Origin of the sequence: Streptomyces sp. NPDC087310, assembly GCF_044744405.1 — a bacterium.
In the GTDB taxonomy this organism is placed as follows: domain Bacteria; phylum Actinomycetota; class Actinomycetes; order Streptomycetales; family Streptomycetaceae; genus Streptomyces.
The window spans coordinates 227424-336236 of the sequence record NZ_JBIUYF010000004.1 but is presented as its reverse complement, the minus strand read 5'-3'; the positions used below and the strand labels follow the sequence as shown (position 1 = coordinate 336236).

General features: G+C 70.6%; 120 protein-coding genes and 1 pseudogene (2 of these 121 running past the window's edge). 33 read left to right on the top strand and 88 right to left on the bottom strand.

The features are described 5' to 3' along the window. Window positions 1-199, bottom strand: the 5' end (the start) of a protein-coding gene (locus ACIO3P_RS16715) for a glycerol-3-phosphate dehydrogenase/oxidase (protein WP_329828706.1). The gene continues 1523 nt to the left of window position 1, outside the view; only the first 199 of its 1722 coding nucleotides appear in the window; its start codon is at window positions 197-199; the stop codon falls past the left edge of the window. A 260-nt stretch (window positions 200-459) separates the two neighbouring features. Between ACIO3P_RS16715 and ACIO3P_RS16710 the strand changes: the two genes are divergently transcribed. Both ACIO3P_RS16710 and ACIO3P_RS16705 read left to right on the top strand, forming a co-directional pair. Then, window positions 460-1722: a nucleotide sugar dehydrogenase gene (locus ACIO3P_RS16710; RefSeq protein WP_329828705.1), complete on the top strand. Its 1263-nt coding sequence runs from the start codon at window positions 460-462 to the stop codon at window positions 1720-1722. Window positions 1723-1862: 140 nt separating this feature from the next. Continuing rightward, complete coding sequence (locus ACIO3P_RS16705; RefSeq protein WP_329828704.1) at window positions 1863-2351, top strand: hypothetical protein; 489 nt, start codon at window positions 1863-1865, stop codon at window positions 2349-2351. 93 nt (window positions 2352-2444) lie between these two features. Here ACIO3P_RS16705 and ACIO3P_RS16700 read toward each other — a convergent pair whose 3' ends face one another. From ACIO3P_RS16700 to ACIO3P_RS16685, 4 genes are all read right to left on the bottom strand, one after another. After that, the gene (locus ACIO3P_RS16700) at window positions 2445-3569 is read right to left on the bottom strand and encodes a GuaB3 family IMP dehydrogenase-related protein (RefSeq protein ID WP_329828703.1); all 1125 of its coding nucleotides are present in this window, start codon (window positions 3567-3569) and stop codon (window positions 2445-2447) included. A 90-nt stretch (window positions 3570-3659) separates the two neighbouring features. After that, window positions 3660-5162, bottom strand: coding sequence for an IMP dehydrogenase (gene guaB, locus ACIO3P_RS16695; protein WP_329828702.1), 1503 nt, complete (start codon window positions 5160-5162; stop codon window positions 3660-3662). Between the two features lie 177 nt (window positions 5163-5339). Beyond that, complete coding sequence (locus tag ACIO3P_RS16690) at window positions 5340-5915, bottom strand: sigma-70 family RNA polymerase sigma factor (protein ID WP_329828701.1); 576 nt, start codon at window positions 5913-5915, stop codon at window positions 5340-5342. Window positions 5916-6220: 305 nt separating this feature from the next. After that, window positions 6221-6832, bottom strand: a complete 612-nt coding sequence (locus ACIO3P_RS16685; RefSeq protein ID WP_003948568.1) for a response regulator transcription factor — start codon at window positions 6830-6832, stop codon at window positions 6221-6223. 425 nt (window positions 6833-7257) lie between these two features. Between ACIO3P_RS16685 and ACIO3P_RS16680 the strand changes: the two genes are divergently transcribed. Then, a complete protein-coding gene (locus ACIO3P_RS16680; RefSeq protein ID WP_329828700.1) occupies window positions 7258-7668 on the top strand; it encodes a WhiB family transcriptional regulator in 411 nt (136 codons plus the stop codon). A gap of 80 nt (window positions 7669-7748) precedes the next feature. Here the strand turns inward: ACIO3P_RS16680 and ACIO3P_RS16675 are convergent, their stop codons facing one another. Next, window positions 7749-8639: a LysR family transcriptional regulator gene (locus tag ACIO3P_RS16675; RefSeq protein ID WP_329829652.1), complete on the bottom strand. Its 891-nt coding sequence runs from the start codon at window positions 8637-8639 to the stop codon at window positions 7749-7751. A gap of 90 nt (window positions 8640-8729) precedes the next feature. Between ACIO3P_RS16675 and ACIO3P_RS16670 the strand changes: the two genes are divergently transcribed. Continuing rightward, window positions 8730-9404, top strand: a complete 675-nt coding sequence (locus ACIO3P_RS16670) for an MOSC domain-containing protein (protein WP_401854632.1) — start codon at window positions 8730-8732, stop codon at window positions 9402-9404. A gap of 93 nt (window positions 9405-9497) precedes the next feature. Then, window positions 9498-10271, top strand: coding sequence for an SDR family NAD(P)-dependent oxidoreductase (locus tag ACIO3P_RS16665; protein ID WP_399290388.1), 774 nt, complete (start codon window positions 9498-9500; stop codon window positions 10269-10271). Between the two features lie 135 nt (window positions 10272-10406). Here the strand turns inward: ACIO3P_RS16665 and groL are convergent, their stop codons facing one another. The 4 genes from groL to ACIO3P_RS16645 form a co-directional block, all read right to left on the bottom strand. Further along, the gene (groL, locus tag ACIO3P_RS16660) at window positions 10407-12032 is read right to left on the bottom strand and encodes a chaperonin GroEL (protein ID WP_329828696.1); all 1626 of its coding nucleotides are present in this window, start codon (window positions 12030-12032) and stop codon (window positions 10407-10409) included. Window positions 12033-12134: 102 nt separating this feature from the next. Then, window positions 12135-12443: a co-chaperone GroES gene (gene groES, locus ACIO3P_RS16655; RefSeq protein WP_023539274.1), complete on the bottom strand. Its 309-nt coding sequence runs from the start codon at window positions 12441-12443 to the stop codon at window positions 12135-12137. A 323-nt stretch (window positions 12444-12766) separates the two neighbouring features. After that, a complete protein-coding gene (locus tag ACIO3P_RS16650; RefSeq protein ID WP_401854635.1) occupies window positions 12767-13144 on the bottom strand; it encodes a hypothetical protein in 378 nt (125 codons plus the stop codon). Continuing rightward, window positions 13141-14163: a polysaccharide deacetylase family protein gene (locus tag ACIO3P_RS16645; protein ID WP_401854637.1), complete on the bottom strand. Its 1023-nt coding sequence runs from the start codon at window positions 14161-14163 to the stop codon at window positions 13141-13143. Before ACIO3P_RS16645 ends, ACIO3P_RS16650 begins: the two co-directional genes overlap by 4 nt. A gap of 83 nt (window positions 14164-14246) precedes the next feature. On the opposite strand from ACIO3P_RS16645, the gene ACIO3P_RS16640 reads away from it, so the two are divergent. Next, a complete protein-coding gene (locus tag ACIO3P_RS16640) occupies window positions 14247-15593 on the top strand; it encodes an SAM-dependent methyltransferase (protein ID WP_401854639.1) in 1347 nt (448 codons plus the stop codon). A gap of 89 nt (window positions 15594-15682) precedes the next feature. Here the strand turns inward: ACIO3P_RS16640 and ACIO3P_RS16635 are convergent, their stop codons facing one another. Beyond that, window positions 15683-16060 (bottom strand): hypothetical protein, encoded by a 378-nt coding sequence (locus ACIO3P_RS16635; protein WP_329828692.1) that lies wholly within the window; start codon window positions 16058-16060, stop codon window positions 15683-15685. 71 nt (window positions 16061-16131) lie between these two features. Further along, a complete protein-coding gene (locus tag ACIO3P_RS16630) occupies window positions 16132-16776 on the bottom strand; it encodes a hypothetical protein (protein WP_329828690.1) in 645 nt (214 codons plus the stop codon). 262 nt (window positions 16777-17038) lie between these two features. Here ACIO3P_RS16630 and ACIO3P_RS16625 point away from each other — a divergent pair, with 262 nt between their 5' ends. Further along, window positions 17039-17551: a DinB family protein gene (locus tag ACIO3P_RS16625; protein WP_401854641.1), complete on the top strand. Its 513-nt coding sequence runs from the start codon at window positions 17039-17041 to the stop codon at window positions 17549-17551. Between the two features lie 85 nt (window positions 17552-17636). Here the strand turns inward: ACIO3P_RS16625 and ACIO3P_RS16620 are convergent, their stop codons facing one another. Continuing rightward, window positions 17637-18269, bottom strand: coding sequence for a hypothetical protein (locus tag ACIO3P_RS16620; RefSeq protein ID WP_401854643.1), 633 nt, complete (start codon window positions 18267-18269; stop codon window positions 17637-17639). A gap of 58 nt (window positions 18270-18327) precedes the next feature. Next, on the bottom strand, window positions 18328-19182 hold the full coding sequence (locus ACIO3P_RS16615) for a helix-turn-helix transcriptional regulator (RefSeq protein WP_401854646.1): 855 nt from the start codon (window positions 19180-19182) through the stop codon (window positions 18328-18330). Window positions 19183-19538: 356 nt separating this feature from the next. Between ACIO3P_RS16615 and ACIO3P_RS16610 the strand changes: the two genes are divergently transcribed. Further along, window positions 19539-20078 (top strand): NUDIX domain-containing protein, encoded by a 540-nt coding sequence (locus tag ACIO3P_RS16610; RefSeq protein WP_329828684.1) that lies wholly within the window; start codon window positions 19539-19541, stop codon window positions 20076-20078. Window positions 20079-20200: 122 nt separating this feature from the next. Here ACIO3P_RS16610 and ACIO3P_RS16605 read toward each other — a convergent pair whose 3' ends face one another. Further along, a complete protein-coding gene (locus ACIO3P_RS16605) occupies window positions 20201-21598 on the bottom strand; it encodes an RNA polymerase sigma factor (RefSeq protein WP_401854649.1) in 1398 nt (465 codons plus the stop codon). Window positions 21599-21748: 150 nt separating this feature from the next. Next, complete coding sequence (locus tag ACIO3P_RS16600) at window positions 21749-22102, bottom strand: YciI family protein (RefSeq protein ID WP_329828681.1); 354 nt, start codon at window positions 22100-22102, stop codon at window positions 21749-21751. A gap of 265 nt (window positions 22103-22367) precedes the next feature. Here ACIO3P_RS16600 and ACIO3P_RS16595 point away from each other — a divergent pair, with 265 nt between their 5' ends. Continuing rightward, window positions 22368-23834, top strand: coding sequence for an RICIN domain-containing protein (locus ACIO3P_RS16595; protein ID WP_329828680.1), 1467 nt, complete (start codon window positions 22368-22370; stop codon window positions 23832-23834). 36 nt (window positions 23835-23870) lie between these two features. On the opposite strand, the gene ACIO3P_RS16590 is transcribed toward ACIO3P_RS16595, so the two are convergent. After that, window positions 23871-24524, bottom strand: a complete 654-nt coding sequence (locus ACIO3P_RS16590) for a helix-turn-helix domain-containing protein (protein ID WP_329828678.1) — start codon at window positions 24522-24524, stop codon at window positions 23871-23873. Window positions 24525-24638: 114 nt separating this feature from the next. On the opposite strand from ACIO3P_RS16590, the gene ACIO3P_RS16585 reads away from it, so the two are divergent. After that, on the top strand, window positions 24639-25922 hold the full coding sequence (locus tag ACIO3P_RS16585) for a cytochrome P450 (protein WP_401854652.1): 1284 nt from the start codon (window positions 24639-24641) through the stop codon (window positions 25920-25922). A gap of 57 nt (window positions 25923-25979) precedes the next feature. Here the strand turns inward: ACIO3P_RS16585 and ACIO3P_RS16580 are convergent, their stop codons facing one another. Genes ACIO3P_RS16580 through tsaB form a run of 4 tightly spaced genes read right to left on the bottom strand, consistent with a single transcriptional unit; the run spans window position 25980 to window position 28611 of the window. Beyond that, window positions 25980-26237 (bottom strand): hypothetical protein, encoded by a 258-nt coding sequence (locus ACIO3P_RS16580; RefSeq protein ID WP_401854654.1) that lies wholly within the window; start codon window positions 26235-26237, stop codon window positions 25980-25982. Window positions 26238-26244: 7 nt separating this feature from the next. Continuing rightward, window positions 26245-27378, bottom strand: coding sequence for a tRNA (adenosine(37)-N6)-threonylcarbamoyltransferase complex transferase subunit TsaD (gene tsaD / locus ACIO3P_RS16575; RefSeq protein WP_401854657.1), 1134 nt, complete (start codon window positions 27376-27378; stop codon window positions 26245-26247). After that, the gene (rimI, locus tag ACIO3P_RS16570) at window positions 27371-27904 is read right to left on the bottom strand and encodes a ribosomal protein S18-alanine N-acetyltransferase (RefSeq protein WP_329829651.1); all 534 of its coding nucleotides are present in this window, start codon (window positions 27902-27904) and stop codon (window positions 27371-27373) included. The genes tsaD and rimI overlap by 8 nt, the downstream gene beginning before the upstream one ends. Before the next feature lie 53 nt (window positions 27905-27957). Beyond that, window positions 27958-28611, bottom strand: a complete 654-nt coding sequence (gene tsaB, locus ACIO3P_RS16565; RefSeq protein ID WP_329828673.1) for a tRNA (adenosine(37)-N6)-threonylcarbamoyltransferase complex dimerization subunit type 1 TsaB — start codon at window positions 28609-28611, stop codon at window positions 27958-27960. Between the two features lie 103 nt (window positions 28612-28714). Here tsaB and ACIO3P_RS16560 point away from each other — a divergent pair, with 103 nt between their 5' ends. Then, entirely contained in the window at window positions 28715-29275 is a 561-nt protein-coding gene (locus ACIO3P_RS16560) for a hypothetical protein (RefSeq protein WP_329828671.1), read from the top strand. A 36-nt stretch (window positions 29276-29311) separates the two neighbouring features. Here the strand turns inward: ACIO3P_RS16560 and ACIO3P_RS16555 are convergent, their stop codons facing one another. The 7 genes from ACIO3P_RS16555 to glmS all read right to left on the bottom strand — a co-directional run bounded on the left by ACIO3P_RS16555 (window position 29312) and on the right by glmS (window position 36641). Then, complete coding sequence (locus ACIO3P_RS16555; RefSeq protein WP_329828670.1) at window positions 29312-29545, bottom strand: hypothetical protein; 234 nt, start codon at window positions 29543-29545, stop codon at window positions 29312-29314. A gap of 164 nt (window positions 29546-29709) precedes the next feature. Beyond that, on the bottom strand, window positions 29710-30345 hold the full coding sequence (gene tsaE, locus ACIO3P_RS16550; protein WP_401854659.1) for a tRNA (adenosine(37)-N6)-threonylcarbamoyltransferase complex ATPase subunit type 1 TsaE: 636 nt from the start codon (window positions 30343-30345) through the stop codon (window positions 29710-29712). Further along, window positions 30317-31522 (bottom strand): alpha/beta fold hydrolase, encoded by a 1206-nt coding sequence (locus ACIO3P_RS16545; protein WP_401792194.1) that lies wholly within the window; start codon window positions 31520-31522, stop codon window positions 30317-30319. Before ACIO3P_RS16545 ends, tsaE begins: the two co-directional genes overlap by 29 nt. Further along, a complete protein-coding gene (gene alr / locus ACIO3P_RS16540) occupies window positions 31519-32757 on the bottom strand; it encodes an alanine racemase (RefSeq protein ID WP_401854941.1) in 1239 nt (412 codons plus the stop codon). The genes ACIO3P_RS16545 and alr overlap by 4 nt, the downstream gene beginning before the upstream one ends. Before the next feature lie 106 nt (window positions 32758-32863). Further along, a complete protein-coding gene (locus tag ACIO3P_RS16535; RefSeq protein WP_401854662.1) occupies window positions 32864-34339 on the bottom strand; it encodes an NAD(P)H-hydrate dehydratase in 1476 nt (491 codons plus the stop codon). Window positions 34340-34382: 43 nt separating this feature from the next. Further along, window positions 34383-34751, bottom strand: coding sequence for a holo-ACP synthase (locus ACIO3P_RS16530; RefSeq protein WP_329828664.1), 369 nt, complete (start codon window positions 34749-34751; stop codon window positions 34383-34385). A gap of 42 nt (window positions 34752-34793) precedes the next feature. Beyond that, complete coding sequence (gene glmS / locus ACIO3P_RS16525) at window positions 34794-36641, bottom strand: glutamine--fructose-6-phosphate transaminase (isomerizing) (protein ID WP_329828662.1); 1848 nt, start codon at window positions 36639-36641, stop codon at window positions 34794-34796. A 236-nt stretch (window positions 36642-36877) separates the two neighbouring features. On the opposite strand from glmS, the gene coaA reads away from it, so the two are divergent. After that, window positions 36878-37885: a type I pantothenate kinase gene (gene coaA / locus ACIO3P_RS16520; protein ID WP_401792585.1), complete on the top strand. Its 1008-nt coding sequence runs from the start codon at window positions 36878-36880 to the stop codon at window positions 37883-37885. A gap of 37 nt (window positions 37886-37922) precedes the next feature. Next, window positions 37923-38894 (top strand): DUF389 domain-containing protein, encoded by a 972-nt coding sequence (locus ACIO3P_RS16515; RefSeq protein ID WP_401854664.1) that lies wholly within the window; start codon window positions 37923-37925, stop codon window positions 38892-38894. Between the two features lie 9 nt (window positions 38895-38903). On the opposite strand, the gene ACIO3P_RS16510 is transcribed toward ACIO3P_RS16515, so the two are convergent. The 7 genes from ACIO3P_RS16510 to ACIO3P_RS16480 form a co-directional block, all read right to left on the bottom strand. Further along, window positions 38904-39887, bottom strand: a complete 984-nt coding sequence (locus ACIO3P_RS16510) for an alpha/beta hydrolase (protein ID WP_329828659.1) — start codon at window positions 39885-39887, stop codon at window positions 38904-38906. Between the two features lie 241 nt (window positions 39888-40128). Then, a complete protein-coding gene (locus tag ACIO3P_RS16505; RefSeq protein ID WP_329829648.1) occupies window positions 40129-41415 on the bottom strand; it encodes a PP2C family protein-serine/threonine phosphatase in 1287 nt (428 codons plus the stop codon). A gap of 177 nt (window positions 41416-41592) precedes the next feature. After that, the gene (locus ACIO3P_RS16500) at window positions 41593-43182 is read right to left on the bottom strand and encodes a sensor histidine kinase (RefSeq protein ID WP_329828658.1); all 1590 of its coding nucleotides are present in this window, start codon (window positions 43180-43182) and stop codon (window positions 41593-41595) included. Beyond that, complete coding sequence (locus ACIO3P_RS16495; RefSeq protein ID WP_401854666.1) at window positions 43179-43931, bottom strand: response regulator transcription factor; 753 nt, start codon at window positions 43929-43931, stop codon at window positions 43179-43181. Before ACIO3P_RS16495 ends, ACIO3P_RS16500 begins: the two co-directional genes overlap by 4 nt. Window positions 43932-44115: 184 nt before the next feature. After that, window positions 44116-45837 carry a CotH kinase family protein gene (locus ACIO3P_RS16490; RefSeq protein WP_401854668.1) on the bottom strand — a complete coding sequence of 574 codons (1722 nt, stop codon included), beginning with the start codon at window positions 45835-45837 and terminating at the stop codon, window positions 44116-44118. Continuing rightward, entirely contained in the window at window positions 45837-46538 is a 702-nt protein-coding gene (locus ACIO3P_RS16485) for a DUF4956 domain-containing protein (protein ID WP_329828655.1), read from the bottom strand. Before ACIO3P_RS16485 ends, ACIO3P_RS16490 begins: the two co-directional genes overlap by 1 nt. Then, window positions 46517-47359: a polyphosphate polymerase domain-containing protein gene (locus ACIO3P_RS16480; protein ID WP_401854944.1), complete on the bottom strand. Its 843-nt coding sequence runs from the start codon at window positions 47357-47359 to the stop codon at window positions 46517-46519. Before ACIO3P_RS16480 ends, ACIO3P_RS16485 begins: the two co-directional genes overlap by 22 nt. Window positions 47360-47804: 445 nt before the next feature. Here ACIO3P_RS16480 and ACIO3P_RS16475 point away from each other — a divergent pair, with 445 nt between their 5' ends. Beyond that, a complete protein-coding gene (locus ACIO3P_RS16475; protein WP_401854673.1) occupies window positions 47805-48293 on the top strand; it encodes a hypothetical protein in 489 nt (162 codons plus the stop codon). A gap of 33 nt (window positions 48294-48326) precedes the next feature. On the opposite strand, the gene ACIO3P_RS16470 is transcribed toward ACIO3P_RS16475, so the two are convergent. Together ACIO3P_RS16470 and ACIO3P_RS16465 are read right to left on the bottom strand one after the other, a co-directional pair. Next, entirely contained in the window at window positions 48327-48536 is a 210-nt protein-coding gene (locus ACIO3P_RS16470; protein WP_329828653.1) for a DUF397 domain-containing protein, read from the bottom strand. 18 nt (window positions 48537-48554) lie between these two features. Then, window positions 48555-49385, bottom strand: a complete 831-nt coding sequence (locus tag ACIO3P_RS16465; protein ID WP_329828652.1) for a helix-turn-helix transcriptional regulator — start codon at window positions 49383-49385, stop codon at window positions 48555-48557. A 420-nt stretch (window positions 49386-49805) separates the two neighbouring features. Between ACIO3P_RS16465 and ACIO3P_RS16460 the strand changes: the two genes are divergently transcribed. Further along, window positions 49806-50177: an ATP-binding protein gene (locus tag ACIO3P_RS16460; protein ID WP_329828651.1), complete on the top strand. Its 372-nt coding sequence runs from the start codon at window positions 49806-49808 to the stop codon at window positions 50175-50177. Between the two features lie 691 nt (window positions 50178-50868). Beyond that, window positions 50869-51984 carry an FAD-dependent oxidoreductase gene (locus ACIO3P_RS16455; protein ID WP_401854675.1) on the top strand — a complete coding sequence of 372 codons (1116 nt, stop codon included), beginning with the start codon at window positions 50869-50871 and terminating at the stop codon, window positions 51982-51984. Between the two features lie 736 nt (window positions 51985-52720). Here the strand turns inward: ACIO3P_RS16455 and ACIO3P_RS16450 are convergent. Continuing rightward, the gene (locus ACIO3P_RS16450; protein ID WP_329828636.1) at window positions 52721-53395 is read right to left on the bottom strand and encodes a hypothetical protein; all 675 of its coding nucleotides are present in this window, start codon (window positions 53393-53395) and stop codon (window positions 52721-52723) included. Window positions 53396-53678: 283 nt separating this feature from the next. Here ACIO3P_RS16450 and ACIO3P_RS16445 point away from each other — a divergent pair, with 283 nt between their 5' ends. The 3 genes from ACIO3P_RS16445 to ACIO3P_RS16435 are packed head-to-tail and all read left to right on the top strand — an operon-like array spanning window position 53679 to window position 58092. After that, complete coding sequence (locus ACIO3P_RS16445; RefSeq protein WP_329828635.1) at window positions 53679-55181, top strand: DUF4331 domain-containing protein; 1503 nt, start codon at window positions 53679-53681, stop codon at window positions 55179-55181. 14 nt (window positions 55182-55195) lie between these two features. Continuing rightward, a complete protein-coding gene (locus ACIO3P_RS16440; protein WP_401854678.1) occupies window positions 55196-56530 on the top strand; it encodes a tetratricopeptide repeat protein in 1335 nt (444 codons plus the stop codon). Beyond that, window positions 56530-58092: a nickel transporter gene (locus tag ACIO3P_RS16435; protein ID WP_401854679.1), complete on the top strand. Its 1563-nt coding sequence runs from the start codon at window positions 56530-56532 to the stop codon at window positions 58090-58092. Before ACIO3P_RS16440 ends, ACIO3P_RS16435 begins: the two co-directional genes overlap by 1 nt. A 27-nt stretch (window positions 58093-58119) precedes the next feature. On the opposite strand, the gene glmM is transcribed toward ACIO3P_RS16435, so the two are convergent. From glmM to ACIO3P_RS16415, 4 genes are all read right to left on the bottom strand, one after another. Then, window positions 58120-59478 (bottom strand): phosphoglucosamine mutase, encoded by a 1359-nt coding sequence (glmM, locus tag ACIO3P_RS16430; protein WP_329828632.1) that lies wholly within the window; start codon window positions 59476-59478, stop codon window positions 58120-58122. A gap of 252 nt (window positions 59479-59730) precedes the next feature. After that, window positions 59731-60258, bottom strand: a complete 528-nt coding sequence (gene rpsI / locus ACIO3P_RS16425; protein ID WP_329828631.1) for a 30S ribosomal protein S9 — start codon at window positions 60256-60258, stop codon at window positions 59731-59733. 42 nt (window positions 60259-60300) lie between these two features. Then, window positions 60301-60744, bottom strand: coding sequence for a 50S ribosomal protein L13 (rplM, locus tag ACIO3P_RS16420; protein WP_329828630.1), 444 nt, complete (start codon window positions 60742-60744; stop codon window positions 60301-60303). Between the two features lie 315 nt (window positions 60745-61059). Next, entirely contained in the window at window positions 61060-62706 is a 1647-nt protein-coding gene (locus ACIO3P_RS16415) for an ABC-F family ATP-binding cassette domain-containing protein (protein WP_401854682.1), read from the bottom strand. A 79-nt stretch (window positions 62707-62785) separates the two neighbouring features. On the opposite strand from ACIO3P_RS16415, the gene ACIO3P_RS16410 reads away from it, so the two are divergent. Then, window positions 62786-63751, top strand: coding sequence for a hypothetical protein (locus ACIO3P_RS16410; RefSeq protein WP_329828628.1), 966 nt, complete (start codon window positions 62786-62788; stop codon window positions 63749-63751). 65 nt (window positions 63752-63816) lie between these two features. Beyond that, window positions 63817-66834 carry a glycosyltransferase gene (locus ACIO3P_RS16405; RefSeq protein WP_401854685.1) on the top strand — a complete coding sequence of 1006 codons (3018 nt, stop codon included), beginning with the start codon at window positions 63817-63819 and terminating at the stop codon, window positions 66832-66834. A 74-nt stretch (window positions 66835-66908) separates the two neighbouring features. Here the strand turns inward: ACIO3P_RS16405 and truA are convergent, their stop codons facing one another. The 31 genes from truA to rpsJ all read right to left on the bottom strand — a co-directional run bounded on the left by truA (window position 66909) and on the right by rpsJ (window position 84198). Beyond that, a complete protein-coding gene (gene truA, locus ACIO3P_RS16400) occupies window positions 66909-67733 on the bottom strand; it encodes a tRNA pseudouridine(38-40) synthase TruA (protein WP_329829646.1) in 825 nt (274 codons plus the stop codon). Window positions 67734-67927: 194 nt separating this feature from the next. Next, a complete protein-coding gene (gene rplQ, locus ACIO3P_RS16395) occupies window positions 67928-68440 on the bottom strand; it encodes a 50S ribosomal protein L17 (protein WP_329828626.1) in 513 nt (170 codons plus the stop codon). A 119-nt stretch (window positions 68441-68559) separates the two neighbouring features. Continuing rightward, on the bottom strand, window positions 68560-69582 hold the full coding sequence (locus ACIO3P_RS16390) for a DNA-directed RNA polymerase subunit alpha (RefSeq protein WP_329828625.1): 1023 nt from the start codon (window positions 69580-69582) through the stop codon (window positions 68560-68562). Window positions 69583-69697: 115 nt separating this feature from the next. Continuing rightward, window positions 69698-70102 (bottom strand): 30S ribosomal protein S11, encoded by a 405-nt coding sequence (gene rpsK, locus ACIO3P_RS16385; RefSeq protein WP_003956432.1) that lies wholly within the window; start codon window positions 70100-70102, stop codon window positions 69698-69700. A gap of 66 nt (window positions 70103-70168) precedes the next feature. Continuing rightward, window positions 70169-70549 (bottom strand): 30S ribosomal protein S13, encoded by a 381-nt coding sequence (rpsM, locus tag ACIO3P_RS16380; protein WP_114659649.1) that lies wholly within the window; start codon window positions 70547-70549, stop codon window positions 70169-70171. Window positions 70550-70732: 183 nt separating this feature from the next. Further along, on the bottom strand, window positions 70733-70846 hold the full coding sequence (gene rpmJ / locus ACIO3P_RS16375) for a 50S ribosomal protein L36 (protein WP_003956441.1): 114 nt from the start codon (window positions 70844-70846) through the stop codon (window positions 70733-70735). Window positions 70847-70903: 57 nt separating this feature from the next. Then, window positions 70904-71125 carry a translation initiation factor IF-1 gene (gene infA, locus ACIO3P_RS16370; protein WP_003956442.1) on the bottom strand — a complete coding sequence of 74 codons (222 nt, stop codon included), beginning with the start codon at window positions 71123-71125 and terminating at the stop codon, window positions 70904-70906. Window positions 71126-71278: 153 nt separating this feature from the next. Further along, window positions 71279-72115 carry a type I methionyl aminopeptidase gene (gene map, locus ACIO3P_RS16365; RefSeq protein WP_329828624.1) on the bottom strand — a complete coding sequence of 279 codons (837 nt, stop codon included), beginning with the start codon at window positions 72113-72115 and terminating at the stop codon, window positions 71279-71281. 154 nt (window positions 72116-72269) lie between these two features. Beyond that, window positions 72270-72935 carry an adenylate kinase gene (locus tag ACIO3P_RS16360; protein WP_329828623.1) on the bottom strand — a complete coding sequence of 222 codons (666 nt, stop codon included), beginning with the start codon at window positions 72933-72935 and terminating at the stop codon, window positions 72270-72272. Further along, window positions 72935-74254 (bottom strand): preprotein translocase subunit SecY, encoded by a 1320-nt coding sequence (gene secY / locus ACIO3P_RS16355; RefSeq protein WP_329828622.1) that lies wholly within the window; start codon window positions 74252-74254, stop codon window positions 72935-72937. Before secY ends, ACIO3P_RS16360 begins: the two co-directional genes overlap by 1 nt. Window positions 74255-74489: 235 nt before the next feature. Further along, window positions 74490-74948, bottom strand: a complete 459-nt coding sequence (gene rplO, locus ACIO3P_RS16350) for a 50S ribosomal protein L15 (protein WP_329828621.1) — start codon at window positions 74946-74948, stop codon at window positions 74490-74492. A gap of 1 nt (window position 74949) precedes the next feature. Beyond that, window positions 74950-75132: a 50S ribosomal protein L30 gene (rpmD, locus tag ACIO3P_RS16345; RefSeq protein WP_041985698.1), complete on the bottom strand. Its 183-nt coding sequence runs from the start codon at window positions 75130-75132 to the stop codon at window positions 74950-74952. Next, entirely contained in the window at window positions 75132-75734 is a 603-nt protein-coding gene (rpsE, locus tag ACIO3P_RS16340; protein ID WP_030351447.1) for a 30S ribosomal protein S5, read from the bottom strand. The genes rpmD and rpsE overlap by 1 nt, the downstream gene beginning before the upstream one ends. A 46-nt stretch (window positions 75735-75780) precedes the next feature. Further along, on the bottom strand, window positions 75781-76164 hold the full coding sequence (gene rplR / locus ACIO3P_RS16335) for a 50S ribosomal protein L18 (RefSeq protein ID WP_114659653.1): 384 nt from the start codon (window positions 76162-76164) through the stop codon (window positions 75781-75783). A gap of 3 nt (window positions 76165-76167) precedes the next feature. After that, on the bottom strand, window positions 76168-76707 hold the full coding sequence (gene rplF, locus ACIO3P_RS16330) for a 50S ribosomal protein L6 (RefSeq protein WP_329828620.1): 540 nt from the start codon (window positions 76705-76707) through the stop codon (window positions 76168-76170). 21 nt (window positions 76708-76728) lie between these two features. Next, window positions 76729-77127, bottom strand: a complete 399-nt coding sequence (gene rpsH, locus ACIO3P_RS16325) for a 30S ribosomal protein S8 (RefSeq protein WP_319680019.1) — start codon at window positions 77125-77127, stop codon at window positions 76729-76731. Window positions 77128-77339: 212 nt separating this feature from the next. After that, entirely contained in the window at window positions 77340-77525 is a 186-nt protein-coding gene (locus ACIO3P_RS16320; protein WP_003948630.1) for a type Z 30S ribosomal protein S14, read from the bottom strand. A gap of 2 nt (window positions 77526-77527) precedes the next feature. Continuing rightward, complete coding sequence (gene rplE, locus ACIO3P_RS16315) at window positions 77528-78088, bottom strand: 50S ribosomal protein L5 (RefSeq protein ID WP_030351443.1); 561 nt, start codon at window positions 78086-78088, stop codon at window positions 77528-77530. After that, window positions 78088-78411, bottom strand: a complete 324-nt coding sequence (rplX, locus tag ACIO3P_RS16310) for a 50S ribosomal protein L24 (protein WP_329828619.1) — start codon at window positions 78409-78411, stop codon at window positions 78088-78090. Before rplX ends, rplE begins: the two co-directional genes overlap by 1 nt. Before the next feature lie 2 nt (window positions 78412-78413). Then, window positions 78414-78782, bottom strand: a complete 369-nt coding sequence (rplN, locus tag ACIO3P_RS16305) for a 50S ribosomal protein L14 (RefSeq protein ID WP_003966950.1) — start codon at window positions 78780-78782, stop codon at window positions 78414-78416. A gap of 119 nt (window positions 78783-78901) precedes the next feature. Beyond that, window positions 78902-79186 carry a 30S ribosomal protein S17 gene (gene rpsQ, locus ACIO3P_RS16300; RefSeq protein WP_329828618.1) on the bottom strand — a complete coding sequence of 95 codons (285 nt, stop codon included), beginning with the start codon at window positions 79184-79186 and terminating at the stop codon, window positions 78902-78904. Then, window positions 79186-79410, bottom strand: coding sequence for a 50S ribosomal protein L29 (gene rpmC / locus ACIO3P_RS16295; RefSeq protein ID WP_031230018.1), 225 nt, complete (start codon window positions 79408-79410; stop codon window positions 79186-79188). The genes rpsQ and rpmC overlap by 1 nt, the downstream gene beginning before the upstream one ends. Beyond that, window positions 79410-79829 (bottom strand): 50S ribosomal protein L16, encoded by a 420-nt coding sequence (rplP, locus tag ACIO3P_RS16290; protein ID WP_003966953.1) that lies wholly within the window; start codon window positions 79827-79829, stop codon window positions 79410-79412. The genes rpmC and rplP overlap by 1 nt, the downstream gene beginning before the upstream one ends. A 5-nt stretch (window positions 79830-79834) precedes the next feature. Then, entirely contained in the window at window positions 79835-80683 is an 849-nt protein-coding gene (gene rpsC, locus ACIO3P_RS16285) for a 30S ribosomal protein S3 (RefSeq protein WP_329828617.1), read from the bottom strand. Beyond that, entirely contained in the window at window positions 80683-81030 is a 348-nt protein-coding gene (gene rplV, locus ACIO3P_RS16280; protein ID WP_329828615.1) for a 50S ribosomal protein L22, read from the bottom strand. Before rplV ends, rpsC begins: the two co-directional genes overlap by 1 nt. 40 nt (window positions 81031-81070) lie before the next feature. Continuing rightward, window positions 81071-81352 (bottom strand): 30S ribosomal protein S19, encoded by a 282-nt coding sequence (gene rpsS, locus ACIO3P_RS16275; protein ID WP_003966956.1) that lies wholly within the window; start codon window positions 81350-81352, stop codon window positions 81071-81073. Between the two features lie 12 nt (window positions 81353-81364). After that, the gene (gene rplB, locus ACIO3P_RS16270; protein ID WP_129770859.1) at window positions 81365-82201 is read right to left on the bottom strand and encodes a 50S ribosomal protein L2; all 837 of its coding nucleotides are present in this window, start codon (window positions 82199-82201) and stop codon (window positions 81365-81367) included. A gap of 50 nt (window positions 82202-82251) precedes the next feature. Then, a complete protein-coding gene (gene rplW / locus ACIO3P_RS16265; RefSeq protein ID WP_249948333.1) occupies window positions 82252-82569 on the bottom strand; it encodes a 50S ribosomal protein L23 in 318 nt (105 codons plus the stop codon). After that, window positions 82569-83222: a 50S ribosomal protein L4 gene (rplD, locus tag ACIO3P_RS16260; protein WP_329828612.1), complete on the bottom strand. Its 654-nt coding sequence runs from the start codon at window positions 83220-83222 to the stop codon at window positions 82569-82571. Before rplD ends, rplW begins: the two co-directional genes overlap by 1 nt. Window positions 83223-83230: 8 nt before the next feature. Next, window positions 83231-83875, bottom strand: a complete 645-nt coding sequence (gene rplC, locus ACIO3P_RS16255; protein ID WP_329828610.1) for a 50S ribosomal protein L3 — start codon at window positions 83873-83875, stop codon at window positions 83231-83233. 14 nt (window positions 83876-83889) lie between these two features. Next, window positions 83890-84198 carry a 30S ribosomal protein S10 gene (rpsJ, locus tag ACIO3P_RS16250; RefSeq protein WP_003948644.1) on the bottom strand — a complete coding sequence of 103 codons (309 nt, stop codon included), beginning with the start codon at window positions 84196-84198 and terminating at the stop codon, window positions 83890-83892. A gap of 541 nt (window positions 84199-84739) precedes the next feature. Between rpsJ and ACIO3P_RS16245 the strand changes: the two genes are divergently transcribed. From ACIO3P_RS16245 to ACIO3P_RS16230, 4 genes are all read left to right on the top strand, one after another. Beyond that, window positions 84740-85288 carry a hypothetical protein gene (locus tag ACIO3P_RS16245; protein WP_401854688.1) on the top strand — a complete coding sequence of 183 codons (549 nt, stop codon included), beginning with the start codon at window positions 84740-84742 and terminating at the stop codon, window positions 85286-85288. A 142-nt stretch (window positions 85289-85430) separates the two neighbouring features. Continuing rightward, on the top strand, window positions 85431-85886 hold the full coding sequence (locus ACIO3P_RS16240; RefSeq protein ID WP_329828592.1) for an RlpA-like double-psi beta-barrel domain-containing protein: 456 nt from the start codon (window positions 85431-85433) through the stop codon (window positions 85884-85886). 263 nt (window positions 85887-86149) lie between these two features. Beyond that, complete coding sequence (locus ACIO3P_RS16235) at window positions 86150-86521, top strand: type II toxin-antitoxin system RelE/ParE family toxin (RefSeq protein ID WP_401792146.1); 372 nt, start codon at window positions 86150-86152, stop codon at window positions 86519-86521. After that, window positions 86518-86886 (top strand): helix-turn-helix transcriptional regulator, encoded by a 369-nt coding sequence (locus ACIO3P_RS16230; RefSeq protein WP_329828590.1) that lies wholly within the window; start codon window positions 86518-86520, stop codon window positions 86884-86886. The genes ACIO3P_RS16235 and ACIO3P_RS16230 overlap by 4 nt, the downstream gene beginning before the upstream one ends. A 55-nt stretch (window positions 86887-86941) precedes the next feature. Here the strand turns inward: ACIO3P_RS16230 and ACIO3P_RS16225 are convergent, their stop codons facing one another. Further along, on the bottom strand, window positions 86942-87145 hold the full coding sequence (locus ACIO3P_RS16225) for a DUF397 domain-containing protein (protein ID WP_401854691.1): 204 nt from the start codon (window positions 87143-87145) through the stop codon (window positions 86942-86944). 137 nt (window positions 87146-87282) lie between these two features. Here ACIO3P_RS16225 and ACIO3P_RS16220 point away from each other — a divergent pair. After that, window positions 87283-87366: pseudogene (locus ACIO3P_RS16220) on the top strand (alpha/beta hydrolase); the annotation flags it as partial. A 113-nt stretch (window positions 87367-87479) separates the two neighbouring features. Here the strand turns inward: ACIO3P_RS16220 and ACIO3P_RS16215 are convergent. Together ACIO3P_RS16215 and ACIO3P_RS16210 are read right to left on the bottom strand one after the other, a co-directional pair. After that, window positions 87480-88370: a calcium-binding protein gene (locus ACIO3P_RS16215; protein WP_329828586.1), complete on the bottom strand. Its 891-nt coding sequence runs from the start codon at window positions 88368-88370 to the stop codon at window positions 87480-87482. Between the two features lie 313 nt (window positions 88371-88683). Then, entirely contained in the window at window positions 88684-90264 is a 1581-nt protein-coding gene (locus ACIO3P_RS16210) for an alpha-1,2-mannosidase (RefSeq protein ID WP_329828585.1), read from the bottom strand. A 295-nt stretch (window positions 90265-90559) separates the two neighbouring features. On the opposite strand from ACIO3P_RS16210, the gene ACIO3P_RS16205 reads away from it, so the two are divergent. After that, window positions 90560-92527 carry a S9 family peptidase gene (locus ACIO3P_RS16205; RefSeq protein WP_401854694.1) on the top strand — a complete coding sequence of 656 codons (1968 nt, stop codon included), beginning with the start codon at window positions 90560-90562 and terminating at the stop codon, window positions 92525-92527. 31 nt (window positions 92528-92558) lie between these two features. Here the strand turns inward: ACIO3P_RS16205 and ACIO3P_RS16200 are convergent, their stop codons facing one another. The 9 genes from ACIO3P_RS16200 to ACIO3P_RS16160 all read right to left on the bottom strand — a co-directional run bounded on the left by ACIO3P_RS16200 (window position 92559) and on the right by ACIO3P_RS16160 (window position 103531). Beyond that, window positions 92559-94637: a tetratricopeptide repeat protein gene (locus ACIO3P_RS16200; RefSeq protein ID WP_401854697.1), complete on the bottom strand. Its 2079-nt coding sequence runs from the start codon at window positions 94635-94637 to the stop codon at window positions 92559-92561. Then, on the bottom strand, window positions 94634-95038 hold the full coding sequence (locus tag ACIO3P_RS16195; protein ID WP_329828581.1) for a hypothetical protein: 405 nt from the start codon (window positions 95036-95038) through the stop codon (window positions 94634-94636). Before ACIO3P_RS16195 ends, ACIO3P_RS16200 begins: the two co-directional genes overlap by 4 nt. Window positions 95039-95116: 78 nt before the next feature. Then, window positions 95117-97066 carry a hypothetical protein gene (locus tag ACIO3P_RS16190; RefSeq protein ID WP_401854700.1) on the bottom strand — a complete coding sequence of 650 codons (1950 nt, stop codon included), beginning with the start codon at window positions 97064-97066 and terminating at the stop codon, window positions 95117-95119. 253 nt (window positions 97067-97319) lie between these two features. After that, on the bottom strand, window positions 97320-98513 hold the full coding sequence (gene tuf, locus ACIO3P_RS16185; protein WP_129770864.1) for an elongation factor Tu: 1194 nt from the start codon (window positions 98511-98513) through the stop codon (window positions 97320-97322). 154 nt (window positions 98514-98667) lie between these two features. Beyond that, window positions 98668-100794 (bottom strand): elongation factor G, encoded by a 2127-nt coding sequence (gene fusA / locus ACIO3P_RS16180; protein ID WP_329828577.1) that lies wholly within the window; start codon window positions 100792-100794, stop codon window positions 98668-98670. Window positions 100795-100832: 38 nt separating this feature from the next. Then, window positions 100833-101303 carry a 30S ribosomal protein S7 gene (rpsG, locus tag ACIO3P_RS16175; protein WP_030351427.1) on the bottom strand — a complete coding sequence of 157 codons (471 nt, stop codon included), beginning with the start codon at window positions 101301-101303 and terminating at the stop codon, window positions 100833-100835. Between the two features lie 2 nt (window positions 101304-101305). Continuing rightward, complete coding sequence (rpsL, locus tag ACIO3P_RS16170; protein WP_003948652.1) at window positions 101306-101677, bottom strand: 30S ribosomal protein S12; 372 nt, start codon at window positions 101675-101677, stop codon at window positions 101306-101308. 322 nt (window positions 101678-101999) lie between these two features. After that, window positions 102000-102725: a hypothetical protein gene (locus ACIO3P_RS16165; protein WP_401854702.1), complete on the bottom strand. Its 726-nt coding sequence runs from the start codon at window positions 102723-102725 to the stop codon at window positions 102000-102002. A gap of 347 nt (window positions 102726-103072) precedes the next feature. Continuing rightward, window positions 103073-103531 (bottom strand): helix-turn-helix domain-containing protein, encoded by a 459-nt coding sequence (locus ACIO3P_RS16160; protein ID WP_329828575.1) that lies wholly within the window; start codon window positions 103529-103531, stop codon window positions 103073-103075. A gap of 436 nt (window positions 103532-103967) precedes the next feature. Here ACIO3P_RS16160 and ACIO3P_RS16155 point away from each other — a divergent pair, with 436 nt between their 5' ends. Continuing rightward, window positions 103968-104795 carry a hypothetical protein gene (locus tag ACIO3P_RS16155; RefSeq protein WP_401854703.1) on the top strand — a complete coding sequence of 276 codons (828 nt, stop codon included), beginning with the start codon at window positions 103968-103970 and terminating at the stop codon, window positions 104793-104795. After that, window positions 104792-105031, top strand: a complete 240-nt coding sequence (locus tag ACIO3P_RS16150) for a hypothetical protein (RefSeq protein WP_329828573.1) — start codon at window positions 104792-104794, stop codon at window positions 105029-105031. Before ACIO3P_RS16155 ends, ACIO3P_RS16150 begins: the two co-directional genes overlap by 4 nt. Window positions 105032-105166: 135 nt before the next feature. On the opposite strand, the gene ACIO3P_RS16145 is transcribed toward ACIO3P_RS16150, so the two are convergent. Then, window positions 105167-105520: a hypothetical protein gene (locus tag ACIO3P_RS16145; RefSeq protein ID WP_401854706.1), complete on the bottom strand. Its 354-nt coding sequence runs from the start codon at window positions 105518-105520 to the stop codon at window positions 105167-105169. A gap of 268 nt (window positions 105521-105788) precedes the next feature. Here ACIO3P_RS16145 and ACIO3P_RS16140 point away from each other — a divergent pair, with 268 nt between their 5' ends. From ACIO3P_RS16140 to ACIO3P_RS16125, 4 genes are all read left to right on the top strand, one after another. Continuing rightward, the gene (locus tag ACIO3P_RS16140) at window positions 105789-106196 is read left to right on the top strand and encodes a hypothetical protein (RefSeq protein WP_329828571.1); all 408 of its coding nucleotides are present in this window, start codon (window positions 105789-105791) and stop codon (window positions 106194-106196) included. A gap of 187 nt (window positions 106197-106383) precedes the next feature. Beyond that, on the top strand, window positions 106384-106971 hold the full coding sequence (locus ACIO3P_RS16135; protein WP_329828570.1) for a phage tail protein: 588 nt from the start codon (window positions 106384-106386) through the stop codon (window positions 106969-106971). Window positions 106972-107048: 77 nt separating this feature from the next. After that, a complete protein-coding gene (locus tag ACIO3P_RS16130) occupies window positions 107049-107342 on the top strand; it encodes a hypothetical protein (protein ID WP_329828569.1) in 294 nt (97 codons plus the stop codon). Between the two features lie 65 nt (window positions 107343-107407). Next, on the top strand, window positions 107408-107746 hold the full coding sequence (locus ACIO3P_RS16125) for a hypothetical protein (RefSeq protein ID WP_401854708.1): 339 nt from the start codon (window positions 107408-107410) through the stop codon (window positions 107744-107746). A 14-nt stretch (window positions 107747-107760) separates the two neighbouring features. On the opposite strand, the gene ACIO3P_RS16120 is transcribed toward ACIO3P_RS16125, so the two are convergent. Together ACIO3P_RS16120 and ACIO3P_RS16115 are read right to left on the bottom strand one after the other, a co-directional pair. Continuing rightward, window positions 107761-108507: a hypothetical protein gene (locus tag ACIO3P_RS16120; RefSeq protein ID WP_401854710.1), complete on the bottom strand. Its 747-nt coding sequence runs from the start codon at window positions 108505-108507 to the stop codon at window positions 107761-107763. A gap of 35 nt (window positions 108508-108542) precedes the next feature. Further along, window positions 108543-108813 carry the 3' portion of a hypothetical protein gene (locus ACIO3P_RS16115; RefSeq protein WP_401978166.1) on the bottom strand. The gene runs 113 nt beyond the window's last position, so 271 of the gene's 384 nt are visible here — the last part of the coding sequence; the start codon falls outside the window, past its right edge; its stop codon occupies window positions 108543-108545.

Sequence of the window (108813 nt, the reverse complement as noted above, 5' to 3'; positions counted from 1 at the left end):
GCTTGCTCGATCTGCTCGATGTGCCGGACGCCCAGTCCCGCGCCTCCACGAGGCCGGTCGCCAGGCCCCGGGTCGCGGCGTCGAGAGCGGTCCCGGCTCCAACCACGCCCGCGCCCACGACCAGTACGTCCAGTTCACGCTCCGCCATCGCCGCGAGCGCTTGGACGCGCTCCGCAGGTCCCAGTGTCGCTGTCCTCACCGCTTGCCTCCCGTCGTCCCCCAGGTGGTCGGGCTCACGTCTCGATTCTGTCCGCACTCACCGACTTCAGCCACCGGCTGTGGATAACCCTGGCCGGACCGCCGGGCGGCGAGCGGCGAGCGGGCGACAGGGCGACTCCCCGGCCACGCAATGCCGCATAACGGTCATATTTACGCCTAGTCTGACATTGCGCTCGCCCGTTCTGTCCACAGGGCTTGCGCTCACTGTCCACTCCGGCTAAGGGAAGGACGGCCACCGCCATGCCCGCAGATCTCGCCGTCATCGGACTCGGTCATCTCGGACTGCCCCTCGCCCAGGCCGCCGTAGCCGCCGGGATCCAGACCATCGGCTTCGACACCGACCCGCGCCCCGTCGCGGAGCTGGCCGCCGGCCACACCCCCGTCGACGGCCCGCTCACCCCCTCCGACGTCCGCCGGATGCTCGCCGGCGGTTTCCGGCCCACCACCAACCCGACCGAGCTGGGCCGGGTCCGTACCGCCGTGATCTGCGCGCCCACCCCCCTCGGCGCCGACCGCACCCCCGATCTGACCGCCGTCGGCGAGGCGGCCCGCGCGCTCGCCGCCAAGCTGCGCCCGCACACCACCGTGCTGCTGGAGTCGCCCGCCGCGCCCGGCACCACGGAGGGCTTCCTGCGCACCACCCTGGAGGAGGGCTCGGGGCTGCGCGCGGGCCGCGACTTCCACCTCGCGTACTCGCCGGGCCGGCTCGACCCCGGCAACCGCACCCACGGCTTCGCCAACACACCCAAGGTGATCGGCGGCCTCACCCCCGCGTGCACCGAGTCCGCCGCCGCCTTCTACGGCCGGCTGACCGACAAGGTCGTACGGGCGCGGGGCCCGCGCGAGGCCGAGACCGTCAAGCTCCTCGAAACCAACTTCCGGCACGTCAACATCGCCCTCGTCAACGAGATGGCCGTGCTCTGCCACGACCTCGGCGTGGACCTCTGGGACGTCATCCGCTGCGCCGAGACCAAGCCCTTCGGCTTCCAGGCGTTCCGGCCGGGCCCCGGGGTCGGCGGCCACGGCGTGCCGATGGACCCCAGCTACCTGCCGCACGCGGGCCGCACGCCCGGCCATCCGCTGCGGATGGTCGGCCTCGCCCAGGAGATCAACGACCGGATGCCGCAGTACGTCATCCAGCGCTGCGCCGCCCTCCTCAACGAGCACGGCAAGTCGGCGCGCGCGGCCCGGGTGCTGCTCCTGGGCGTCACCTACAAGCCGGACCTCGCCGACCAGGAGAGCTCACCGGCCACGGAGATCGCCTGCCGGCTGATGGATCTGGGCGCGGCGGTCAGCTACCACGATCCGTACGTCCCCGACTGGCGCGTACGCGAACAGCCCGTACCGCGCGCGGACTCCCTCTACGAGGCCGCCGCCAACGCGGATCTGACGGTGCTGCTCCAGCACCACCGTACGTACGACCTCCAGGGCCTGGCGGTCAAGGCGCAGCTCCTGCTGGACACAAGAGGGGCGAGCCCGGCGGGCGCCGCTTACCGGCTCTGAGCCCACCGGAGCCCCACGGAGCCCTTCAGGGCGCCTCCTCCAGGGAATTGTCCGGCCGGTTGTCGGACCTGGCTGCTACTGTCCGGGGCTGTCGTGCGCAAGTCATGCGCGCGCCATTTTCCCTGGGGGGATCTTTCACCATGAGCCAGCCCGTTCCGCCACCCGGCAACCCCTTCGCCCCCGGCGCCGTACCACCCGCGCCGTTCGCCCCGCCGCCCGCGCCCGCCCGCGACGCCATCGGGCTCGGCCTGGCGGCGGCCCTGGTCACCGCTCTCGTCGCCGCCGGTGTCTACGGCGGGATCGCCGGGGCCATCGAGCGGGAGATCGGCTGGGCGGCCATCGGCGTGGGCTACCTGATCGGGCTCGTCGCCGGCAAGGTGGGCGGCGCCAACCCCGTCCTGCCGGTCGTCAGCGGCGTGCTGGCGCTCGGCGCCGTCTACCTCGGCCAGATCGTGGGCATCGCGATCATCGTCGCCAAGGAGCTGAACGTGTCCGCGACGGACGTCTTCCTCGACCACTTCGGTCTGCTGACCGATGCCTGGAACGAGGGCAAGGACGTCATGACGTTCCTCTTCTTCGCCCTGGCCGCCTTCGCCGCGTTCTCCGGCGCCAAGAAGGCCACTTCCTGACGCGGACAGCATGAAGGCCGCCTCCTAGGAGGCGGCCTTCACCGAAAAACGCACTACTGGCCCGCGTTCAGCGGCAGCACCCAGCGACAGTGTTCAGCGGCGGTGCTGCGAGTCCGCGACCGTCACCTCGACGCGCTGGAACTCCTTCAGCTCGCTGTAGCCCGTCGTCGCCATCGCCCGCTTCAGAGCGCCGAAGAAGTTCATCGACCCGTCCGGGATGTGCGAGGGGCCCGTCAGGACCTCCTCCGTCGTGCCGACGATGCCCAGGTCCACCAGCTTGCCGCGCGGCACGTCCTCGTGGACGGCCTCCATGCCCCAGTGCCGCCCCTTGCCGGGCGCGTCCGTGGCCCGCGCCAGCGGGGAGCCGATCATCACCGAGTCCGCGCCGCACGCGATCGCCTTCGGCAGGTCGCCGGACCAGCCGACGCCGCCGTCCGCGATGACGTGCACGTACCGGCCGCCGGACTCGTCCATGTAGTCGCGGCGGGCCGCCGCGACGTCCGCGACGGCCGTCGCCATCGGGACCTGGATGCCCAGCACGTTACGGGTGGTGTGCGCCGCGCCGCCGCCGAAGCCGACCAGCACGCCCGCCGCTCCCGTACGCATCAGGTGCAGCGCTGCGGTGTACGTGGCGCAGCCGCCGACGATGACCGGGACGTCCAGCTCGTAGATGAACTGCTTCAGGTTGAGCGGCTCGGCGGCGCCCGAGACATGCTCGGCGGAGACCGTCGTACCGCGGATCACGAAGATGTCGACCCCGGCGTCCACGACGGCCTTGGAGAACTGCGCGGTGCGCTGCGGCGAGAGCGCGGCGGCCGTGACGACGCCCGAGTCCCGCACCTCCTTGATGCGCTGGCCGATCAGCTCTTCCTTGATCGGCTCGGCGTAGATCTCCTGGAGCCTGCGGTTGGCGCTCGACTCGTCCAGCTCGGCGATCTCGTCGAGCAGCGGCTCGGGGTCCTCGTACCGGGTCCACAGACCCTCCAGGTTGAGGACGCCCAGACCGCCCATCTCGCCGATGCGGATGGCGGTGCGCGGCGAGACCACGGAGTCCATCGGAGCGGCCAGGAACGGCAGCTCGAACCGGTAGGCGTCGATCTGCCAGGCGATCGAGACCTCCTTCGGGTCCCGGGTGCGCCGGCTGGGGACGACGGCGATGTCGTCGAAGGCGTACGCCCTGCGGCCGCGCTTGCCGCGCCCGATCTCGATCTCAGTCACGATGTGTGGCCTTTCCCTCTACGTCTGCCGTCCCAGTATCCCCGTGGTCACACCGCAAGGAGGACCTGGGTGAAGTCGACCACGTGGGCGTCAGCGGCCCGTGTAGTTCGGCGCCTCGACGGTCATCTGGATGTCGTGCGGGTGGCTCTCCTTGAGGCCCGCCGACGTGATCCGTACGAAGCGGCCCTTGCGCTCCATCTCGTCGATGGACGCCGCGCCCACGTACCCCATCGTCTGGCGCAGTCCGCCGACGAGCTGGTGCAGTACGGCGGAGAGGGGGCCGCGGTAGGGGACCTGGCCCTCGATGCCCTCGGGGACGAGCTTGTCGTCGGCGGCGACCTCGGCCTGGAAGTAGCGGTCCTTCGAGAAGGAACGGCCCTGGCCGCGCGACTGCATCGCGCCGAGCGAGCCCATGCCCCGGTACGACTTGAACTGCTTGCCGTTGATGAACTGCAGCTCGCCCGGCGACTCCTCGCACCCGGCGAGCAGGCTGCCCAGCATGACCGTGCTGGCCCCGGCGGCGAGCGCCTTGCCGATGTCGCCGGAGTACTGGAGGCCGCCGTCGCCGATGACCGGGATCCCGGCCGCCTGGCACGCCACGGCCGCCTCGTAGATCGCGGTGACCTGCGGGACGCCGATGCCGGCGACGACCCGGGTCGTACAGATGGAGCCCGGGCCCACGCCGACCTTGACACCGTCCACACCCGCGTCGATCAGCGCCTGGGCGCCGTCCCGGGTGGCGACGTTGCCGCCGATGATGTCGACGGGAACACTCGACTTGATCTTGGACATCCAGCCCAGCGCGTTGCTGTTGTGGCCGTGCGAGGTGTCCACCACGAGGAAGTCGACACCCGCCGCGACCAGCGCCTGGGCGCGCTCCAGCGCCTCCGGGCTGGCGCCGACGGCCGCGCCGACGAGCAGCCTGCCCTCGCCGTCCTTGGCCGCGTTCGGGTACTTCTCGGCCTTGACGAAGTCCTTGACCGTGATCAGGCCCTTGAGGATGCCCGCGTCGTCGACCAGCGGCAGCTTCTCGATCTTGTGACGGCGCAGAAGCTGCATGGCGTCCACGCCGGAGATGCCGACCTTGCCCGTGACCAGCGGCATCGGGGTCATGACCTCGCGCACCTGGCGCGTGCGGTCCGCCTCGAAGGCCATGTCACGGTTGGTGACGATGCCGAGCAGCTTGCCCCCGCGGTCGGTGACCGGGACGCCGCTGATCCGGAACTTGGCGCAGAGCTGGTCCGCCTCGGCGAGCGTCGCGTCCGGGTGGACCGTGATCGGGTCGGTCACCATGCCGGACTCGGAGCGCTTCACCAGGTCGACCTGGTTGGCCTGGTCGGCGATGGAGAGGTTGCGGTGCAGCACCCCGACGCCGCCCTGCCGCGCCATGGCGATCGCCATGCGGGCCTCGGTGACCTTGTCCATCGCCGCGGAGAGCAGCGGGATGTTCACCTTGACGTTCCGCGAGACCAGAGACGCGGTGTCCACCTGGTTCGGCAGCACTTCCGAGGCGCCCGGCAGCAGCAGCACGTCGTCGTATGTCAGCCCGAGCGTCGCGAATTTCTCGGGCACTCCGTCGACGTTTGCAGTCATGACACCTTCCCCAAATGGCCTTGATCGGTGCGGATGTCCATGCTAACGGCCTCTGCGGGCCTCTCATTCCACGCTTGAGATCACCGATCCGGCTTTGTACGTTCGTACGGCAAACGGCCCCGTACGCGCAAACGCGCGCCCCCGCCGCGCCGGGGCGCGTCCGGGGGGCGCGTCCGCTCACTGCTCCGCGAGCGCCCGCAGTCTGCTCAGCGCGCGGTGCTGGGCGACCCGTACCGCTCCCGGGGACATGCCCAGCATCTGCCCGGTCTCCTCCGCGGTGAGCCCGACCGCAACCCGCAGAACCAGCAGCTCGCGCTGGTTCTCCGGCAGGTTGGCCAGCAGTTTCTTGGCCCATTCGGCATCGCTGCTGAGCAGCGCGCGCTCCTCGGGGCCCAGCGAGTCGTCGGGCCGCTCGGGCATCTCGTCGGACGGTACGGCCGTGGATCCGGGGTGCCGCATGGCGGCCCGCTGGAGGTCGGCGACCTTGTGTCCGGCGATGGCGAAGACGAACGCCTCGAAGGGCCGTCCGGTGTCGCGGTAGCGCGGCAGCGCCATGAGCACGGCGACGCAGACCTCCTGCGCGAGGTCCTCGACGAAGTGGCGCGCGTCACCCGGCAGCCGGTTGAGTCTCGTACGGCAGTAGCGCAGCGCGAGCGGGTGTACGCGGGCCAGAAGATCGTGCGTCGCCCGTTCGTCACCGTCGACGGCGCGGTGAACGAGCGCACCAATCACCGTGGGCTCGTCTTCGCGCATCGGTCCATGGTGCCTTGGCGGCTGCTGATCGGTGGCACTGCGTCCGTAGTTGTGCACCGAAGCGTTATGAGCGGGTGCGGCAGAACTCATCTCCTGCGCTCTCCCCTCGCGCTCGTCCGACTCGTCCCCGTGGAAGTCCACATCTCAAGGATGCGGCATAGCGCGGGAAACGGGTGTGTACGGGCGTACGTTGCCTCACCGGGCGCCCGGAACGCACCTCGCCGAGCGCCGCGCATCGCGCCGGAGCACCGGCTCGCCCGCCGTCGGAGACCGCCGGCGGGCGAGTGATCGGGGCCGGTCGTACGTCAGCGGACCAGGCCCCAGCGGAAGCCGAGCGCCACCGCGTGCGCCCGGTCGGAGGCGCCGAGTTTCTTGAAGAGCCGCCGGGCGTGCGTCTTGACCGTGTCCTCCGAAAGGAACAGCTCACGGCCGATCTCGGCGTTGGAGCGGCCGTGGCTCATGCCTTCGAGCACCTGGATCTCGCGTGCCGTGAGCGTCGGCGCGGCGCCCATCTCGGCCGACCTGAGCCGGCGCGGGGCGAGCCGCCAGGTCGGGTCGGCGAGCGCCTGCGTGACCGTCGCGCGCAGTTCGGCGCGCGAGGCGTCCTTGTGCAGATAGCCGCGGGCCCCGGCGGCGACCGCGAGCGCGACCCCGTCCAGATCCTCCGCGACCGTGAGCATGATGATCCGGGCGCCGGGGTCGGCCGAGAGCAGTCGGCGGACGGTCTCGACCCCCCCGAGCCCGGGCATCCGTACGTCCATCAGAATGAGATCCGACCGATCGGCACCCCAGCGGCGGAGGACTTCCTCGCCGTTGGCCGCGGTCGTCACGCGCTCGACACCGGGCACGGTCGCGACCGCGCGGCGAAGCGCCTCTCGGGCAAGCGGGGAGTCGTCGCAGACGAGGACGGATGTCATGACCGTCCTCCGCAGCTAGTGCGCGTCACCTTGAGCCTCCAGGCTGGGTACATATCGTCACCTGTGCGATTGACGCTCTCGGACATGTGCCCGATCGCTCATTCTCTCAATCGCCTCGCACATTCAACGACGGTCACTCGAAAGAGTTACGGGTCCGACGACCGAGTTCGGCACTCCCCGTAAGTGGTCGCACACGGAGGAGAGCGACGGGAAGTCTTCCGGTGTCCGGTCAGAGCTATGCCCCATTTAGCGGCTTTTCTTCACTTTTGCTGGTGTCTGTGGCTAGATTCGCAATGAGTCATATTTACATCTACTTACATAGTAGATGTACGGTCGGGAGCACCGGCGCGGGTACGCGCCGGGCTCGTACCCGGCGTCCAAGCGGCCCGTATCCGCCTCAGCACGGTTTCAAGGGGACATGAGCAATGGCAGATTTCTCCCGCCTTCCCGGACCGAACGCAGATCTGTGGGACTGGCAGCTCCTCGCGGCTTGTCGTGGTGTGGACAGTTCGCTCTTCTTCCACCCGGAGGGGGAAAGGGGCGCGGCACGAAGCGCGCGTGAGAACTCGGCGAAAGAGGTGTGCATGCGGTGCCCGGTCCGCGCGGAGTGCGCGGCGCACGCACTGGCGGTACGGGAGCCGTACGGCGTGTGGGGCGGGCTGACCGAGGACGAGCGTGAGGAGCTGATGGGGCGGGCGCGCACCCGGCTGATCACGGCGCACGCCTCCGCGCCGTCCCCCACGTCGTCGCCCGCATCGACATCGGCTTCCGCGGCCGGGTCGGGTCCGGGCGGGGGCCCGGGGCCCGGGGAGCATCACCATCACCGGGTGGAGTGAACACGGCCTCCCCCTAAGGAAGAAACGTTTCTGCACGCCTCCCGCACCTCTGCGGAGGCGGATTCCCGCGCGCCCGCGATTCAGCGTGAGGCGGCGAGGGCGAGCTGGTCCAGCATGGCCGCGACGGCCGGGACCTGCGCCAGGTCCGGCAGCGTGAGCGCGACGATCTCCCGTTCCACGGACGGCTCGACCGTCAGTGCCCGCACGCCTTCGGTACGGACCGACTCCATCGCCAGCTCCGGCAGCATCGCCACCCCGAGCCCCGCAGCGACCAGCCCGACCACGGCCGGATAGTCGTCGGTCGCGAAGTCGATCCGGGGCGCGAACCCCGCCGCTCCGCAGGCGTCGACGAGTTGGGTACGGCAGCGCGGGCACCCCGCGATCCACGACTCGCCGGCGAACTCACCGAGCGCGGCCCGGTCCGAGTCCGCGAGCCGGTGGTCCTCGGGGACGAGGCCCACGAGCCGGTCCCTCAGCAACGGCCGGACGACCAGGTCGTCCCACTCCGCGGCCGAACCGCCGTACCGGAACGCCAGCGCCACATCGCAGTCGCCGTCCCGCAGCATCGCCGCCGAGCTGGGCGGCTCCGCCTCGACGAGCGAGACACGGGTGCCGGGGTGGGCGGCGCGCAGGGCCGCCAGCGCGGTGGGGACGAGGGTGGAGCTGCCGCTCGGGAAGGAGACCAGCCGGACCCGGCCCGCGCGCAGCCCGGCGATGGCGGCCATCTCCTCCTCCGCGGCGGTGAGCCCGGCGAGGATCCCGGTCGCGTGCCGTACGAGCGCTTCACCCGCCTGGGTCAACCGCGTCTCGCGCCCCGTCCGGACGATCAGCGGCGTCCGCGCGGAGGATTCGAGCGCCTTCATCTGCTGGCTGACGGCCGGCTGCGTACACCCCAGCTCGCGCGCGGCGGCCGAGAAGGAGCCGGTGGCGGCCACGGCGCGCAGCACGCGGAGATGGCGGGCCTCGATCATTCCTCGCATGTCACGAATATAAGTGATCCTTGGGGGTATCGATCAGAATTGAGTGGATCGCTTGAGTGGGGGGTGGTTAGCGTGTGGGGCATGAAGCTTCTGACCGTGAATGTGGGGCGGCCGAAGGCCGTGGAGTACACGGACGCGCCCGGCGGTGCCACGGGGATCGACAAGCGCCCGACCGAGGGTCCCGTCCGGGTGGCCGACCCGGGTCCCAAGGGGGAAGGCGCGAGCGGGCTCTCCGGGGACACGGTCGGCGATCTGCGTCATCACGGCGGCAGCGACCAGGCGGTGTACGCGTTCGCGCGGGAGGATCTCGACTTCTGGGAGCGCGAGTTGGGGCGGCCGATCCCCAACGGCACCTTCGGCGAGAATCTGACGACGTCCGGCCTCGACATCACGGGCGCGCGGATCGGGGAGCGCTGGCGGATCGGTTCCGAGGTGGTGCTGGAGACGACGAGCGGGCGGATTCCGTGCCGTACGTTCCAGTCCTGGCTGGGCGAGAAGGGCTGGGTCAGGCGGTTCACGCGGGAGGCGGTGACGGGCGCCTATCTGCGGGTCATCACTCCGGGCGAGATCCGCGCGGGTGACCCGATCGAGGTGGTCCACCGACCGGACCACGAGGTGACGGTGAGCCTGGCGTTCCGGGCGGTCACGACGGAGCGTGAGCTGCTGCCGCGCATCCTCGCGGCCGGGGAGGCGCTGCACGGGGAGGAGTTGAGAACCGCGCGGGAGTATGTGGAGAAGCACGGCGGGCGCGGGTAGGTCCGATCGTCGTCCGGCCGGGGCGGGCCGGGGTGGGGCGGCCGGATCTGGACAGGGCCCGGGCCACCGCGGCGCAGGCACTACCGTGCGCGTATGACGACTGCTCTGATTACGGGCTCGACGGCGGGCATCGGCGCCGCCTTCGCGCGGCGGCTGGCGGCGGACGGGCACAATCTCGTGCTCGTGGCCCGCGACACCGAGCGCCTGCGTGACCAGGCCACCGAACTGCACGACCTGCACGGCATCGAGGCCGAGGTGCTGACCGCCGACCTGTCCACGGACGCCGGGATCGAGGCAGTGGAGAAGCGGCTCTCTGACCGCAGACACGCGGTGGATCTGCTGGTCAACAACGCGGGCTTCGGGAACAAGGGCCGTTTCCTCGACGTCTCGATGGCCGACGAGCTGACGATGCTGAAGGTGCACTGCGAGGCGGTGCTGCGGCTGACGTCGGCCGGGGTCAGCGGCATGAAGACGCGCGGGCGGGGCGGGGTCGTCAATGTGTCGTCGGTCGCCGCGTTCGTGCCGCGCGGGACGTACGGCGCGTCGAAGGCGTGGGTCGTGCAGTTCACCCAGGGCGTGGCGCGGGATCTGACGGGGACGGGGGTACGGCTGATGGCGCTGTGCCCCGGTTTCGTACGGACCGAGTTCCATGACCGGGCCGGGATGGGCACGGACAACATCCCGGGGTGGATGTGGCTGGACGCGGACAAGCTGGTGACGGCCGCGCTGGCGGATCTGGCGCGCGGGAAGACCGTGTCCGTACCGGATCCGCGGTACAAGGCGCTGATGGGCATGGTCAAACTGGCCCCGCGCGGGCTGCTCGGCGGGGTCACCTCGAAGACGGGGCGCAAGTACGGCCCGCAGTAACGCGCGGCACCGAAGCACACCGAAACACGAAGCGACACCGCGGCGACAGCGAGGCCCGGCACCCCTCCAGGGGTACCGGGCCCGGCTGCTTCTCGCGCGGAAGCGGCGGCGGTTCGGCCGACCGCGACGCGAACCTCAGTGGCTGTGGCCGTGGCCGCCGTGGCCGGCGTCGGCCTCTTCCTCGGCCGGCTTCTCGACGACCAGGGTCTCGGTCGTGAGCAGCAGCGCGGCGATGGAAGCGGCGTTCTCCAGGGCGGAGCGCGTGACCTTGACCGGGTCGATGACGCCGGCCTTCACCAGGTCGACGTACTCGCCGGTGGAGGCGTTGAAGCCGTGGCCCTTGTCCAGCTCCGCCACCTTCGAGGTGATGACGTAGCCCTCAAGACCGGCGTTCTCGGCGATCCAGCGCAGCGGCTCGACGACGGCGCGGCGGACGACCGCGACACCGGTGGCCTCGTCGCCCTCCTTGCCGAGGTTGCCCTCCAGCACCTTGGCGGCGTGCACCAGAGCGGAGCCACCACCGGAGACGATGCCCTCCTCGACCGCGGCGCGGGTCGCGGAGATGGCGTCCTCCAGACGGTGCTTCTTCTCCTTCAGCTCCACCTCGGTGGCGGCGCCGACGCGGATCACGCACACGCCGCCGGCCAGCTTCGCGAGGCGCTCCTGGAGCTTCTCGCGGTCCCAGTCGGAGTCCGTGGACTCGATCTCGGCCTTGATCTGGTTGACACGGCCGGTGATCTCGTCGGCGGCACCCGCACCGTCGACGATGGTCGTGTCGTCCTTGGTGACGGTCACGCGGCGGGCGGAGCCCAGCACGTCCAGACCGGCCTGGTCGAGCTTGAGGCCGACCTCCTCGGCGATGACGGTCGCACCGGTGAGGGTGGCGATGTCGCCGAGCATGGCCTTGCGGCGGTCACCGAAGCCGGGGGCCTTGACCGCGACCGCGTTGAACGTGCCGCGGATCTTGTTGACGACGAGGGTGGAGAGCGCCTCGCCCTCGACATCCTCGGCGATGATCAGCAGCGGCTTGGAGCTGCCGCCCTGGATGACCTTCTCCAGCAGCGGGAGCAGGTCCTGGATCGAGCCGATCTTGCCCTGGTGGATCAGGATGTACGGGTCGTCGAGGACGGCCTCCATACGCTCCTGGTCGGTCACCATGTAGGGGGACAGGTAGCCCTTGTCGAAGGCCATGCCCTCGGTGAAGTCCAGCTCCAGGCCGAAGGTGTTGGACTCCTCGACGGTGATGACACCGTCCTTGCCGACCTTGTCCATCGCCTCGGCGATGAGCTCGCCGACCTGCTCGTCCTGCGCGGAGAGCGCGGCGACGGCGGCGATGTCGGACTTGTCGTCGATCGGGCGGGCGGTCGCGAGCAGCTCGTCGGAGACGGCCTTGACCGCGGCGTCGATGCCCTTCTTCAGGGAGGCCGGGGAAGCGCCCGCGGCGACGTTGCGCAGGCCCTCGCGGACCAGCGCCTGGGCCAGCACGGTGGCGGTGGTGGTGCCGTCACCCGCGATGTCGTTGGTCTTGGTCGCCACCTCCTTCACGAGCTGGGCACCCAGGTTCTCGTACGGGTCGTCGAGCTCGACCTCGCGAGCGATCGTGACACCGTCGTTGGTGATGGTGGGGGCGCCGAACTTCTTGTCGATGACGACGTTGCGGCCCTTGGGGCCGATCGTCACCTTCACCGTGTCGGCAAGCTTGTTGACGCCGCGCTCAAGGGCGCGACGGGCGTCCTCGTCGAACTTCAGGATCTTCGCCATGGGAGCTTCTCTGTCCTCTCAAATGAGCTGCGCCCCTGTCCACCCGGCATTCGCAGGGGGGCCAGGGGCGCAGCTCAAAAGCAAAAGTAAATCTTGGGTGAGTTACTTCTCGATGATCGCGAGCACGTCGCGAGCCGAGAGGACGAGGTACTCCTCGCCGCTGTACTTCACCTCGGTGCCGCCGTACTTGCTGTACAGAACGACATCGCCGACGGAAACGTCGAGCGGAAGCCGCTCGCCGTTCTCGAAACGGCCCGGGCCCACAGCCAGGACGACGCCCTCCTGGGGCTTCTCCTTGGCGGTGTCCGGGATAACCAGGCCAGAGGCCGTGGTCTGCTCGGCGTCGAGCGGCTGGACCACAATGCGGTCCTCGAGCGGCTTGATGGCAACCTTGGTGCTGGCGGTCGTCACGATCCGACCTCCCCCTTCGGAGATCTCACGGGGTTAACTGTCTGAGGGTGGCGACCAGATGGACCCGTCGTCGCGGGTGCCGGATCCGTCAGTCGCGCTTTGGCACTCTCCAGTGGGGAGTGCCAGACCTGACACTATGGCCGCGATTAGCACTCGGTCAAGCGGAGTGCCAATACGGATGCTCGCGGCGCGCCCTCACGACAGGGAAACGCGAGCAGAAGGGGCATGGTTCCGCACGCGGGTACGGACCTGGACAGCACGTACGACGCGGCGCGTACGACACGGCTCGTACGACACAGCACGTACGACGCGGCGTTCACGGGTCAGTCGGTATCGGTACGGAGCGCCTCCCGGGCCGACGCCCCATGAGCCGCCTCGTGAGCCGCTCCGTGAGCCACGCCGTGGACCGCCCCCGGGGCCGCCCCCGAGTCCGCCGCGCGGGCCAGCCGCGCCGCACCCCGGCACTTCGCCGTCCGCGCCCCCGTCCGTCCCGGCGGCGCGGGGCGCCCGCAGTCACGGCGTACGACAACGGCGCGCGAGACCGGCTCCGGCGCCCCCGGCGCCTCCCGGACCCCCGGGCCGACCCGCTGCGCCGCCTTGCGCCCGAGCCGTTCGATGGGGTCCACCGACTGCGCACAGCCGGCGGTGAGGAGCGCACCGGCCGCCAGCACTCCGGCCAGCAGCCGGTGCCCGGGTCTCATACGTAGTCCTCCAGCCTGGCCACGGCGTACCCCTTGTCCGTGATCACCTTCATCGCGTGCCGGATCATGTCGGGCATGGTGCCCTTCCAGTCCTCGCGGCCACGGAAGTGCGTGAGCACGATGTCGCCGGGGTGCAGGTCCCGGTCCCACTCGCGCCACTCCATGTGGTCGGGGTACGCCTCGGCGGTCCAGAGCGGTACGGCCCGCGCACCGCAGCTCTTGGCGGCACGCAGCGTGTCGTGGTTGTAGTTGCCGTACGGCGGCCGGAAGAGCGTGGGGCGCTTTCCGTACCGCTTCTCCAGCTTGTCCTGCTGGTCGCAGATCTCGGTACGCTGCTCCTCGTAGGAGAGTCCGGGCAGGTAGGGGTGGTTGAGCGTGTGGTTCTGGATGGTGACCCCACGGTCCTGCATCTGCTTGAAGTACCCGTAGTTGTCGTTGATGACGTAGTCGCTGAGGAAGGCGGTGTACGGGATCTTCAGCTCGGTCATCATCCGCAGCAGGTCGGGGTCCTTCTCCGAACCGTCGTCCATCGTCAGGAAGACGACCCGGTCCTTGACCGGGACCGTGGTGAAGACGGGGGGCAGGTTCTCGCCCTCCTCCTCGTCCTCGATCTCGAAGCCCTTCCGGTTGGTGATCTCCGGCTTGACGGCGGGCGCGGGGGGCGCGGCCAGGGGCGTACTGGCGAGCCCCCACTTCTTCGCCGCGACGGCGCGCGCGGCCTGCGTACGGCGCGTCTGCTCGGCATACGAGAGCGTCCCCGCGCCGCCCTCCCGCTGACCGTCGGGCGCGCCGGGCGCCGCCTTGCCGTGCTCGCCGTGGTCGCCGGGCCGGCCGTGCGCCGCCGTGGCTCCCGGCTCACCGGCCCCGGAGGCGCAGCCCGAGCCGACCGCGGCGACGAGCAGCGTCGCCAGGGCTGCGGCGCACCGTCTTCCGCGCCGGGACCCGGTGTTCCGGGGCGCCCCCGTGGCAACTCGCGCCCCAACTACTTCCTTTTGTTCCTTTTGTCTTACTAGCTGCATGGCGCCGCATCCTGTCAGCGCGCGGCGCCTCCGCCCGGCCGACAGCGCCGCCCGACGCACACCAACCCCCCGCCTGGCCCACAATGGACCGGATGACCGACCGCGCCCCCTCCCCCGCCACCGCCTCGCCGCTCGCGCCCCTGCTCTCCCCCGAGGGCCAGGCCCTCCTCGCCGAGCTGCGCGACCACGACCCCGCAGGGGAACTCGCCCTCGCGACCCGGCTGCGCCGCGACCACCCGGCCGAGCTGGTCTCGGCGGCGCTGGCCCAGGCGCGGCTGCGCCAGCGCGCGGTGGCCAAGTTCGGCGCGGCGGACGCGTACCGCATGTACTTCACGCCCAACGGCGTCGAACAGGCCACGCGCGGCTCCGTCGCCGCCTACCGGGCGGCCAGGTTCCGTACCCTCGCGGCACCGGGGAACGGGGACGACGCGCCCCGGATCACGGACCTCTGCTGCGGCATCGGCGGCGACGCGATCGAGCTGGCGCGCGCGGGCTTCGCCGTCCGTGCCGTCGATCTCGACCCGGTGACCTGCGAGATGGCCCGTACGAACGTGACCACCCTGGCCCCCGGCGGACCGCCGGTGACCGTGACCCGCGCGGACGTCCTGGAGTACGACCTGACCGCGGCCGGAACCCTCTTCATCGACCCGGCACGGCGCGGCGGCCGGGGCAGGATCTTCGACCCGGAGGCGTACTCGCCGCCGCTGTCCTGGGCGGTCGAGGCGGTACGGCGGGTGGGCGCGGGCGCGATCAAGATCGCGCCAGGCATCCCGCACGAGTTGGTCCCGGACGACTTCGAGGCGGAGTGGATCTCGGACGGCGGCGATGTGAAGGAGGCGGTGCTCTGGTACGCGGGCGACCGAGCCCCGACAGCGCCGGCAGCCCCGACGGCACCGGCAGCACCGACGGCACCAGCAGCACCGACGGCACCCACCGCAACATCCGTCGCCCCGGTCACTCCCGGCACCCGCCGCGCCACCCTCCTCTCCCCACGCACCACCCCAGCCTCCCCCACCACCCTCGCGGGACGCGGCCTGCCCGACCCGCCCGTCCGCGCGGTCGGCCGTTTCCTGTACGAACCGGACGGCGCCGTCATCCGCGCGCACCTCGTCGCCGAGGTCGCCGAGGAGCTGGACGGGGGCCTGATCGACGAGACGATCGCGTACATCACCGCCGACGAACCACGCCCCACCCCGTACGCCACCGCCTACGAGATCACCGACGAACTCCCCTTCAACCTCAAGAAGCTCAAGGCGCTGCTGCGCGCCCGCGAGGTCGGCGTCCTGACGGTGAAGAAGCGCGGCTCGGCAGTGGAACCGGAAGAACTGCGCCGCCGCCTCAAACTCAAGGGCCCGCACGCCACGACGGTCTTCCTGACCCGCGTGTCCGGCGCTCCGACGATGCTCCTGGGCCACCCGGTCTCCGCTTAAGCCCCCATCGCGGTGACGCTCCAGGACGTTGCCCTGTTGCGTTGCCCTGTGTCGCCGTGCTCGCGGTCTCGTTCCGCGGCCCGCGCCCGTCAGCCGAGGTCCGTCAGTTCGTCCGCGTAGATCTGGGAGAGCGGCTGGGGGCCGACGTACTGCTGGCAGTTGCACTGTCTGAGTTCGTACCGCAGCGGCTTCTTGTTCTCGTCCCACTCCGTCGGGACCTCGACGTCCTCGTGGCACTTGCCCTGGCGGTCATGTTTCGCCAGATGGTGTGAGCAGCCGCAGACGGGCTCCGGGAGCTTCTGGGCCTCTTCCAGCGCCTGGCGCTCGGCCTGGCGCTCGCCCTCCGCCAGCTTGAAGCGTTCGATTTTTCGTTCGTGCCGGGTCTTGAGCGCGGTCCGGCCTGTATCGGCCACCCAGCCGAACCCGCCCACGATGAAGAAGACGAAAATCCACCAAAGCCAGTCCATCCGCCGCCCCTTACCCCTGAATGGCGCATGCGTTCCCTCCTCAGGATAGGACCGTCGGCGTAGGAACCGCCTCAGCGATGCGAGCCGCCGCCCCTGCGGGCCGGGACCGGCTGGTGGAACTGCGCTGACCAGCGGCGCTGCGCGAGCGCCTGAGTGAGGCCGAGAATTCCAATGAGCAGGACCGTGCCCCCGAGCCCGACCTGGTACGTCGTGCCGCTCACCTTCGACGTCCTCTCCGACGCCTCGGCCAGGGCGATCCCCACCAGGCCCACCCCCGCCAGACAGAGCGCCACCGACGGCAGGAGCCACAGCACCGACCTGCGGTGCGACAGGGACTGCGCCTCGCCCACGGGCGCGGGGTCGAGGTCCGCCCACTCCTCCAGCCGCAGCCGTATGACGCGGCCCTTCCGCAGCCAGAATCCGAGGGCGATCGCCGCGGGCACCAGCAGGATCGCCGCGAGGACCAGGGCCACGATTCCGCCCACGGGGTCGAAGCCGCCCTCGCCGAAGCTCTGGATGGCCAGCCCGACCGACGCCCAGCCCAGCACGGCGACCGCCCCCAGCAGCCACAGCAGCAACAGCCGCGCGATCCCCAGACCGCGTCTGCTCAGCTCCGCCAGGGCCATGGACCGGTCGGCGAGGCGTGCCGCTTCGTCGGGCCAGGCGCGCAGTTCCTCGGACGGCGGGGGTGGCGGCAGGGGGCGGCGGGGGATCATGCGGCAGAGGGTAGCGGGGCGGTGTGGGGGCGCTCCGTCCGGGAGCCGGTTCGGCCGGGATGCCCTGTGGTCACAGGCGTCGTGGCGCTCTTAAGTCCGGTGCGGGCCGGGGCGTACGGCGGTAGCGTCGGCCTCTCCGCCTGCGTGAGCCCGTACGTCCCGTACCGGCTCAACTCCGTACGAGCTCAAGTCCGTACGTCCGTACCTCCGTACCTCCGCACGTCCCCACGTCCCTCTGTCCGTGACCGCGACGGGAGCCGCCATGACCTCAGCCACCGAACGCACCGTCCCGCCCGCCACCGCCGGCGAGCGCGAGATGCTGCGCGGCTATCTCGACTTCCACCGCGCGACCCTCGTCCTGAAGACGGACGGCCTCTCCGACGAGGAGCTGCGCCGCTGTTCGACGCCGCCCTCCACGCTCTCCCTGCTCGGTCTGGTCCGGCACATGGCGGAGGTGGAACGCGCCTGGTTCCGCCGTGTGATCAACGAGGAGGACGTCCCGCTCGTCTGGTCGGCCGAGGGCGACTTCCAGGTGGCGTACGACGCGCGTACGGCCACCCGCGAGGAGGCGTTCGCCGCCTGGCGTACGGAGGTGGAGCACGCCCGCCGGATCGAGGCGGCGGCCGAGTCGCTGGACGTCGCGGTCTACGCGCCGCGCGCGGAGCAGGAGGTGTCGCTGCGGATGGTGATGCTGCACCTCATCCACGAGTACGCCCGCCACAACGGCCACGCCGATCTCCTCCGCGAGGCCATCGACGGCTCGGTGGGCGTCTGACCTCGGACCTCGCGGTGGGCGTCTGAGCTCGGACCTCGGTACGGGGTGTGGCCCGCCGTGCCCGGACACGAGCGCCGCAGGGGGCTCAGCGGGCCGCCGCCGGTACGACCAGCCGGACCGCCCAGCGGTAGTGCCCCACCGCCCGCGCCACCCCGATCAGCCCGGCGATCCACAGGACGGTGCCCGCGCCCATCGCGTACGCGACCTCCATGTACGTGTCCTCGCCGCGCTCGGCCGTGGCCGGGACGACGAACGCGATCCACAGCCCCGTGGCGCCCGCCGCGAACGACGTCAGCAGCCAGCTCAGGCTGCGCCCCGCCATCCGCAGGCGCGCGTCGCCCTCCGGGTCGCTGTCCAGCGCCGCCCACTGGGTCATCAGCCCGCGCATCGTGCGCTCCTTGCGGACCGACAGTCCGAGGAAGACCCCCGCCGTGATCAACGCGCCCAGCCCGACCGCCAGGACGGGCATGGCGATCATGGCGCTGATCGGGTCGTCGCTCCCGTTCGCGAACGAGACCAGCACCCCGCCGACCAGGCCCCATCCGAACTGCACCCCCAGCACCAGCGCCCAGAAGGCCACCAGCGCGGCCGGTCCGAGGCTGCGTCCGCCGAGATACGCGAGCACCCCGGCCCGGTCCGCGAGCAGGGCCGCCCGGTCGGGCCAGGAGCGCAGGTGCGCGGGGGGCGGGGGCGGCGGGAGAGGCGTGCGGCGTGACATGTGCACGAGGCTACCGACCGGGCCCCGGGCGCCGGCGGCCGCGTCGAACCCGCCGGAATCACCGTCCCTTGCGCCGGAGCAGGTCCCGGATGTACTTCCGCGAGGCGGTCGGGGAGAGGGCCGCCGCGGTGAGCTCGTCCCACACTCGCGCGTACACCTCGACGTCGCTCCGCCGCTCCAGCAGCGTTCCGCCGGTGACATGCTCCAACCATGTGACGTCGATGGAGGGTTCGCCCCGGAGCGAGAACAGCGTGAACGGCGTGTACTGCTCGGCGGGGATCACCGCGTCGAGGGGCAGGATCCGGAGGTCGACGGTGCTTCGCCGGCCCATGTCCAGCAGGTGTTCGAGCTGCTCCCCGGCCACCTCCCGCGAGGCGCTGATGCGGTGCAGGACGGCCGCCTCGATGATCGTGCACAGCCGGAAGTCCTGCTGCGGGTCGAGGAGTTCCTGCCGTCTGGTCCGCGTCTCGACCAGCGGGGTGATCTCCTCGGCGGGAAAGCGCGCTTCGAACATCTCCCGCATGTACGCGCCGGTCTGGAGCAGTCCGGGGATCACCGCCGGGTCGTACTCGCGCACCAGGTCGGAGTCCGCCTCCAGCGTGAGGTAATCGCGAAGTGAGTCGTGGAGCACGGGGCCTTCGCCGTTCCACCAGTCGACTTTGTGAATCTCCTTGGCGAGCCGTTTGATGCTCGCGATGTACGCGGCGTCGTCAATTCCGTAGAACTCCAGCAGGACCGTCAGATCGAGCGGCCTTATGCCTCGTTTGCCGTTCTCGATCTGCGAGATCTTCGGCTGCCCGCACTGGAGCTTGTCGGCGATGTCCTGGACTTTGTATGCCCGTTCGAGACGGAGCCGCTTCAACTCGTTGCCGAGCCGCCGGCTGCGCATCGTAGGCATGTCGCTGTGCGTCATACACCCATCGTGACGTGCCACTTCTCCGCGCAGAGATGCCTTCGGGGCGGATTCACCCGTCAGTATGAAGCGACAGCGGAATATCTTGCCCGCTCAGCAGAATCGATTTCGCCGCGCACCCGGACGGACTGGGACGTATTCGCCGTGAACTGGTAGAAACAATGGCGTCATCACAAACACGCCGGTGGCCGCCGCGGCCTCCTCGTCACACCGACCGAGGCCCATCTGTCCGTCACCGTCAGTGATTTCGCTACGGCCGTTCCAGCGAAGAGAGCCCGTTCCTCCACGGCGGAGGACGGCCGAGGGCTGATGCTGATCGGGGACCCGGAACGAGAGCGCAAGGAGTTGAGCTGACTGTGGCTGTCGAAGAGAGCGCCATCATCAAGGAGTTGAACCACTACCTGCTTGGCCACCCTGACGAGACGTCGGCGACGATGCCCCTGTTCGACGCGTTGCTCGACCACTCCAGGCAGGGCCTGTGCCTGCACCACGGGAGCTGCCCGGTGGTCAGGGCCGGCGCCATCCTGATGGACGAGCAGGGGCGGGCGCTCGCCCTGCGGTACGGCGACGCCTGGGGGTTCGCCGAGGGCGCCCCCGACCCCTCGGACCAGTCGCTCAGCCGCACCGCGAGCCGCGTGCTGGAGGAGTTCGCGGGCGTCCGGAACGTCTGGACGGCGCCCGGCGAGGAGGGCCCGATCCTGGTCGACGCCTCGCCCGCCGCGCCCGAGGACGGCCGGCGCACCCGGTACGGCTTCCGCTATCTCTTCCGGGCGCACTCGCGCGTCCTCGTCCCGGCGATGGCCGCGCTGGGCCGGGCGCGCTGGACCTCGCTGGACGAGATCGGGCCGCCGCTGCTCCGTACGCGGCTGAGGGACCGGCTGGCGGTGTCGAGATGAGCCCGACCGCGCAGCAAGTGGCTTACGTGGTCGCCGTGTTGGCGCTGGGCGCCTCGCTGGCGCTGGCCATCTGGCGGAGCTGACAGGCGCTCGGGGGCTACGGGGCTACGGACCCTGCTGGGTTACGGCTCTCCCCGCGCCCCGGGCCCGAGTTCGACGGCGCGGCGCCTGAGCAGTTCCCGCTCGCGTTCGTTACGGGTGAGCCCGGCCGCCCGTTCGAACTCGGCCCGCGCCTGGTCCGTACGCCCCAGCCTGGCCAGCAGATCGCCCCGGACGCTGGGGAGCAGGTGGTACGTCTTCAGCGCCGGGTCGTCGGCGAGGGCGTCCACCAGCGCGAGTCCGGCCGCCGGGCCCTCGGCCAGGGAGACGGCGACGGCGCGGTTGAGCTCGACCACCGGGGAGGGCGTGAGCGCGGCGAGCCGGCCGTAGAGGACGGCGATCGCGGACCAGTCGGTCTCCTCGTACGCCACCGCGCGGGCGTGGCACGCGGCGATGGCCGCCTGGAGGGCGTAGGGCCCCGGCGCGGCGCCCGTACGCGCGGCGAGGGAGCCCGCGTGGGTGAGGGCGGCGAAGCCGCGGCGGACGAGGAGCTGGTTCCAGCGGGACCGGTTCTGGTCGGCGAGCAGGACGGGCGCGCCGTCCGGTCCCGTACGGGCGGGCACCCGGGACGCCTGGAGCTCCAGCAGGGCGGCGAGCGCGTGCACCTCGGGCTCGTCGGGCATCAGGCCGGCGAGGACACGGGCGAGGCGCAGGGCGTCCTCGCAGAGGCCGGGGCGCAGCCAGTCGTCGCCCGCGGTGGCCGAGTAACCCTCGTTGAACACCAGGTAGATGACCTCCAGGACGGAGGAGAGCCGCGCCGCGCGATCCGTGCCGTACGGCACCTCGAAGGGCACGCCCGCCTTGGCGAGGCCGCGCTTGGCGCGCACGATGCGCTGGGCGACGGTCGCCTCCGGGGCGAGGAAGGCGCGGGCGATCTCGGCGGTGGTGAGTCCGCCGAGGAGACGCAGGGTGAGGGCGATACGGGCCTCTGTGGAGAGGACGGGGTGACAGGCGGTGAAGATGAGGCGGAGGAGGTCGTCGTCGATGTCCTCCTCGATCCCGATCCCGCCCCCGGCCACGCTGCCCCCGGCCCCGCCCCCACTGCCCCCGGTCCCGCCCCCGCTGCCCCCGTCGCTCCCGTCGCCGGGGCCGGAATCCGGGCCGGGGCCGGTCAGCGCGGCCTCGGGGGTCTCGGGGCCCGGGGCGTCCGCCAGGGCGCGGCCGACCTCGGCGAGCTTGCGGGCGTACGTCTCGCGGCGGCGTACGAGGTCGATCGCCCGGTGTCTGGCGGTGGCCATGAGCCAGGCCCCCGGTCGGTCAGGGACGCCCGACTCCGGCCACTGCTCCAGCGCCGCGACGAGCGCGTCCTGCGCGATCTCCTCGGCGATGCCGATGTCGCGCACGATGCGGGCGACCACCGCGATGATCTTCGCGGACTCGATCCTGAAGACCGCCTCCACCGCGCGGTCCGCGACGCTCACGACCTCCGCGCCGGCCCGCCCGTCCCGCCCGGCCCGCCCGTCCGGTCCGTCTGCCCCATCTGCCCTCACGGGCACCCATCAGAGCACACCCACCGGACGGGGGCGCGGCGAACCCTTGCGGGAGGGTCCCCGGGAGGCGCTGCCCGCCGGTTACTCGGCGATCTGCCGGACCTCGCAGGTGACGTCGTACTCGTCCTCGTGCACCTCCACGAAGCGCCGCGCCCACTCGACGGCCTCGGCCTTGTCCTTCGCCTGCATGAGCGCGTACCCGCCGATGACCTCCTTGGCCTCGGTGAACGGCCCGTCGGTGACGGTGGTCGTCCCGCCGTGGTGACGGACCCGCACCCCGTCGGAGGTCGGCGTCAGCCCGGCGGTGTCGAGCATGACGCCGGCCTTGGTGATCTCCTCCAGCAGCGCGCCCATGCGCTGCTGGAGCTCGGGGCTGGGGCCGCCGGCGGGTGCGGTGGCCTCGTCGATACGGACCAGGGAGAGATAGCGCGGCATGGTGACTCCTCGGGTAGGGAGCGGGCTGTTTCCCGCCTCTCACCTCTTACGTCGAACGGGAGACGCCCGGATCGACACACGCCGGGAAATTCTTTCGAAGATCTTTCTGACCTGCCGTGGGCGCGGGTACCCACGAGCGCGCACAACCGCGGGTGCGGGCGCGGCGCGGCGCTGCGCCTTCGGGCAAGGCCCGTCGCCCTCGCGGTCGGCAATCGTGCCCCTGAGCCGCTGCTCATCGTGCCCGCCCGCCTCTAGGGTCGGCAGTGTGAGCCTATGGACTTCCCTCGAACCTGCATCGACGACCATGGACGCGGGCGCGACCAGGACCGTGACGCTGCGGCTGCGCAACACCGGTGACGTCGTCGATGAGTACCGTTTCGTCCCGGTCGGCGACCTCTCGCCGTACGCCACCGTCGAGCCCGCCACCCTGCGGCTCTACCCCGGCACCACCGGTACCGTCGCCGTCACCTTCGCCCCGCCGCGCACCCCCGACTCCACCGCGGGGCCGCATCCGTACGGGGTGCAGGTCGTGCCCACGGAACATCCGGACGCCACGACGGTGACCGAGGGCAACATCACCATCACCCCCTTCACGGAGCTGCACGCCGAACTCGTGCCGCCGACCGTCAAGGGCCGGTTCCGGGGGCGGCCCAAGCTGGCCGTCGACAACCTCGGCAACGTCAAACTCACCGCGTCCATCAGCGGCAGCGACAACGGCGATCAGCTCTCGTACGAGATCCTGCCCGGCAGCGTCCAGATCGAGCCGGGCCGCGCCGCGTTCATCAAGGCGACGCTGAAGCCGCGTCAGATCACCTGGGCGGGGCAGAAGCAGGACCGGCCGTACACGCTGGACATCCGCAGGTCGGGCGCGGAGCCCACACCGGTGGAAGGGACGTACGTGCAGCGCGGCGTCCTGCCGTACTGGCTGATGACGGTGCTGAGCCTGCTGCTGGTGCTCACCATCACCGGGCTGATCATGTGGTTCAACTACAGGCCGGCCGTGCGGAGCCTGGCCCAGGAGAAGACCGCACCGGTCGCCGCCCAGTCCATCAAGCCCTCCGAACCCGCGGCACCGAAGCTGCCCGAGGCCCCCGCCACGCCGGAGACCCCGGCACAGCCGTCGCCGGAGGCGGACGACGGGGACGGTGGCGGCGAGAAGGACTCCGGCGGGGGTGAGGAGAAGGAGAAGAAGGACCCGGCGTCGCGTACCCGCGTCCAGATACGGGACATCCGGACGGACAAGTGCGCCGACATCCTCGGCCGGGACAAGGGCACGGTGAACGGGGCGGTGCAGCACTCGCTCTGCAACCCCCCGGACGAGGACAACCAGTTGTGGAACCTTGAGGTGCGCTACAAGAACAAGAGCCCCAAGGGGACCAGCCTGTTCCAGATCAGGAACGTCAAGGACGAGCTGTGCATGGACATGGGGGATTACGCGGCCGTGGCGTCCGGGACGAACATCGGCGAGTTCCACTGCGACGGCACCACCAGCGACAACCAGCTCTGGTGGCTCGACCTCCAGCCCAACGGCGACGACACCCTGTCCCACTACTGGATACGCAACTTCGCCAGCGACAACATGTGCCTGAAGCTGAAGCGCTTCGACCCTGCTGTCGACGACTACGGCAAGGACGCGCCGCTCGCGGTCATGAAGTGCACCGAGGGCGACGGCGGGGCCTGGAAGTTCATCACGGAGAAGCGCGCCAAGGAGCTGGCGGAGCAGACCGGATAAGGCCCCACCGCCACCCACCTCGCGCGGGAGGCGACGTTACGGGCGGGACGCGCCCCCGCCCGTACGGCCGGGGCCGTGCAGCTCGCCCAGCGCCGTCCGCAGCTCATCAGCGGTAAGGGGTTCGCCCGGCAACGGGCGGGCCCCTTCCGCGCGCAGGCCGTCCAGGAAGAGCGCCAGCAGCCGCCGCCAGGATCCGGGCGCGGCGCTCTCCGCCGCCGGTACGGCGCGGCCCAGCGCCGCCAGCGCGAACAGCACGTCCTCGACCGACAGGTCCCCGCGTACGGTGCCGTCCTCGCGGCACCGCGTCAGCAGGGCGTCGATCGTCCCGGCGTTGTGGAGGTGCAGCGCCTCCAGCGTGGGAACGCCGGGCATGGCCGTGGTCATCAGGTCCGTGACACCCCGGTCCGTGGCCAGCCCCTCGAAGGTGCGCTCCACATAGGCCGTCAGCCCCGCCCACGGATCCGCCGCCGCGCGGGCGCGCTCCCCCGCCTCGATGGTCGCCGCGAGCCCTTCGCCGAAGACGGCCTCGATCAGCGCGGCCCGGTCGGGGAAGCGCCGGTAGAGCGTGGCGTTGCCGACATCGGCCCTGCGGGCGATCACATCGAGCGGGGCCTCGACGCCCTGCTCGGCGTAGACCGCGCGGGCGGCGGCGATCACCCGCTCCCGGTTGCGCTGCGCGTCCTGTCTCACGGCCGTACCGTACCGTGGGCGCCCCAACCGTGGAGCACTCCCCACTTCCTGTTATCGTCGAACCCGATAAGTGGGGAGACCTCCCCGCTTAAGGTTCGGACCCGGGAGCCCACCATGCCCACCGACCCCATCAACCCCATCAACCCCACAACCCGTACGGCCCCCACCGGCGACGGGATACGCGCCGAGGACGCCGGCGCCGAGGACCTCGCCCTGGGCGACTGGCCCGGCTTCACCGCCGACCCGTACCCCCGCTACGCGCGGCTCCGTACCGCCGGCAGCGTCCACCCCGTGAGCCTCCCCCTCGGCGCGCCGCAGTGGCTCGTCACCGACGGCGCCACCTCCCGCACCGCCCTCGCCGACACCGCGCGGCTGCGCAACGACATCCGGCACTCCTCCTCCTGGAAGAGCGACGGCGGCCATGCCGTCGGCCGCAACATGCTCCAGGTCGACCCGCCCGACCACACCCGGCTGCGCCGCCTGGTGGCCCGGGAGTTCACCGCGCACCGCGTACGGGCGCTGCGCCCCCGCGTGCAGGAGATCGCCGACGGGCTGCTCGACGCCATGGAGGGGGACGGCCGCGCCGATCTCGTCGACGCGTACGGCTTCCCGCTGCCGGTCACGGTCATCTGCGAGCTGCTGGGCGTCCCGGCCGCCGACCGGGGTCCGTTCCGCGCCTGGTCGGCGGCGGTCGTCGATCCGACCGCCCCGGACGCCGCGCAGCGGGCCAACCAGGAGATGACGGCGTACTTCCTCGGCCTCATCGAGGAGAAGCGCGCGCTCCCGGCCGGGGCCGCGGAGAGCGATCTGCTGCACGCGGTGATCCACTCCACCGACGGGGAGGACGGCGAGGGCCTCGACACCGAGGAACTGCTCGGCATGGCCTTCGTGCTGCTGGTCGCCGGGCACGAGACCACCGCGCACCTGATCTCCAGCGCCGTCCACCACCTGCTGCGCCACCCCGACCAGCTCGCCGCGCTGCGCGCCGACTGGACGCTGCTGGACGGCGCGATCGAGGAGACGCTGCGGTACGAGCCGCCCGTACAGGCCACGTCGTACCGGCACACCGCCGAACCCGTCACGCTCGGCGGGACCCGGATCGCCAAGGGCGAGCCCGTCATGTTCTCCATCGCGGCGGCCAACCGCGACCCCGAGCGCTTCCCCGACCCGGACCGCTTCGACATCCACCGCGACCCGGCCGTCACCCGCGGCCACCTCGCCTTCGGCCACGGCATCCACCACTGCCTGGGCGCCCCACTGGCCCGCCTGGAGGGCGCCATCGCCCTGCGCACCCTCCTGGAACGCTTCCCGGCACTGACCCTGGACGACGAGGCAGCGTCCCCCGACTGGCGCCCCGGCCTGCTCCGCGGCCTGAACCGGCTGCCGGTCCGCTGGTAGCGGGTCCGCCGGCAGCCTGTTCTCCGGCCGCTCGTCCGCGCGCGGACGAGCGGGATCTCACTCCTCGCCGAGCGCCTCGAACCGCCAGCGGTGGACCGGCCGGGCGATCAGGTCAGGGGCCGGGTCGGGGAGTTCGGGGAGGTCGGTGTCGTACGCGCCGTCCCACCAGGTGATGACCAGGACGCGGTCCCCCGGGGCCCGGAACAGTTCGCGGCGCTGTGGCGCGTACGGCAGTTCGTACGCGCCGGCCCACGCCAGCAGCTCCCCGCCCCGGCCGGACGCGGCCCTGGCCTCCCACATCAGCGCGACCGTCATGTGTGCCTCATGAGTACAGGTTGTCCTTCGCCAGCTCGTGAACGTGGTCGTGATCGTGGCTGTGGCCGTGGCCGTGGTCGTGGTCGTGGTCGTGCGGGGGCGCCGGTACGTGCGGCTCCGTCACCGGCAGCGACGAGTCCGCCGAGAGCGCCCAGTCCGACGCCGGCCGCCCCCGCGCCACCATCTCCGCGCCCAGCGCCGCCACCATCGCCCCGTTGTCCGTGCACAGCCCGGGGCGCGGCACCCGCAGCCGGATACCCGCGCGCTCGCACCGCTCCTGCGCGAGTGCGCGCAGCCGGGAGTTGGCCGCGACCCCGCCGCCGATCATCAGGTGGTCGACGCCCTCGTCCTTGCAGGCGCGGACGGCCTTGCGCGTCAGTACGTCGACCACCGCCTCCTGGAAGGAGGCCGCCACGTCCCGTACGGGCACCTCCTCGCCCGCCGCCCGCTTCGCCTCGATCCAGCGCGCCACGGACGTCTTCAGCCCGGAGAAGGAGAAGTCGTACGGGGCGTCGCGCGGCCCGGTCAGCCCGCGCGGGAACGCTATGGCGGCCGGGTCTCCCTCGCGGGCCAGCCGGTCGATCACCGGGCCGCCGGGGAAGCCGAGGTGCAGCACGCGGGCGATCTTGTCGAACGCCTCGCCCGCCGCGTCGTCGATCGTGGCGCCCATCGGCCGTACGTCGCTGGTGATGTCCGGCGCGAGCAGCAGCGACGAGTGGCCGCCGCTGACCAGCAGCGCCATCGTGGGCTCGGGCAGCGGGCCGTGTTCGAGCTGGTCGACGCAGATGTGCGAGGCCAGGTGGTTGACGCCGTACAGCGGCTTGCCGAGGGCGTACGCGTACGCCTTGGCCGCCGAGACACCGACCAGCAGCGCGCCGGCGAGCCCCGGTCCGGCCGTCACGGCGATCCCGTCGAGGTCGCGTGCGGTGACCCCGGCCTCCTTCAGCGCGCGCCCGATCGTCGGAACCATCGCCTCCAGATGCGCGCGGGAGGCGACCTCGGGCACCACGCCGCCGAAGCGCGCGTGCTCGTCGACGCTCGACGCGATGGCGTCGGCGAGCAGCGTCGTACCGCGCACGATGCCGACGCCTGTCTCGTCGCAGGAGGTCTCGATGCCGAGGACGAGCGGTTCGTCAGCCATGGTTCTCAGTTCCTGCCGTCTCTGTTCCGTCTGCCGTCTCTGCTGCGTCTGTTCCGGCTGTTCCGTCTGCCTCGTCCGCGTCCTGGGCGCGGAAGCGCATGACGAGCGCGTCGACATTGCCCGGCTGGTAGTAGCCGCGGCGGAAGCCGATCGGCTCGAAGCCGAACCGCTCGTACAGCTTCTGCGCCCGCGCGTTGTCCACCCGTACCTCCAGCAGCACCTCTTCGCACTCGAAGGCGGTGGCGTGCTGGAGGAGGTCGGTGAGGAGCCGGGAGCCGAGGCCGGTGCCCCACTGGTCGCGGGCGGCGGCGATGGTCTGTACGTCGCCGAGGCCACCGGCGGCGGCCAGCCCGGCGTACCCGACGATCTTCCCGCCGCCCCGGCTCTCGGCGACCACGTAACGCCGCGTCGCCCGCGGGCCGCGCGCGTGCGCCAGCTCCGACCAGAACATCCCCGGTGACCAGGCGTCCTCGGGGAACAGCTCGCGTTCGAGCGCGAGTACCGGCTCGATGTCCCACCAGCGCATCTCCCGCAGGACGACGGAGGTGGCGGCGGAGGTGGCGGAATCCGGGGAGGCGGTCACTTCGGGGTGACCACCTTGTAGTTCTTGGGCACCTGCGCGTCGGGCCGCCGCAGGTAGAGCGGCAGCGGCGCCAGGAACTCGCCGCCCGCGGCCAGTCTCTCGGCGGCCAGCGCGGCGAGCGCCTCCGCCGACTGGTGCTCGGGGGCCCGCGCGTCCGGGAAGACGTCCGGGTAGAGCAGCGCCCCGGCGCCCACCACGGGCAGGTCCGCGACCTGCTCGGCGAGGTCGGCGGGGCGGTCCACCGCGGGCTCGGTCAGCCGCGTACGGGCGTCCGCGTACCGCGCCCAGTAGACCTCCTTGCGGCGCGCGTCCGTGGCCACCACGAACGGCTCCGTCAGTCCGGACGCGTACGCCAGCCCGTCCAGGGTGCAGAGCCCGCGCACCGGGACGCCGAGGGCCGAGCCGAAGGTCAGGGCGGTCACCAGGCCGACCCGCAGCCCGGTGTACGGTCCGGGCCCGACCCCGACGATCACCTCCGTCACGTCGTCGAGTTTCCGGCCGGCCCGGGCGAGGACCCGGTCGACGGCGGGCAGCAGCAGCTCCCCATGGCGGCGGGCGTCGGTCCGGCGCTCGGCGGCCAGGACGGAGGAACCGTCGTGGAGGGCGACGGTGACGGCGGGCGTGGCGGTATCAACGGCGAGCAGAAGCACGCAAACAGCCTACGGCTCCCGGCGCCGGGGCACGGCGCCCTGCCCCGTCACCCCGCTGCTGCTAACGTCACCACGGAGTCATACGTACGAGAGGTGGATCAAGGTGTCCAGGAGCAGCTCGGGAATCGTGGCCGGGCTCACCGCAGCGGCTGTCGCCGTGGTCGGTTTCCTCGCCTTCCAGGCATCGGCGAACGTCCCCGACACCCTCGGGAAGCCCACAAAAGCGGCCCCCAGCTCCTTGCCCTCCTCCTCCGGCGCCCCCGCGCAGAAGCCGAAGGACCCGATGGCCGTACCGGCCGACTCGGGCACGGGGGAACGGGTCGTCTACGCGCTGGCCGACCGGCGGGTGTGGCTGGTGGACGAGAAGGGCCGGTCGACCCGGACGTTCGCGGTCATGCCGAGCACGGTCAGCCCGCCCCCCGGCTCGTACACGGTGACCTCGCGGTCCGGCTCCGTGACCGGCTCGGACGGCGTACGGATCGAGCACGTGGTGCGCTTCACGACCGTCGAGAACGTGGCGATCGGGTTCAGCGCGGCGGTCGACGGCACGCTCACCAGCCCCGACCCGACCCTGAAGACGGGCGGGGTCAGGATGAAGGTGGGGGACGGGAACGCGATGTGGACGTTCGCGACGGTCGGCTCGAAGGTCGAAGTGGTCCCGTAGCCGTCCCGTAGTTCCCGACAGCCGGCTTTACGTCTGTTACGCGGCGTCGCGCTCCCGCGCGGCGCCGCACCGCTGTTCGCCGCTCTCCCGCAGCAGCTCCAGCCCGGTGTCCTGCCGCGCGTCCGGCTCGGGCGCACGCGGCGGCGTGGAGACGGCCGCCGCCGCGGCGCAGGACGCCAGCAGGTCTTTCATGGGGACGGACGACGGCGACAGCGACCGCGTCAGATACGACGAGGGCCGCGGACGGATGTCACGCTCGGGCGCCGGCATGGGTGCCTCCTGGGGCTCCGGGGGCAGGCATGGTTAGGTAGACCTAACCAAGTCTCCCCACCATGTGACCACGCACGGCAGGGCACGCGCAACATTTTGCCGACGTCTTGTCGGAATGTACGGAACGACTGACCGAATCACCGTCCACCGGGCCGGTGAGGCTCCTACGGGGCCAGCGAGGCCAGGTCCGCGTCCGCCCACCGGGCGCCGAGGCCGGTCAGGGTGACGGTGCGCCGGTCGTCCTCCTCGGCCGGCGCGGGGTCGGACCCGCCCACGACCCGGTCGATGACCACGTGCAGCCGGTCGTCCGACAGCTCCTCGACCTTGCCGTCGCCCCACTCCACGACCACCACGGAGTCCGGCAGCGAGACATCGAGGTCCAGGTCCTCCATCTCGTCGAGACCGCCGCCGAGCCGGTACGCGTCGACGTGGACCAGCGCGGGCCCGCCGGTCAGGGAGGGGTGGACACGGGCGATCACGAAGGTCGGGGAGGTGACGGCCCCCCGCACCCCGAGGCCCTCACCGAGGCCGCGCGTCAGGGTCGTCTTGCCGGCGCCCAGCTCGCCGGTGAGCATCACCAGGTCGCCGGGGCGGAGCAGCGCGGCGAGGCGCAGGCCCAGCTCCGTCATCCGTTCGGGCGAACCGATGGTGAGGGTGAGGGTGACAGAGGCCGTGACAGAGGCGTCACGGGCGTCACGGGCCTCGGGGGCGTCCGGGGACGCGGGAGTGGCAGGTGGGACAGGACTGTCGGCAGGGGCGGCGGCGACGTCGTCAGGCGCCGGGCTGTGCGGTGCTTCCATGCGTCCCCACGTTAGACGGTGCGGGCACCGCCCCGACCCGTACCAGCAGGTCGGCCAGCCGGTCCGTGACGACCTCCGGGTGCTCCAGTATCACCAGGTGGCCCCCGTCGGGCACGATCACCAGCTCCGCGTCGGGCAGCAGATCGCCGATGGCCTCGCTGTGCGAGCTGGGGGTCACGAGGTCGTTCTCCCCCGCCAGCACCAGCGCCGGGACCTCCAGGAAGGCGGGCAGCGCCGTCGCCTTGTCGTGCTCGGTGAAGGCCGGGTAGAACTCCGCGACGACATCGATCGGGGTGGATTCCAGCAGCCGTTCCGCGAACCGCGCGACGGCCGGGTCCACGTCCTTCGAGCTGAACGAGTACCGCTTGATCACCCCCGCGGAGATCTCCGCCGTGGCCCGCCGCCCCCGCTCGACCAGCTCGGCCTGCGAGCCGAGCGCCCGCAGCACGCCGGGGAGCACACTGCGCACGACGTTCACGCCCAGGGTCGGCAGCCCGTAGGTGACCTCGGCGAGCTTTCCGCTCGACGTGCCGATGAACGCGACGCCGACGACCCGGTCCCGTATCAGCTCAGGGAACTGGTCGGCGAGCGCCATCACCGTCATGCCGCCCATGGAGTGGCCGACCAGCACCAGCGGCCCGTCGGGCGCCGCGGCGTCGATGACGGCCTTCAGGTCGCGGCCGAGCTGGTCGATCGTGACCGGTACGGGGTCGGGCCCGAGCTGGGCGGCGCCCCGGGCGGAGCGGCCGTGGCTGCGCTGGTCCCAGTGGACGGTACGGACGAGGCCGCGCAGCGCGGCGCGCTGGAAGTGCCAGACGTCCTGGTTGAGGCAGAAGCCGTGGCTGAAGACGACGGTGACCGGCGCGGGCGCCTTCCGGCCGAAGAGCCGCCGCCGGCGCGGCCCTGCGGCGCCGTCCGCCCCGGTCTCCTCCCCCGGGGTGGCGTCGTCCACCTCGTAGTACAGCTCCGTACCGTCGTCCGCGAGGGCCCGGCCCGGGGTGCCGCGCAGGGCGCCGTACGGGCCCGCCGCGTCCAGCGCGAGCCGCGCCTTCCTGCGGATGCCGCGCCCGACGGTCATCCTCTCGATCGCCACACCGGCGGCGGCCCCGGCGGCGATCACGCCTATGGCGGCGCCCGCGATCCCCGTCGCCCTGCGCCAGTTGCCGCTCTCGCTCACGGTGCGCCCCCCGTCGTCGGCCCCGTCGGCCCGGTCCCTGTCGGCTCGGTGCCTGTCGGCTCGGTGGTGGGACCGTCCGGATCAGCATGCCCGCTGTCGTTCAGGTAGACGCGGGGGACGCGGGAACCGATGCGTGTGACGATCTCGTACGCGATGGTCCCCGCGGCCTGTGCCCAGTCCTCCGCGGTCGGCTCGCCCCGGTCGCCGGGGCCGAAGAGGACGGCGGTCGCGCCCGGTTCGGGCGTGTCGCCGCCGAGGTCGACGACGAACTGGTCCATCGCGACCCGCCCGGCGACGGTCCGCCGCACCCCGCCGACCTGCACGGGGCCGCGACCGGAGGCGTGCCGGGGGATGCCGTCCGCGTAACCCAGCGGGATCAGGCCGAGGGTGGTCTCCTCGGGCGTGACGTAGTGGTGGCCGTAACTGACGCCGTGCCCCTTCGGCACCCGCTTGACCAGCGCCACGGACGCGGAGAGCGTCATGACGGGGCGCAGCCCGAAGTCCTCGGGGGTGCCCAGGTCCGGGCTGGGCGAGATGCCGTACAGGGCGATGCCCGTCCGGACGAGGTCGAAGGACGACTCGGGGACGGTGAGCGCGGCGGCCGAGTTGGCGATGTGCCGCACCTCGGGCTCGACGCCGGCCTTCTCGGCGTACGTCACGACCTCGTGGAAGACCTCCAACTGGGCGGCGATCGACGGGTGTCCGGGCTCGTCGGCGCAGGCGAAGTGCGACCAGAGCCCGGTGACCCGGACCTCGCCGGCGGCCTGCGCGGCGAGGGCGGCGCCGACGAGTTCCGGCCAGTCGGCGGGCGGGCAGCCGTTGCGGCCGAGCCCGGTGTCGGCCTTGAGCTGGATCCGCGCGGGCCGCCCGGCCGCGCGCGCGGCGGCGGTCACCTCGCGCAGCGCCCACAGCCCGCTGACGGACATGTCGAGATCGGCCTCGATCCCTTCCCGCCAGGGATCGCCGGGCGTCCACAGCCAGCACATCACCCGTCCGCCGATCCCGGCGGCGCGCAGCGCGAGCGCCTCGTGAGGGGTGGCGGTCCCCAGCCAGGTGGCCCCGGCGGCGCGGGCGGCGCGGGCGACGGGCAGCATGCCGTGTCCGTACGCGTCGGACTTCACGACAGCCATCACCGCGACGCCGTCCCCCACCCGGGAGCGCAACGCGCGCACATTGCCCCGCAGGGCGGCGAGATCGACTTCGGCCCGCGCCCGCAGGGTCGCCGAGGTCTGCATGATTCCGGTCATCGCGCCCAGTGTCTCAGGCCCGGTGCCCCGGTTCGCCGTCCGAGCCGTTCGCGCCGTGCGAGAGCCGTGCGAGAGCCGTGCGAGAGCCGTGAGCTCACGGCGACGACGCGTCCCCCACCACGTTGCGCCACGCCTCCCCCACGCCCGCCGCCACGTCGTCCGCCGCCACCGGCGCGCCGTGCGCGGCCAGGCGGGCCGCCAAGCCGTGCAGGTAGGCCGCCACCGAGGCCGCGTCGCGGGCCGGGAGGCCGGTGGCGAGGAGGGAGCCCGCGAGGCCGGAGAGGACGTCGCCGCTGCCGGCCGTGGCCAGCCAGGCGGTACCCGTGGGGTTGACGCGGACCGGGGTCTGCGGGTCCGGGGCGGCGACCAGGGTCGTCGAGCCCTTCAGCAGGGCCGTCACGCCGTACCGGGCGGCCAGTTCCCGTACGGCGGCCAGCCGGCCCGCCTCCACCTCGGCGCGGGGGACGGAGAGCAGGGCCGCCGCCTCGCCCGCGTGCGGGGTGATCAGGGTCCCGGCGGTACGGCGCCCCGCCGCCTCCGGGGTGACATGGCGCAGGCCGTCCGCGTCGACCAGGACCGGGACGTCCGAGGCCAGGACCTCGGCCACCGCCGAGCGCGCCCACGAGCCCTCGCCGAGCCCCGGGCCCACCACCCACGCCTGGACGCGGCCCGCCTCCGACGGCGGGCCCTCGTGGACCAGCGTCTCCGGGAAGCGGGCGAGGACCGCCTCGCTGCCGGGGCCCACGTACCGTACGGCGCCCGCGCCGCCGCGCAGCGCGCCCGACACGGCGAGGACCGCCGCGCCCGGGTAGCGCGCCGAACCGGCGACGACACCGATGACACCGCGCCGGTACTTGTCGCTCTCGCCCGTCGGTACGGGCAGCAGCCGCGCCACGTCCTCGTGTTGCAGCGCCTCCAGCTCCGGGACGGACGGCAGGTACGGGCCGAGGCCGATGTCCACGAGCCGCAGGGCGCCCGCGTGTTCGTGCGCCGGGTCGATGAGCAGGCCCGGCTTGTACGTGCCGAAGGTGACCGTCGCGTCCGCGCGCACCGCCCGGTCCGCCGCCTCGACCTCCCCGCTGTCCGCCTCGACGCCGCTCGGCAGGTCGACGGCGACGATCACCGCGCCCGCGCCCCTGGCCGCCCGTACCACCGGCACCGCGTCGGGCCGCAGCCCGCCGTGGCCGCCGATGCCGGTGATGCCGTCCAGCACCAGATCGGCGGCGGCCAGTACCTCGTAGGGGTCGTCCGCGACCCGGCCGCCCGCGCCGAGCAGCGCCGTCAGCCCGCCCTCGTGCGCCCGGCCGGGGGCGAGGAGCACCGCCGTGACCCCGGCGCCCCTGCGGGCCAGCCGCGCCCCGGCGTACAGGGCGTCCCCGCCGTTGTCGCCGCTGCCGACGAGCAGGACGACGCGCGCCCCGTACACCCGGCCGAGCAGATCCTTCAGCAGCCCGGCGCAGGCGGCGGCGAGACCGGCGGCGGCGCGCTGCATCAGCGTGCCCTCCGGCAGCCGCGCCATCAGCTCGCGCTCGGCGTTCCTCACGGTCTCCACGCTGTAGGCGGTACGCATCAGCCCTGCTCTCTCTCCTCGACCCCCGTTCGCCTGCCTGCCGTCAACCCTCCGCGATGACCACGGCGGACGCCACCCCCGCGTCGTGGCTGAGCGAGACGTGCCAGCTCCGTACGCCCAACTCGGCGGCGCGCGCGGCCACCGTCCCGGTCACCCGCAGCCGTGGCTGCCCGGTCTCCTCCACGTACACCTCGGCGTCCGTCCAGTGCAGCCCGCCGGGCGCGCCGAGCGCCTTCGCCAGGGCCTCCTTCGCGGCGAACCGCGCCGCCAGGGAGGCCGTACCGCGCCGCTCGCCGCTGGGGAGCAGCAACTCGCTCGCCAGGAAGAGCCGGTCGGCCAGTTGCGGGGTGCGCCGCAGCGACTCCCCGAACCGGTCGATCTCCGCGACGTCGATCCCCACCCCGATGATCACTCCACTGTCTCCCCTCACACACTTACTCGCTCACTCCACCGCTCACTCCACGGTGACCGACTTCGCCAGGTTCCTCGGCTGGTCCACCTCGTTGCCCCGCGCCGTCGCCAGCTCGCACGCGAACACCTGCAACGGCACGGTCGCGACCAGTGGCTGAAGCAGCGTAGGCGTCGCCGGGATGCGGATGAGATGGTCCGCGTACGGCACCACCGCCTCGTCCCCCTCCTCCGCGATCACGATCGTGCGCGCGCCCCGCGCCCGGATCTCCTGGATGTTCGAGACGATCTTGCCGTGCAGCACCGACCGCCCGCGCGGCGACGGTACGACGACGACCACCGGCAGGTCCGGCTCGATCAGCGCGATCGGGCCGTGCTTCAGCTCGCCCGCCGCGAACCCCTCCGCGTGCATGTACGCGAGTTCCTTGAGCTTGAGCGCGCCCTCCAGGGCCACCGGATACCCCACGTGCCGGCCCAGGAACAGCACCGTCCGCTTGTCCTTCAGGGTGCGCGCCAGGGCCCGTACCGGCTCCATCGTGGCGAGGACGCGCTCCACCTCGCCCGCGATCCGCCCCAGGTCACGGACGACGTCCCGGATCTCGTCGCCCCATTTCGTGCCGCGCCGCTGCCCCAGGTAGAGCGCGACCAGGTAGCAGGCGACGAGCTGGGTCAGGAACGCCTTGGTCGACGCGACGGCGACCTCGGGGCCCGCGTGCGTGTAGAGGACAGCGTCGGACTCCCTGGGGATGGTCGAGCCGTTGGTGTTGCAGATGGCCAGCACCTTCGCGCCCTGCTCGCGGGCGTGCCGCAGCGCCATCAGCGTGTCCATCGTCTCGCCGGACTGCGAGATCGCGACGACGAGCGTGCGCCGGTCCAGGATCGGGTCGCGGTAGCGGAACTCGCTGGCCAGCTCGACCTCGCAGGGGAGCCGTGTCCAGTGCTCGATGGCGTACTTGGCGATCAGCCCGGCGTGGAAGGCCGTACCGCACGCCACGATGACGACCTTGTCCGCCTCGCGCAGCACGGCCGCCGGGATCCGCACCTCGTCGAGGGTGAGCGCGCCCTCGGCGTCGATCCGGCCCAGCAGCGTGTCGGCGACGGCCTTCGGCTGCTCGGCGATCTCCTTGAGCATGAAGGAGGCGTAGCCGTCCTTCTCGGCTGCGGAGGCGTCCCAGTCCACGTGGTACGAGCGGACCTCGGCCGGGGCGCCGTCGAAGTCCGTGACGGTCACGGAGTCGCGGCGGGCCTCCACCACCTGGTCCTGGCCCAGCTCGATCGCGGAGCGCGTGTGGGCGATGAACGCGGCGACGTCGGAGGCGAGGAACGACTCGCCCTCCCCGACCCCGACCACCAGCGGCGAGTTGCGGCGCGCGCCGACGACGACGTCCGGCGCGTCCGCGTGGACGGCGACGAGGGTGAAGGCGCCCTCCAGCCGGCGGCACACCCGGCGCATCGACTCGGCGAGGTCGCCGCAGGAGGAGAACGCCTCGGCGAGGAGGTGCGAGACGACCTCGGTGTCGGTGTCGGAGCCCAGGTCGTGGCCGCGTTCGGCCAGCTCGGCGCGGAGGGCGGCGAAGTTCTCGATGATCCCGTTGTGGACGACGGCGACGCGGCCCGCGTTGTCGAGGTGGGGGTGGGCGTTGGCGTCGGTGGGGCCGCCGTGGGTGGCCCAGCGGGTGTGGCCGATGCCGGTGACACCGCTCGGCAGCGGGCTCTCCACCAGCGTCTTCTCCAGGTTGAGGAGCTTGCCCGCCTTCTTGGCCGCGGCGAGCCCACCGCCGGAGAGGACGGCGACCCCGGCGGAGTCGTACCCCCGGTACTCCAGGCGCTTGAGACCCGCGATGACCACATCGAGCGCCGACTGCCCGCCCACGTACCCCACGATTCCGCACATATCGTTCCCTTCCTGGCCGTTACTTACGATTCCTTACGATTCCCGACGATTACTTACTGTTTCCACCTCGTCGGACGGCATCGTCGCAGACCGCGCACCGGGGGGCGGGGACCTCACGTACACGCCACAGGAAAGCCACACGCCCCGCCCTCCCCCCACAGGGGCCCGGCCGCCACGTGACCGACCCCACCCCCGGCGGCCTCCCCCGGCCGCCGGTCGCGCCGGACAATGGCCAGGTGATCACCTCGCCGACGTCACCGCCGTCACGGAGCACCGCCCGCCGGACCGACCACGGGCCGACGCCCTACGTCGACCTCACCCGGGCCGAGTGGAGCGCGCTGCGCGACAAGACCCCGCTGCCGCTGACCGCCGAGGAGGTCGAGCGGCTGCGCGGGCTCGGGGACGTCATCGACCTGGACGAGGTACGCGACGTCTACCTCCCGCTCTCCCGGCTGCTCAACCTGTACGTCCAGTCCACCGCCGGGCTCCGCGGCGCCCTGAACACCTTCCTCGGGGACGCGGGCAACGGGCACGGCGCGCAGCGCGGCACCCCGTTCGTCATAGGCGTCGCCGGGAGCGTGGCCGTGGGCAAGTCGACCGTGGCCCGGCTCCTCCAGGCGCTGCTGGCCCGCTGGCCGGAGCACCCGCGGGTCGAACTCGTCACCACCGACGGCTTCCTGTACCCGATGAAGGAGCTCCAGGCGCGCGGGCTGATGTCGCGCAAGGGGTTCCCCGAGTCGTTCGACCGGCGGGCGCTGACCCGGTTCGTCGCGGACATCAAGGCGGGCAGGGACGAGGTCACCGCGCCCGTCTACTCGCACCTCATCTACGACATCGTGCCGGGCGAGGTGCTCACCGTACGGCGCCCCGACATCCTCATCGTGGAGGGGCTGAACGTCCTCCAGCCCGCGCTGCCCGGCAAGGACGGCAGGACGCGCGTCGGGCTCGCCGACTACTTCGACTTCAGCGTGTACGTCGACGCGCGCCCCGAGGACATCGAGAGCTGGTACCTCAACCGGTTCCGCAAGCTCCGTGAGACGGCCTTCCAGGACCCGTCGTCGTACTTCAGGAAGTACACCCAGGTCTCCGAGGAGGAAGCTCTGGAGTACGCCCGTACGACCTGGCAGACCATCAACAGGCCCAACCTCCTGGAGAACGTGGCACCCACCCGGGGCCGCGCCACACTGGTGCTGCGCAAGGGCCCGGACCACAAGGTGCAGCGGCTCTCCCTGCGCAAGCTCTGACACCTGCTCACTTCCGAGACTTTGAGGAGCGGCCGGCGTGCTGCATCTGCGTCTGCTCGTACCGGCCGACCGTACGGACGAGGTGGTACGGGCCGTCGAGTCCACCGTCGGCACCGCGCACCTGGCCGTAGTCCCCGGCGCCGCCCGCGACCCGCACGGCGACCTGATCCTGTGCGACGTGGCGCGCGAGGCGGGCGACGAGCTGATCGGGGTGCTGCGCGGCCTCGGTATCGACGAGTCCGGTTCGATCTCCGTGGGGAACATCGACCTGTCGCTCTCGAAGCGCGGGGACGTGGCGGAGGAGGAGGCGCCGGGCGAGGGCGCCGACGCCGTGCTGTGGGAGCACCTGGAGGAGGTGACGCACGAGGAGTCCACCCTCTCGGTCACCTATCTGGCGTTCCTGACCCTCGCGACGATGATCGCTGCCTGTGGTGTGGTGCTGGACAACGCGATCCTGATCGTCGGCGCGATGGCGGTGGGCCCGGAGTTCGGCCCGCTGGCGGGCGTCTGTACGGCGCTGGTGCAGCGCGCCCCGCGCCTGGCGTGGCGTTCGCTGGTCGCGGTGCTCGTCGGGTTCGCGGTGGCGATGGCGCTGACGACGGTGTTCGGCCTGGCGATGGACGGCTTCGGGCTCTTCTCGGAGTCGATGCTGAAGGCGGACCGCCCGAACACCTCGTTCATCTGGAACCCTGACCTGTTCTCCCTGGTGGTCGCGGCCCTCGCGGGCGCGGCGGGCATGCTCTCGCTGACCTCGGCGAAGTCGGGCGCGCTGGTCGGGGTCGCCATCTCCGTGACGACGGTCCCCGCGGCGGCCAACGCGGCGGTCGCCCTCGGGTACGGCGACTTCGGCCAGGTCTGGGGCTCCACCGGCCAGCTCCTGCTGAACCTGGCGGGCATCGTCGCCGCGGGCACGCTCACGCTGCTCACGCAGAAGGCGTTCTGGGCGGTGACCCGGCCCCGCCGGGCCCGTACGGACCACCGGCGGGGCCGCTCAGCGGTGAATCAGTGACGCACCCGCTCAGGGGGCGGCGAGCGCCCGCCGCATCCACCGCAGCCGGGCCGCCTTCACGTCGCGGGTGATCCGGGTCTTCGGCGCGTCGCCGTGGAACCCGTGGAAACCACCGGGCCAGACATGGAGTTCGGCGCGGCCCCCGGCCAGCCAGACGCGGGAGGCGTAGTCGACGTCCTCGGAGCGGAACGTCTCCGCGGACCCCACCTCGATGTACAGGGGCGGCAGCCCCGACAGATCTCTGGCGCGGGCGGGCGCGGCGTACGGGGAGACCCCCGGCTTCCCCATCCGGTCGCCGAGCAGCGAGCTCCAGCCGGTGTGGTTGGAGGCCCGGTCCCAGGTGCCGACCCCGGCCATCTGGTGGCTGGACGGGGTGTTGTTACGGTCGTCCAGCATCGGCGCCATCAGGAGCTGCCCGGCCGGCTCGGGGCCGCCCCGGTCCCGCGCCATCAACGCCAGCGCCGCGGCGATCCCGCCACCCGCGCTGCTGCCGACGGTGAAGATCCGGTCGCGGTCGATGCCCAGCTCACGCGCGTGCCGGGCGGTCCAGACGAGCCCCGCGTACGAGTCCTCCACGGGCGCGGGGTGGGGGTGTTCGGGGGCGAGCCGGTACTCGACGGAGACCACGACAAGGCCGCCCAGTTCGTGCGCCAGATCGAGCCGGTCGGGTATCCCGAGCCGGTTGTCACCGCTGACCATGCCACCGCCGTGCACGCAGTAGAGGGCGGGCAGCAGCGCGGCGGACGGGCGCTGCGCACCGGCGGGCCGGCAGATCAGCAGCGAGATGTCGGGCGCCCCGGCCGGCCCCGGCACGGAACGCTCCTCGAACGTGAAGGTGCCCTGGCGCCGTAACTCCGCGTCGGTGGGGCGCTGCTGGGCCATGATCTCGCGGGCGAGGGGGATCAGCTCGGGCGTGAGGACGGTGGTGCTCTCGGGGTTCAGCTCCAGTACGACGGCCAGTTCGGGGTCGAAGGGCGGCGGGGTGACGGTCATCGGCTCTCCCGTGTTCGGATTTCCCGGCTTCGGGCGCGGCCCGTGGCGCCGCCCGCGGTGACACACCTAGGGGCTCAGGGCCAGGGGCGGCTGCGGACAGGACACGTACGCGTCGCTCCCGACGCACCGTAACCACCGCCCCCACTCCCCCGCACCCACGGCGATCCGGCCACCGCCCGGCCGAAATCGGGGGACGGGATCGGTGGGACGGGCCGGAGCGACGGGGCGGCCGACTGTCGGTTCAGTCAAGGGTGGCGAGGTGGTCGGCGTCGCCTCCCCGCCACTCGATGAGGAAGATCGTCGCGTCGTCGCTGGTGATACCACCTCGTCCCTGCTTCAGGGAGTAGGAGAGCGCGCGCACCACCGACCGCACCGCCGTGTGGTCACGGACGGCGCGGTTGGTCCACTCGATGAGCTGTTCCTCGCCGAACGGTTCCCCGCCGTCCTGGTGTTCCTCGATCAGCCCGTCGGTGAAACACAGCAGCCGGTCCCCGGGCCGCAGCCTCCGCTCACTGACCACCGGCTCCTCACCGCCGAAGCCGACCGGCAGGGTGGTCGGGCTCTCCAGCCGGTCCACCACGACGCGGTCACGGATCAGCAGAGGGGCCGGGTGGCCGGCGTTGACCCATTGCAGTTGGCCCGTGGCGATGTTCAGGCACATCATCTGCGCGGTGACGAAGTGGTCGTGGCCGAACTGCTCGTTGATGGCCCTGTCCATGAACGCGTACACCTGGGACAGCCCGGTGTTGGCCCGCCGGGTGTGGCGGTAGGCGCCGATGGCCACCGTCGCCATGGTCGCCGCGTCCAGGCCGTGGCCCATCGCGTCGATCATGGCCACGTGAAGGATGTCGCCGTTGAGGGCGTAGTCGAAGCTGTCGCCCGCCACGTCGTACGCAGGCTCCAGGATCCCGGCCACCTCGACCTGCGGAACGGTCATCGACAGCGGCGGCAGCAACGACCACTGGATCTCGGCGGCCACACTCATCGGGGAGCTGCGCCGGGCCTGGAAGAACAGATCGGTGTACGCGTCCTTGGTGACGATCATGTCCGCGACCAGCCCGGCAAGCCTGCGCAGCAGCCGCCGGTCGTCGTCATCGACACTGTCCAGGGTGACGGCCATGGCCCCGACCTGGTCACTGCCGTCCAGCAGGGGCAGATACATCCGCACACTGCCACCGGGGCCGTCCGGGGCGTCCGGGGCGACGGGGCTGCCCTGGACGCCGTACGGCACCTCCACCGTTCTGCGGGTCAGGAACGCCGTGCCCGCGGGTGAGTTCTCGACCGGTTCAGGACGGCCCACCGTCAGCCCCCGGCCGGGCAGCGGAACCAGCAGCATCTGCTCGTAGTCCTGCAAGAGGATCGAGAGGTCCCGGCCACCGACCCTGGCCACCTCCTCCGCGACGAGCGGGGCGATCAACTGCGGCGGCATCTCATGGGCCCGGTCCAGCAGCACACCCAACAGCCGCTCGCCGAACCCCTCCGACCGGTCGACCTCAGCCTTGCCCGGTGTTCGCCCGCCTTCGGCCATCGCTGCTCGTATCCCTTCGTACCGCGGCATGGGAATGCGGTGGGTGGGCGGTCGCCGCACAGCCTGACACCGCCAACCGGCCCAACGGCCCGATTACGCCGGAGGCGGCATGTCGCCCCCGGCGCCCCGGCCCGACGCCCCCGCCCCGGCCCTTGCCGCAAGACCCCCGGGTACGCGCTACACGGGGTCCGCCGGGTCCACGCGGCAGGGCGTCCCGGCGTCGCTCCCCGGTGCGGTGGCCGGGTCGGGCAGGAGCAGGCGGAAGGCGCAGCCGGCGCCGGGGCGGTTGTCCAGTTCGAGCCGTCCGCCGTGTGCCGCCGCGATGGCCCCGGCGATGGCCAGTCCGAGCCCGGAGCCGGGTTCCGGCCGGGTCTCGAACCCCGGTGCGGCGGGGTGTCCCGACGGCGTCGCGCGGTAGAAGCGGTCGAAGACACGCGGTGCTTCGCCGGGCTCGATGCCCGGCCCCTCGTCGGCGACCTCGATGACGCTGACGGGCGTGCCGGGCGGCAGCGGCGGTCCGCTGCCGAGCCCGCTCCCGGGGACGCGTGTGGGGGTACGGGTGGCACCGACCCTGACGTGGACCGCGCTGCCGACGGGCGTGTGGACGCAGGCGTTGGAGAGCAGATTGCCCAGTACCTGGGCGAGTTGGTGGGGGTCGCCGGGCGTCTCGATGACGTCGAGGTCACGGGCGGGCGCGGCGAGGTGGGTGGTGAGCGGCTCCAGGGTGATGGTGCGGTCGGGGTGGCGTATCGCGGTGGTGGCGATGGCGTCGGCCGCCAGGGAGAGCAGGTCGACGGGTTCGCGGTGCGCGGCCGGGGTGTCGCCGAGCTTGGCGAGGAGGAACAGGTCGTCCACGAGACGGCTCATGCGGTCGGCGTTGTGCGCGATCAGGGCGTGTGCCTCGTGGCGCCGCCGGCCGGACACGCCGGGCTCGTCCAGGAGGAGCTCGGCGAACCCCTGGATGGCGGTGAGCGGGGTGCGCAGTTCATGTCCCGCGTCCGCCATGAAGTGGCGTAGCTGCGCTTCGGAGGCTGCCCTGCGGTGCAGGGCGGTGCGCAGCCGGTCGAGCATGGTGTTGAGGGCCAGGCCGAGCCGGCCGACCTCGGTGTCCGGGTCCGCCACGGGGACGTTGAGCAGGGCGCCCTCGGTGATGTGCTGGGCGGTGTGCTCGACGCGGGTGAGCGGGCGCAGCCCCAGACGGACAGCGCCGTTGCCCAGGGCGACCACTCCGACGGCGACGGCGGCCCCGAGACCGAGGCTGAGCCAGAGGAGCTTGGCGGTGGCGCCGTCCACGGTGTCCAGGGGCAGGGCGACGACGGCGCGCATACGGTCGGGCCCGGAGTGGACGACCACTCGCCAGCCGGACCCGGCACCACCGTCCTCGGCGGGCAGGGTGCTCGGCCGCCCGACGGCCAGGCCCAGCTCCGCCGCCCGCTCCGGGAGCCGGGGCCCCGCGCCGTCACCGCTGCCCAGGGAGACCCGCAGCAGCTTTCCGTTCCCGTCGTAGAAGAAGACGCGGTAGTCGGAGGGCAGCGCGTTGTCCGGGCTCGGCGGCCGGAGGGTGCCGTCGGCGGCGAGGTCCTCGTAGACACGGCCCGGGGGCCGGAAGTGCGAGACCCGGTCGTCGACCTGGTCGGTGAGCCAGCCGCGCAGCACGGTCAGCCCGGCGAACTGGCACAGCAGGACCGCGCTGGTGGCCAGCAGCCCGGCGATCAGGACGAGGCGGCTGCGCAGGGAGCGCGGGCGCAGCCGGTACGGCCATCTCACCGGGCGCCCGCGTGCGTCTCGTCGCGCGGCAGGCGCAGGCAGTAGCCGACCCCGCGCACGGTGTGGATCAGTACCGGCGGCTCGCGGTCGATCCTGCGGCGCAGGTTCTTGACGTACGTGTCGACGATGCGGGTGTCGCCGGAGAAGTCGTACCGCCAGACCTGCTGAAGGATCTCGGCCTTCTTCAGAACGCGCTCCGGGTGCGCCATCAGGCAGGCCAGCAGCCGGAACTCGGTCGGCGACAGCTTCAGGAGGTGGCCGGCGCGCCGTACCTCGTGGGTGACCTCGTCCAGGGTGAGGTCGGCGTAGCGCAGAGGCGGGCGGGCGCCGGTGGCGGAGGCGGGTGCGTTGCTGCGGCGCAGGATGGCGCGGATGCGCAGCAGTACCTCCTGGATGTGGAAGGGCTTGGTGACGTAGTCGTCGCCGCCGGAGCTGAGGCCGATGATGCGGTCCTCGACCCCGTTCCGGGCGGTGAGGAACAGCACCGGTGTGTAGACACCCTGGGCGCGCAGGTCGCGGGTGAACCGGAAACCGTCCGTGTCGGGCAGCATGACGTCCAGGACGATCAAATGAGGTCGGCGGTTACCGGCCTCGAACATGCCCTCCTGCCCGCTGGCCGCGCTCACCACGTCGTAACCGGCGACGCCGAGCGTGGAGGTGAGCAGGGTGCGGATGCTGGCGTCGTCCTCCACGACCAGGACGGTGTGCCCCGCGGCGGGTGTACGTGTGGGGGTGTACGGGTCGATCACGTTCGGTCACCTCGGAATACGGCAGGTCGAGCCGGATCAGGACAGGTCCTGGTCGTGCGACGCAAGGGTAGGGAGCGAACCTGTGCGCGCGGCCGTCAAGACCGCGTGTACGGCTGGCTCCGGCATCCCGGGCGGGTGCCCCCGGTGCCCTCGGGGCGGGGGGCGGCTCGGGATGCCGGGGCTCTCAGCCGGTCACCGCCTTGTCCTCGGCCAGGGCCGCGGTACGGTCGGTGACGGTCTCGGTGAGCTCGGCCAGGGCGGTGTCCAGCTCCGTGGAGCCGGCGCCCGCCGAGCGGGCCTGTTCCGCGATGACCTTCAGCTCCTTCGCCGCCGCGCCGGAGCCGTAGAACTTCTCGTACAGCTCGCGGTACGCCTTCTTGTAGACGCCGTCGAGGGCGTCGGAGTCGAGGAACTTGGTCTTCAGGACGTGCTGCGCGAAGCCCCTGCCGCCTCCCCCGGGTCCTCCGGCTTCCCCGGGTCCTCCTCCGTCCACGCCCGCGCCGCCTCCGGGGAATCCGGAGGGCATTCCCTCCGGCATGCCCTGGGGCATGCCCTCCGGCGCGCCTTCGGGCATTCCCTCCGCCGTCGCCTGGGGCATGCCGCCCATGCCGATCGAGTCGTCCGGCCCGGCGGCCGCGTCCCCGCTGAAGGTCAGGTTGTAGTCCCAGCCCAGGACGGAGAACTTCCCGGTGTCCAGGTCGTACCACAGAAGGTAGTTCTTGCCGGGCCCCGCCATGTCGTCGAAGTTCAGCAGCAGGTTCTGCGTGGCCACGTAGGCGGCCAGGGAGTCGACCTCCACGTACCGGTCGAGGTCGTCGGCGAACTCCTCGTCCGAGGCGCTGTCGGCCCACTTGATGAGCTTCATCACCGGTTCGAGGTCCTGGCTGCCCTTCTTGTTGAGCTGCTTGAAGGAACGCTCGTACTCGGTCGGGTCGTCACCGCGGTACTCGAAGCTGCCGCTCGCCCTGGCCTTGTACAGCACGCCGTTGCCGTCGGCGATACCGTCGGCGTAGTCGGTGTCGGGTGCCTCGACCATGAGGCGGGCGACGGCGGGCCGGTTGTTCACGGTCAGCTCGGTGAAGCTGTAGCGCTCGGCCTTCTGCCCGCTCTCCTCGGTCAGGGACAGCGACAGCGCCTCGTTGAGGGGCACCTGTCCGTTGCTGCCGGGACGGAGCGAGATCTCCCGCTCGCCCTGGTACGCGCGTCCTTCGACGTACTCGTCGATCTTGACGAGCCAGGGCAGTTCCTCGGGCTTCTTCTCGGACAGGTTGTACTGCACCATCCCACCGGGACCACCCATCCCACCGAGACCACCGGCCCCACCAGCCCCACCGGTTCCACCAGCCCCACCGGTTCCGCCGGTTCCGCCGGTTCCGCCGGGACCGCCGCCTGCCGTCTGGCCCTGGCCGCGGTCCCGGCCTCCGGCGGCGCCGGGGGCGCCGGCCGGAGCGCCCTGCGCGCCGTCGGGCAGGTTCCGGCCGCCACCGGGCCCGCCCTTGTTCCCGCGCAGGGACGACAACGTGGAGTTCCCTTTGAGGCGGATCCCGACATCGTTGAGGTAGACACCGTCGATGACGAGGTCGGCCTCGATGTAGTCCTTGGTCCCGTCCTCCTTGAACTCCTTCATCATCTTGTCGAAGTCGGTCTGCTGGTACGTGAGTTGCACGGTGTGCGGCACCGAGGTGTCGTACAGACCCACCGTCCCCGTGACGTCGTCGGTGACGGCATCCGCCTCGACGCGCGAGGACGACGTCACGTAGGGGGAGATCCGCGCATCGCCGAGGAAGGCGACCGTCACGGCGAGCCCGACGCCCAGCGCCGCGGTCGGCTTCCAGTGGTGGCGCAGCCGGACGGGCAGCCGGTCCCGCAGCCGCCGGCTCCGCCGCGTGGTGCTCGTACCGCTCATCACAGGTCCGTCGTGTCGTAACCGGTCAGTACCGTGACCCGCTGACCGGACGTCCGTTCCTGGAGCGCGCCGACCAGGTCGCCCGGTTCGGCGCCCTTCTTCAGACGCACCGTGTAGAAGACCTCGTTCAGCGCGCCGCCGCGGATGGTCTCCGTGCTCACCAGCTCGAACTCGCTCGTGTACTTGATCAGCACGTCACGGATCTGCGGGGTGTGGTCCTCACCGGCCGGGACCTGGACCTTGACGACCTGCCGCTGCACGTTCAGCGCGAACCAGTCGAACTTGAACATCACCAGGATGACGGCGCAGACCACCACGGCGCCGACCGCGGCCAGGGTGTAGAACCGGGCGCCACAGGCCATCCCGATCGCCATCGCCAGGAAGATGAAGCCGACGTCCCTGGTCTCCTTGACCGCGTTACGGAAGCGGACCACGGACAACGCGCCGACCAGCGAGAACGCCCGCGCCAGGTTCGAGCCGACGACCAGCATGATCAGGGCGACGATCATGCCGACGATGACGAGGGTCTGCACGTAGGACTGGCTGTAGGAGACATTGCGGTGCGTGTACCGGTACACGTAACCGATCAGCGTGGACAGAAGGAACGACAGCGCCATCGCCGCCACGACGTCCGCCACGCTGAACGTGCCGCTCAGTTCCTGCAGATCGAGATCGAAATTCACTGTGCTCCTACTTTCCATGGCGCATCGTGCTGCGCCGGCCGCCCCTGGGGCGGCTGCTCTTCGGTGAGGGTGGGCGGCGGGTAGTCCGCCTCGTCGACGTGGAAGACCGAACGCGGGGCCAGCCCGAACGCCTCGATGGACTGCACGTACTTCGAGATCCGCACCAGGTTGAGATTGCGCCGCGCGGCCAGATCGGTGATCCAGTGCGGAGTGCGTTCGTTCACCTTGATCTCCATGACCGACAGGTGCGGCGGGATGGTGAAGCGGTTCTCCGGCGTCGCGATGCCGAAGTCGAAGTCCCGGTCCCGGCCGCGGACACGACGGTCGAAGGTGACGCGCAGACCGGTGTCCGCGGCCCGTCCGACCAGGGCTTCGCGCTGATAGCCGGTGATCGCGGTGGGTTGCAGGTTCAGCCGGACGATCAGTTCGAGAACCTCCTGGACGAAGGCGCTCTCCTTCGCCGAGTGGTTCACCAGCTCCCGGCCGTCGCACAACTGCCGTGCCACGCCGTAGGGAAGGGTGATACGGCGCTTCTGCGTGACCCGGTTGACGCGCTGCTTGATCTCCACGCAGACCGGCGAGGCGTCGGTGACCCCGTCGAGGTTGCCGTAGTGGCGGATGCGCAGCTTGCGGCGGAACTTCAGGCCCTCGATCTTCTCCCAGTAGAACCGGAGTTGAGGAGTGTCGTAGTACAGGCTCCACACGCCGTACCCGCCGACCGGGCTGTGCAGGTCCCGGTCCATCCGCTCGGCCAGCTCGTCCCGGATCTCCGCGGCCTGCTCGACCGGGACCAGGTACTTCAGCTCGAACCTGTTGAACGCGTGCAGCCGGCTGGCCACATGCAGCGGCTCCGCGTCCACGCGGTCCCGGGCGGTGTCGGCCTCCGTCCGGACCTCCGCCGCCTGGACTCCGTCCGTCTGGCCCGGGTCTGCCCGGAGCGGTTCTGCCCGGCCCTCACGCGCCGCGGCTGTCTTCGACAGGAACACCATGCGCCTCCTTGCTCATACGTTGCGGACCGACCGGCCTGGCACACGCAACCAACGGCGCATGAGGAGCCCATGAGAATCACGGGGTTATTTCAGGAGTCTTCGCAGAGTCGGAAGCATGAATTCCAGGTGGCCGGGCGACAGGCGGGAGAGGGGGCGCCCTCCCCCTGCTTCACGAGGTAGCCCCCGTGCCGCTGCACCACCAGCCCTGCACCTTCCGCTACGGCCGCAGATCACGGCCGGTTCTCGACCGGCTCCCCTCGGCTGGCTGGTCATCGGCTGGCGCCTCGGGAGCGTCATGCCCAGGAGCATCGCGGCCCCCACTGCCGGAATCGCCTGCTGGGCCTGGCTGTCCATGCCGCACGCGATGCCCATCAACAGTTGGCTGCGTCGCCTGGGCGGCTACATCGACGGTCTCTCGTCCGTCACCGACGCACGCACCCCGGCGGTGTACCTGGTGCCGTGGGGCGTGGTCACCATGGTCCTCGCGCACGCGGCCGGACCGGTGGTGGGAATGGACGTCGCCCGCAACGTCACACTGCTGCCGGCCCTCGCGCTTCTCACGCGCCGCAGCGCCAACGAGGCCACGGCGGCAGCGGCAGGGCTGATGTTCCTGACCACCAACGTCGCCCTCGGCCGCGCCTACAACCCGGACGGCCACACGACGCACACGTGGCGGGCGGTCGCCCTCTACCCGTCCAGCAGCATGGCCGCATGGCTGGCGGCGACCGCCCTGTTCGCGCTCGCGCTCCGGCTGGCGTCCTCACGGGCTCGGGCCACTCGCTGACGTCCCGAACCGGGCCTCTGGCGGGCGGCAGCGTTACCGCTGCCAGAGGCCCGACTGCGTACCGGCGACGAACTCGGCCCAGGCGGCGGCGGGGACGACGAGCGCGGGGCCGGCCTTGCGCTTGGAGTCGCGGATACCTACGTGGGCTATCGGCCTGAGGTCTGCAACCTCTACGCAGTTGGTGCCGTTCTCCGAACTGTACGAAGACTTGAACCACGCTGCTTCACACACGAGTTGAGACATGTCGCAGTGCATCATGGGTTAGATCTCTCGTGCTAGTCGTTGTAGGAACGCCACTGTCTCACCGGGGGCGAGAGCACCGGCCCGCAGGGCATCGAACTTGCGGGTGAAGCCCCAGATCTCCGTGTCCTTGTCGCCGAGGCGCGATCCGTCAGCCGCATCGGATTGGACGACCGTTGGCATCGGGGCCGCGAAGTCGAGCAGCGCAAAGTTGTAGCTACAGCGGTAGGTCGAGATGTTTACAGGCAGGATCTGGACCGTCACATTGTCCATTTGCGCGAGCCTGGTGATCTCCTCGTATTGCTCCCGCATCACATCAGGTCCGCCGATGACTCGCCGCAGGGTGGCCTCGTCCAGAATGGCCCACAGCTCCAAGGGACTGTGCTCACGCGTCAGCACTTCCTTTCGCTGCATCCGGATCTGGGTGTGTCGCTCCACGAACTCGGTGGTCGTCTCCTCGACGGACTTGGCCGTCTGGAACATCTCCCGGGCGTAGCGCTCTGTCTGCAACAGCCCGTAGACAACGTCAGGTTGCCAGGCGCGAACATTGCGGGCGCCACTTTCCAAGCCGATGAACATACTCATGCCCGACGGCATGACACTGCGGTAGATGGACCACCAGCCGCGATTGAGCGAGTCACGGTGGATGTCCACCAGGAAGTTCACGTCTTCCTCGTCCACCACCCCGTAGTGGTCGAGCAGGTCCTTCAGGTCCTGGACCTTCGGCAGACCGGTCAGCCCGTTCTCCACGCGTTGCAACTTGGAGGGCGAGAACGTCAACCCGTCCACCGCCTGAGCAAGGGTGAACCCGGCCTTGTCCCGCAACTGCCTCAACTCCCATCCGAGTTGCATGCGTCGGACAGTAGGTCCCGTTGGAGCTGCCACGTGTGTACCTCCGTGGTGAGAGAGCCTGCCGCATCGCGGCGCCTGTTGTGAGTCTGACGCCCCATGTCCTCCATGCACAGGCTTGAGCGCGTTCGATCACATATACCAATTCGTGTGGGGCACCCACTTCTCCTTGCCGATTGCGGGCTCCGCACCCCAGGCTTGGGCGAGTTACCGAACCATCACCAACGGTAATCGCCAGGCGAATTGCCCCATCGGGGGCGTGTGCCCAGAGAACAGAACCACCGCCGGGAGACCCCCATGCCTCTTCCCCCCAGCAACCCCGCTCGCCCCGCCCGCCCCGTTCGCCCGCCGCGCATAAAGACCGCCATGGAGCCTCGGCCCGTGCTCCCCTCCCCCCTCGGGCATCCCTCCTACAGCCAGACCATGCCTTGCGCCCCCGAGTCCGCGCGCCGGGCCAGACTCCTTGTGGGCGCCGCCTGCACCACGTGGGGGTTGCCCGGGCTCGCGGACGCCGCCGCGCTCGTCGTGTCCGAGCTGATCGGCAACTCCGTACGGCACAGCGGCAGTCGGCTGGTACGCGTGCTGGTCTCCTTGCCCGAGCCAGGGCGGGTCCGGGTCGCAGTCGTGGACAAGTCCCGCACGCCGCCCGCGCCTCGGGCCATGGACGACAGCGCGGAGGACGGGCGCGGGCTCGTCGTCGTCGAGGCGCTGGCCGACCGGTGGGGGACGGAACTCCTGCGGTGGGGGAAACGCGTGTGGGTTGAGCTGTGCCCGGAGACGGACGGCGGGGAGTGAGCCCACGCGGGGGCACCACCCCGCCCAGCCGCCGCCAGGTGCTGCTGGACGCGGCCCTGACCAGCCTGACGACCGCCGCGATCCTCGCCGCCCTGGGGTACAGGTACGGCTCCATACCCGGCCCTGGGGCGGACCCCGATGCCGAAGTATCGCCAGACCTCGGCCGGCCGGGTTCGAGAGGGCGCCGCAGGCCCGCCCCCTCCCTGGTTCGATGATCGCGGCTCCGGGGTGGGTCCCAGGCTGCCGGGCCGGTTCGCCCTGCGGGGCGCGCGGCAGTGGAGTGGGGCGGTGACGGCTTTCGTCAAGCGTCTACCGACCGGATGACGGCCGGGCTTCATGCCCCGCTGGTCACCCGCCGTGGTGGGGAGGCCAGATGGGCTCGGGGCGGCGGTGCGTGTGCCCGGAGTTCCGGATCGGGGTGCCGGGAGCACGCAGGAATGGAGCAACGGACGGACAACCCGTCAGCCGGGTGGGGCAAATTGGGGCATATCCTGCGCCTTATGGGTGGGGGTGCGCCCGATCGGTCTTGCTGAGGGCCCCCTGGCCTGCGGCGTCTGGTGGGGCGCCTCGGTGTCGGTCGTCTGTCGGGGCTGTCGGTTCGGTGTCGGTGGTCTGTCGGGGGAGGTCTGGAGCCTTGACGGAGGTCCTGCCGGTGCCCATCCGGCAGGCATCCGACAGGCAAGGAATCAGCATGACCACTGACGTCACGATCATCGGTGCCGGGCTCGGCGGCCTTACGCTCGCCCGCGTCCTGCATGTGCACGGCATCCCGGCCACGGTCTACGAGGCGGAGTCCTCGCCGACGGCGCGCACGCAGGGCGGGATGCTCGACATCCACGACTACAACGGCCAACTGGCCGTGCGTGCGGCCGGTCTGATGGATGAGTTCCACAGCATCATCCTGGAGGGCCATGAGGCGATGCGGGTCCTCGATTGGGAGGGGAACGTCCGGCTCGACCAGACCGACGACGGGACGGGCGGGCGCCCCGAGGTGCAGCGCGGGGAGCTGCGGCAGATGCTGCTCGACTCGCTTCCCGCCGGCACCGTCCGGTGGGGGCACAAGGTCCGTGGTGTCCGTGGCCTGGGCGGGGGCCGCCACGAGGTGGCCTTCGCCGACGGCGGGACGGTGGTCACGAGCCTGCTGGTGGGCGCGGACGGCGCCTGGTCGCGCGTGCGGCCGGTGGTCTCCGACGCCGTGCCCGCGTACACCGGGATGTCGTTCGTCGAGACCTACCTGTTCGACGCCGACACACGGCACCCCGCTGCCGCGAAGGCGGTCGGCGGTGGGGCGATGTTCGCCCTCGATCCGGGCACGAGGCAGATCGCGGCTCACCGGGAGAAGGACGGGACCCTCCACACCTACGTGATGCTGTCCAAGCCGCAGGACTGGTTCGCCGGCATCGACTTCACCGATTCCGCAGCGGCTGCGGTTCGGATCGCGCAGGAGTTCGAGGGCTGGGCCCCGGAGCTCACCGCCCTGATCACCGACAGCGACACCGCGCCGGTTCTGCGTCCCCACTTCACCCTGCCGGTCGGACACCGGTGGGAGCGGACACCGGGCGTGACTCTGGTCGGCGACGCCGCCCACCTCATCCCCCCGAACGGCGAAGGCGCCAACCTGGCCATGCTGGACGGCGCCGAACTCGGCGAGGCCCTCGCCGCGCACCCCGGTGATGTCGAGACCGCCCTCACCGAGTACGAGCGGGCGATGTTCCCTCGCAGCGCCGCAGTCGGCGAGGCCGAAGCCGAAACCCCTGACAATCCCTCACTCGAAGACCTGGTCAACTTCTTCACTCGGGACGAGTAGATCCAGGTCAGGCGTACGCCCAGCCGCTGTTCGAGCCGCTGGATCTGCCGACTCGGCGGTGCCCTTCCGGGACATCGCCGAGGCCATCGCCCGACAGTTCAACATCCCCACCCTCAGCCTGCCCCCGAGGAAGCACCCCGGCACTTCGCCGACTTCCTCGCCCACCTGCGCGTTGACACAGGAACAGTTCGGCTGGACGCCCAAGCACACCGGTCTGATCGCGGACATCGAGGACGACCACTACTTCGCCCGCAGTAACGGAACAACGGACGGCCAACCCCCCAATCACCCCGGGCATAGCGGGGCATAACGCATGCCTTTCGGATAAGGCAGCGCCCCATCCACCCACGGCGGGTGACCAGCGGGGCATGAAGCCCAGCACACAGCCGGTCGACGGACGCTTGACGAAACGCGCCACCACCCCACTCCACTACCGCGCGCCCCGCAGGGCGAACAACCCGCAAGCCTGGAACGGAGCGGAGGCACATCGGTGTTTCCCAGGGGACCCCTCCCCCCCGCCCCCTCCCCACTGCCCTTCCAGCGGCGCAGGGGTGTGAGTCAAGGGTGGCCGAAGGCCATCGGCGAAGCCGACGCGACAAAGGAGCGCCCTTGACGCACACCCCGGAGTCGCGATCATCGAACCAGGGAGGGGGCGGGCCACTCCCCACCACACACCCCCGCCCCAAGCCCCCCCCAGGCCCCCAGGCCCCCAGGGCGGCAGGTCAGACAACCAGCGCTACGACCTCGGCGCCGTCGGGATGTAGTCGAAGTTCGGGGTGAGCGTGCCGAACAGGGCGCCCACGGGCGGGGCTTCGCCGCCGGTGACCGAGGCGAACAGGCGGGACGCCTCCGCCGTGAGGTAGAACGGCGCCTGCTTGATGCGGAAGCCGGTGAAGCTCGGGCGGGCGCCCAGCATGACCTCGGCGTAGGTGGATTCCGCGATGACGACCTCGTCGGAGATCGGCACGCCGTCGACCTCGACGCCGGCCGAGTACGCGGGCGTCGGCATCACACGGATGTACGTCGGCTTCAGCGTGATGGTCTTGCCGGAGGCCACGTGGTGGAAGCGGAGGCCGCCCGGGTAGAAGATGCGCCCCCGGATGTCGAGACCGTCACCGGCCGTCGAGCCGATCGGCATGCTGAAGCCCTTGCGGTCCGCGTCCATCGCGAACGGGGTGATGGCCTCCAGCGTGATGCCCTCGCGCTCCATCCAGGACAGCGCGTCGGCGCCGAGCGCGATCTGGGCGTCGCCCCACGGGGAGATGTACGCGCCCGGGAACGGTGCGGCGACGGACGCCGCCCGGTGGGCGGCGGCGGGCTGCTGCGCGGTGGCCGAGGTCAGGCCGAGCGGCAGGGAGAGGGCCGCGACAGCGGCGAGGACGGTGAGACGTCGAAGGCCGTGCATGGGCATAAGAGCGTTTCCTCTTCTTTGATGGGGAGAGCGGCCACGGGCGATCGCCCAGCCTGGCCCAACAGGCTTATCCGACAAGCGCGTTCATGGAGATCCGAACGCACGCGCCTCCCTGCCGGGCCACGCCAATCCATGCATAGATATAAACCAGGGCAAACCACCACTGAGCCGTACGGAGGAAAACCGTCACGCGAAGGGGGTGCACCGGCCCGTGCGGGCGCCTCAAGATCATCGGAGACTCCACTCTGGGGCCCACACCCACCTCGGCACTGGAGAGACGCGCATGCCCCGAAACGTCAGGGAACCCGGAGAGCCACGATTCAGCCGGTCGTCACGGCGGCGCCTCACCGCCCTCGCCGTCGCCCTCGCCGCGCTCACCGCCGGCGCCCTGTCCGGCCCGTTCACCGGCACCGGCGAGGCGGGCGGTCACATCGACTCCCCGTCGACCCTGCTCGACCCCGCGACGGACCTGACCGACCTCTACGCCTTCACCAGCCCCGAGAACGCGGACCTCGTCACTCTGATCGCCAGCGTCCGCCCCCTCCAGGCGCCCGGCACCGCCGCCAACGCGCTCGTGGACTTCCCGTTCGCCACCGGCGCGCGGTACGAGATCCACGCGGACGCGGACGGCGACGGGGCGCCCGACACCACGTACCGCTGGACCTTCCGTGACGAGGACCGCCGACCCTTCGGGATGGGCCCCAAGGTCGGTCCGCTGCCGGTGACCTCGCTCGACGACCGGTCGCTCGGCATCCGCCAGAAGTACACGCTGGAGAAGGTCACGGCGGGCGGCGCCACCGAGACGCTGCTGCGTGACGCGATCGCCTCTCCCACCCACACCGGCCGGTTCCTGATGCCGGCCTACGACCGGCTGCGGAACCAGGCGATCCGCCAACTCCCGGGCGGCGGAAGGACGCTGGCCACCCATGCGGCGGACTCGTTCAAGTTCGACACCCAGGTCCTCGGCCCGTACGTGCTCGGCACGCGCGGCCCCGTACCGGGCTGGCTGCCCGACGCCCAGCCGCTGTCGGTGCTCAATGTGAACAGCCTCGTGCTCCAGGTGCCCAAGCGGGACATCGCTCTGAAGGGCGACCCCGCGCGCAACCCGGTCGTCGGCCTCTGGGCGTCCGTCTCCCGGCCCGGCGCGGATCTGAGCCGGAGCCTCGCGACCCAGGCCCCCTCCTTCCGGCAGGTGGCCCGGCAGGGCAACCCGCACCTCCCGCTCGCGCTCTTCGGCACCACCGTCGGGCTGTCCAAGCCCGGTGGCCCCGAGGACCGGTTCCAGACCCGCGTGCCGAAGGACGACCGGCAGGACGCTGCCTTCATGGCCGCCACGCTCGACCCCGTACCGCCGCACCACTTCGAGAGCGCCCAGGGCCACAAGGCGCCGGCGACTCCGCGCCTCGACATCCAGGCTCTGCTCATGAAGGGCATCGGCAAGGACAAGGCCAACGGCGCCGCCTTCGGCTTCGACCTCAACGCCCACACGATGAACGCCGACGCCGACCCGGCCCGCATCGTGCTCGCCGAGGAGCTGCGGCTGAACCTCTCCACTCCGGTCACCGCCGCGCCGAAGACGTACGGGGTCCTCGACGGGGACCTCCAGGGCTTCCCGAACGGGCGGCGCCTCAACGACCACGTCGACGGGCCGCTGCTCCGCATGCTGGCGGGCGAACCCGCGAAGCCCGCGCCCGCCGGTCTGGTGCCGGATCCGGTCGTCCGGCTGGAGCCCGCCGACGCGCAGTCCACGTTCCCGTATCTCAACCTCCCGCACGCGGGCCCGTGAGGCGTCGGATCACCTTGAAGACACTGATCAGCGCCGTGGGTGGAGCGGCGGCCGTGGCCGGGTGTGTGGCGGGACTGCTGTGGCTCGGTCCCTCCCCCGCCCGGCCGGGGGCCACCGCTCCGGCCGCCGCCACCGCCACCACCGGCACGGACAACGCGGGCGGAGGTTCAAGGGACAGGGACACGGCAGGCTCCGGCTCCGGCTCCGGCTCCGGGGATACGGTCGACGCCGCCCGGCGCCGTACGGAGGCGTACCCCGACGACCCCACCGCCTGGACCGTTCTCGCGCGCGCCGCGATCGAGCGGGCCCGCACCACCCTCGACGCGGGCCCGCTCGACATCGCCGACCAGGCGCTGCGCCGCTCGCTCGCCCTCGACGGCAGCCGCAACTACGGCGCGGTGACCGGTCTGGGCATGCTCGCCAACGCCCGGCACGAGTTCGCCGAGGCACGCGAACACGCGCTGCGCGGTACGCGGATGGCGCCCGACCGGCCGGACGCCTACGCCGTACTGGCGGACGCCGAGATCCAGCTCGGCCACTACCCGGCGGCGCGGGCGGCCGTGCAGCGGCTGCTCGACATCGCCCCGGCGAGCGCCGCGTACAGCAGGGCCGCGTACGACCTGGAGACCCACGGCAGGCCCACCGACGCGGCCATCGCGCTCCGGCGGGCCGTCGACAGCGCGGCGACCCCGGACGAACGGGCCTTCGCCGAGGCCCGCCTCGGTGATCTGCTCGGGTCCGGGGGCGACCTGGACAAGGCCGAACGGCACTACCGGCGCGCCCTGGACGCCGTCCCCGACCACCCCTACGGGCAGGCCGGGATCGCCCGGGTGACCGCCGCGCGCGGCGAGACGGACGCGGCCCGCGCGCTGTACGGGAAGCTGGTCGCGCGGACGCCGTTGCCGCAGTTCCTGCTGGAGGCCGTGGAGGTGCGCCGGGCGTCCGGGGCGCCGGGGCTGGGCGGCGAGGGGGCGGCGCTGGCGGCGCAGGTGCGGCTGGCGCGCGCGGACGGCGGTCCCGTCGACCCGCATCTCGCCCTCTACGCGGCCGATCACGGCGATCCGCAGGTCGCTGTGGAGCTGATGCGCAGGGAGTGGCAGCACACGCGCGGTGTCGTCGTCGCCGACGCGCTGGGGTGGGCGCTGCACCGTGCGGGGCGGTCCGAGGAGGCCCTTCCGTACGCGGTCCGGGCGGCCGGGACAGGCTGGCGCAACGCGCTGTTCCGCTACCACCGGGGCGCGATCGAGCGGGAGTTGGGGATGCCGGAGGCGGCCGGTCATCTGCGCGAGGCCACCGCCCTCAACCCGCACTTCACCCCGCCACCGCCCCGCGCCGAGAGGAACGACTGATGCCGGGCCTCCGCCGTACGGCGCCCCTGCTGGCCCTGCTCACCCTGCTGACCTGCGTGACCGTACCGACGGCCCACGCCCACCCGCTGGGCAACTTCAGTGTCAACCACCACGACGGGCTGCGGCTCTCGCACGACCGGATCGAGGACACCGCCGTCGTCGACAGCGCGGAGATCCCCACCGCGCAGGACCAGGACGCCACGGACACCGACCGGGACGGCGCCGTCTCCCCCGCCGAGGCCGCGCACCGGGCCGCCGAGCGGTGCGCCGAACTGGCGGGCCGTACCAGGGTTTCGGTACGCGGCGAACCCGCCGTCTGGCGTACGGGCCGCTCCACCCTGACGTACGGGAAGGGGGCGGCCGGTCTGCCGGTCGCCCGGCTGACCTGCGCGCTGCGGGCCGACGCCGCGCTCTCCCGGCCGTCCGACGTCGCCTTCGCCTCGGGGGCGGAGGCGGCGCGGACCGGCTGGAAGGAGATCACCGCCGTCGCGGGGGACGGGGTACGGCTGGCGGCGTCGCCCGTTCCGGCGCGGAGCCCGAGCGAGGTGCTGCGGCGGTATCCGACGGGCGAGGGCGAGCGGCCGCTCGACGTGACCGGTGCGACGTTCCGTACGGAGCCGGGCGCGGCGGCCGGTCCCGTAGCGGCGGACGGCCCCGCGGCAGCGGCGGACGCGGCGCCCGCCGTGCAGGCCGTGGCCCGGGACGCGGTCCTCTTCCCCGCGCTGGAGAACCGGCTCACCGGCCTGACCGCGGGCCGGGACCTCACCCTGCCGGTCGGTCTCCTCGCCGTGCTGCTGACCCTGCTCCTCGGCGCGGGCCACGCCGCCCTCCCCGGCCACGCCAAACTCGCGGTCGCCGCCTGTCTGGCCCGCCGGGAGGGCGGCGTACGGGCGGCGCTGGCGGTCGGGGCGACGGTGACGGTGACCCACACGGCCGGGGTCCTGGCCATGGGGCTGGCGCTGACCGCGGGCGGCGGATTCCTCGGGGAACGGCTGCTGGGCTGGCTGGGGGCGGTCAGCGGCGCGGTGATCGCGGCGCTGGGGACGGTGCTGGTGGTGACGGCGGTACGGACGTTACGGACGGGGCGACCGTCCGCACACTGGCATCACGGCCACAGCCACAGCCACACCCACAGCCACCCGCACACCCACCCGCACGGGCACGAGCACCCGCACCCGCACGCCCACGGACACAACGCCGACACCGACGCCGACACCGGCGCCCACGCCCCCAAGCCCCGCCGCGGCGGGCTTCCCGCACTCCTCGGCGTGGGGCTCGCGGGCGGGCTGGTGCCCAGCCCGTCCGCCCTCGTCGTGCTGCTCGGCGCCGTGGCCCTGAGCCGTACGTCCTTCGGGGTCCTGCTCGTCGTCGGCTACGGCGTCGGCATGGCGCTCACCCTGACCGCGGCCGGGCTGCTGCTCGCGGGCGGCGGGAGCCGGCTCGCCGCCCTGGGCGAGCGCCGCCTTCCGGCGCTGCGCCGCTGGACCCCGTACGGCACGGTCCTGACCGCGTTCGCCGTCCTGGCCGTGGGCATCGGCCTCACCCTGCGCAGCCTGCTCTGAGGCCGGTGCCCGCTGCCGGGGCGGCGGTCAGCCCAGCGCCGACTTCACCGCGTCCGCGAGCCGCCCCGCCACCGAGCGCGCCTGCTCGATGTCGGCCGCCTCGACCATGACCCGTACCAGCGGTTCCGTGCCCGAGGGGCGGAGCAGGACGCGGCCGGTGGAGCCCAGGTCGCGTTCGGCCTCCGACACCGCCGAGGCCAGTTCCGCGGAGGTCTTCACCCGCGCCTTGTCGACGTCGGGCACATTGATCAGCACCTGCGGCAGCCGCTGCATGACGCCCGCCAGGTCGGCCAGTGTGCGGCCGGTCGCGGCGACGCGGGCGGCCAGCATCAGGCCGGTCAGGGTGCCGTCGCCGGTGGTGGCGTGGTCGAGGACGATGACGTGGCCCGACTGCTCGCCGCCGAGGGCGTAGCCGTGCTCCTTCATCGACTCCAGGACGTAGCGATCGCCGACCGCCGTCTCGACCATGCGGATGCCCTCGCGCTCCATCGCCATCTTGAAGCCGAGGTTCGACATGACCGTACCGACCACGGCGTCGCCCCGCAGGGTGCCCGCCTCGCGCATCGCGAGGGCCAGGACGGCGAGGATCTGGTCGCCGTCGACCTCCTCGCCTGCGCCGTCCACGGCGAGGCAGCGGTCCGCGTCGCCGTCGTGGGCGATGCCGAAGTCCGCGCCGTGCTCGACGACGGCCGCCTTCAGCAGCCCGAGGTGGGTGGAGCCGCAGCCGTCGTTGATGTTCAGGCCGTCCGGCTCCGAGCCGATGGTGATGACCTCGGCGCCCGCGCGGGCGAACGCCTCGGGCGAGACCCGGGCCGCCGCGCCGTGCGCCTCGTCCAGGACGACCGTGAGGCCGTCGAGCCGGTTGGGCAGCACACCGATCAGGTGTGCCACGTACTGATCGAATCCTTCGTCGTACGAGCGGACCCGGCCGACGCCGCCGCCGGTCGGCCGCGCCCACGGCTCGCCGGTGCTGTGCTGCTCGTACAGCGTCTCGATACGGTCCTCCAGCTCGTCGGCGAGCTTGTGCCCGCCCCGCGCGAAGAACTTGATGCCGTTGTCGGGCATGGCGTTGTGACTCGCGGAGAGCATCACGCCGAGGTCGGCGCCCAGCACACCGGTGAGATACGCCACCGCGGGGGTGGGCAGCACACCGACGCGCAGGACGTCCACGCCCGCGCTCGCGAGACCCGCCACCACGGCGGCCTCCAGGAACTCGCCCGAGGCGCGGGGATCCCGGCCGACCACGGCCGTGGGCCGGTGCCCCTCGAACGTCCCCACCTCGCCGAGCACGTGCGCCGCCGCGACCGACAGGCCGAGCGCCAGCTCAGCCGTCAGATCGGCGTTGGCGACACCGCGCACGCCATCCGTGCCGAAGAGTCGTCCCACAGCTCTCCCTCCGAGAAACGCCGGAGTGGCGCCAGTGCCACCCCGAACGAAAGCGCTCCGAAATTGATCCGAAAATGCAAAGCCCTGCACATACACGTAAGCCCATTGAGCACCGGCTGCACTCTCATGCACCCTGAATGCTGTTATACGCCCGCGGCTCGCGATAAACGAACGCCCCGGCGGCACGGAGTGCCGCCGGGGCGAACGGTAGGCCGAAAGGCTGTGAAACAGCCGAACCAGCCGTCGTGCGATTTAGCGCTTGCTGTACTGCGGCGCCTTGCGGGCCTTCTTGAGACCGGCCTTCTTGCGCTCGACCGCACGGTCGTCGCGGCTCAGGAAGCCGGCCTTCTTCAGCGTGGCGCGGTTGTTGTCCACGTCCGCCTCGTTCAGCGAGCGGGCCACGCCGAGGCGCAGGGCGCCGGCCTGACCGGAGACGCCGCCACCGGAGATACGGGCGATGACGTCGTAGCGGTTGTCGAGCTCAAGCACCTTGAAGGGCTCGTTGACAGCCTGCTGGTGCACCTTGTTGGGGAAGTACTCCTCAAGGGTGCGACCGTTGATCTTCCACTTGCCGGTGCCCGGGACGATCCGGACGCGGGCGATGGCGTTCTTGCGACGGCCCAGGCCGGCCGCCGGCTGCGGGTCGCCGAAGCGGCCGGCGAGCGACTCGGAGGTGTACTCACCCTCGACGGGGACCTCCGACTCGAAGGTCGTCACGGCGTCAAAGGTCTCTTCGACCTCGGCGCCTTCGACGGGGGTCTCTGCAGTGGTCTCGGCCACGATGCTCCTCAGATTTCTTTTCGTCTTAGGGGGTGGCCGGAACTACTGCGCGACCTGGGTGATCTCGAACGGCACCGGCTGCTGGGCAGCGTGCGGGTGCTGGTCGCCCGAGTAGACCTTCAGCTTCGAGATCATCTGACGGCCCAGGGTGTTCTTGGGGATCATGCCCTTGATGGCCTTCTCGACGGCCTTCTCGGGGTTCTTCGCCATCAGCTCGTCGTAGCGGACGGAACGCAGACCACCCGGGTAACCGGAGTGGCGGTACGCCATCTTCTGGGTCTTCTTGTTGCCGGACAGGTGCACCTTGTCCGCGTTGATGATGATGACGAAGTCACCGGTGTCAACGTGCGGCGCGTAGATCGGCTTGTGCTTGCCGCGCAGAAGGTTGGCGGCGGTGGTCGCCAGACGGCCCAGGACGATGTCCTGCGCGTCGATGATGTGCCACTGGCGCGTCACATCGCCGGGCTTGGGGCTGTACGTACGCACGGTCGTATGCCTTCGCTTCTTCAGTGATGAGGTTCCCGCAGCCCGCGAGGGTTGAGGGACGGGTCCTGACAAGGCCACCCGGACGATCACGACAGCCCTGGTGATGCGACGGGGACGCAACCCGTGCACCTACCGCTGTCCATCGGCCCGGTGAACCGGCGTAAGGGCCCCTCGCGTGAGAACGACCAAGCCAATACGCATAACGAACCAGCAGAATACCGCCGCCGCCCCGTACGGGTCAAAACGGGGGCCGTACCCCCGCACGCACCGGGACAACCCCCCACATCACCGCACCCGTACCCGTACCCGGCACCACTACCGCGCCCGTACCACCCTGCGCTCGTCCCACACCGGCTCCGGCGTCTCCCGTACGACCCCGTCGGAGCCGAAGACCAGATAGCGATCGAACGAACGTGCGAACCAGCGGTCGTGGGTCACCGCCAGCACCGTCCCCTCGTACGCCTCCAGGCCCTCCTGGAGCGCCTCCGCCGACTCCAGGTCCAGGTTGTCCGTCGGCTCGTCCAGCAGCAGCGCCGTCGTGCCCGCCAGCTCCAGCAGCAGGATCTGGAAGCGCGCCTGCTGGCCGCCGGAGAGCTTGTCGAAGGGCTGGTCGCCCTGGCGCTCCAGCTCGTACCGGCGCAGCACGCTCATCGCGCCGCCCCGGTCCTTCGCGTACTCCGTCCACAGGATGTCGACGAGCGGGCGCCCCAGCAGCTCCGGGTGCGCGTGTGTCTGCGCGAAGTGCCCCGGCACCACCCGTGCGCCGAGCTTCCACTCACCCTCGTGCCGGACGTCCTCGCCGGCCAGCAGCCGCAGGAAGTGCGACTTGCCGGAGCCGTTCGAGCCGAGGACGGCCACCCGCTCGCCGTAGAAGATCTCCAGCGAGAACGGCTTCATCAGGCCGGCCAGCTCCAGATTCTTGCAGGTCACCGCCCGTACGCCGGTGCGGCCGCCGCGCAGCCGCATGGTGATCTCCTGCTCGCGCGGCGGCTCGGGCGGCGGCCCGGCCTCCTCGTACTTCCGCAGCCGGGTCTGCGCCGCCGCGTACCGGGACGCCATCTCGTGGCTGATCGAGGCCGCCTGCCGCAGGTTGACCACCAGCCGCTTGAGCTGCGCGTGCTTCTCCTCCCAGCGCCGCTTCAACTCCTCGAACCGGGCGAACCGCTCCCGCCGCGCCTCGTGGTACGTGCCGAACCCGGCGCCGTGCACCCACACGTCGGAGCCGCCGGGCCCCGGCTCCACGCTGACGATCTTCTGGGCGGCCGTGGCCAGCAGCTCCCGGTCGTGGGAGATGAAGAGGACCGTCTTACGGGTCTCCTTCAGCTTCTCCTCCAGCCAGCGCTTGCCCGGCACGTCCAGATAGTTGTCCGGCTCGTCGAGGAGCAGCACCTCGTCGGGGCCGCGCAGCAGCGCCTCCAGCACCAGCCGCTTCTGCTCGCCGCCGCTGAGCGTGCGCAGGGCACGGAACTGGGCCTTGTCGTACGGGATGCCGAGCGCCGCCGTCGTACAGATGTCCCAGAGCGTCTCGGCCTCGTAGCCGCGCGCCTCCGCCCAGTCGCTGAGCGCCTGCGCGTACGCCATCTGCGCGGCCTCGTCGTCGACCGTCATGATCCCGTGCTCGGCCCGGTCCACGGCCTCCGCGGCCTCCCGGATCCGGGGCTGTGAGACCGAGACCAGCAGGTCACGGACCGTACGCTCGTCGCGCCCCGTGCCGTCGTCCCGTACCGACCCCACGAACTGGGACATCACACCGAGCCCGCCGCTGACGGTCACCGTCCCGCCGTGCGGCTGCAACTCCCCCGCGATCATCCGCAACAGCGTCGTCTTTCCCGCGCCGTTGGCCCCCACGAGGGCGACGACGGCGCCTTCCGCGACGCGGAACGAGGCGTCGGCGAGCAGCACCCGCCCGTCGGGGAGGTAGTACTCCAGGTGCGCTGCCTCTACATGTCCCATGCTCCGCATTGTCGGCGTAGGTGGGGCCAGGACCCAAACCGGTTTTGGCGGCCCGTACCGTACCGCCCGACGGTCTAAACTGCGCGGCATGAGCTTTGGGCATGGGCAGGGGGGGCAGGGCCCTTCGTGGGGCGGCCCCGGTTCACCGGACCACGATCCGTACGGGGCACGGCAGTCGCAGGGCGGGTACGGATCCCAGGACCCGTACGAGCCGCCGGCCTCGGACCGGTACGACACACAGACACCCGACTGGGCGGCGCTGGCCGACGCGTCCGCCGCCCGGGGCCGCCGTAAGCGCTGGCTGATGATCGGCGGCGGGGTGCTCGCGACCGGCGCCGTCGCCGCGATCGTCGCGACGGCCGTCGTCTCGATGAACGGCAGCGGCACCGACAACGGTACGGAGAACACCGCGGGCCAACTCCCGACCTCCGGCACCGACGTGCCGAACCAGAACGGCGAGCCCGCCCCGTCCTTCCCGTCGGCCGCGCCGCTGCCGCCGCCGGATCCGAAGGACTTCATATCCAGCGCCGACAAGGACAAGGCCCCGCTCGGCGAGGACACCCTGTTCCCCGGCAAGAAGCTGACGATGGGCGACCGCGTCTATCTCAAGGCCGCCACGACCTCCACCACCAACTGCGCCGCCGCGACCCAGGGCGCGCTGGGCTCCGTACTCGCGTCGAACAGTTGCGACCAGGTCATCCGCGCCACGTACCACAAGGACGGGGTGGCCGTCACGGTCGGCGTCGCCGTCTTCGAGCGGGAGGCCCAGGCGCTGAAGGCCAAGGACCAGGCGCAGGGCGGCATCGCCTCGCTCTCCGGCTCCGGGGTCGACACCTTCTGCCGGGCGCCGTCGATCTGCCTCAAGACCACCAACTCGTACGGCCGGTACGTCTACTTCACCGTCGGCGGCTTCATGAACGGCAAGAACGTCGCCAAGACCGACAAGGGCGTCTACGCGACCTGCGACGACCTCGCGGAGTTCACCTTCCGCCAGATCCTCGGCCGGGGGCAGGCGCAGGCGTCGGCGGCGGCCACGGAGCCCGTAACCCAGTAGCCCCATTTGCGTTCACCTGAGTATGTTTCACAGAGACTGCACAGGATGATCACAGGGGAGAGCCGATGACGGCCGTCAAGATCACCGTGGTGGTGCCGACCTACAACTCGGGACCCCACATCGAGCCGCTCGTCGACTCACTGCTCCGGCAGACCATGCCCCGCGACGCGTTCGAGGTCCTGTTCGTCGACGACGGCTCGACCGACGGGACCCCGGCGCGCCTCGCGGCCCTCGCCGCCGAGCACCCCCACTTCCGTACCGTCTCCATCCCCAACTCCGGCTGGCCCGGCCGCCCCCGCAACGTCGGCGTGGCCCAGGCGAACGGCGCGTACGTGCAGTTCGCCGACCACGACGACCGGCTGGCGCCCGAGGCGCTGGAGCGGCTGTACGCGATGGCCGAGCGCAACGGCTCCGACATCCTCATCGGGAAGGTCGCGAGCAACTTCCGGGCCAGGGGCGTTCCGTACGCCCTGATGAGCCGTACGCACGAGTCCTGCACGGTGTGGAACGCGCCGCTGATCGACAGCCTCACCCCGCACAAGATGTTCCGCACCGCGTTCCTGCGCGAGCACGGCATCGTGCACCCCGAGGGGCCGTGGATCCTGGAGGACCAGCTCTTCATGGCGCGCGCCTACCTCAAGGCGTCCGTCGTCTCCGTCCTCGGCGACTACGTCTGCTACACGTACTGGGCGCGCGACGACGCCTCCAACGCCGGTACGACCGCCATCGACCCGCGGTACTTCTACGGCAATCTGCGGCAGATCCTGGCCACCGTCGTCGCGGGCACGGAACCGGGCCCCGCGCGCGACCGGCTGCTGCGCCGCTTCTACCGCGTCGAGCTGCTGCACCGGCTCGGGGTGGAGCCCGAGGGGCCGCCGACCGATCCGCCCTTCCGGGACGACCCGTTCGACGCCGTACGGGAGCTGGCCGAGGAGTTCATGACCGACGGCGTGCACGACGGGCTGCCGGTCCTGTACCGCGTGCGGTCGACGCTGCTGCGTGCCGGCAGACCCGCCGAACTCACCGAGTTCACCCACCGCCTGCGGGAGCTGCGGGCCCACTGCGCGGTCGGAGCCACGTACTGGAACCGCGACCGCCTCAAGGCCACCTTCACCGCCCGCTTCGAGGAACACCCGGGCGGCCCGGGCCTGTTGCTGGCCCGGCGCGGGGAGCGGTACTTCCTCGCCCCGTCGCTGACCGACGGGGTGCTGGCGGAGCCCGTCGAGGTGACCGACGCGCTGAAGACGTTCAAGGCGGACGTGCTGCTGCGGCACACGGAGACCGCGCACGTGTGGCCGGTGGAGCGCGAGACCTCCCTCGTCCTGGAGGAGGAGGGTCCGGCCGCGGACGACGGTACGGTCCTGGTCCGCCCCGTCGTGCGCGGCACCCTCGCCGTGGACCCGCGGCGCGCCGCGGGCGGCCGTCCGCTGGACGACGGCACGTGGGAGGTACGGGTACGGCTCACCGGCGCCGGATTCGACCGCTACGCGACCGCGCTCGACGCCGGGGGCCGCCCGCTGACCGTACGGCGTACGGACCTGCCCCCGGCCGGGGTCAAGGTCAGCGTCGTCGTCCGGACGCCGCGCCCCGGACGGACGGCGGGCACCGCGGCGGACGTCGTACGGACCACGGGCGCCGCCGCGGACGCCCTGCGCCACACCCTCGACTCCCTGGCCGCGCAGACCCTGCCGTCCGCCGCGTTCGAAGTGATCGTGACCGAGGACCGCGACACCGGGCTCACCGACGCGACCGGGGCGTACGTCCTCTTCCTGGAGCCCGGCACGGAGGTGGACACCGAGGCGCTGGAGCGGCTGTACGCGTACGGCGTCGAGCACGACGCCGACATCGTCGCCGGGAAGCCCGCGGGCCGGGGCAGACCCGTCCCGCACGCGCTGTTCACCCGGGACCGGCCGCGGGCCACCCTCGCCAAGGACCCGCTGGCCGACAGCCTCGGCGCGGACAAGCTCTTCGACCGGGCGTTCCTCGCCCGGCACGGCCTGCGCTTCGCCCCGGCCCCCGAGGCGGGCGTCGGGGGCCGGGAGACCCTGGCCGAGCAGGCGTTCACCGCCGAGGCGACCGTCCTGGCGGGCCGCACGGCCGTCCTCGGCCGACAGGTCTGCTTCCGGTACGGCCCGGTCCCCGACGGGCCCGCCGTACCGCCCGGCGCGTTCTACCCGGCGCTGCGGGCGCTCATGGCCCGGGTCGACGCCCTCACCGAGCCGGGCGCGGCGCGCGACCGGCTGCACCGGCGCTGGCTGCGTCTGGAGCTGCTGGAGCGGCTGAGCGGGACGGAGCTGCTCGACCTCGACGACTCCGCCCGGCGCGTCCTGTTCGACGCGATCCGCGAGGTGGTCGAGGACGGCCTCTCCCCCACCGCGGGCGCGGCGCTGCCCGCCGTACGCCGGGTCGCGCTCACCCTGATCGCCGACGGCCGCCCCGACGCGCTCACGGCGCTCGTGCGCTGGGAGACCTCGATCGGCTGCCACGCCCGCCTGGACCGGGTGAGCAGCCCGGACGACACCACGCTCCGGGTCGCCTTCACCGCGCATCTGCGGACGGCGGAGGGTCCGCTGGACGTGTCACCGCCGGACGGGGAGGCGCGGCGCTTCCTGGCCCCGGTGGGGCTCGACGGGCCCCTGCCCGGCCTCTTCGCCCGCGAACCGCTCACCTCGGGTGCGCGCCCCGACCAGGCGTCCGCCGTGCTGGTCCTGCGCGCCCGCGAGAGCGGCAAGGAGCACAAGGTGGCCACGGAGTGCACCGTCGCCTACACCGGGGGCAGCGGGCTGAGCATCACGGGGACGGCGTCGCTCACGGCGGCCGGGCTGCGCGCCGGCGTCTGGGACGCCTCCGTACGGCTGACCGCGCTCGGCTGGACGAAGTCCGCCCGGCTCGGCGCGGACCGGGGCCCGGACGTGCCCGAGGAGCTTCCGGCGGCGGCCCGGATCGCCCCGTACTGGACCACGCCCGGCGGGGAGCTGTCCTTCCGCGTCACCACACCGCGCCCGGCCGGTCCGCGGCCCCGGATACTGCTGCACCGGGTGAGCCGCCGGCTACGCGGCGCGAGCCAGCCCCAGGGCCGCTGAGGCCGCTGGCGTCACTGAGGCTGCTGGGGCCGCTGGCGTCGCTGCTGCTGGGGCCGCTGGCGTCGCTGAGGCCGCTAGCAGCCCGCGCAGCTCTCCGCCGTACCGCCCAGCGTCCGCTTGTTGCGGGCCTGGCGGTTGCGCGCGCCCAGCAGCTCGTCGGCCGGGTAGCCGACCTCCTCCAGCGTCAGCCCGTGCGGGCGTACGACATGCACCGCCGAGTCCCGTACGCCCGCCGCCAGGACCTTCGCCGGCCACTCCACCGGCCGGTGGCCGTCGCCGACGAAGAGCAGTGCGCCCACCAGCGAGCGCACCATGTTGTGGCAGAAGGCGTCGGCGCGCACGGTCGCGGTGATGACACCGCTCGCGTCCCGCACCCACTCCAGCCGCTGAAGCGTACGGATCGTCGTGGCGCCCTCGCGCCGCTTGCAGTACGCGGCGAAGTCGTGCTCCCCGAGCAGCCCGGCCGACGCCGCGTTCATGGCGGCCACGTCCAGCGTCCAGTCGTGCCAGAGCACATGGCCGCGCAGCAGCGGGTCGACGCCCCCGGGGTGGTCGGTGACGCGGTAGGCGTACCGGCGCCAGATCGCCGAGAAGCGCGCGTTGAAGCCCGCCGGTGCCTCCTCGGCCCGCCAGACCCGTACGTCGTGCGGCAGCCGCCCCGCGAGGCGCCGCAGCAGCCGCTCGCGGTGCTCCTCCCAGACGTCCAGCGGAAGGTCCACGTGGGCGACCTGGCCGCGCGCGTGCACGCCCGCGTCGGTCCGCCCGGCCACGGTCAGGTCGTACGTACGGGAGGAGCGCGTCACCGTGCGGAGCGCGTCCTCGATCTCGCCCTGGACCGTGCGCCGGGTGCGCTGCCTGGCCCAGCCGGAGAAGTCCTTGCCGTCGTAGCTGAGGTCCAGCCGTACCCGTACGTGACCGGCCGCCGGGCCCTCGGGGTTCTGAGGGCCCTCGGAGCTCTCGGGGTTCCCGGGGCCGTCGGCCTTCTCGGGGTTCTCGCTCACCTGCACACCTGTCCGATCCTCTCCCAACGGAAAAACGGAACGGGCCCGCCCCCCTGAGGGAGCGGACCCGTCCGTACAGCCGACCGCAGGACTCAGGCGTCCTTGGACTCGGCCTCGTCCTTGGCCTCGGCGGCGGGCTTGGCGTCCTCGACGGTCTCGGCCGGAGCCTCGTCCTTCTTGAGGGCGTCTTCCTTCACCGCGCGCTTCGTCGCGGCCTCGGCCTCACCGGTGGCCTCCTGCGCCACGGTCAGGGCCTCGACCAGCTCGATGACCGCCATCGGGGCGTTGTCGCCACGACGGTTGCCGATCTTCGTGATGCGGGTGTAACCACCGGGGCGGTTCTCGTACCGCGGGGCGATCTCGGTGAAGAGCGTGTGGACGATGCTCTTGTCCGTGATCGACTCCAGGACCAGGCGACGGTTGTGGATGTCGCCCTTCTTCGCCTTGGTGATGAAGCGCTCCGCGACGGGACGCAGGCGGCGGGCCTTGGCCTCGGTCGTGGTGATGCGGCCGTGCTCGAAGAGCGACTTCGCGAGGTTCGCGAGGAGCAGCTTCTCGTGCGCGGCGCTGCCGCCCAGACGGGCACCCTTGGTGGGCTGCGGCATGGTGTTTCTCCTTGTGTCTGCACCGGCCGTATCAGGTACCGGTGTCAGTTCCCACGAGGCGGTCGCCCCGCGGAAGCGAAATCAGCTCAGCACGTCTCCGTACGTGAGCTCAGAGCCGCTCAGTACTGCTCGGTCTCCACGAAACCGGCGTCCGCGTCGTCCTCGGCGCCGAAGGCGTCCGCGGCGGCGGTCGGGTCGAATCCGGGCGGGCTGTCCTTGAGCGCGAGGCCCATGCCGGCCAGCTTCGCCTTGACCTCGTCGATCGACTTGGCGCCGAAGTTGCGGATGTCGAGCAGGTCCGCCTCGGAACGGGCCACGAGCTCACCCACGGAGTGGATGCCCTCGCGCTTGAGGCAGTTGTACGACCGAACGGTGAGCTCCAGCTCCTCGATCGGCAGGGCGAGATCGGCGGCGAGCGCGGCGTCCGTCGGCGACGGGCCCATGTCGATGCCCTCGGCGTCGATGTTCAGCTCGCGCGCCAGACCGAACAGCTCGACCAGCGTCTTACCGGCGGACGCCATGGCGTCACGCGGCCGCATGGCCTGCTTGGTCTCGACGTCGACGATCAGCTTGTCGAAGTCGGTGCGCTGCTCGACACGGGTCGCCTCGACCTTGTACGTGACCTTGAGCACCGGCGAGTAGATGGAGTCGACCGGGATACGGCCGATCTCCTGGCCGACCTGCTTGTTCTGGACGGCGGAGACGTAGCCGCGACCGCGCTCGACGGTCAGCTCCATCTCCAGCTTGCCCTTGCCGTTCAGCGTGGCGAGGACGAGGTCCGGGTTGTGCACCTCGACACCGGCCGGCGGGGCGATGTCCGCCGCCGTGACCAGGCCGGGACCCTGCTTGCGCAGGTACATCACGACCGGCTCGTCGTGCTCCGAGGAGACGACGAGCTGCTTGATGTTGAGGATGAGGTCGGTGACGTCCTCCTTGACGCCCGGCACGGTGGTGAACTCGTGCAGGACCCCGTCGATCCGGATGCTCGTGACGGCGGCACCGGGGATCGAGGAGAGGAGCGTGCGGCGGAGCGAGTTGCCGAGGGTGTAGCCGAAGCCCGGCTCCAGCGGCTCGATCACGAACCGGGAGCGGTATTCGTCGACGACCTCTTCGGTCAGCGACGGACGCTGAGCGATAAGCATGGGTGATTCCTTCAGTTGGGGACGCCCGCTATTTGACGTCCATCAATACTGACAAGGGTACGGGCGGCACGACGCGAAAGCGCCGTACCGCCCGCAACCTCAAGACGGCCGAGCCTCAGACGCGGCGGCGCTTGGGGGGACGGCAGCCGTTGTGCGGGGTGGGGGTGACGTCCTGGATCGAGCCCACCTCCAGGCCGGTGGCCTGGAGCGAGCGGATCGCGGTCTCACGGCCGGAGCCGGGACCCTTGACGAAGACGTCGACCTTGCGCATGCCGTGCTCCTGCGCGCGACGGGCGGCCGACTCGGCGGCCATCTGCGCGGCGAAGGGGGTGGACTTGCGCGAGCCCTTGAAGCCGACGTGGCCGGCGGAGGCCCAGGAGATCACGTTGCCCGAGGGGTCCGTGATCGAGACGATCGTGTTGTTGAACGTGCTCTTGATGTGGGCGTGCCCGTGAGCGACGTTCTTCTTTTCCTTGCGGCGCACCTTCTTGGCAGCGCCCTGACGACCCTTGGGGGGCATCTATTTCTCCTACAGGGAGGTGGTCGGTCCTACAGCGAAGACCGCTGGTGAGCGTCCGGCTGAGGACTACTTCTTGCCCGGCTTCTTCTTGCCGGCGATCGCGCGACGCGGACCCTTGCGGGTACGGGCGTTCGTGCTGGTGCGCTGACCGTGCACCGGCAGGCCGCGGCGGTGACGCAGACCCTGGTAGCAGCCGATCTCGACCTTGCGGCGGATGTCGGCGGCGATCTCGCGACGGAGGTCACCCTCGGTCTTGAGGTTGGCGTCGACGTACTCGCGGATCTTGACGAGGTCTTCCTCGGCAAGGTCACGGACGCGAACGTTCGCGTCGACGCCGACGGCGGCGAGGGTCTCCTTGGACCGGGTGCGCCCGATACCGAAGACGTAGGTGAGGGCGACCTCGACGCGCTTGTCGCGCGGGAGGTCAACGCCTGCGAGGCGTGCCATTCATGGCTCCTGATGTGTCGGAGGTCTACCGCAGTGTCTGTCCCGGCTGCCGTACGGAATCCGTACGGTCCGGGTCCCCGGCCTCCGCCGGAGGTGTCGGTCCCATCGACTGGGAGCCGGACACTGCGTCATTACGTTTGCTCGCGTCGCGCGAAGTACTGCGAGGTGCTGGGGGGTCTTGCGTCAGCCCTGGCGCTGCTTGTGGCGCAGGTTGTCGCAGATGACCATGACCCGGCCGTGACGGCGGATCACCTTGCACTTGTCGCAGATCTTCTTGACGCTCGGCTTGACCTTCATGGGATTGAGGTTCTCCGGGTCAGTGCGCACGTCCGGTTGAAGGGACGTCCACAAGATCTACTTGTATCGGTAGACGATCCGGCCACGCGTCAGGTCGTACGGAGACAGCTCCACCACGACCCGGTCATCGGGAAGGATTCGGATGTAGTGCATCCGCATCTTCCCGCTGATGTGCGCGAGGACCTTGTGACCGTTCTGCAGCTCCACCTTGAACATGGCGTTCGGGAGGGACTCGATCACGGTGCCCTCAATTTCGATGGCACCTTGCTTCTTGGCCACGCTTCGCCCTTCGAATCGGCTACCTTGATCGATTCTGGCAATCGCATGAGGACACACGGGTACACCAGAGCCGACGCGTCAGTCTACGGGAGCACACACGAAAAGACGAATCCGTTCAGTTTGCCCACCGTGGAAGATCTTTAAGCAACAGCCCTACGCGAGCGGGTCCGGCGCCGCCGTGACACCCAGCTCCGCCAGCTTCGCCTTACCGCCGTCCGGGGCGGTGAGGACGAGGGGGCCCTCCTCCGTCAGCGCCACCGAGTGCTCCCAGTGCGAGGACCAGGTCCCGTCGGTCGTGATGACCGTCCAGTCGTCCTCCAGCACCTGCGTACGGGGCGTGCCGAGGGAGACCATCGGCTCGATCGCCAGGCAGAAGCCGGGGATCAGCTTGGGGCCCTTGCCGCGCTTGCGGGTGACGTAGTTCAGCAGGTGGGGGTCCATGTGCATCTCGGTGCCGATGCCGTGGCCGCCGTACTCCTCGATGATCCCGTACTTGCCGCCGCCGGGACGCGGCTGGCGCCTGATGTACGTCTCGATCGCGCGGGAGACGTCGATGAGGCGGTTGCCGGCCCGCATCGCCGCGATGCCCGCCCACATCGACTCCTCGGTCACCCGGGACAGCTCGACCAGCTCCGGAGCGTGACCGGTGCCGACGAAGGCCGTGAAGGCCGCGTCACCGTGCCAGCCGTCGATGATCGCGCCCGCGTCGACGGAGATGATGTCGCCGTCCTTGAGGACCGTCGTGTCGTCGGGGATGCCGTGGACGACCACCTCGTTGACCGAGGTGCAGATCGTCGCGGGGAACCCGCCGTACCCGAGGAAGTTCGGCTTCGCGCCGTGCTCGGCGAGGACCTTGCGGGCGACCTGGTCGAGATCCCGGGTGGTGGCGCCGGGCACCGCCGCCTCGCCGGTGGCCGCGTGCACGGCGGCGACGACCAGCCCCGCCTCGCGCATCTTCGCGATCTGCTCGGGGGTCTTGATCTCCACCATGCCTGTGCCTTCCACCTGACTGTCAGAGAATCGATACGCCGGGCCGGTGTCCCTCTCGGCGGGCCCGGCCCTGCGGTGCCTGCTCAACAGTACGGCCGTGGTGCCCAGGGGACACCACGGCCGTACCGCGTACTGCTGAGGCTGCGAGGCCCGGTCAGGTCTGCGAGGCCGGGTCGCGCTCCAGGGCCGCCATCGCACGCTCGGTCACCTCGGTGACCTTGCCGAGCGCCGAGATCGTCACGACCAGGCTCTGCGCCCGGTAGTGGTCGATGATCGGCTCGGTCTGCGTGTGGTAGACCTCCAGCCGCGTCCGTACGGTCTCCTCGGAGTCGTCGTCCCGCTGGTACAGCTCGCCGCCGCAGGCGTCACAGACGCCTTCCTGCTTCGGCGGGCTGTACGTCACGTGGAAGACGTGCGCGCTGTCGTTGCGGCAGATGCGCCGGCCGGCGATCCGCTTCACGACCTCCTCCTCGGGGACCTCCAGGTCCAGTACGGCGTCGAGGTGCACGCCGTCCGCCGTGAGCGCCTTGTCGAGCGCCTTCGCCTGCGACACATTGCGCGGGAAGCCGTCCAGCAGGAAGCCGTTCTCGGCGTCCGGCTGGGCCATGCGGTCCTGCGCCATCGCGATGGTGACCTCGTCGGGCACGAGATTCCCGGCGTCCATGAACGCCTTCGCCTGTTTGCCGAGGTCGGTGCCCTGGCTGATGTTGGCGCGGAACAGGTCGCCCGTGGAGATGTGCGGGATCGACAGGTTCTTGGCAAGGTACGCGGCCTGCGTTCCCTTGCCGGCACCGGGCGGTCCGACGAGGACGATTCGCATCAGCGGAGGAACCCTTCGTAATTGCGCTGCTGAAGCTGGCTCTCGATCTGCTTGACGGTCTCCAGCCCCACACCCACGATGATCAGGATGCTCGTCCCGCCGAACGGGAAGTTCTGGTTGGCACCGCCGAAGCCCGCCAACGCCATCGTCGGTACGAGAGCGATCAGCCCCAGGTACAGCGAGCCCGGCCAAGTGATCCTGTTGAGCACGTAGCTCAGGTACTCGGCCGTGGGCCGGCCTGCCCGGATACCCGGGATGAACCCACCATACTTCTTCATGTTGTCGGCGACTTCTTCGGGGTTGAACGAGATCGCCACATAGAAGAAGGCGAAGAAGACGATCAACAGGAAGTACGTCGCGATGTAGTACGGGTGGTCGCCCTTGACGAAGTGGGCCTCGATCCAGGTCTTCCACGCCGAGTTCCCGCTGGAGAACTGCGCGACCAGAGCCGGGATGTAGAGCAGCGACGACGCGAAGATGACGGGGATCACACCCGCCTGGTTCACCTTCAGCGGGATGTACGTCGACGTACCGCCGTACGACCGGCGGCCGATCATGCGCTTCGCGTACTGCACGGGGATACGGCGCTGGGCCTGCTCGACGAAGACGACGAGGCCGACCATCACGAAGCCGATCAGGATGACCGTGCCGAACTCGATCCAGCCGTCCGCGAGCGTGCCGCTCTGCTTGATGGCCCACAGCGCGCCGGGGAAGCCCGCGGCGATCGAGATGAACATGAGGATGGACATGCCGTTGCCGATGCCGCGGTCGGTGATCAGCTCACCGAGCCACATGACGGCAGCGGTGCCCGCGGTCATGGTGATCACCATGACGACCGTGACGAAGATCGACTGGTCGGGGACGATCTGCGACGCGACCGGGCAGCCGCTGAACAGCGCGCCGCTGCGTGCGGTGGCCACCAGTCCGGTGCCCTGGAGCACGGCGAGGGCGACGGTCAGATAACGGGTGTACTGAGTGATCTTCGCCTGGCCGGACTGGCCCTCTTTCTTGAGGGCCTCCAGCCGGGGGATGACCACGGTCAGGAGCTGCAGAATGATGCTCGCGGTGATGTACGGCATGATGCCGAGCGCGAAGATCGTGATCTGCAGCAGCGCCCCGCCGCTGAACATGTTCACCAAGCCGAACAGGCTGTTGTTGCCCTTCTGGGCCGCGTCGACACAGATCTGGACATTCGCGTAGCTGACGCCGGGCACGGGCACATGCGCCCCGAGCCGGTACAGCACGATGATGCCGAGTGTGAAGAGCAGCTTCTTGCGCAGGTCGGGCGTCTTGAACGCCCGGGCGAACGCGGTGAGCACGGTGCCTCCTGCGACCCCCGCGCTACTGCGTCAGAGGTGACGGTATTGAGGATCGACGGATACGGAACGAGCGGGTCCCGGAGCGCGAGCCCCGGGTCCGGGGAGCGAGCCCCCGGCTTCGTACAGCAACAATGCACGCCACCTTACCGGCGACAGTGCCCCCCTAGGAACGACCAACCGGGGATGCCCCATGGAAGAGGCATCCCCGGTCGGATGTTCAGGCCATCGAGTTGTCTCAGACGAGCTCGGTGACGGTGCCGCCGGCGGCGGCGATCTTCTCCTTGGCGGAGCCGGAAACGGCGTCAACCGAAACCTGCAGCGCCACGGTGATCTCGCCCTGGCCCAGGACCTTGACGAGGCTGTTCTTGCGCACCGCACCCTTGGTGACCAGGTCGGCCACCGTGACCTCGCCGCCCTCGGGGTAGAGAGCGGAGAGCTTGTCCAGGTTCACGACCTGGTACTCGGTGCGGAACGGGTTCTTGAAGCCCTTCAGCTTCGGGAGGCGCATGTGGAGGGGCATCTGCCCACCCTCGAAGCGCTCCGGAACCTGGTAGCGGGCCTTGGTGCCCTTGGTACCACGACCTGCGGTCTTACCCTTGGACGCCTCACCACGACCCACACGGGTCTTGGCGGTCTTGGCGCCCGGGGCAGGACGGAGGTTGTGGGCCTTCAGCGGGCCGTTGTTCTCGGCCATGTCAGTCGACCTCCTCGACCGTGACGAGGTGCCGCACGGTGTTGGCCATGCCGCGGAACTCGGGACGGTCCTCCTTGACCACCACGTCGTTCAGGCGCTTCAGCCCGAGCGAACGCAGCGTGTCACGGTGGTTCTGCTTGCTGCCGATGTACGACTTCGTCTGCGTGATCTTGAGACGGGCCATTACGCACCCGCTCCCGCACGCGCACGGAGCAGAGCGGCCGGGGCGACGTCCTCAAGGGGCAGACCACGGCGAGCCGCGATCTCCTCGGGACGCTGCAGACCCTGGAGGGCCGCCACCGTCGCGTGCACGATGTTGATCGCGTTGTCCGAGCCGAGCGACTTCGACAGGATGTCGTGCACGCCCGCGCACTCCAGCACGGCACGCACCGGGCCACCGGCGATAACGCCGGTACCGGGGGAAGCCGGCTTGAGCAGAACGACGCCCGCCGCCTTCTCGCCCTGGATCGGGTGAGGGATGGTGCCCTGGATACGGGGGACCTTGAAGAAGTGCTTCTTGGCCTCCTCAACACCCTTGGCGATGGCGGCCGGCACCTCCTTGGCCTTGCCGTAACCGACACCTACGGTGCCGTCACCATCGCCCACCACGACCAGCGCGGTGAAGCTGAAGCGACGACCACCCTTCACAACCTTGGCGACACGGTTGATCGCGACGACGCGCTCAACGTAAGCGGTCTTCTCGGCGGCAGCGCCACCGTCGCGACCCTTCCGGTCCCGCCGCTCGCCGCCACCGGCACCGCTTCCGCGGCGCTGGGGTCCAGCCATTGGATTTACCTCTCTCTGTTACGTCCGTTAGTCCCGGAACCGGGGCCTAGAACTTCAGCCCGGCTTCGCGGGCGGCGTCAGCCAGAGCGGCAATGCGCCCGGCGTACCTGTTGCCACCACGGTCGAACACGACGGCCTCGACACCCGCGGCCTTGGCGCGCTCGGCGACCAGGGCGCCGACCTTCTGCGCCTGGGCGCTCTTGTCGCCCTCCCCACCGCGGATCGAGGTGTCCAGGGTCGACGCCGACGCGAGCGTGTGGCCCGCGATGTCGTCGATGACCTGCGCCACGATGTTGCGGTTGGAGCGCGTCACGACGAGGCGAGGACGCTCCGGCGTACCGGAGACGTGCTTGCGCACGCGGATGTGGCGGCGCTTGATGGCGGCGCGCTTGTACGCGTCACCCTTGGCGATCTTTACACCGTATGCCATGGCTTACTTACCCGCCTTTCCGACCTTGCGGCGGATGACCTCGCCCGCGTACTTGACGCCCTTGGCCTTGTACGGGTCGGGCTTCCGCAGCTTGCGGATGTTAGCGGCGACCTCGCCGACCTTCTGCTTGTCGATGCCCTCGACGGTGAACTTCGTGGGCGTCTCGACCTTGAAGGTGATGCCCTCGGGGGCCTCGATGAGGATCGGGTGGCTGTAGCCCAGGGCGAACTCCAGGTTGGAGCCCTTCGCCTGGACGCGGTAACCGACACCGCTGATTTCGAGCGCCTTGATGTATCCCTGGGTCACGCCGGTGATCATGTTCGCCACCAGCGTGCGGGACAGGCCGTGCAGGGCCTTGTTCTGACGCTCGTCGTTGGGGCGCAGCACCGAGAGGGTGCCGTCCTCGCCCTTGGTGACCTCGATCGGCGCGGCGACGGTGTGCGAGAGGGAGCCCTTGGGGCCCTTCACCGCTACCGTGCGGCCATCGATGGTGACGTCCACACCGGCGGGAACCTGGATGGGGAGCTTGCCGATTCGCGACATGAGCTTTTCCTCCGTTCCCGACTACCAGACGTAGGCGAGGACTTCCCCACCTACGCCCTTCTTGCCTGCCTGCTGGCCGGTCAGGAGACCGTGGGACGTGGAGATGATCGCCACGCCCAGGCCGCCGAGGACCTTCGGCAGGTTGGTGGACTTCGCGTACACGCGCAGACCCGGCTTGGAGATGCGCTTGATGCCGGCGATCGAACGCTCGCGGTTCGGGCCGAACTTCAGCTCCAGGACGAGGTTCTTGCCGACCTCGGCGTCCTCGACCTTCCAGCCGGTGATGAAGCCCTCCTGCTGGAGGATCTCCGCGATGTGCGACTTGATCTTGCTGTGCGGCATCACGACGTCGTCGTGGTATGCCGAGTTCGCGTTACGCAGACGCGTGAGCATGTCTGCGATGGGATCAGTCATGGTCATGAATTGGCCTTCGGCCTCTCTCGCCGGGGTTTCCTGTATGCGCCATCCCTCTCCCCGATCAGAGTCGGGACGGGTGCGGTGCGGGGACCTACGGCGTAGTAAGTCAGTCATGGACGGCGGGCGCCCAACCCCACAAGCCTACGGCATGTGGAGGAGGGCTCCCACCAACCAAATTGCTTACCGAGAGCGTCGGGTAATTCCCTTTACGGGAACTACCAGGAGCTCTTGGTCACGCCCGGCAGCTCGCCACGGTGGGCCATCTCACGAAGGCACACGCGGCACAGGCCGAACTTGCGGTAGACGGAGTGGGGCCGGCCGCAGCGCTGGCAGCGGGTGTAACCGCGCACGCCGAACTTCGGCTTACGGGCGGCCTTAGCGATCAGAGCCTTCTTCGCCACGGTCAGTTCTCCTTGAACGGGAAGCCGAGGTGACGAAGGAGGGCACGACCCTCGTCGTCGTTGGTCGCCGTGGTGACCACGGTGATGTCCATGCCCCGGACCCGGTCGATCTTGTCCTGGTCGATCTCGTGGAACATGACCTGCTCCGTGAGACCGAAGGTGTAGTTGCCACGGCCGTCGAACTGCTTCGGCGACAGGCCGCGGAAGTCACGGATACGCGGAAGCGCGAGCGACAGCGTACGGTCCAGGAACTCCCACATGCGGTCACCGCGGAGGGTGACGTGGCAGCCGATCGGCTGCCCCTCGCGCAGCTTGAACTGCGCGATCGACTTGCGGGCCTTGGTGACGGACGGCTTCTGGCCGGTGATCGTGGTGAGGTCCTTGATGGCACCCTCGATCAGCTTGGAGTCGCGGGCGGCGTCGCCCACACCCATGTTGACCACGATCTTGACGAGGCCGGGGATCTGCATGACGTTCTCGTACGAGAACTCCTCACGCAGCTTTCCGGCGATCTCCTCGCGGTAGCGCAGCTTCAGACGCGGCGCGGTAGTGGTCGCAGTCATCAGATGTCCTCACCGGTCCGCTTGGCAACGCGGATCTTGTTGCCCTCGTCGTCAAAGCGGTAGCCGACGCGGGTAACGACCTTCTTGCCGTCCTTCTCCACGACGAGCTGAACGTTGCTCACGTGGATGGGGGCTTCGGTGGTCACGATGCCACCGGTCTGCGAACCGCGAGCCGTCTGGCCGGCCTTGGTGTGCTTCTTGACCCGGTTGACACCCTCGACGAGAACACGGTCCTGCGTGGGGAAGGCCACGATGACCTTGCCCTGCTTGCCCTTGTCCTTACCGGTGATGACCTGAACCAGGTCGCCCTTCTTGATCTTCATGCTTACAGCACCTCCGGCGCGAGCGAGATGATCTTCATGAACTTCTTCTCGCGCAGCTCACGGCCCACCGGGCCGAAGATACGGGTGCCGCGAGGGTCGCCGTCGTTCTTCAGAATGACGGCGGCGTTCTCGTCGAAGCGGATGTACGAGCCGTCCTGACGACGACGCTCCTTGACGGTGCGAACGATGACCGCCTTGACGACGTCACCCTTCTTCACGTTGCCACCGGGGATCGCGTCCTTGACGGTGGCGACGATGACGTCACCGATGCCCGCGTAGCGGCGACCCGAGCCACCGAGAACACGGATGGTGAGAATTTCCTTCGCACCCGTGTTGTCGGCGACGCGCAGTCGCGACTCCTGCTGGATCACGTCTATCTCCTGATCGTCTGCCGGTTCCCGGCGGGGAAACGCGAGTCACTCGCGCTTCCCCGCCGAGCCTGGCGGAACTGTTCCGAGGGGAAACCCCCTCGGAGGGGGACCTGCTGGTGTTACTTGGCCTTCTCGAGGATCTCGACGATGCGCCACCGCTTCGTGGCGGACTGCGGCCGGGTCTCCATCAGGAGGACGCGGTCGCCGACGCCGGCGGCGTTCTGCTCGTCGTGGGCCTTGAGCTTGTTCGTACGGCGGATGACCTTGCCGTACAGAGCGTGCTTGACGCGGTCCTCGACAGCGACGACGACGGTCTTGTCCATCTTGTCGCTGACGACGAGACCCTCACGGGTCTTGCGGTCTCCGCGTGCGGCCTTGGTCTCGGTCACGTTGTTCTCAGTCATCAGGCGCTCTCCACCGTCTCGATGCCCAGCTCGCGCTCACGCATCAGGGTGTAGATCCGCGCGATGTCCTTGCGCACGAGCTTCAGCCGCCCGTGGTTTTCGAGCTGACCGGTCGCCGCCTGGAAGCGGAGGTTGAACAGCTCTTCCTTGGCCTCGCGGAGCTTGTCGACAAGCTCCTCGTTGCCCAGCTCGCGCAGTTCGGACGCCTTGGTCACGGCCGCCATCACGACTCACCTGCCTCGCGCCGAACGATCCGGCACTTCATCGGAAGCTTGTGAGCAGCGCGGGTAAGCGCCTCACGCGCAATCTTCTCGTTCGGGTAGGACAGCTCGAACATCACGCGACCCGGCTTGACGTTCGCGATCCACCACTCGGGGGAACCCTTACCGGAACCCATGCGGGTCTCGGCGGGCTTCTTCGTGAGCGGACGGTCCGGGTAGATGTTGATCCAGACCTTGCCGCCACGCTTGATGTGACGCGTCATGGCGATACGAGCGGACTCGATCTGCCGGTTCGTCACGTACGCGGGGGTCAGCGCCTGGATGCCGTACTCGCCGAACGCAACCTGCGTTCCACCCTTGGACATACCGCTGCGCTTGGGGTGGTGCTGCTTGCGGTGCTTGACCCTACGGGGGATCAGCATTTCGGTCAGGCCTCCGTTCCGCCGGTAGAAGAGGTCGTCGCCTCAGCGGCCGGAGCAGCGGCGGCGTCGGCCTTGGGGGCCTCGGCTGCCGGGCTCTGCTGCGGCTTGCGGCCACGTCCGCCACGCTCGCCACCGCGGCCACCACGGCCGGCGGGACGGTCGTTGCCGCCACCACGGGCGGGACGGTTGCCGGCGCGCGCCGCGGCGTTCTCGGCGCGGACCTCGGCGATGTTCTTGACGTCGCCCTTGTAGATCCAGACCTTCACACCGATGCGGCCGAAGGTCGTCTTGGCCTCGAAGAAGCCGTAGTCGACGTTGGCACGGAGCGTGTGCAGGGGCACACGGCCCTCGCGGTAGAACTCCGAGCGGGACATCTCGGCGCCGCCGAGACGGCCACCGCACTGGATCTTGATGCCCTTGGCGCCGGCCTTCATCGTCGACTGCATGCTCTTACGCATGGCGCGACGGAAGGAGACACGCGAGGAGAGCTGCTCGGCCACGGCCTGGGCCACGAGCTGAGCGTCCACCTCGGGGTTCTTGACCTCAAGGATGTTGAGCTGGACCTGCTTGCCGGTCAGCTTCTCCAGCTCGCCGCGGATACGGTCGGCCTCGGCGCCGCGGCGGCCGATGACGATGCCCGGACGCGCGGTGTGGATGTCGACGCGGACTCGGTCACGGGTGCGCTCGATCTCCACCTTGGAGATGCCGGCCCGCTCCATGCCCTTCGTCATCATGCGACGAATGGCAACGTCTTCCTTGACGTAGTCCTTGTACAGCTTGTCGGCGTACCAACGGGACTTGAAGTCCGTGGTGATACCGAGCCGGAACCCATGCGGGTTAACCTTCTGGCCCATTACCGGGTTCCTTCCTTGCTGCTGACGACCACGGTGATGTGGCTGGTCCGCTTACGGATCCGGTAGGCACGACCCTGCGCGCGCGGCCGGAACCGCTTCAGGGTCGGACCCTCGTCCACGTACGCCTCGCTGATGATCAGCGAATTGGCGTCGGTGTGGTCGTAGTTGTGCGCGGCGTTGGCAATGGCGCTGTCCAGCACCTTGCCGACCGGCACGCTCGCGGCCTGCGGGGCGAAGCGCAGGACCGCCTGAGCCTCCGTGGCATCCATGCCACGGATGAGGTCCACCACGCGGCGGGCCTTCATGGGCGTGACGCGGATGTACCGCGCCTGGGCCCTGGCTTCCATGGTTGTCCCTTCGGTGTAAGTCATAGTCAGTCACCCCGCGCTAGCGGCGCTTCGACTTCCGGTCGTCCTTGACGTGGCCGCGGAAGGTGCGAGTCGGCGAGAACTCGCCGAGCTTGTGGCCGACCATGGACTCGGTGACGAACACCGGGACATGAATCTTGCCGTTGTGCACCGCGATCGTGTGGCCGAGCATGGCCGGGACGATCATCGAGCGACGGGACCAGGTCTTGATGACGTTCTTGGTGCCTGCCTCGTTCTGTACGTCCACCTTCTTGATGAGGTGTCCGTCGACGAAGGGCCCCTTCTTGAGACTGCGCGGCATCTAAACCCGCTCCTAGCGCTTCTTGTTCGTCTTGCGGCGGCGGACGATGTACTTGCTGCTTGCCTTCTTCGGCGAGCGAGTACGACCCTCCTTCTGACCCCACGGGCTGACCGGGTGGCGACCACCGGAGGTCTTGCCCTCACCACCACCGTGCGGGTGGTCGACCGGGTTCATCGCGACACCGCGGACGGTCGGGCGGACGCCCTTCCAGCGCATACGGCCGGCCTTGCCCCAGTTGATGTTCGACTGCTCGGCGTTACCGACCTCGCCGATGGTGGCGCGGCAGCGGACGTCGACCAGCCGGATCTCGCCGGACGGCATGCGGAGGTGGGCCATGGAGCCCTCCTTCGCCAGGAGCTGCACGGAGGCACCCGCGGAACGGGCGAACTTCGCGCCGCCGCCGGGCCGCAGCTCGATGGCGTGGATGGTCGTACCGACCGGGATGTTGCGCAGCGCCAGGTTGTTGCCGGGCTTGATGTCGGCGGCCGGACCGTTCTCGACACGGGCGCCCTGCGCCAGGCCACGGGGGGCGATGATGTAGCGCTTCTCGCCGTCCGCGTAGTGGAGCAGCGCGATGCGCGCGGTGCGGTTCGGGTCGTACTCGATGTGCGCGACCTTGGCAGGCACGCCGTCCTTGTCGTGACGACGGAAGTCGATCACGCGGTAGGCGCGCTTGTGGCCACCACCCTGGTGGCGAACGGTCACACGACCGGCGTTGTTACGGCCGCCCTTGCTGTGCAGCGGGCGGACCAGCGACTTCTCCGGCGTGGACCGCGTGATCTCGACAAAGTCGGCGACGCTGGAGCCACGACGGCCCGGGGTCGTCGGCTTGTACTTGCGGATACCCATTGTCTCTCAGTCCTCGGAAGAATTCCGGATCCTGGACGTCTCGACCTCCGTCAGGAGGTCGGTCCGCCGAAGATGTCGATACGGTCGCCCTCAGCGAGGGTCACGATGGCGCGCTTGGTGTTGGCGCGCTTACCGAAACCGGTGCGGGTGCGCTTGCGCTTGCCCTGACGGTTGATCGTGTTGACCCCGGCGACCTTGACCGAGAAGACCGCTTCCACGGCCTGCTTGATCTGGGTCTTGTTGGCCGTGGGCGCCACGATGAACGTGTACTTGTTCTCGTCGAGCAGCGCGTAGCTCTTCTCGGACACAACCGGCTTGACAAGAATGTCGCGGTGGTCGTGGAAGGTCTTGCTGGTGATCTCGGCCATCAGGCTTCGCTCCCCTCGTTGTCATCGGCCTTCTGGGGGCCAGACACGAAGGACTCGAAAGCGGCCTGGGTGAAGACCACGTCGTCGGAGACGATCACGTCGTACGTGTTGAGCTGGCCCGGCGCCAGGATGTGCACCTGGGGCAGGTTGCGGGCGGAGAGCCACGCGGCCTCGTCGGCCTGCTCGACGACCAGGAGCACGTTCTTCCGCTCGCTGATCTTGCCCAGCAGGGTCTTCGCGGCCTTGGTGGACACCGCGTCCTCGACCAGGCCGGAGACGACGTGGATACGAGAGTGACGGGCCCGGTCGGTGAGGGCACCGCGCAGGGCGGCGGCCTTCATCTTCTTCGGGGTCCGCTGCGAGTAGTCACGCGGCACGGGGCCGTGGACGACGCCACCACCGGCGAACTGCGGAGCGCGGGTCGAACCCTGACGGGCGCGGCCGGTGCCCTTCTGGCGGTACGGCTTCTTGCCACCGCCACGGACTTCGCCGCGGGTCTTGGTCTTGTGCGTGCCCTGTCGGGCAGCGGCCAGCTGGGCGACAACGACCTGGTGGATCAGCGGAATGCTGACCTTGGCGTCGAAGATCTCCGAAGGGAGTTCGACGGTCCCGGCCTTGTCGCCTGCCGGCGAAAGGATGTCAACGGTGCTCATCAGTTACCTCAGGCCCCCTTGGCCGCGGTACGGACCAGGACGAGGCCGCCGTTCGGACCAGGAACCGCGCCCTTGATCAGGAGCAGGCCCTTCTCCGCGTCAACGGCGTGAACGGTCAGGTTCTGGGTGGTGACCCGCTCGTTGCCCATACGGCCCGCCATGCGGAGGCCCTTGAACACACGGCCCGGGGTGGCGCAGCCACCGATGGAACCGGGAGAGCGGTGCTTGCGCTGGGTGCCGTGACCGGCGCCGAGGCCCTTGAAGTTGTGACGCTTCATGACACCGGCGAAGCCCTTGCCCTTGCTCTTGCCCGTGACGTCGACCTTGACGCCGGACTCGAACGTGGCGGCGGTGATCTCCTGGCCGAGCGTGTACTCGCTCGCGTCGGAGGTCCGCAGCTCCACCAGGTGGCGGCGGGGGGTCACGTCGGCCTTGGCGAAGTGGCCCTTGAGGGGCTTGTTCACCTTGCGCGGGTCGATCTCGCCGAAGGCGATCTGGACCGACTCGTAGCCGTCGGAGTCATTCGTACGGACCTGGGTCACGACGCAGGGTCCGGCCTTCACCACGGTCACCGGGACGACACGGTTGTTCTCGTCCCAGACCTGGGTCATGCCGAGCTTCTCGCCCAGGACACCCTTGATCTGCTTTGCCATCTCTTCCGCGCCTCTCAGAGCTTGATCTCGATGTCAACGCCGGCCGGAAGGTCCAGGCGCATCAGCGAGTCAACGGTCTTGGGCGTCGGGTCGAGGATGTCGATCAGGCGCTTGTGCGTGCGCATCTCGAAGTGCTCGCGCGAGTCCTTGTACTTGTGCGGCGACTTGATGACGCAGTACACGTTCTTCTCAGTGGGCAGCGGCACCGGGCCCGCGACCGACGCACCAGTACGCGTCACCGTCTCGACGATCTTCTTCGCCGAGGAATCGATGACCTCGTGGTCGTAGGCCTTGAGCCGGATGCGGATCTTCTGTCCCGCCATGGCTGCTTCGTAGTCCTGTCTCTCGTAACGCTCTGGGACCCGGTGGTTCCGGGCTCTTCTCCGACCCACGCGGTCGGGCGTGTCGCGTCCCCGTCCACGAAAATCTCCCGAAGGATTTTCCCTGCCAGGGGTGCGGGCCCAACGTCCGCGAACCGGGGAGAACCGCGGGTGATTCGCGTTCCGCCACCGGGAGCCTGGCCGGTACCCCGCTGACACTTCCCGGAAGATTCCCGTACGTCCGGCCCCAGCGCTGCCCCGTAAGGCAGTTGGAGACGACGAGTACTGTGGGACTCGCTTCCGGTCCTCCCGGCGGGAGGCGCGCAGCATTGGCACTCAACCGAGCAACCTGAACAGTGTGCCATAGGCGCGTCGGCCCTGGCCAATCAGGGCCCAGAAGCGTACCCCACCTCCGGATCGGCGAATCTCCGCCACCCGAACAGGCCGCCGAGCGGGCACACACGGAAACGTAACCGTCACTCTCGGTGAATGTGCGGGCCGCCCTGATCCGCGAGCACCCGGCCCCATCGATGGAGGAGACACCGTGCTGGGCCTGCTGGGCTTCTACGACGAACTCGACGACCTCCCGGACCGACCGAACGGATCCGTGCACGACGCCGTCCGGCCCACCGGCGAGCCGGACGAGGCCGGCCTGGTCGCCTATCTGGACGCCGGCCATGCCCTCATCGACGTCATGGAAGGAGGGCGCGACGTCATCACCGGGCTCGGCCACCGGCACTCCGCGGGCTGCTCATCACTGCTCACCGACGGCACCTGGCTCTGGCGCCTGGACTTCCCCCACTACGTCGAGACGCACCATGTCGTGCTGCCCGAGTCCTTCACGGAGCACGTACGGGGCCAGGGCTATCGGATGCCCGCCCTCGCCACGGAGCGGTTCGCCCCTCATTACAACGAGACCATGCCGCTGGTCGGCTGGACCTCTCTGGTCCCGTGGCGGTCGGCTGCGACCGTGCTCGAACCACCACAACGAGCCGTCGAGAGCCGGACCCGGTTCGGCGAGGCGATGCTCGCCCGGGCCCGGAACCGGCCGCACGGCCGTTGGGGCAAGCCCCGTAAACCGAGACGCACTTGAGGCGAGCCGGGTCAGGCGGTCCGGTGGGGCGGGTTGGCCAGAAGGTGCAGTAGGTGAGCCGGAAACGCTCTGGGAAAGCACTCCCCTCCAGGCAACCCTGGTCTAGACCAAGGCACCTACCACCGTTCGAAGGGTTGCTCGCATGTCCCCCACCACAGCCACGACCCGGAACAACGCCCCCACCCGCCCCCGCGCCGCCCGCACCGCGGCAGCGCTGACCGCGGCCTCGTCCCTGCTCGCCCTGGGCGCGGTCGCCGCCACCGCCGCCCCGGCCGCGGCGGCGCCCAGCGGCGCGCAGGCCACCGGCCAGGCCACCTGGTACAACACCGGCCTCGGCGCGTGTGGTTGGTTCAACAACGACAGTGAGCTGGTCGTGGCGATCTCGACCACGCTGTACGGCAACTACCCCAACCCCAACAACTCGCCCCAGTGCGGACGGCAGATCCGGGTCAACGGCCCGCTCGGCTCCGTCGTCGTGAGAGTCGTGGACAAGTGCATGAGCTGCGCCACCAACGACGTGGACCTCAGCCCCACCGCGTTCTCCCGGATCGGCGATCTCAACGCCGGCCGGATCAACGTGAGCTGGGACTGGGTCTGACCCTAGGCACGGGCACACGTGGCGGCCGGGGCGTACGCGCCCCGGCCCCTCCCCGGCGGGGTGCCGACTTCACCGCGGCGTCCTCCGCCGGGCCATGGGTGCGACAGGCGGAGCGCTGAGCCGCTGGATGGGGAGGGGCGGGGCCGCGGGACGCCAAGCCCACAGCCGAGCTCATCGTCCACCCACGGCCGCCCGGCCTGGGCGTGGGCGACGCCCCAGTACACCGGCGTCGAGCTTATATAGATTTCTGTATAGTCAGAGACGTGGACCCGTGGCGGATTGAGATCGAACCGGAGGTCCGGCAGTGGCTGGAGCTCCTGACGGACGCGCATTACGACAAAGCCGAACGCGCTGCCGACATGCTCGCGGCCCAGCCGACCACTTTGGGGGAGCCTTATGCCCGTCACCTCGGTGGCAAGGTGCGAGAGCTGCGATTCACCATGGACGGCAATGCCGTCCGCATCACCTACTGGCTCGCTCCTGACCGGCGCATTGTGCTGTTGACCGTGTTCCGTAAGACCAGGCAGCGCGAGGACGCCGAAGTCGAGCGGGCCCAGCAGGTGCAGAAGGTGTGCGAGGCGGACCACGACCCTGCCAGGCACAGCTATGACCGGACGAAGGAGGAGAACCCGTGAACCACTCCCAGTGGAAGACCCGCCGGACCAGGAAGCTTCTGGGGGAATCGGTCGACGAGTCTCGCGCCTATGTCGAAGCCGGGTATGCGTTCGGGCTGGGCCAGGCTGTCTACGACCGGCGCACTGCGCTCGGGCTTTCGCAGGCCGAGCTGGCGCGGAGGGCCGAGATGACCCAGCCGCAGATCTCCCACATCGAGGGCGGTGACTCCGTGCCGACCTTGTCTCTGCTCACCCGGCTCGCCAAAGCCTTGGACGCGTCAATGACCATCGATCTTGATGGGGACACGTCCGCCTTCGCCTTCACCCCCCACGATCACCATCAGTCGGAGGCCACACCGGCGGACGGACGGCATTCGGCGGCTTGAGGCACGGTCACACGTACGCCCCTCGGTCCACCACGGGGCCGACTTCACGTACGCGTCAGGCCGCGACTGCCACGAAGGCGGCCCACGCCTCGGCGGCGGAGCCGAGGTGGGGGCGGTCGATGGCCTTGGAGTCGCGGACCAGGACCGCCGCGTGCGGCGCCGCGCAGACCTCGACGCAGTCGTTGTCGTTGCTGCCGCTGTAACTGCTCTTGAACCACTGCGGGTCGGTCGGGTTCCCGGTCGACGGCTCGCGGGTCATGTCTCTCCCAGCGCTTTCTCGATTCGCCGATGCGTGGGGCGTTGTGCCGGGGCCGCCGCCCTGCAAGACCGTGTGGGCCGAACTCGCCCTGGCGCCGGGAGCCCGCAGCCCGGAAACCCTGGCTTCGGTGGACTGCGCGGGATGTGGTCGCGGAGGTCGAGCGGCTCGACCTGCGTGATGTCGTTCTCGTCGGGCACAGCTACGCGGGGATCCCCGTCGGGCCGCGTGAACTGGCGCGGATCCTGGCGGCGGCCGTCGTCGGCCGGTGACGGACCCCCGGCCCGGGAACCGCGCGGTGCGCGGGCGGTTCCCGGGCCGGGGGGGGCGTCCGGTGTCAGTCCTGGCTTACTACGTTCTTGCCGGGGCCGCCGGAGAGGGTGTCCGTGCCGGCGCCGCCGTACAGTTTGTCGTCGCCGCTGTTCCCGTAGATCGTGTCGTCGCCGTCGTCCCCGTACAGGACGTCGTTGCCCTTGCCTCCGTAGACGAAGTCGTTCCCGGCGTCGCCGTGGATCGTGTCGTCGCCGTCGCCGCCGGTCAGGCTCTGGCCTTCCGCGCCGCCGTGGATCTCGTCGCTGCCGGTACCGCCGTCGACGTCGCCCTGGGCGTAGATCGTGTCGTCGCCCGCGCCGCCCTGCGCGATGGTGCCGTCTGCCGCGTGGATCGTGTCGTTGTCGTCGCCGCCGAGCGCCACCGTGACCTCCCCCACCGTGAGGGTGTCGTCGCCCGCGCCGCCGATGACGCCGTTGCCCTGGACGCCGCCGGACTCGGTCAGCGTGTCCTTGCCTGCGCCCAGGTCGGTCGAGGCGAAGTAGTACGCCTGGTCGGTCCTGTTGGTGTACGTGACGACATCGTCGCCGTCGCCGAGGGACATCCTGAGAGTGGCGTACGGGTCCTGGCTCTCCAGTGTGGCCACCGTGCAGGAGACCTTCGTGCGGTCCGTGCCGCTGGGGTAGGTGCAGCCGCTGCCCGCGCTGATCGTGACGACGTCGTCGATGACGTACGTGATGTTCTCCCCGGCCTTCGAGGCGGTGACGGCCGGCTTGTTGGTCTGGCCGGAGGCGGCCGTGTAGACGACCGACCTGCCGTCGAGCGCGGCGGTGGCCGACGGCGCGGCGGCACTGGCCGTACCGGCGAGGAGCACCGGAGCGGCCAGCCCCGCACCGAGGGCCAGGGTCAGCGCCGAGGCGGCGCGGGTGATCCGGCCACTGACATGACGAGAGGGCATTGCATAACCTCCATGAGGAGTATGTGGCTCCAACAACCATGTGGGATGGCCGAGTTATGCACTTGGTTGCCCTCTCGCGCCGTACGGATCACGTCGTCGCGCGGACGGCTCGGATGCCGCAGACCTTCGTGACCTGTGACTTCCGGTCGGACGAGCCGAATTCGGCAAGATATTTCTTCAGGTGTGGTTAAGCCTGAATTCATCTTGGGTCAGGTTGATTTCACCTTTGGTCAGGTGAATGGTGGGCTCCCTGCTTTCAGACCCCGGACCGGTCCCGGATTCGATCTGACGCCGAATCCGGAATTCCTCACGCTCAGCCGGCGTGCTTCAGGTACGCCGCCAGCTTGTCGATGAGACGGGCCGCCTCGTCCAGGGTGCGGGCCGTCTCGCCCAGCTCACCGGCGAGCAGCTCCTCCCCGCGGCCGTCCTTCGGCTCCGTGTCGGACCACGGGCCGGGGACGGTCGTGCCCCGGTAGCCGACCGGTTCGCCCCCGGCGGGTGTGCGGTAGCCGGTGAAGTCGGCGGAGTCGGGCGTCGGGCCCGTGATGATCTCACCGGCGAAGAGCTCGATCTGGGAGAGCTGGATCTCGCTGCTGCCCGCGTTGTCGGTGATGGACAGGCGGTAGTGGGTGTAGGGCGTGGTGTTGGTGAACTCGTATTCGTTCGTCTCGAAGCGCCCCCGGAAGCGTTCGCCGCTGCGGGAGTCCAGGTCCGACCAGGTGCGTCCGTCGTACGAACCGGCCAGCACCCAGTCCCGCGGATCCCGGCCCGGGGCGTCGTTCGCCGAGGTCAGCCGGTACGTGGAGACCGCGGCGGGCGGGTCGAGGACGAACTCGATGTCGGCGGTGTCCTCGTGCGCCAGCCACTTGTTGTGCGAGCTGCGGAGCAGGTTCTCCGCGATCTCCCCCGCCGCGCCGAACTCCTCGCTCGCCCGTATGCCGGTGACCGTACGGGTGACGTCGTGCAGTTCGCCGGTGGTGGCCGTCTCCACTGCGGGGGCGGCGGCCGGGCTCAGCTCGATGGACGCGGTGTTGCCGAGCCGGTCGGTCCAGGACACGCGCTCCACCGGGGTCCCGCCCGCGTCGAGCAGCAGCTTCAGCTCTCCGGACGGGGACCAGCTCTCGCCCTGGGCCTCCTCCGTCGAGAAGAGGTAGAGCGGGGCGTCGGTCGTGCCCTCGGGGTAGGCCGAGCGGTCCGTGAGGGTGCCGCGGTACTCGGCGAGCGCTCCGTCGGCTCCCCGCCAGTGCCCCTGGAACCCCGACAGATCGGCGCGCACCCCGATCGCGGCCTCCGAGCCGTCCGCGCCGCGCCAGGCGAGGTGGGCGGGGACGGCCCGGTCGCCGGCGTCGAGGTGGAACAGGAGCTGGGGTGCGGGCTGCCACACGGTGGTGCCGGGCGTGCGGCGCTCGGTGTCGAAGGTGACGACCGACCGGATGTCCGCCACCCTGGCCACGAGCGCCCGCTCGGCGCGGCCCCTGTCGTGGGCGGGGTCGACGGTGACGGCGCGCAGGCGCAGGAGCGTGTCCGCGCCTTCCGGGCTGCGTATCTCCAGGATGTTGTCGCCGGGCGCCAGCAGATCACCGGGAGCAGCGAACACGGCCTGGAACGCGGCCTGTTGGGGAGCGCCGAGGCCGCCGTCCGCCGGGACGGCCTGGCGCTCGCCGAGCGCCTTGCCGTTGAGGCTGACGTCCATCGGCACGTCGCCGCCGAGGGTGGTCACCGTGATGGCGGCCTCGGCGATCTCCTCCCGCTCGTCCACCGTGAAGTCCAGCTTGATGTATCCGCCGCCGCCCAGCGCGAGATGCGAGGAGGCGACCCCGCACCGGTGATGGGCGACGACGGCGTTCGACAGCCGGGCAGGGCGGATGGAGAAATCAGCGAAGACCGGTTCCATGTGCGTTCCTAGCGTCGTCCGGTACCGGCCCGAGCGACGCGAACCGGCGGCATTTCCCAGAACCGTACCGGCGCCCACTGACAACGCCCCGGACTTCACCGGAACGTCGACGCCGGAACGTCAACTGCGTTAACGGGTGGGGGACTTGCCGACCGATGCCGGATGTGGCCCCCGGTGGCACAGCCCAGTACCGAACGCGTATTTACGTACGGGCGGCGCCTCTTGACCCTGACGCGACGGCAACGTTTCTACTGAGGCCAGGCGCTGCGGAGCGCTCGTCGAGGAAGGACGCACCATGGCACTGCCGGAACTGATCACGGTCGAGGAGCTTTTCGGCTCACCCGAGCGCACCCGGGCCTCCATCTCGCCGGACGGCACCCGGATCGCCTGGCTCGCGCCGTGGAAGAACCGGCTGAACGTGTGGATGAGCGGCGTGGGCGGGGTGGGCGGCGTGGGCGCCGGCGTCGGCGACGCTGACGGGGACGCTGACGGGGACACCGCCGCCGATGCCGGCGCGCGGTGCGTGACCGCCGACGAGACCCGCAGCGTGATCGGCTACTTCTGGACCGACGATCCGCGCTGGCTGCTCTACACCCAGGACACCGGCGGCGACGAGAACTGGCATGTCCACCGGGTCGACCTCGCCGATCCGGACGCCCCCGTGGTCGACCTCACGCCCTTTCCCGGGGCGAAGGTCCTGGAGGTGGATCTGCCCGCCGAACGCCCCGGCAAGGCGATCGTGCAGCTCAACGCCAGGAAGGCGGAGGAGTTCGACCTGGCGGAGATCGACATCGCGACCGGTGAACTCACCGTTCTGGCCGAGAACCCGGGCCATGTGTACGGCTGGCTGTGGGGCGCCGACGGCGAGCTGTTCGCCCGTACCCTCGACGAGAAGGGCGACTTCGCGCTGTCGCGCTGGAACGCGGCGGCGGGCGAGCTGGAGCTGATCACCACCTTCGACGGCGCCGACTACCCCGTGGGGATCAACCCGTTCGAGATGGCCCCGGACCGAACCGGTGTCTGGATCGGATCCACCCGAGGCAGCGACCTCACTCGCGTGGTCCGGGTCGACCTGACCACCGGCGCGGAGACCGAGGTCGACAGCCACCCGACGCTGGACCTCGACGGGTCCCGGCGCGCCGTCGCCGGTCTGTCGTCGCCGCTGATCCGCCACCGGCGCACCGGCGCGCTGCTCGGCGTGCGCTACCTCGGGGAACGGCAGGAGATCCGACCGCTGGATCCGGACTTCGCCGCCGTGCTGCGGAGCCTGGAGGCGCTCTCCGACGGAGACCTCGGAGAGCTGTCGTCCGACGACAGCGGGCAGCGGTGGGTCGTGAACTTCGTCCACGACCGCGACCCCGAGGTCACCTACTACTACGATCACACCACCGGTGAGAGCCGGCTCCTGTTCCGCCCCTATCCGCGCCTCGCCCCGGCCACGATGGCCTCCATGAGGCCGGTGACGATCACCGCGCGGGACGGGCTGGCCCTGCCGTCGTACCTGACGCTGCCGGTGGGGATCGAGCCGTCCGCGCTGCCGATGGTGCTGCTGGTCCACGGGGGCCCCTGGCACCGGGACAGTTGGGGCTTCGACCCCGAGGTGCAGATGCTGGCCAACCGCGGCTACGCCGTGCTCCAGGTCAACTTCCGCGGCTCCGTCGGCTACGGCGCGTCCCACATGCGGGCCGCGATCGGGGAGTTCGCCGGTGCGATGCACGACGACCTGCTCGACGCCGTCGACTGGGCGGTCGCCCAGGGGTACGCCGACCCGGCCCGGATCGGCATCTTCGGCGGTTCCTACGGCGGTTACGCCGCGCTCGTCGGCGTCTCGTTCACCCCGGACCGCTTCGCCGCCGCCGTCGACTACGTCGGCGTGTCGAACCTGGCGAATGTCATGCGCTCGCTGCCCCCGTTCCTCCAGCCCGTGCTGGTCGCCAACTGGTTCCGTTACGTGGGCAACCCCGCCGATCCCGAGCAGGAGGCCGACATGCTGGCCCGCTCGCCGATCGGCCGGGTGGAGCACATCCGTACACCGCTGATGGTGGTGCAGGGCGCCAACGACCCGCGCGTCGTGAAGGCCGAGTCCGACAACATCGTCGCCGCGCTGCGGGAGCGCGGGGTCGAGGTCGAGTACATGGTCAAGGACGACGAGGGGCACGGGTTCCTGAACCCGGAGAACCGGATCGACATGTACCGAGCGGCCGACCGCTTCCTCCACCGGCACCTGGGCGGACGGTACGGGAACCACGAACCGGCCGAGTAGGGCAGGTCAGCCGGTACCCGGCCAGGGCAGGTCAGTCGGCACCCGGCCCGGAACGCGTCCGCCGGGCTCCGGTGAGCAGGTGGCGGGCGAGTTCGACATGCGGGTGGTCGGGGCCGAGGACGCGCTCCCGGTCGGTGAGCACGCGTTCGTGCAGGGCGACGGCACGGCCGAGATCGTTCGCCTGCTCCAGGGTGCAGGCGAGGTTGCTGCGGGCGGTGAGGGTCTCGGGGTGGTCGGGGCCGAAGTGCCGTTCGTACTCCGCCAATGACTGCTCGTGCAGGGCGACGGCCTGGGGCAGCTCGCCGGCCGCCCTGCAGGAACTGGCCAGGTTCGCCCGCGCGTTGAGGGTCTGGGGGTGGTCCCGCCCGACGGTGCGTTCGTAGTCCCCGAGGTTGCGCCGGTTGAGTTCCAGGGCGCGGCGCGTCTCTCCCCGCAGGGTGTACAGGTACGCGAGATTGCCCCGGGCCACCAGGGTGTCCAGGTGATCCGGGCCGAGAACACGCTCACAGTCGGCGACATTGCGCAGGTGGAGGGGGAGGGCGCCCTCCAGGTCGCCGGCCGCGCGGTGGGCACTCGCCCGGACGCTGCGGGCCGCCATGGTGGCCGGGTCGTCCGGGCCGCAGATCCGCGCGTACGCGTCGACCGCGCGCCGGGAGCAGGAGATCGCCTGGCCGATGTGGCCCTCACCCTGCAGGAAACCGGATGCCAGAAAGCAGATGTCGGCCGTGGCCCGGGTGTCCTGCTCGGGCTTCACCAGGGCGAGCAGGGCGTGGATGTGCGGCAGCAGCTCCCGCCAGCGTCCCCAGCCGGTGACGTCGAAGACGGGATCGCCGGGGAGCGACTGCCGCATCACGCCCTCGGACCGTTCCCGGGCCGCGGTGATCAGCTCGGCCGCGCGGTTCGGATCGGCGGGGTCGGGGGTACGGGCCACGGCCCGCACCAGACGGTGCAGGGAGAAGGTCCCCCGGGTCAGCGTGATCATGCTGTACGTGTGCAACAGGGCGAGGGCATCGTCCACCACGAACGGATCGGCGTGCAGGAGGTACGCCAGGTCACGCGGTACGGGTTCGGAGGAGAACCAGGCGAAGGCGCGCAGGATCTCCCCCGCGAGGGGGCTCTCCGCGGTGATGGCCTGGAGGGAGAGCTGCCAGATGCGGGCGACCGTACGGTGGTTACGGTCCTCGCCCGCCGCTCCCCCGGACCCGCGCGTGGACGCTGACGCCGCGAACATCCGGGCGGGGTAGCGGCGCAGGCGCTCCAGGTAGATGGCCGGGGTGATCGCCGTGTATTCGATGTAGGCGGCGGCCTGCTCCAGGGCCAACGGCAGATGGCCCAGTTCGGTGGCGATCTCCTCAAGGAGGGCTCCGTCGGAGTCGACGGAGTCGACGGCGTTGGGGTCGGCGGAGTCGCCGGTGAGGCGCACCAGCATGTCCACCGCGGCGTCGGCGGGCAGCGTACTCAGCACCAGCGGCCTGGCGAGCCGGCGCCATCCCGTGGAGCGACGGCTGGTGATGAGGTGGCGGCCGGAGCTGAGCGGGCCGATGACCGGTTCCAGGTCGTGGGGTGATTCGGCGTTGTCGAAGACCAGCAGCCAACCCTCGTGCGCCTGGAGCCAGTTGATCGCCCAGGTGGCGTTCTCGGCGCTGCTCGCGGAGGCGAGGTTCCCGTACGGGTCGAGGCCGGCCGCGAGCCCGGCCAGCGCGCCGGTGATGCTGCTGGGGGTCTCCGCGGGAATCCACCAGACAGGGTTGTAGCGGTCCCGGTGGCGGTGGGCGAAGTGGAGGGCGAGCGTGCTCTTGCCGACGCCGCCCAGGCCGTACACCACGGACGGCGTCGTCGGGAGCGCGTCGTTCACGGCCGCGTGGAGTTCGGCCATGTCCGACTGCCGGTCGACGAAGACAGGGCTGGGCGGGGCCGGCAGATTGGTCAGCGCGCCGGGTGCCACGACGTCGGCGGGCGCTCTGAGGGCCGCTGCGGGCAGGTGGACGGTGCGGTTGTCGATCGCGGCGCCGTCGCCCGTACTGATGATGCCGTAGTTGGTGCCCGCCGCTGCCGCACGGTCTCCGGAGGCGGAGCCGGAGGCGCCGATGGGATCGGACGGACCGGTCATCGCTGGATGGTGGTGTCGCTGCCCGTGCTGATGATCCCGGAGTTGTTCTGTACGGCCACGGCGCCCGCACCGGAGGCGGTGAAGGACGTACCGGCGGCCGGAAGCATACGGGCGATCTCCGCCGCCAGCTCCGGATCGTCGAGGAGGGCCCGCTTGACGTGCGCGCGCAGCAGAGCCTGGAAGTCCTCGTCGTCCGGTGTCCGGGCCAGGTCGGCGACGGCGCCCTCGATGGCCTCGCGGCTCTCGTCCCGGTTCCACAGACGCTGCACGATCCGGCGCCCCAGGGAGACCGTGGCATCGGCGGCCGTATCGGTGGATCTGGTCAACACCGCGGTGCCGTAAGCACCGACCGCTGCCGTGATGTACGGCGTCACCTCACCGGCGACGACCAGAGCGTCCATGATGTGTCCCCCTTGCCCAGCATCCTCGGATACGCGGAATTACGCGGAATCATGGCACGGAACGACCCGCCCCCCATGTCACCCCTGAGCGTCGGCCGGGCCCTGCCCCGCCTCCACGCGCTGCCACGCCGCCGCGAACAGCTCGGGCAGCGTGCCCGTGGGCAGCGCGACGTCCAGCACCTTCTCCCCGTCGTGGGACAGCCGGACCTCGTGCAGATCCGTCTTCCACCGCTCCATCGGCGGCTGGGGCCGCGCCGCGTGGATCCACTCCCCCGGCAGGAAGACCCCGCGCCCGGCTCGGGGCCGCTTGTCCGCCACCACCAATTCCTGTTCCAGCAGCGCGGATACGGCAGCGCGGTGCCGGGCCGGCGACCAGGCGTTCCAGCGGCGCACGTTGCGGTCGGTCGGCTCGGTGAGCGTCAGCAACTGGAGGTAGAGGGCCGCCGGGTCCTCGTCCACCCCGAGCCGGTCCGCCACCCGCCGTACCAACTCCGGTGCGCAGGCCCGCGGATCGGACTCGTACCGGCCCGGCGCCAGGGCGTCGCCCGCGATCCGCTCCATCACCCGGTCGCACACCTCGCCCCGTACCCAGTCGCCCCGCCAGTACAGCGTGCCGTCCCGCCCGAGCACCGTGGACAGCAGCTCGGAGCGGTGGTCGTGGCCCGCCATGAGCAGGCGCAGGATCCGTACGACCTCGGGCGCACCGGCCCGGACCGGGTCTCCGGCGGGCAGATCCGCGTAGACCCAGGGCAGGGCGAAGAAGACGGAGTCGAGCAGTCTGCTCGCGTCCCACTCCGAGTGCAGATCCCAGGCCGTGAGGACGGTGTCCGCGTGCTCGGGGCGCGGCGGCCGGTTGAGGAGATCGGCTCCGGCGGGCAGCGGGGCCGTCTCCGGTGCCAGGAAGAGTCCGCAGAGGTCGGTCGCGGACAGCCACAGGTCCCGGTTGCCGAACGGCGGCGTGGCCAGATCCACCGCCGCCTCCCACGTCCGTACGGGCGCCACGGCGCGTACACCCTGCTGCTCGCGCCAGGCGTGCGCCGTGCGCGCGGCCAGCCGGCGCGGACCGCCCGGCTCCCACAGGTCGGCGGGGTCGTCGGGGAGTACGTCGGCGAGCAGGGCGAGCCGGTCCGCGTCCCTGAGCCGTATCAGCTCGTGGCGGGCGTCGTCGGCCTGCCCGGTCTTGAGGCCCAGCACCCGGCGCTCGTCGTTGTCGAGGAACGGCGTGTAGTAGCCGCTCGCCCCCGGATTCCCCGCCAGTACGAGCGCCGCCGCGCCCCGGCCCATGCCCGTCGCCTCGCTCAGCTCCACGACCGCCTCGGCGTCCCAGGCCATCGGCCCGCGCTCACGGACGAGCGCCACCAGCCGGCGGAGCTGCTCGGGCGTGCCCCAGCCACGCGGGGTGTCGGCCGCCTCCAGCACCTCGCCGAGCTCCTCGGCGAGCGACGGCGTGGCCGCGTCGCCGGTCCGGATCTCCAGGAACCGGCGCCCGCCGCCCAACGCGTGGGGCCAGTACCCGGCCACCACCGCTCCGTGCTCGCCGCGCAGGCCCAAGGGGCCTTCCTGGCCCAGCAGTCCCGTACGGAAACGGACCGAGGGGCCGGGAGCCTGAGGGGAGCCGGGGGCGGAGGCGGAAGCGGCGAAGGGGCTCTCCGCCCAGACCTCCAGGAGGTTCAGCAGGGCCGCGCGCCGGGGCGGGCGGGTCGACGGGGCCGCCGCGCGCAGGGCGATCGCGCCGATGCGCCCGACGAACCGCACCCAGGAACTGTCCCCGACCGGCCGCGGCCCGACCTCACCGGCGGGCGGCGCCCAGGTCCCGGCGAGGAACCGGCCGGCGCGCTCGATGCCCACGAAGGAGTCCCCGTGCCACATGCCCGTACCGCCGATGAGGCCCTGAAGCCCCGCCGTGACGGCGAACCTGTCCCACTCCCCGGCGATCCAGGGGGCGGCGCCGGGCGCGGTGCGGTCGTCGGTGTGGAGTTCGGCGCGGGGTTCGGTGCGGGGTTCGGTGCGGTCGGTGATCTCGGTCATGGCACGATCCTCGCGCACGCCACTGACAGTCCCGGCCCGGCGCCCCAAGTACGGGGTGCGCCGGGCCGGTTGTGCGACGGTTGTGCGCCAGGCGTACGTCAGGCGCGCCGCCCGCGCCGTACGGCTACGGAACACCCCCCTGCCCTCACACCACCGAGGCCACACACCGCGCGCAGCGAAAAGGGCCCGTACGACCGAAGTCGTACGGGCCCTTCACAGGTTGCTCCGAGGAGCTACCAGGTCAGATCAGCAATTACTTGTTGATCTTGGTGACCTGGCCGGCGCCGACGGTCCGGCCACCCTCACGGATGGCGAACTTGAGGCCCTCCTCCATGGCGACGGGCTGGATCAGCTCGACCGTCATGACGGTGTTGTCGCCCGGCATGACCATCTCGGTGCCCTCGGGGAGGGTCACGACGCCGGTCACGTCCGTGGTACGGAAGTAGAACTGCGGGCGGTAGTTGTTGAAGAAGGGGGTGTGACGGCCACCCTCGTCCTTCGACAGGATGTAGGCCTGGGCCTCGAAGCTGGTGTGCGGCGTGACCGAACCCGGCTTGATGATGACCTGGCCGCGCTCGACGTCCTCGCGCTTGATGCCACGGAGGAGCAGACCGACGTTCTCGCCCGCCTGGCCCTCGTCGAGCAGCTTGCGGAACATCTCGATGCCGGTGACCGTGGTGGTGGTCTTCTCGGTCTTGATACCGACGATGTCGACGGTCTCGTTGACCTTGAGGACACCACGCTCGATACGACCGGTGACGACGGTGCCACGACCGGTGATCGTGAAGACGTCCTCGATCGGCATCAGGAACGGCTTGTCGACGTCGCGCTCGGGCTGCGGGATCGACTCGTCGACGGCCTTCATCAGGTCGAGGACGGTCTTGCCCCACTCGGCGTCGCCCTCAAGGGCCTTGAGCGCCGAGACCTTGACGACCGGAAGGTCGTCGCCCGGGAACTCGTACTCGGAGAGCAGCTCACGGACCTCGAGCTCGACGAGCTCAAGGATCTCCTCGTCGTCCACCATGTCGGCCTTGTTCAGCGCGACAACGATGTACGGCACGCCGACCTGGCGGGCCAGGAGCACGTGCTCCTTGGTCTGCGGCATCGGGCCGTCGGTGGCCGCGACCACGAGGATGGCGCCGTCCATCTGCGCCGCACCCGTGATCATGTTCTTGATGTAGTCCGCGTGACCAGGGCAGTCGACGTGCGCGTAGTGACGCGACTCCGTCTGGTACTCGACGTGCGCGATCGAGATCGTGATACCGCGCTGGCGCTCCTCAGGAGCCTTGTCGATCTGGTCGAAGGCCGAGGCCTCGTTCAGGTCCGGGTACGCGTCATGCAGCACCTTGGTAATGGCGGCCGTGAGGGTCGTCTTACCGTGGTCGATGTGACCGATGGTGCCGATGTTGACGTGCGGCTTAGTCCGCTCGAACTTCGCCTTCGCCACTGGGGTCCTCCTGGAGTGGTTCTGTACGCCTTACTCATCGGCGCCAGGTGATCTTTGCTGGGATACCGGGGCCCGGACCTCCCCGCCGCATGTGATTGCGGCGGGGAACCCCAGGGCTTGCCGGTGACAAGCCTAAAGCGTGGACTCGGTCGAGTTACTCGCCCTTGGCCTTCGCGATGATCTCCTCGGCGACGTTCCGGGGAACCTCGGCGTAGGAGTCGAACTGCATCGAGTAGCTTGCGCGACCCGAGGTCTTGCTGCGGAGGTCTCCGACGTAGCCGAACATCTCCGAAAGCGGCACCAGACCCTTGATGACCTTGGCGTTCGCCCGGTCCTCCATGGACTGGATCTGCCCACGGCGGGAGTTGATGTCGCCGATCACATCGCCCATGTAGTCCTCGGGCGTGGTGACCTCGACGGACATCATCGGCTCAAGGAGTACGGGAGACGCCTTGCGGGCGGCTTCCTTGAACGCCTGCGAACCGGCGATCTTGAAGGCCAGCTCGGAGGAGTCGACCTCGTGGTAGCCACCGTCGAGCAGCGTGAGGCGCACGCCGGTCATCTCGTAACCGGCCAGGATGCCGAACTGCATGGCCTCCTGCGCACCCGCGTCCACCGAAGGGATGTACTCCTTCGGGATACGCCCACCGGTGACCTTGTTCACGAACTCGTACGGGACGTCGCCGTCCGTAATGGGTTCGACCATGATCTGCACCTTGGCGAACTGCCCGGTGCCACCGGTCTGCTTCTTGTGCGTGTAGTCCACGCGCTCGACGGTCTTGCGGATCGTCTCACGGTAGGCGACCTGCGGCTTACCGACGTTCGCCTCGACGCGGAACTCGCGCCGCATGCGGTCGACCAGCACCTCAAGGTGGAGCTCGCCCATACCGCCGATGACGGTCTGGCCGGTCTCCTCGTTGCTGTGCACCTGGAAGGAGGGGTCCTCCTCCGCGAGCCGCTGGATGGCCACACCCAGCTTCTCCTGGTCACCCTTGGACTTGGGCTCGATCGCGACCTCGATCACCGGCGCCGGGAAGTCCATGGACTCCAGGATCACCGGGTTCTTGTCGTCGCACAGCGTCTCACCGGTGGTGGTCTGCTTCAGGCCCATGACGGCGACGATGTCGCCGGCGCCCACCGACTCGATCTCCTCACGCTTGTTCGCGTGCATACGGTAGATCTTGCCGATGCGCTCCTTGCGGCCCTTCACCGAGTTCAGCACCGCGGTGCCGGACTCCAGCTTGCCGGAGTACACCCGGACGAAGGTGAGCTTGCCGAGGTGCGGGTCGCTCATGATCTTGAACGCCAGCGCCGACAGCGGCTCGTCCACGGAGGGCTTGCGCGCGACGACCTTCTCCGGGTCCTTCACGTCGTGGCCCTCGATGGCCTCGACGTCCAGGGGGGTCGGGAGGTAGCGCACGACCGCGTCGAGCAGGGGCTGAACGCCCTTGTTCTTGAACGCGGTGCCGCAGAAGACCGGGGTGATGGTGGTGCCGTCGGACTTGCCGGAGGCGATGGTGATACGACGGATCGCCGCGTAGAGCTGCTCCACGGTGGGCTCGACGCCCTCCAGGTACAGCTCCATCAGCTCGTCGTCGTTCTCCGAGACGACCTCAAGCAGCTTGCCGCGCCACTCCTCGGCCGCCTCGGTGTGCGTCGCGGGGATGTCGACGATGTCGTACATCTCGCCCTTGGCGGCCTCGGCGGACCAGACAAAGGCTTTCATCGTCACGAGGTCGACGACGCCCTTGAAGTCCATCTCGGCACCGATCGGAAGCTGCATCACGATCGGAACCGCGCCGAGGCGGTCCTCGATCATGTCGACGCAGCGGTGGAACTCCGCGCCGGTCCGGTCGAGCTTGTTGACGAAGCAGATGCGGGGCACGCCGTAACGGTCGGCCTGGCGCCATACGGTCTCGGACTGCGGCTCCACACCGGCGACACCGTCGAACACGGTGACGGCACCGTCGAGGACGCGGAGCGAACGCTCCACCTCGACCGTGAAGTCCACGTGACCCGGGGTGTCGATGATGTTGATGGTGTGGTCGACGTCGTCGAGCGGCCAGTGACAGGTCGTCGCGGCGGACGTGATGGTGATGCCGCGCTCCTGCTCCTGCTCCATCCAGTCCATCGTGGCAGCGCCGTCGTGGACCTCACCGATCTTGTAGCTCACACCGGTGTAGAACAGGATGCGCTCGGTGGTCGTCGTCTTGCCCGCGTCGATGTGGGCCATGATCCCGATGTTGCGGACCTTGGCCAGGTCAAGCGAAGTGGTGGCCATAAGGCTCAATCTTCTCTCGGTCTCGATGGGGGGAGCGACTACCAGCGGTAGTGCGCGAAGGCCTTGTTGGACTCGGCCATCTTGTGCGTGTCCTCACGCTTCTTGACCGAGGCGCCGAGACCGTTGGAGGCGTCGAGCAGCTCGTTCATGAGGCGTTCGGTCATCGTCTTCTCGCGACGGGCGCGGGAGTAACCCACGACCCAGCGCAGGGCGAGGGTGGCGGCGCGACCGGGCTTGACCTCGATCGGCACCTGGTAGGTGGCGCCACCGACACGGCGGGACTTGACCTCAAGCGTGGGCTTGACGTTCTCAAGCGCGCGCTTCAGCGTGATGACCGGGTCGTTGCCGGTCTTCTCGCGGAGGCCCTCCATGGCGCCGTACACGATCCGCTCGGCGGTGGAACGCTTGCCGTTGAGCAGAAGCTTGTTGATCAGTGACGTGACAAGAGGAGAACCGTAGACCGGGTCGATGATGACCGGGCGCTTCGGGGCGGGGCCCTTACGAGGCATTCTTACTTCTCCTTCTTGGCGCCGTAGCGGCTGCGGGCCTGCTTGCGGTTCTTGACACCCTGGGTGTCCAGGGAACCGCGGATGATCTTGTAACGAACACCCGGCAGGTCCTTCACACGGCCACCGCGCACGAGCACGATCGAGTGCTCCTGCAGGTTGTGTCCCTCACCCGGAATGTAGGCCGTGACCTCGATGCCGGAGGTCAGACGCACACGCGCGACCTTCCGGAGGGCCGAGTTCGGCTTCTTCGGGGTGGTCGTGAAGACACGCGTGCAGACGCCGCGACGCTGAGGGGATCCCTCAAGAGCGGGCGTCTTGTTCTTCTCGACCTTGTCCTGCCGGCCCTTCCGGACCAGCTGCTGGATCGTAGGCACTACTTCTCCGGTTTCTGTGTGCCGTTAGTGGAACTAACCTGGAACACCACCGACCCACGCGGTCGGGTGTGTCGAATACTGCAAAGCCCTCGCCGAAAGCGAGGAAGGCGCAGATTGCGGTGGCCCGTACTCGAACTCCTCGTGCGGCTGAGGACACGCACAGGAGCCCAGGCACACCCCAGGCACAAGGTCTGAGCGTACCTACCTCATCGACTCCGGTCAAAACAAATGCCCACGCACGGGATGCGCCCGGGATGCACCCGGGATACGTACGGGGTACGTACGGCACGCGCGGAGGACGGCCCTCACGACCCGGCCCGTTTCAGCCGTCCGGACGGGCCGGGGACGGCCCCTCGGGATCACGCTCCCGGGGCTGCTCCCGGGGCTGCTCACGGGAGCGCGGCTGCTCACCGGCCGGACCGCGCCGTACCCGCTTCCCCAGGCTACGGGGAGAACCGAGCCGGGGGATGGTGGGCACCCGCGAGCTGGGGTTCTTGGGTACGAGACCGGCGGTGGCGGAGCGGGAGACATCGGCGCCGGGCGACGGCTCGGGGGCGGACGACGGCTCGACGGCGGACGCACCGGCCCCGGCGGACGGCTCCGGCGGGACGTCGCCCCGGGGCGGGGGCTTGGACGAGGACTTGGGCGAGGGCTTGGCCGGGGTCTTGGGCGGGGTCTTGGGCGGGGGCGGCTCCGCGTTTCCCCGGTGGACCAAGCGCAGCCGCGGCGGGCTCGGCCGCGTACCGGCCCGCTCCCGCTCCGCCTCGTACGCGGCCACGGCGTCGCGCCAGCCGTCCGCGTACGCCTTGATCTCCCGCTCCCCCAGTTCGTCCCGCGTCACCAGCAGGAGATCTTCCGGCCGATGGCGCTCCAGACGGTCGTGGAGCCGGGCCAGCAGGCCCGGGAGATCGAGCGACGGGTCCGCCGGCTCCGGGGAATCCGGCGGCGGCAGCGGCTCATGCGGTGGGGACTCCTGCGGTGACGGGGACGCCTGCGGTGGCCGGGAAGCGTCGGACGGCACCGGCGGCATGGAGGGTGTCGGCGGCATGGAAGGCGTCGGCATGGAAGGCGTCGGCAGATTCGGCGGAATTGACGGGCTCGGCGGCTTCACGCGGTCGGCGTTGCCGCGCACCCGCCTGCCGGCACGCCGCTGCCGGGTTCTTTCCTCCCCCTCGGCCACGCCGTCCCTCTTTCGCGTCGCGCGTCAGCGGCCTCCGTCGGTCGCGTCGGTCGCGTCGGCCACATCGGCCGCGACCATCCGCGCACCCTGGGGGATCGACCTCCGCGTCCGTGCAGCGCAGCCCAAATCACCCTACTACCCGACCGCGGCCGGGAGGGAGAGCGGATCGGGACGCTCCGGGCCCCGGCGCGGCGCCCGCCCGGCACGGCCCGCGGTCACTCCGAGGCGAGCGGAGTGCGGTCCGTGCCACGGGCAGCCGGGGGCGGCAGGAACTGCCCGGCGATCCTGATGAACATCTCGCGCTGCTCCTCCGGTACGCCGAGCCCGATCGCGGCCTCCTCGATGGTGAGCCGGCGCACCTCGTACGGGCCGGATCCCGCCCCGTCCGCGAGCTGCTGCGGATCCGGCAGGGGCAGATCGCTCTCGGTCAGCCGACCGGAACGGATCAGCATGTCCCGTACGGGAACACCGAGCACGCGGGCGAGCCGCCGGGTCGTCTCCAGGTCCGGCATGCTCTGGCGGTGCAGAAGTCTGGTGACGGCCGCCCGGTGCACTCCGGCCTCGTCGGCCAGCCGGGACTTGCCTCCGCCTCGCGGACTGTCGATGTCGAAGCCGCGCCGGCGGATCAGCTCTTCGACCCAGGCGGCGAACTGATCAAGGTCACTGGTGGTCATGGGTGGGGCGCCTCCCTCCGAAGCCGAACCAGCGTATCGCGCTTGCGCGCACGGAATTATGCGCGAGTAAGACACCAAGTGTGCGGATTCGGAAAAGACCCCTCCCCTCCCATCCCAGCCACCCCCCAGCCACCTCCCGACCCACTCCCGACCGACTCCGGGCCCATTCCCGGCCCACCCCCGAACCACTCCCGACCCCCTCCGGGATCGGCGGGAGGAACTCACACTTAAAGATGATTGCGCGCGAGCGCGCAACGTGTCAGGGTCGGTATCGCGACACGGAGTGACCAGGAGGTCACCGCCCTGCCGCGGGACTCGGATCCGCCTGTACCGGATCCGTACCCGGCCGCCCGGATCCATCCGGGCGGCCGTGTCCACCCGGCTCCGTTCCGCCCGGGCCTGCCGCCCGGTCCCGTCCTGCCCTGGGAGAGCGCCCATGTCCGTCACCAGCCGCACCACCAGCCACCACGACATCCCCCGCCCCGGTCCCGGCCACCACACCGGGACCGAGACCCACGCCGACACGCCCCCGGGAAGGGCCGCGGCGGACGCCGCCGCCCTCTGGCTGGATTTACTGAACCGTCAGTTCCCGGAGCTGCTGACCGAACTGGTCCCCGGCCCCGGCACCACCACGGCCGGTGACCGCCCGCACCGCACCCCGGACCGGCTCGCCGCGGACTCCGCACGCGTCCGCGCCGAGCGAAGAGACGCCCTGCTCGTCGAGCAGCGCCACGGTCTCGCCGTCCCCGGCCACTCCACCGCCCCGCTGCGGCTGCACATCTCGGACGCGATCCGCGACATCACCGACGGGGTCGTCGAGTTGGAGGAGGCCGTCCACGACAAGCTGGCCCTCGGCCGCCCGCGCCGCGCGACGGTGCCCGAGCGGCTGGAGCGGCTGGCCCGGCTGCTGGACCGTATCGCCGCCCATCGGGTACTCGCGGCACACGTACGGGACGAGACCCGCCGCATGGCCCGGCGCTGCGGACGCGCGCTCGGCGATACGGAACCGATGGCGCGGGTCGGGGGCCGCTGCCCCTGGTGCGACTCGGTGTCCCTGCGCGCCTTCCCGTCCCGGGGAGCGGTGCTGTGCGTCAACCCGGCCTGCCGGTGCGACGCCGGGGAGTGCGACTGCCGTACGGATCCGGCCTACCGGCACCTCTGGGAGCGGGACGCCTGGGCGCGGCTCGCGGCCTCGACGGGCGGCGACGCGCGGGAGATGGCCGAGGCGGTGTCGGAGAACCCGGCGGACGGGACCGCGCGGTGACCACTTCCAACGCCTCCACCACCCCCGCCACCTCCACCGCCCCCACGACCCCCCTGATCACGGGCGCGCTGGCGGCCGGCGAGGTCGAGGTGGCCCCGGCGACCATCCGCAAGTGGGTCCAGCTCGGCCATCTCACCCCGGCCGGGAGCCGGGGCCGCGCCCTGCTCTACCGGCTGGAGGACGTGTTCGCCGCGGAACGCGCGGCGCACGGACGAAGCCCCTCACCGACCGGCTGACCCCGGATCCCCATACGCCACAAACCCCGCACCCGCCCCCGCCCCGCCCCTCCCCCGAGCCGGCCGCCCTCATCGCCTCACCTCGCCACCGTGCGAGGGAGGGAGGGCGGCCGGCTCTTTCGTCGCGTGGCCGGGTCAGAACACCCGGGGCCCGTACGGCTCTTCAGGGCCCTCCGCAGGGGCGAGTTCCGCAGGTTCCGCGGGTCCCGCAGGTGCCCCGGGTGCCCCGGGTCCCGCGGTTTCCGTACGGGCCGCGGGCACCCCCGTACCACCGACGAGAGCGACGGCCTCCTGCCAGCCGCCGGTGAATCCGCGTACCTCCGCCTCGACGGCGATCCGGGCGCCGACCTTCACGGCCACCGCCGTGAGCGTCCGGGCCATCTCGCCGGTGTAGGTACCGGATTCACCCGCCTCGGCCGCCACCTCCACGACCACGGCGACGATCTCGCTCAGCCGCCCCTGCGCATCGCTCTCGTGCTCCCCGCTCATGTCACCGCCACCTTCTCGAATGCGTGTTCGATACGCAGCGTATCGCCCGCAAGCCCTGAGTGACCACCGGGAACCCGATCGATTCCGGACCGTCACTAATTGCGCGCTCACACGCACTAGTTGCGCTCTCGCTCGACATCGATCACAATGGGTGCAGCGGCGGAGCTGTGCCCACCTCCCTCCGGGGTGCAGCTCCGCCGCTGGCGTTCCCGGGGCCTGTGGCTCCGACCGCGGACCCGACCCCAACGAACAGGAGTGATATGCCGTCATGAGCACTCCCCCGAGTACGTTTCCCGACGTGGAGGCCATCGTCGTGGAGCTTCTCTCCGACCGGCCCGAACTGGCCGACGCCACGGTGGACGAGACTCCGCCGCCCGGCTTCGACGGCACCCAGAAGGCCGTGATCGTCTCGCGCCGGGGCGGCGCCTGGATCGACGATCTCCACCTGGACCTGCCGCTGATCGAGCTGGAGTGCTACGGGCCGGACAAGCCCACGGCACATCTGCTGGCCAACGCGGCCCGGGCCGAACTCCTCAAGGCGCGCGGCACCCGGTACGGCCCCACGATGATCACCGATGTCGTGGAGGCGGACGGACCGCGCTGGCTGCCCGAATACCTCTATCCCGCGGCGAACCGCTACCTCTGCGTCATGCGGTTCTCGATGCGTACGGACTGATCCCGGCCCTTCCGGGGCACTTCCGGGGCACTTCCGGGACCCTTCCGGCCGCGTACACCCCACCGCGCACACCCCACAGACAAGGCCCTGCCACCCGGCGGGGCCTTTGCCGTACCCACGGCAGCACCACCCAACCCAGCACACCCATCACCTCACATCACACGAACACCTCATCCAAGGAGCCCTCATGGCATCTGCGAACGACTCCTCCCAGATCCGTATCGCCGGCACCGGCCGCCTCTTCGTCGCCGCGGCGGGCGCGAGCGCGCCGGCCAACTTCGCGACCGACTGGGACCCCCAGGTGTGGAAGGACCTGGGCTACACCTCCACCGACGGCGTCACCTTCGCCAAGAAGGACAAGCTGGACCCGGTCGAGACCTGGCAGTCCGTCAGCCCGGCCCGCTTCATCTACGCGGACCGCGACCTGACGCTGAAGTTCTCGATGCTCCAGTTCAACGAGGCGACGCTGCCGTTCTTCATGGGCGGCGACGCCGTCGAGCCGGTGGCCAGCGCGGAGGGCGTCTTCTCGTACGCCATCCCGGACGGCCCGCAGTTCGACGAGCGGGCCCTCGGCCTGGAGTTCACCGACGGTACGGACGTGACGTACCGCTTCGTCATCCCGCGCGGCCAGGTCACCGCGTCGGACGACATCAAGCTGGCCCGCAAGGCCGCCGCGCTGCTCGGCGTCACCTTCACCGCGCTCGCCGCGAAGGAGGGCGAGCCGCTGGCCACCTTCCTGATGAAGGACCCGGCGTACGCGTCGCCGGTGGCTTAAGAGCTCAGGGGCGGGGCCTGACCGGCCCCGCCCCGTCCCCCTCCCCACGCCCCTCACCTCATCGGCAGGAGAAACACATGACGACTTCCTTCAACGTCAACGCGGCGCGGGCCCAGCGCCTCGAAGCGCTCGGCCGCACCTGGTCCTTCGAGCTGGACGGCGACACCTTCGAACTCCCCACCGAACTGAGCCGCGCCACCGCCAAGGCCCTGCGCGGCCTGGACGACAACGACGTGGACGGCCTGCTGGGACTCCTGCTGGGCGAACAGCAGTTCACCCGCTTCGCCCGGCACGACATCACCGTCCAGGACATCGCCGCGATCCTGGAGGCGTACGGCAAGGAGACCGGGCTCGGCCTGGGGGAAGGCTGAGCCTCGTCGCGTTCGTAGAAGAACACGCCGAGGCCCTGGAAGCCGACCTCCTCCGGCACTACGGCGTGGACCTGCTCGACTGGCACCGCGGCCGGCTCACCAGCCGCCGGCTCGCGGTGCTGGTCAAGCACATGCCACGCGACAGCGCCCTCACCCACGAACTCCACGGCGAGGAAGCCGAATGGTCGGTCACCGACCACCTCCTCGCCGCCGCGGTCGACCACCTGGCCGCCGCCAACTGGATGTTCGCCACGGTCAACACCGACGAATCCGCCGACGCACCGGACCCCCCACACCCGGTCCCCCGCCCCGGCGACCCCACCCCGGCCGACGCCACAACGAACCCACCCCCGCCGGAACCAGAACCTCCGACCCACGCCGACCTGACCCGCTTCTTCCACTGACCCGGGCTCGCGCTTCACCCCACGCGCGCGATAAACAGGAGCGCGCCGGCCATTCCGCCCGCGAGCCCTACCGCTGAATCGACCAGGAAAAGCAGCCAGTGCGCCTTCTCTTGCCGGGTCTCCGGCACAAGCCGTCGCTCGTTCACACGGTCCGGCGAGATGCCTCGCTCCCGGAGCAGCCTTTTACGCTTACTGGTCGAATCAGGAAGCTCTTCGAGCACCCAGAAAAGATCCCGGAAGTAGCCCCGGGGATCTTCTCGGATCGCCTTCACCACGTCACGCAGAAGGAAGAGGGAAACTCCGGCGAGCAGCAGCGCCCACACTCCGTGCATGACGGCTGTCCCCGTGTCGCGCACGCTCAGCGCGTTCGTGGCGAAAGCGACGGCCGAAGCCGTGGGGCCCACCATAAAGGGAACGATCATGACGCCCCCCAGGGGGCCGGTCCAGCCCTTACGTTTCGACACCCGGTCGACGGCGAGTATCCCCAGCACGACGCCCGAAGCTCCCGCACCGATCGCCCCACGGCCCTCACACGAGTTGCCGAACCGGGGACCGCAGCCCTCCCGGAACAGGTTGAACACCTCCACCAGGCAGGTGATACCCCAGGAGAGCAGAAAGAGCGAACCCACGGTCAGCAGGTGCTGCACAAACAAAAAGCCGCCGGAGACCGCCCGCCCGACGGGCGGTCCACCCGCCCCCGCCGCGTCGGCGCCCCGTCGCAGAGAAATCCCAGAGCCGAGGCGCTTTCCTTTTGAAAACATTTCACACCCTCCGACATGACCACGGACACAGCTTTTCAGAAGGCGAAACGGAACACAGCCGCCGCGATCAGCATGACAGCGAGCAGGCACTGAAAAAAGACCCCTGTATACCGAGAGTCCCGGGATTCCAGGTAATGCACACTCTCTGCTCGTTGCGGATCCTCGGGGTCAAACAGGATCTGCATGTACTGCCCGACTCGCGGCGGCGGCTGCGGCGCCCGCACCAGAATGCTGATTTCCGTACCCGGCCAGGGAACAAACAGGCAGTTGATACGCCTCACCGTGAGACCCCCCAGGTACAGGCGT

What these genes read in the sequence shown, in the direction of transcription:
- ACIO3P_RS16205 (WP_401854694.1), top strand. Translation starts at nt 90,560, where the DNA reads ATGGCACTGCCGGAACTGATCACGGTCGAGGAGCTTTTCGGCTCACCC.
- ACIO3P_RS16240 (WP_329828592.1), top strand. Translation starts at nt 85,431, where the DNA reads ATGTCCCCCACCACAGCCACGACCCGGAACAACGCCCCCACCCGCCCC.
- ACIO3P_RS16465 (WP_329828652.1), bottom strand. Translation starts at nt 49,385, where the DNA reads ATGCAACTCGGATGGGAGTTGAGGCAGTTGCGGGACAAGGCCGGGTTC.
- rpsH (WP_319680019.1), bottom strand. Translation starts at nt 77,127, where the DNA reads ATGACCATGACTGATCCCATCGCAGACATGCTCACGCGTCTGCGTAAC.
- rpsJ (WP_003948644.1), bottom strand. Translation starts at nt 84,198, where the DNA reads ATGGCGGGACAGAAGATCCGCATCCGGCTCAAGGCCTACGACCACGAG.
- ACIO3P_RS16450 (WP_329828636.1), bottom strand. Translation starts at nt 53,395, where the DNA reads ATGCCCATGCACGGCCTTCGACGTCTCACCGTCCTCGCCGCTGTCGCG.
- ACIO3P_RS16130 (WP_329828569.1), top strand. Translation starts at nt 107,049, where the DNA reads ATGACGACTTCCTTCAACGTCAACGCGGCGCGGGCCCAGCGCCTCGAA.
- ACIO3P_RS16535 (WP_401854662.1), bottom strand. Translation starts at nt 34,339, where the DNA reads ATGCGTACCGCCTACAGCGTGGAGACCGTGAGGAACGCCGAGCGCGAG.
- tsaD (WP_401854657.1), bottom strand. Translation starts at nt 27,378, where the DNA reads ATGGCTGACGAACCGCTCGTCCTCGGCATCGAGACCTCCTGCGACGAG.
- ACIO3P_RS16460 (WP_329828651.1), top strand. Translation starts at nt 49,806, where the DNA reads ATGCCTTGCGCCCCCGAGTCCGCGCGCCGGGCCAGACTCCTTGTGGGC.
- ACIO3P_RS16455 (WP_401854675.1), top strand. Translation starts at nt 50,869, where the DNA reads ATGACCACTGACGTCACGATCATCGGTGCCGGGCTCGGCGGCCTTACG.
- rplX (WP_329828619.1), bottom strand. Translation starts at nt 78,411, where the DNA reads ATGAAGATCAAGAAGGGCGACCTGGTTCAGGTCATCACCGGTAAGGAC.
- ACIO3P_RS16630 (WP_329828690.1), bottom strand. Translation starts at nt 16,776, where the DNA reads ATGATCCCCCGCCGCCCCCTGCCGCCACCCCCGCCGTCCGAGGAACTG.
- ACIO3P_RS16135 (WP_329828570.1), top strand. Translation starts at nt 106,384, where the DNA reads ATGGCATCTGCGAACGACTCCTCCCAGATCCGTATCGCCGGCACCGGC.
- rpsC (WP_329828617.1), bottom strand. Translation starts at nt 80,683, where the DNA reads ATGGGCCAGAAGGTTAACCCGCATGGGTTCCGGCTCGGTATCACCACG.
- rpsS (WP_003966956.1), bottom strand. Translation starts at nt 81,352, where the DNA reads ATGCCGCGCAGTCTCAAGAAGGGGCCCTTCGTCGACGGACACCTCATC.
- ACIO3P_RS16600 (WP_329828681.1), bottom strand. Translation starts at nt 22,102, where the DNA reads ATGCCGCGCTATCTCTCCCTGGTCCGTATCGACGAGGCCACCGCACCC.
- rplO (WP_329828621.1), bottom strand. Translation starts at nt 74,948, where the DNA reads ATGGCCGAGAACAACGGCCCGCTGAAGGCCCACAACCTCCGTCCTGCC.
- rpsE (WP_030351447.1), bottom strand. Translation starts at nt 75,734, where the DNA reads ATGGCTGGACCCCAGCGCCGCGGAAGCGGTGCCGGTGGCGGCGAGCGG.
- alr (WP_401854941.1), bottom strand. Translation starts at nt 32,757, where the DNA reads ATGCAGACCTCGGCGACCCTGCGGGCGCGGGCCGAAGTCGATCTCGCC.
- ACIO3P_RS16670 (WP_401854632.1), top strand. Translation starts at nt 8,730, where the DNA reads ATGAAGCTTCTGACCGTGAATGTGGGGCGGCCGAAGGCCGTGGAGTAC.
- ACIO3P_RS16710 (WP_329828705.1), top strand. Translation starts at nt 460, where the DNA reads ATGCCCGCAGATCTCGCCGTCATCGGACTCGGTCATCTCGGACTGCCC.
- ACIO3P_RS16625 (WP_401854641.1), top strand. Translation starts at nt 17,039, where the DNA reads ATGACCTCAGCCACCGAACGCACCGTCCCGCCCGCCACCGCCGGCGAG.
- ACIO3P_RS16510 (WP_329828659.1), bottom strand. Translation starts at nt 39,887, where the DNA reads ATGACCGTCACCCCGCCGCCCTTCGACCCCGAACTGGCCGTCGTACTG.
- ACIO3P_RS16360 (WP_329828623.1), bottom strand. Translation starts at nt 72,935, where the DNA reads ATGCGAATCGTCCTCGTCGGACCGCCCGGTGCCGGCAAGGGAACGCAG.
- ACIO3P_RS16675 (WP_329829652.1), bottom strand. Translation starts at nt 8,639, where the DNA reads ATGATCGAGGCCCGCCATCTCCGCGTGCTGCGCGCCGTGGCCGCCACC.
- ACIO3P_RS16475 (WP_401854673.1), top strand. Translation starts at nt 47,805, where the DNA reads ATGCCCAGGAGCATCGCGGCCCCCACTGCCGGAATCGCCTGCTGGGCC.
- fusA (WP_329828577.1), bottom strand. Translation starts at nt 100,794, where the DNA reads ATGGCCACCACTTCGCTTGACCTGGCCAAGGTCCGCAACATCGGGATC.
- ACIO3P_RS16620 (WP_401854643.1), bottom strand. Translation starts at nt 18,269, where the DNA reads ATGTCACGCCGCACGCCTCTCCCGCCGCCCCCGCCCCCCGCGCACCTG.
- guaB (WP_329828702.1), bottom strand. Translation starts at nt 5,162, where the DNA reads ATGACTGCAAACGTCGACGGAGTGCCCGAGAAATTCGCGACGCTCGGG.
- rplQ (WP_329828626.1), bottom strand. Translation starts at nt 68,440, where the DNA reads ATGCCGCAGCCCACCAAGGGTGCCCGTCTGGGCGGCAGCGCCGCGCAC.
- rplW (WP_249948333.1), bottom strand. Translation starts at nt 82,569, where the DNA reads ATGGCCGAGATCACCAGCAAGACCTTCCACGACCACCGCGACATTCTT.
- rpsK (WP_003956432.1), bottom strand. Translation starts at nt 70,102, where the DNA reads ATGCCCCCCAAGGGTCGTCAGGGCGCTGCCAAGAAGGTGCGCCGCAAG.
- ACIO3P_RS16470 (WP_329828653.1), bottom strand. Translation starts at nt 48,536, where the DNA reads ATGTCTCAACTCGTGTGTGAAGCAGCGTGGTTCAAGTCTTCGTACAGT.
- rpmD (WP_041985698.1), bottom strand. Translation starts at nt 75,132, where the DNA reads ATGGCCCGTCTCAAGATCACGCAGACGAAGTCGTACATCGGCAGCAAG.
- rpmC (WP_031230018.1), bottom strand. Translation starts at nt 79,410, where the DNA reads ATGGCGGCCGTGACCAAGGCGTCCGAACTGCGCGAGCTGGGCAACGAG.
- ACIO3P_RS16145 (WP_401854706.1), bottom strand. Translation starts at nt 105,520, where the DNA reads ATGAGCGGGGAGCACGAGAGCGATGCGCAGGGGCGGCTGAGCGAGATC.
- rplE (WP_030351443.1), bottom strand. Translation starts at nt 78,088, where the DNA reads ATGACTGCGACCACTACCGCGCCGCGTCTGAAGCTGCGCTACCGCGAG.
- ACIO3P_RS16435 (WP_401854679.1), top strand. Translation starts at nt 56,530, where the DNA reads ATGCCGGGCCTCCGCCGTACGGCGCCCCTGCTGGCCCTGCTCACCCTG.
- ACIO3P_RS16215 (WP_329828586.1), bottom strand. Translation starts at nt 88,370, where the DNA reads ATGCCCTCTCGTCATGTCAGTGGCCGGATCACCCGCGCCGCCTCGGCG.
- ACIO3P_RS16410 (WP_329828628.1), top strand. Translation starts at nt 62,786, where the DNA reads ATGAGCTTTGGGCATGGGCAGGGGGGGCAGGGCCCTTCGTGGGGCGGC.
- ACIO3P_RS16705 (WP_329828704.1), top strand. Translation starts at nt 1,863, where the DNA reads ATGAGCCAGCCCGTTCCGCCACCCGGCAACCCCTTCGCCCCCGGCGCC.
- rimI (WP_329829651.1), bottom strand. Translation starts at nt 27,904, where the DNA reads ATGCGCTGGTGGGACATCGAGCCGGTACTCGCGCTCGAACGCGAGCTG.
- rplC (WP_329828610.1), bottom strand. Translation starts at nt 83,875, where the DNA reads ATGGCAAAGCAGATCAAGGGTGTCCTGGGCGAGAAGCTCGGCATGACC.
- ACIO3P_RS16685 (WP_003948568.1), bottom strand. Translation starts at nt 6,832, where the DNA reads ATGACATCCGTCCTCGTCTGCGACGACTCCCCGCTTGCCCGAGAGGCG.
- ACIO3P_RS16585 (WP_401854652.1), top strand. Translation starts at nt 24,639, where the DNA reads ATGCCCACCGACCCCATCAACCCCATCAACCCCACAACCCGTACGGCC.
- groL (WP_329828696.1), bottom strand. Translation starts at nt 12,032, where the DNA reads ATGGCGAAGATCCTGAAGTTCGACGAGGACGCCCGTCGCGCCCTTGAG.
- ACIO3P_RS16165 (WP_401854702.1), bottom strand. Translation starts at nt 102,725, where the DNA reads ATGCCGCCGACACCCTCCATGCCGCCGGTGCCGTCCGACGCTTCCCGG.
- ACIO3P_RS16635 (WP_329828692.1), bottom strand. Translation starts at nt 16,060, where the DNA reads ATGGACTGGCTTTGGTGGATTTTCGTCTTCTTCATCGTGGGCGGGTTC.
- ACIO3P_RS16200 (WP_401854697.1), bottom strand. Translation starts at nt 94,637, where the DNA reads ATGACCGGTCCGTCCGATCCCATCGGCGCCTCCGGCTCCGCCTCCGGA.
- ACIO3P_RS16505 (WP_329829648.1), bottom strand. Translation starts at nt 41,415, where the DNA reads ATGGCCGAAGGCGGGCGAACACCGGGCAAGGCTGAGGTCGACCGGTCG.
- ACIO3P_RS16195 (WP_329828581.1), bottom strand. Translation starts at nt 95,038, where the DNA reads ATGGACGCTCTGGTCGTCGCCGGTGAGGTGACGCCGTACATCACGGCA.
- ACIO3P_RS16155 (WP_401854703.1), top strand. Translation starts at nt 103,968, where the DNA reads ATGTCCGTCACCAGCCGCACCACCAGCCACCACGACATCCCCCGCCCC.
- rplV (WP_329828615.1), bottom strand. Translation starts at nt 81,030, where the DNA reads ATGGAAGCCAGGGCCCAGGCGCGGTACATCCGCGTCACGCCCATGAAG.
- rplR (WP_114659653.1), bottom strand. Translation starts at nt 76,164, where the DNA reads ATGGCATACGGTGTAAAGATCGCCAAGGGTGACGCGTACAAGCGCGCC.
- rplF (WP_329828620.1), bottom strand. Translation starts at nt 76,707, where the DNA reads ATGTCGCGAATCGGCAAGCTCCCCATCCAGGTTCCCGCCGGTGTGGAC.
- ACIO3P_RS16580 (WP_401854654.1), bottom strand. Translation starts at nt 26,237, where the DNA reads ATGACGGTCGCGCTGATGTGGGAGGCCAGGGCCGCGTCCGGCCGGGGC.
- ACIO3P_RS16225 (WP_401854691.1), bottom strand. Translation starts at nt 87,145, where the DNA reads ATGACCCGCGAGCCGTCGACCGGGAACCCGACCGACCCGCAGTGGTTC.
- rplD (WP_329828612.1), bottom strand. Translation starts at nt 83,222, where the DNA reads ATGAGCACCGTTGACATCCTTTCGCCGGCAGGCGACAAGGCCGGGACC.
- ACIO3P_RS16640 (WP_401854639.1), top strand. Translation starts at nt 14,247, where the DNA reads ATGGACCGGATGACCGACCGCGCCCCCTCCCCCGCCACCGCCTCGCCG.
- ACIO3P_RS16665 (WP_399290388.1), top strand. Translation starts at nt 9,498, where the DNA reads ATGACGACTGCTCTGATTACGGGCTCGACGGCGGGCATCGGCGCCGCC.
- ACIO3P_RS16650 (WP_401854635.1), bottom strand. Translation starts at nt 13,144, where the DNA reads ATGAGACCCGGGCACCGGCTGCTGGCCGGAGTGCTGGCGGCCGGTGCG.
- glmS (WP_329828662.1), bottom strand. Translation starts at nt 36,641, where the DNA reads ATGTGCGGAATCGTGGGGTACGTGGGCGGGCAGTCGGCGCTCGATGTG.
- rpsM (WP_114659649.1), bottom strand. Translation starts at nt 70,549, where the DNA reads ATGGCACGCCTCGCAGGCGTTGACCTCCCGCGCGACAAGCGCGTCGAG.
- ACIO3P_RS16690 (WP_329828701.1), bottom strand. Translation starts at nt 5,915, where the DNA reads ATGCGCGAAGACGAGCCCACGGTGATTGGTGCGCTCGTTCACCGCGCC.
- ACIO3P_RS16680 (WP_329828700.1), top strand. Translation starts at nt 7,258, where the DNA reads ATGGCAGATTTCTCCCGCCTTCCCGGACCGAACGCAGATCTGTGGGAC.
- rpsG (WP_030351427.1), bottom strand. Translation starts at nt 101,303, where the DNA reads ATGCCTCGTAAGGGCCCCGCCCCGAAGCGCCCGGTCATCATCGACCCG.
- tsaE (WP_401854659.1), bottom strand. Translation starts at nt 30,345, where the DNA reads ATGGAAGCACCGCACAGCCCGGCGCCTGACGACGTCGCCGCCGCCCCT.
- rplP (WP_003966953.1), bottom strand. Translation starts at nt 79,829, where the DNA reads ATGCTGATCCCCCGTAGGGTCAAGCACCGCAAGCAGCACCACCCCAAG.
- ACIO3P_RS16120 (WP_401854710.1), bottom strand. Translation starts at nt 108,507, where the DNA reads ATGTTTTCAAAAGGAAAGCGCCTCGGCTCTGGGATTTCTCTGCGACGG.
- ACIO3P_RS16405 (WP_401854685.1), top strand. Translation starts at nt 63,817, where the DNA reads ATGACGGCCGTCAAGATCACCGTGGTGGTGCCGACCTACAACTCGGGA.
- ACIO3P_RS16210 (WP_329828585.1), bottom strand. Translation starts at nt 90,264, where the DNA reads ATGGAACCGGTCTTCGCTGATTTCTCCATCCGCCCTGCCCGGCTGTCG.
- ACIO3P_RS16190 (WP_401854700.1), bottom strand. Translation starts at nt 97,066, where the DNA reads ATGACCGAGATCACCGACCGCACCGAACCCCGCACCGAACCCCGCGCC.
- ACIO3P_RS16555 (WP_329828670.1), bottom strand. Translation starts at nt 29,545, where the DNA reads ATGCCGGCGCCCGAGCGTGACATCCGTCCGCGGCCCTCGTCGTATCTG.
- ACIO3P_RS16485 (WP_329828655.1), bottom strand. Translation starts at nt 46,538, where the DNA reads ATGGAAAGTAGGAGCACAGTGAATTTCGATCTCGATCTGCAGGAACTG.
- ACIO3P_RS16160 (WP_329828575.1), bottom strand. Translation starts at nt 103,531, where the DNA reads ATGACCACCAGTGACCTTGATCAGTTCGCCGCCTGGGTCGAAGAGCTG.
- rplB (WP_129770859.1), bottom strand. Translation starts at nt 82,201, where the DNA reads ATGGGTATCCGCAAGTACAAGCCGACGACCCCGGGCCGTCGTGGCTCC.
- ACIO3P_RS16645 (WP_401854637.1), bottom strand. Translation starts at nt 14,163, where the DNA reads ATGCAGCTAGTAAGACAAAAGGAACAAAAGGAAGTAGTTGGGGCGCGA.
- ACIO3P_RS16415 (WP_401854682.1), bottom strand. Translation starts at nt 62,706, where the DNA reads ATGCGGAGCATGGGACATGTAGAGGCAGCGCACCTGGAGTACTACCTC.
- ACIO3P_RS16615 (WP_401854646.1), bottom strand. Translation starts at nt 19,182, where the DNA reads ATGACGCACAGCGACATGCCTACGATGCGCAGCCGGCGGCTCGGCAAC.
- map (WP_329828624.1), bottom strand. Translation starts at nt 72,115, where the DNA reads ATGGTGGAGATCAAGACCCCCGAGCAGATCGCGAAGATGCGCGAGGCG.
- rpsQ (WP_329828618.1), bottom strand. Translation starts at nt 79,186, where the DNA reads ATGACTGAGAACAACGTGACCGAGACCAAGGCCGCACGCGGAGACCGC.
- ACIO3P_RS16140 (WP_329828571.1), top strand. Translation starts at nt 105,789, where the DNA reads ATGAGCACTCCCCCGAGTACGTTTCCCGACGTGGAGGCCATCGTCGTG.
- ACIO3P_RS16390 (WP_329828625.1), bottom strand. Translation starts at nt 69,582, where the DNA reads ATGCTTATCGCTCAGCGTCCGTCGCTGACCGAAGAGGTCGTCGACGAA.
- rpmJ (WP_003956441.1), bottom strand. Translation starts at nt 70,846, where the DNA reads ATGAAGGTCAAGCCGAGCGTCAAGAAGATCTGCGACAAGTGCAAGGTG.
- ACIO3P_RS16490 (WP_401854668.1), bottom strand. Translation starts at nt 45,837, where the DNA reads ATGAGCGGTACGAGCACCACGCGGCGGAGCCGGCGGCTGCGGGACCGG.
- ACIO3P_RS16445 (WP_329828635.1), top strand. Translation starts at nt 53,679, where the DNA reads ATGCCCCGAAACGTCAGGGAACCCGGAGAGCCACGATTCAGCCGGTCG.